Raw genomic sequence first — 115,343 nt, forward strand, 5'->3', positions numbered from 1 at the left:
TCGGGCAAAGGTAGAGGAGCGGTTCCTCCGATGCTGAATCCTGCCTTTAATGAATATTCCCAACCACGAAGATAAGACTGGCCGAGAATATGGGTTCTATCTTCCTGAGCTTTTATTGACGTAGCTCCAACTACTGTTAACAGTAATATGACAATAATAATATTGTATTTCTTCATGATTATCTTTTTTAGTTCTCTTCGCAAATAAGCTCTACTTCATCAATATATAGCGTGCTGCCTACGGCACCTCTGAAATAAGCGCCGTCTACACTTGAAGAGAATACAATGCCAAGTTTATATTTACCTTTCTGAAGTTCCGTTTCACTAATCTCTTTACCATTCTGAGCTTTAAAAGAGAGATTGAACGCTGTCCATTGATCAGTTTCCAATGCTTCTTCTGCACTAATTCTGGCTAAAGATACTACTTTATCTGAAGTAAGAGAATTGGTTCCATCTAACATAAATGAGTTATCTTCGGCCTCATACATGACAGCATAGATATCAAATCGATCTTTCTTTCCAGTTTGAGGCTCTCCGCTCTCAGTATAAACCGGTCCTGCTTTAAATTTATAATATCCTTTCAAAGCTTTCGGTCGTTTGTAGAACTGGAAACCAAAAGTTGTTGCTTTAGGAGCATCTTTAAGTGCATTGGCAAGATCAAAAGCTCCGATAAATAAGTTGCCGGCAGCAATATACATCTTTACCATTGCACCGAAACTTCCGGTATCTTTAGTTTCCAACTTGACACATTTACCTATATATCCTCCTGCGACTTGTACGGTAGGATAGTCTGTAGGAAGTTTAGACATACCGGTCAACTTGTAACCGGGATTACCACTGGACCACTGCAATACTTTTGAAATCCCTTGTGAAGTACTAGGTTCAAATTCGTAAAAGATGTGATAAGGAGTATTTTTGGCAACTAATAACTCCTCGAAATGATAGGAATTCGGTAATTCTGTTGGCTGGACATTTATTTCATAAACAGGTTTCCAAACATCATCTTCGGAGGTCACCGTAAATGAGCGCGAGTGATCTCCTTCGCTAAAGTTGTATATGTTTCCTATATCACCATCTCTGCGATCATTGGGCTTGATGGATGCACCTTCCGGCAAGGTGAAGTTTAGTTGTTGTTTTGCAAGGTTTGCACCCTTGTGCACATATACATCGACTTTTTTTTCATCCGCGTTTATGTTTGCCAATTGCACATCTGCACCTGTACAGCCATCTATGGCTGCTTCTGAATTTAGCGCTTCGTCTTGTATACAAGAAGATATGGCAAATGCTAAAAAGAAACACGAGGTTAGCGTTTTAATCTTCATTTAATTCAGTTTTTGGTTATTAATAATGTAAAACTCGAGCGCAAAGTTAAGTTTCTTTTTTGAAATAGAAGACTTTGCGCACGTATTAAAAACATTTTTTCTAAATTTGTGTCCATTAAAATCAGTGAAATAATGATAACGGAAACGGAGAGAAAACGGATAATCGACCTGATACATCAGGAAGTGGTGCCGGCTATTGGGTGTACAGAGCCCATTGCTGTGGCATTGTGCGTAGCTAAAGCAACAGAAACACTGGGGATAAAGCCGGAAAAAATAAATGTGTTGCTAAGTGCTAATATTCTGAAAAACGCTATGGGAGTGGGCATTCCGGGTACCGGAATGATTGGTCTGCCCATTGCTATTGCACTGGGCGCGCTGATAGGAAAATCAGAATATCAGTTGGAGGTGTTAAAAGACAGTACGCCTGATGTGGTGGAAGAGGGGAAACGTTTTATTGAGGAAAAGCGCATTCATATTTCGTTAAAAGAGAATATTGAAGAGAAATTATATATTGAAGTATGCTGTGAGGCCGGAGATGATAAAACAACAGCTGTGATTGCCGGAGGACATACCACCTTTATATATATAGAACGTAATGGAGAAGTTCAATTTCAGAAACAACATACGGCAAGCTGTGAAAAAGAAGAAGAATGCCTGGAACTGACTTTACGTAAAGTTTATGATTTTGCTCTGAATACTCCGCTGGATGAGATCAGCTTTATTCTGGAAACAGCCCGCTTGAATAAGGCGGCTGCCGAACGCTCTTTTGAAGGCAATTATGGCCATGGCTTGGGTAAGATGTTGCGTGGTACTTATGAACATAAGGTGATGGGAGACAGTGTCTTCTCACATATCTTGTCTTATACATCAGGTGCCTGTGATGCTCGTATGGCAGGAGCTATGATTCCGGTAATGAGCAATTCCGGTAGTGGAAATCAAGGTATATCTGCTACTTTGCCCGTACTGGTCTTCGCTGAAGAAAATGATAAATCCGAAGAAGAATTGATACGTGCCCTGATGTTGAGCCATCTGACGGTAATCTACATTAAACAAAGTTTGGGTCGCTTGTCCGCTTTATGCGGCTGTGTGGTTGCTGCTACGGGGTCCAGTTGCGGTATTACCTGGTTGATGGGAGGAACTTACGATCAGGTATCTTATGCCGTTCAGAATATGATAGCCAACCTGACAGGTATGATTTGTGATGGTGCGAAGCCCAGCTGTGCGTTGAAAGTAACCACAGGTGTATCTACCGCTGTTCTTTCTGCCATCATGGCTATGGAAAACCGTTGCGTGACTTCTGTAGAAGGTATTATTGATGAAGATGTGGACCAAAGCATACGTAATCTGACCAAGATAGGGTCGAAGGGAATGAATGAAACGGATAAATTGGTACTGGAGATAATGACGGGGAAATAGTGATTAGTGGTGAGTGATTAGTGATTAGAAACTGTGCAGTATAATAGTGCAGCTGCTAACCACTAATCACTTACCGTTAATCAGTATCTTAATGATTGCATCCGCATCCACATCCCTGGTGATCGTGATCGCTGCATCCACCGCCACAATCGTCACCACAGCTATCGCAACCGCAACTGCACCCGCCGCCACTCATCATACGGGCAATTTCAGCTAATTCTTCATTGGTTGCCGGGCGGCTTTCTATTACTTCACCTACAAAGTTCAGGTCGCAACCTGCCAAGGGGTGATTCATATCCATTACCACTACGTCTGCTTTTATTTCTTGTACGGTTCCGTTGATACGTTGACCTTCAGAGGTCATCAAAGGCACTACGTTACCAGCTACAATGCGTTCGCTATCGAACTTACCGTCTACTTCAAAGATTTGCTTCGGAAGGTCGATTACATGTTCTTCGTCAAAGTCACCGTAAGCGTCTGCACAAGCGATAGTGAAATCAAACTTATCGCCTGCTTTCAGATCTTTCACCTGATCTTCGAAAGACTCTAAAGTCAAACCCAGACCGGAAATGAATTGAAACGGATGTTCTGCGGTGGCTTCTTCGGTGAAATCTTTCTCACCATCTTCTATAGCGTATAATTTATAAGCTACGGTAATGTACTTGTTTTCTACTGTTTCCATTGATATATTCCTACTGTTTTTAGTTAGTAATTCCTGTTTTTTCTTTTTGAAAGGGACAAAGATACGAATAATTTAGTTGGCGAATGAGTAAGCTCTTGTAATTTTCAGATTATTAAATGCTTCGAACCCTCTTGAATAATTCCTGTTCATGGTAGCGAATTACTCAGATTTGCCTTGAATAAGTGATAAAATAAGATTTTAATGCGGGGTTTTCTTACGATTAATCATAATAATCTCATTTTTTTCTTCAAATTGTTTGGAGTTTATAAAAAAGCCCTTACCTTTGCAGCACGATTAACGAAAACAGTAAAGTAAATAAAGTTATGAACTTACATACATCTATTAACCTGGCAGTCCTGCATATTATTCGCGTCGTGGTCCTGGAATCAAGAGCGTGAGAAAGGTTGTGTATGTATTCGTACGTTAAGATATCAATTTAGGAGCCTTTCTCACCATATGTGAGGAAGGCTTTTTAATTAAAAGGAGATTTGAAGATGAAACACCAATTACGCAGTTCGTTCAGCACGCAAGGCCGCCGTATGGCAGGGGCTCGTGCGTTGTGGATGGCAAATGGCATGAAGAAAGAGCAATTAGGAAAACCTATTATCGCAATTGTCAACTCATTTACACAGTTTGTCCCGGGACATGTGCATCTGCACGAAATCGGACAACTGGTGAAAGCTGAGATTGAGAAGCTGGGATGCTTTGCTGCCGAATTCAACACGATTGCCATTGACGATGGTATTGCGATGGGACACGATGGAATGCTTTATTCGCTTCCTTCACGCGACATCATTGCCGACAGCGTAGAGTATATGGTGAATGCGCATAAAGCGGATGCGATGGTTTGCATCAGTAACTGCGACAAGATTACTCCGGGTATGTTGATGGCAGCAATGCGCCTTAATATCCCTACTGTATTCGTTTCTGGCGGACCGATGGAAGCCGGCGAATGGAACGGTCAGCATCTGGATTTGATCGATGCTATGATTAAGTCGGCTGATGAAAGTGTAAGTGATGCCGATGTGGCTCAGATAGAACAACATGCTTGTCCTTCTTGTGGTTGTTGTTCCGGTATGTTTACCGCTAACTCGATGAACTGTCTGAATGAAGCTATCGGACTGGCATTGCCGGGCAATGGTACGATTGTAGCTACTCATGCCAATCGTACGCAACTGTTCAAGGATGCTGCCAAACTGATTGTTGAAAATGCTTATAAATATTATGAAGATGGGGATGACAGTGTGCTCCCCCGTAGCATTGCTACCCGTCAGGCTTTTCTGAATGCTATGACATTGGATATTGCGATGGGTGGTTCAACCAACACGGTGCTTCACCTCCTGGCTGTAGCCCACGAGGCAGAGGCAGATTTCAGTATGGATGACATCGATATGCTGTCACGTAAGACTCCCTGTCTGTGCAAGGTTGCCCCGAATACTCAGAAGTATCACATTCAAGACGTAAATCGTGCCGGAGGCATTATCGCTATTATGAGCGAGCTTGCCAAAGGCGGCTTAGTCGATACGAACGTAAAGCGTGTAGACGGTATGACATTGGCAGATGTAATCGACAAATATGGCGTTACCAGCCCGAATGTTTGCGAAGAAGCTGTGAAGAAATATAAGAGTGCTGCTGCCGGAAAGTTCAATCTGGTGCTGGGTTCGCAGGATGTTTATTATAAAGAACTGGATACTGACCGTGCCGGAGGTTGCATTCGCGATCTGGAACATGCTTATAGCAAAGACGGTGGTCTGGCAGTATTGAAAGGCAATATCGCTCAGGATGGCTGTGTAGTGAAAACGGCAGGTGTGGATGAAAGCATCTGGAAGTTCACGGGGCCTGCTAAAGTGTTCGATTCACAAGACGCTGCCTGCGATGGCATTCTTGCCGGAAAAGTGGTCAGCGGTGATGTTGTGGTCATCACACATGAAGGTCCGAAAGGCGGTCCCGGTATGCAGGAAATGCTCTATCCGACTTCTTATATCAAATCGCGCCATCTGGGCAAGGAATGTGCACTGATTACGGACGGTCGTTTCAGTGGCGGTACGTCAGGATTGAGTATCGGACATATTTCTCCCGAAGCGGCTGCCGGAGGTAATATCGGTAAGATTCAGGATGGTGACATCATCGAGATTGATATTCCCGGGCGTGCTATCAACGTCAAACTGACGGATGAGGAACTGGCTGCCCGTCCGATGACTCCTGTCACCCGTCAACGTGAAGTCTCAAAGAGCCTGAAGGCATATGCCAGTATGGTAAGTTCTGCCGATAAGGGTGCAGTGAGATTGATTGATTAACCGAGAATTGACAAATGAAATAGAATTCCATTATCCATTAATAGAATGAAAGATATAATAACAGGCGCTGAAGCATTGATGCGTTCCTTGGAACATCAGGGAGTAAAGACCATTTTCGGATATCCGGGTGGCTCCATCATGCCGGTATTTGACGCTTTATACGACCATCGGAAGACATTGAACCACATCTTGGTTCGACACGAACAGGGCGCTACTCATGCCGCGCAAGGTTTTGCCCGCGTATCAGGCGAAGTAGGTGTTTGCCTGGTGACGAGTGGTCCTGGAGCGACGAATACGATAACGGGTATCGCAGATGCTATGATAGACAGTACCCCTTTGGTAGTAATTGCCGGTCAGGTAGGTACGGGATTCCTTGGGACGGATGCTTTTCAGGAAGTTGACTTGGTAGGTATTACGCAGCCTATCACGAAGTGGAGCTATCAGATACGTAGTGCCGAAGATGTGCCCTGGGCTGTAGCCCGCGCTTTCTATGTTGCAAAAAGCGGTCGTCCCGGTCCTGTTGTATTGGACTTTGCCAAGAATGCGCAAGTAGAGAAAAGTGAATATACTCCTGCCAAGTTGGATTACATCCGTAGTTACCAGCCTGTTCCCGAAATGGATGAAGAGGCTGTGAGTCAGGCTGCTGAACTGATCAATAGTGCTGAACGTCCGTTGGTATTGGTGGGACAGGGGGTTGAGTTAGGTGACGCACAACAGGAACTACGCGCTTTCATAGAAAAAGCTGGAATGCCTGCCGGTTGTACGCTGTTAGGACTTTCTGCTTTGCCTACCGCGCATCCTTTAAATAAAGGTATGCTGGGTATGCACGGTAACTTGGGACCGAACATCAATACGAATAAGTGTGATGTACTTATCGCCGTAGGTATGCGCTTTGACGACCGTGTAACCGGAAAGTTGGATACGTATGCCAAACAGGCGAAAATCATTCATTTCGATATAGATCCTGCTGAGATAGATAAGAATGTGAAGACAGATATTGCCGTGTTGGGGGACTGTAAGGAGACTCTTGCTGCCGTTACGGCACTTCTGAAACCTGCTACTCACCAGGAATGGTTGGATAGCTTCTTACCTTACGAAAAAGTAGAGGAGGAAAAGGTGATTCGTCCTGAATTGCATCCGGCAAGTAAATCCCTGAGTATGGGAGAAGTGATCCGTGCTGTAAGCGAGGCAACGAATCATGAAGCTGTATTGGTTACTGATGTTGGTCAGAATCAGATGATGTCTGCCCGTTACTTTAAGTATAGTAAGGAACGCAGTATTGTTACTTCCGGTGGATTGGGTACGATGGGCTTCGGGCTTCCCGCAGCAATCGGTGCGACTTTCGGATGTCCCGACCGCACTGTATGTGTATTTATGGGTGATGGTGGTCTGCAAATGAACATTCAGGAGATGGGAACCATTATGGAACAGAAGGCTCCCGTTAAAATGATTTTGCTGAATAACAACTTCCTGGGTAATGTACGCCAGTGGCAAGCGATGTTTTTCAACCGCCGCTATTCGTTCACTCCGATGTTGAATCCGGATTATATGAAGATAGCTTCTGCCTACGACATCCCTTCACGCCGTGTAATGACGCGTGAAGAACTGAAAGGTGCGATAGAGGAAATGCTTGCTGCGGATGGGCCGTTCCTGTTGGAAGCCTGCGTTATGGAAGAAGGCAATGTATTGCCGATGACGCCTCCGGGTGGTTCGGTAAACCAGATGTTGTTGGAATGTTGAGATAACTACGAATTACAAATTATAAATTACGAATGAGTGAACACTTAAAGGAATTTGAAAATTTGTAATCGTAAATGGCAGCCTTGTAATTAGTAATTAGTAATTGGAAGAAATGGATAAGACATTATATACGATAATCGTTCATTCGGAGAACTTCGCCGGTTTGCTGAATCAGGTAACCGCAGTGTTTACCCGTCGCCAGATCAATATCGAGAGCCTGAATGTATCGGCTTCGTCCATCAAGGGCGTACATAAGTACACCATTACCGCATGGACGGATAAAGACACCATTGAGAAAGTAACCAAGCAAATCACCAAGAAGATAGATGTGCTGCAAGCACACTACTTCACGGATGATGAGATCTATCAGCACGAAATTGCATTGTATAAGATAACAACCCCGATACTGGAAGAAAAACCGGAGGTATCGAAAGTGATCCGTAAGTATAATGCACGCATTGTAGAGGTGAATGCTGTGTTTGCTATCGTAGAGAAGAATGGTATGGGTGAAGAAATCACCAATCTTTATGATGAGTTGCGTGCCCTCGACTGTGTACTTCAGTTTGTTCGTTCGGGACGTGTGGCTATCACCACCAGCTGCTTTGAGCGTGTGAACGAATACCTTGCCGACCGTGAAACTAAATATCGCTTGAAAAAAGAAAAGGAGCAAAATAATGAGTGAGAATAGTAATAAGGTAGGAAAATATCAGTTTGTAGCGGAACCCTTCCACGTGGACTTTACCGGACGCCTTACTATGGGCGTATTGGGAAACCATTTGCTGAATTGCGCCGGTTTCCATGCCAGCGACCGTGGATTCGGTATAGCTACGCTGAATGAAGATAATTACACATGGGTGCTCTCACGCCTTGCCATCGAACTGGATGAGATGCCTTATCAATATGAGGATTTTACCATCTGGACTTGGGTGGAGAATGTGTACCGCCTCTTCACCGATCGTAACTTTGCCCTGTTGGACAAAGACGGAAAGAAGATTGGCTATGCGCGTTCCGTATGGGCTATGATTAACCTCAATACCCGCAAGCCTGCCGATTTGCTGGCATTGCACGGAGGTAGCATCGTGGATTATGTGTGCGATGAACCTTGCCCTATCGAGAAACCCTCGCGAATTAAAGTGACCTCTACCGAACCGGTAGCTGCATTGAAAGCTAAATACAGTGATATCGACATCAACGGGCATGTGAACAGTATCCGCTACATCGAACATATCATGGACTTGTTTCCGATAGAGATGTATAAGGAAAAGCGTATCCGTCGTTTTGAAATGGCTTATGTAGCCGAAAGTTATTACGGCGACGAACTTACACTCTATAAAGATGAGTTGGAAGACGGAGTTTTTGATATTGAAGTGAAAAAGAATGGTAACGAAGTCGTTTGCCGTTCGAAAGTAATATTTACAGAGAAATAATTTTATTAATCATTAGTTGGCGCAAGCCACAAATAAAAAACTAAAAAAGAAAATGGCACAGATGAATTTTGGCGGTGTTACTGAAAATGTAATGACCCGCGAAGAATTTCCTTTGGAAAAAGCACGTGAGATTTTGAAAGATGAGACAATTGCAGTGATCGGTTATGGTGTACAGGGACCGGGACAGGCATGTAACCTGCGCGATAATGGTTTCAACGTAATTGTTGGACAGCGTCCGGGAAAGACCTATGAGAAAGCAGTAGCTGACGGATGGGTACCGGGTGAAACACTGTTTGGCATTGAGGAAGCTTGTGAGAAAGGTACTATCGTTATGTGCTTGTTGTCCGATGCAGCTGTAATGTCTGTATGGCCTACTATCAAGCCTTACCTGACTCCTGGAAAAGCTCTTTACTTCTCTCATGGTTTTGCTATCACTTGGAGCGACCGTACAGGTGTAGTTCCTCAGAAAGATATCGACGTAATCATGGTAGCTCCTAAAGGTTCGGGTACTTCATTGCGTACTATGTTCCTCGAAGGCCGTGGCTTGAACTCTTCTTACGCTATCTATCAGGATGCTACAGGCAAAGCTATGGATCGTACCATCGCATTGGGTATCGGTGTAGGTTCAGGATATTTGTTCGAAACTACTTTCCAACGTGAAGCTACTTCTGACCTGACAGGTGAGCGTGGTTCATTGATGGGTGCTATCCAGGGATTGTTGTTGGCTCAGTACGAAGTATTGCGCGAAAACGGTCATACTCCGTCAGAAGCATTCAATGAAACTGTAGAAGAATTGACTCAGTCATTGATGCCGTTATTCGCTAAGAATGGTATGGACTGGATGTATGCTAACTGTTCGACTACTGCACAACGCGGTGCTCTGGACTGGATGACTCCGTTCCACGATGCTATCAAGCCGGTAGTACAGAAATTGTATGCAAGCGTTAAGTCCGGTAACGAGGCTCAGATCTCTATCGACAGCAATTCTCAACCTGATTATCGTGAGAAACTGAACGAAGAACTTCGTCAGTTGCGCGAAAGCGAAATGTGGCAGACTGCTGTTACAGTTCGTCAATTGCGTCCGGAAAATAACTAATCCTTCTCGGGGATAAGAATAAAAATGCCCGAATACTTGATTTCGGTGTTTCAATGTAGTATATTTGTAACCGTAATCCTGATTTAAGTTCGGGAAGAAGACAATGGGAGGAGTAACGTAAGTTGCTCCTCTCTTTTTATATAATAAGGTATGAAATTACTGAAAACGCATCCTCTTTTGCTGCAAAACATATGATGTAATCATTCAAAACACACTATCTGGTGAGGTAAAAGACACTATGTAATAGAGGTAAACATATCATCTGCTTTGCGAATGATGTAATAGATAGACTAAGCTTTTCTTATCCTGTTAATACTTTATAAATCTGCTATTGACAGAAATCGTGTAATTGTTTATAATTGGAAGATAGATTTTCTTATTTCGAATAATAGTTGATTTATAAATGCTAAAATTTGTGTATTTTAGAAATAGTATTCGCTTTTTATTCAATATGTGGCTGTTTTTTGCTACTTTTGCACCAAATTAACAACATAAAGACGAGCGTGCTATGACTAAAGAAATTAGTTTCAGGGCAATACGCAACGCATTCTACTTTCTACTATGCAACGTATTGGTCATTTTTGTAATGTTGGGGTGTACCCGTGATGTATATGATCCTAATGGTAATGGAGACGATGAGAACCCAAATCCTTTCCCATTTTCTACTACTGCTACTATTCAACTGAATGTGAAGTATGATGTCCCCAAAGGATATAAAGTACTTTTTAATGTTTATCTTGAAAATCCATTTATGACAAATGATGAGGGACAAGTGGTGCTGCGTACCGATCTGGCTCCTGTGGTGACTCGTATGACGGATGAAAACGGTGTATATAATGGCAAAGAAACCATCACGGCTGATCATGGTTCGGATGCTTATATTTATACCTCCTATGTCGGAGTTCCTGGATTATTCAAGACATCGCTTAGTGATAATGCGATTCATGCAGATATTAAATGGGAATTAACCGGAAATACCCCTCACACACGTGCAGGGAACTGGACTGTTCCGAGTGGATATGGAGTTTTGGGAACTTGGGCAGACAATGGCCGTCCCAATTATTTGGATACTGAAGGGGAGCTAAGTTTATCGGAATCTATTCTGAATACAATTAAGAATGTAATTCCTGAGAGAGGTACTTGCCCAAAGAAGTATCGTCAGTCTGCTGATTTTGAGGTGAAGGATCCGGAAGGTAGAAATGCTGAAATATTTGTTCGTTTCATAGGTGGAACCAGTGGTGCGGCAAGTGCTTTCGGTTATTATTGCTATAAGTCCGGTGCTTCTGATGAGGATATAAAAGCTGCAAAGAAGTATATTGTTTTCCCGAATACGCACACCATTAATTATTATGGACGACCTGTTGGGCTAAAAGGTGGAGAATGTGTTAAGTTGCATTATATTAATGAGGATGGTGTAGATAAGGGAACTGAATTCCCTAATGGAGTGAAGATCGGTTGGTTTCTGTTAAATGACTCTTATTTCAAAGGCGGGAATGGATTGGGGACTTTCTATTCAACTATAGCATTGAATGGTGATGGACGTACACATACGGCTGCTTTCCGCATCAATGACTTTGTGGTACTTTCATTTGAAGACTGGACCGATCAGGATTATAATGATGTTCAGTTCAATATATGGTCTAATCCGATAGAGGCGATAACTCCTGATGTGCCCGAGGTGAAACCTGATGAGGGTGATAAAGAAGATGAATCTGTAGCTTACCGTATGACATATAAAGGTATTCTTGCATTTGAAGATAACTGGCCGAATAAAGGCGATTATGATTTGAATGATGTCATTGTGAAGTATAATTCTATTTTGAGTTTTAATACGAAGAATGAAGTTCTCTCTACTGAAGATACTTTCACGGCGCTTTGGTCAGGTGCTTCTTTCCATAATGGTTTTGGATATGAGATGAATACCGACCGTTCTAATGTGATTACTACATTTGTGGAAAATCCGGTGGCTGATATCAATCAAGGAATAGACAAGGACCTTTCTAAAGCAACGATCAATGTCTTTTTCAATGCGCTTTCTGTTACGGGTGACAATACGAAAACAGAAACTTATAAGATTAGGAATAAGTTAAGTACTCCTGTAGATCATGAGACTTTTGGTATATCTCCTTATAATTCGTTCATTATGGTTCATGATAATGCTGGAGATAACAGATGTGAAGTGCATCTGATAAACAATAAACCGACGACAAAGGCAAATATGGATTTGTTTCACACAGGCAAAGATTTATCTTCACCCAGTACCGGAATCTATTATGTAGCTGCTGAGAATTATCCTTTCGCCATTAATCTGGTTGATGCGGAAGAATTCAGCACCACTGAAACTCAGAGTGTGGATAAAAGCTATCCTAATTTTGTGAGATGGGTTGAATCTAATGGTAGCGAATGTAAGGATTGGTATAAGTAGGAAAATCCTTTTTAAAGTTATTATAAGAAACTACGCAACTTCTGTGCATTGTGCACGAAGTTGCGTAGTTTTTTTGTGCTGTGGGATTGCATTGTTCAATCTTCCATTTCTGAACTCTTTCTTTAAATAAGTGGATTTAGTTTTAAAAATAATATTAGATTACATAATTCAACCAACTGATAGAGGAAATATTTTTTGATTTATAAATATTTGCATGTTTGTAAAAGATTGGTGACAGTGTGATGTGTTTGCAGTGGTTTATAAATGTTAAACAGATTTTGAATAATCAATAAATGATTTATATATACAAGTTATATGTTGATTAAAAATAGGTTATGAAAGTATTCTATTGATTATTTATGATTCTATAAGAGTTGTTGATTGAGTGATTTATCCTGAAAAATAAACTTGTGTATTTGATTATTATGACAAAATAAGTTATATGTTTGTAACGATATTAATTTTATAACTCACAATAATATGAAACGGATTAAAAGAAACAGTTTGGTTACGGGGCTCTATGCACTGATGCTGATGGGGATTGTAACAGGATGCGACAAGGACGTTTATAATCCAGGTAACGACGATGATGGCAAACTACCACCAAAAGAAGATTACTTTGATTTCGCTTTGACGGGGGATGTACAGTTAAATGTAAACTATGATGCACCAGGCTATCGGGCTGTTATTGAGGTGTATGATCAGAATCCTATGGAGGATCGCAGGACAAAGAAGGAGGGAATTTCACCTATTTTTGTGGCGTATACCGACATTAATGGAAAGTATGAAGGCAAAATGAATATTCCTACAGCTGTAAAAGAGGCATACCTCTATACAGGCTTGTTCGGTTTGCTGACTTGTGTAAAATTGGAGGTTTCGGCAAGCGGGTATACGTATGATGCTACGAAGAGTACGCTAGGAACACGTGCTGCAGCTGCTAAGAAATCCTGATCAGATAAATCTAAAGGTTCCTGCAGGTGGTTCGACCGTAAGTGTATCATTCATGGGGGAGGCTGCTGCATACTTGAATTCATTTGGTTATTATTATTATCCCACAGGTCAGACAGTAACTCCCGAGAGTTTTTACAAGATGAAAAAATACCTTATTTTCCCGAATTCAAGCGGTGGAGATGAGCAAAGCACAATGACTCTGAAAACAGGACAAACGGCAAAACTATTGTATTTTGATAAAGATGGTAATCAGTCAGAATCTTTCCCTGAAGGGTATACTATTGGCTGGTTTTTAATTAGTAATGGCTTTGGAAGTGATGCTAATATTGCTCTTGGCTATGTAAAACAATTGGATGAGCTTGGATATAGTAACCCTTCCCTTTATAGTGGATATCGCAATGCCTGTATGTCTGACGATGCTGGCACTGATCGTCGTTTTATATCTGTATATGATGAAAAGTCTAAAATGCGTATCATTGGTATTGAAGACTATGTAAAATCAAGTCAAGCTCCGGATGATTATAAGGATTTGCTGTTTGCTGTTACCACTTCTAAAGATTTAGGTGGTGGTGATTTGGAACCGGTACCTCCTACTGATCCGGATCCGGAACCTGTTGTACTTCCGCTAAAAGGTACTCTTGCTTTCGAAGATATCTGGCCCGGTGGTGGTGATTATGACTTGAATGACGTAATGATCGAATATAATCGTAATATTACTTTTGATGCAAATAACAAAGCTACTAAGACTGTAGAGACATTTAAGGCTGTTCAGAAAAAAGGTAGTGCTACCAATAATAATTTCTTTGCTTGCCAGTATAAACATCTGGGAAAAATGACATTACCTGTAGGGGTGAGAGCTGAGACTGCAACGAATTCATTTGTTATTGAAACCAGTGCAAAAGAGATTGCTGAAGGTACAGTTTATACGATTGAACGCGATTTGACAGGTTTAGGCTTGACGCAGACTGATGTAGCCAGTGACTTTAATCCGTATATTATCACTAGACAATATACCACTGAAAACAGAGTAGAGGTACACTTGCCACTGGCTGATATGACTTCTTCTGCTGACGTATCATTGATGACAAAAGATAATGCATATTATGTAGGTTCTAAAGATGGCAGTCAATTCCCATTTGCTATCAATATTCCTATTACAGGCTTTGTTCCGGCTGATGAAAGTTATAGAATTGATTTGGAAGGACAATATCCGGCATTTGCCAGTTGGGCTAAATCTAAGGGTACGACAAATCAAGATTGGTATAAAACAGGTAAAGGAGCGAAATAGACCAATGTTGATTAGTAAGTAGTTCTTCTCTCTTATTTTGCGCGGGCTATATGAAAGCAAAGCATCATAGGGCCGCGCTCTTTTTATGGTTTTATAGTACCTGTATATTCCAGAAATTTACGATAAAAAGCATGGTGTGCTAAAGTTGCAGCTTCTCCCAATATCACCAATTTCATGCGGGCACGGGTGATGGCAACATTCATTCTTCGTAAATCATTCAGGAAACCAATCTGGCCTTCTTCATTGGCGCGGACAAGACTAATGAAAATGACATCACGTTCCTGTCCCTGAAACCCATCTACTGTGTTGACTGTGAGTAGACTGCGGTAAGACTTAAATGAACCGCTTGCTTTAATCTTATTGCGAAGATATTGCACTTGGGCTTTGTAAGGGGAGATTATACCGAAATCGATTCGTTCTTCTAATACGCGTTTTCCACCTATCCGGTTAATATAAGCTTTTAATTCCTGAAGCAGTAAATCAGCTTCTGCTTTATTGATACGCCCGAATGTTTCCCCAATGAATTCTTCCTTAAAATCCATTTCAGAAGTATCTATCCAACTGATAGGCGTATCCCAATCGAGAATACCGCGGTATCGTATCTCCGGAGCCGCTTCCAGTTCTCCGTTGTAAAACCATTGTGAGGGAAATTTCATGATTTCTTCATGCATACGGTATTGTACTTTCAATAGAGAGACGGTACTGGGTTTATTGGCAACGACTCTTTCCATCAATGTACATTCCAATCCTTCACGGGCAGCTTCGTAACATTTTATAGTAGGTGGGAGCTGGCAATGATCACCTGCCAGAACTACACGGTCAACTTTGCGAATGGCTATCCAGCAAGCAGCCTCCAAGGCTTGGGCGGCTTCATCAATAAAGAGTGTACCGAAGCGGCGCCCGTTCAGTACGCGGTGATTGCTACTGACAAGAGTGGAGGCTATGACATGGGCATTGTCGAAAAGATCGGCATTGATTTGTATTTCCAATTGTGTGGCACGATCACGCAGACGGCTCATGCGATTGCGGGCGCTTTCACGTTCCTCGTAACTACCCCGATGTTTGCCGCCCATTTCACGCATGGCTTTGCGTATACTCCATAATTCAGAGTAGGCCGGGTGTCCTTCGAATCGGCGTTCATAAGTGAACGAAAGCATTTTGTCGTTTACCCGGGTGGGATTGCCAATGCGCAGGACATTCACACCACGGTCTACGAGCTTTTCACTGATCCAGTCGACAGCGGTATTACTTTGAGCACAGACCAATACTTGCGGTTCGCGGTGTAATGTTTCATAGATAGCTTCTACGAGAGTGGTTGTTTTCCCTGTTCCCGGAGGCCCGTGTACAATAGAAACATCTCGGGAGTACAACACTTTATTCACCGCATTTTCCTGTGTAGAGTTCAACCAGGGGAAACGGACTGGGTAGAGCTCACGGAATCCGGGTTTCAAAGTTCCCAGCATGATATCTCTCAATTCTGCCAATCGATTGCCCTTGGCGCGAATTACATCGGAGAGGGCCTCGAACATGGTGCGGTAGGAAGTTTCATCAAAATAAAGCTGTACTCCAAGGTTTTCGGCTGATTGCACTTCCAGTATAGCACCTGCACCGGGCATCACAACAACCATACGTGTTTCGTTGGCATAACTGATGGTACCAATGGAATTGAAATATGTGATCTTATCGTCGTATCCTTTACGGAAAAAACAGACAGGACGCCCGAATTCAAAATTATGTTCTATATCAGTATCTTCCGTATGTGTAATTTCTATTACTAATTGATTCAGTGAATTGTAGTAACTTCGTCCGGGAGTGGCAGGATACCAACAGAGTCCCCGTTTTACCTTGCGGGAGATACCCATGGTTTCGGTCTGCCGTTTGAATTCTTCTTTTTCGAATTCATATTCCATACGCAGGAGCAGTTCTTGTTGCTGAAGATGGTCGGTTGGGGAAAGGAGGTTATTGCTCATATTATTATTAAATCTCTTACAAAGGTAATCATTCTTCGCTTTTGCACGAAGAAAAGCTTTAATTTGTTAAACCTTTAACTATTTTAGTTTGTTTATTATATTAATTTGTAATCTTTACAATATTGGAAAACTAAAAATAAATGTGATTATGGTGTATGACGTAACTATGTTAAAGGCCTTTTATGCTTCTTATAAGGGGAAAATGGAACACGTGCGGGCAGTGCTGCAACGTCCGCTGACATTAGCAGAAAAGATTTTGTATACTCATCTGTTTGATGAGAAGGGGGTAAAAGACTACAAACGGGGAGAAGATTATGTGAACTTCCGCCCTGACCGTGTAGCGATGCAGGATGCAACGGCACAAATGGCATTGCTGCAATTTATGAATGCAGGTCGCGAGCGGGTTGCCGTACCTTCGACCGTACATTGCGACCATCTGATACAAGCCTATAGAGGGGCTCGGGAAGACATTGCCACTGCTACCAGGACAAATGAAGAAGTATATGATTTTTTGCGTGATGTCTCTTCCCGGTATGGTATCGGTTTCTGGCAGCCGGGTGCAGGTATCATTCATCAGGTAGTATTGGAAAATTATGCCTTCCCTGGTGGAATGATGGTAGGAACGGACTCTCATACACCCAATGCAGGTGGCCTCGGTATGGTTGCCATCGGTGTCGGTGGTGCCGATGCGGTGGATGTGATGACCGGTATGGAATGGGAATTAAAAATGCCCCGTTTGATTGGTGTACATCTGAAAGGTGAATTAAATGGTTGGGCGGCTCCAAAAGATGTGATTCTGAAGTTGGCAGGTATCCTGACGGTTAAAGGCGGTACAAATGCAATCATTGAATATTTCGGACCGGGCACGGCTTCTTTGTCCGCTACCGGTAAGGCAACTATTTGTAATATGGGGGCCGAAGTCGGTGCCACTACGTCACTTTTCCCTTACGATGATCGTATGGCTACTTATCTGAAAGCTACCGGTAGGGAAGAAGTGGCAGAGATGGCTGATTCTGTGGCGGGTGATCTTCGTGCAGATGCCGACATCATGATTGCCCCGGAGAAGTATTATGATCGGGTCATTGAGATTGACCTTTCCAGACTGGAACCTTATATTAATGGTCCTTTTACTCCCGATGCCGCTACGCCCATTTCCGAATTTGCAGAAAAAGTGTTGGTTAACGGTTATCCGCGCAAGATGGAAGTCGGATTGATAGGTTCATGTACCAATTCATCTTATCAGGATTTAAGTCGTGCCGTTTCCCTGGCCCGCCAGGTTGAAGAGAAGCACCTGAAGGTAGCCGCTCCCCTGATTGTGAACCCCGGATCTGAACGGATACGGGCTACTGCGGAGCGGGATGGTATGATAGGAACTTTTGAAAAAGTCGGTGCTACAATTATGGCAAATGCCTGCGGTCCCTGTATCGGTCAGTGGAAACGTGAGACGGATAACCCCACTCGCAAGAATTCTATCGTAACCTCTTTCAACCGTAATTTTGCTAAACGTGCAGACGGTAATCCGAATACGTATGCCTTTGTCGCTTCACCCGAATTGACGATGGCGCTGACAATTGCCGGAGATCTTTGTTTTAATCCGCTGACAGATGTATTGGTGAATCGCGAAGGTGAAAAAGTAAAACTCTCCGAGCCTGTGGGTGAAGAATTGCCACCGAAGGGATTCGCTGAAGGTAGCGAAGGATATATAGCCCCCGGCTGTGAGAAGACTGAAATCAATGTGAATCCCCATTCGCAACGGCTCCAATTGCTACAGCCATTCCCTGCCTGGGAAGGAACCGATTTGCTGAATATGCCGTTGCTGCTTAAGGCACAGGGCAAATGTACTACCGATCATATTTCAATGGCAGGTCCGTGGCTTCGTTTCCGTGGACATCTGGAAAATATTTCGGATAACATGCTGATGGGTGCTGTGAATGCTTTTAATGGTGAAACTAACAGTGTTTGGAATCGTTCGACTAATGTATACGGTCCCGTTTCCGGTACGGCAAAGATGTATAAGTCCGAAGGGATTTCTTCCATTGTGGTAGCCGAAGAAAACTATGGTGAAGGTTCCAGTCGTGAACATGCCGCTATGGAACCCCGTTTCCTGAATGTCCGTGTGATTCTGGCAAAGAGTTTTGCCCGTATTCACGAAACGAATCTAAAGAAACAAGGCATGCTGGCATTGACTTTTGTGGATAAAGCCGATTATGATAAGATTCAGGAACATGATTTAATTTCGGTAATCGGATTGACGGACTTTGCTCCCGGCCGTAATCTTAAGATTGTCCTTCATCATGAAGATGGTACGAAGGAAAGCTTCGAAGCTCAACATACGTATAATGAACAGCAGATAGGCTGGTTCCGTGCCGGTTCTGCTCTTAATGCAAGATAGAAAGATGGATAAAATTACAGTACCTTTTATTACAGGTGATGGGGTAGGAGTTGAAATTACTCCTTCTATGCAAGCTATTGTGAATGCTGCCGTGCAGAAAGCATATAGCGGCGGGCGGCAGATTGAATGGATGGAAGTGTGGGCAGGCGAACGGGCTTTTGAAAAGTGCGGGCTGTGGTTGCCTGACGAAACGATGGAAGCTTTCCGTGATTATAAAGTGGGTATCAAAGGTCCGCTGACGACTCCTGTCGGTGGTGGCATCCGTTCATTGAACGTGGCATTGCGCCAGACACTGGACTTGTATGTATGCCTGCGGCCGGTTCGTTGGTATCAGGGCATCCACTCTCCGGTTCGTCATCCGGAGAAGGTGAACATGACTGTATTTCGTGAGAATACGGAAGATATTTATGCAGGTATCGAGTGGGAAGCCGGTACACCGGAGGCTGAGAAGTTCTATAAGTTTCTGCACGATGAGATGGGGGTAAAGAAAGTACGGTTCCCCAAGACGTCTTCTTTCGGTGTGAAACCTGTTTCAAAAGAAGGAACGGAACGATTGGTACGTGCTGCCTGCCGGTATGCACTTGAGAATAATCTGCCTTCCGTGACGTTGGTGCACAAGGGAAATATTATGAAGTTTACCGAAGGAGGTTTCAAAAAGTGGGGCTACGAGCTGGCTGAACGTGAGTTTGGAGAAGCATTGGCTGACGGAAGACTGGTGATAAAAGATTGTATTGCGGATGCTTTCCTACAAAATACATTGTTGATTCCTGAAGAATATTCTGTGATTGCTACCCTTAATCTGAATGGAGATTATGTTTCCGATCAGTTGGCTGCCATGGTGGGCGGTATCGGTATTGCTCCCGGTGCAAATATCAACTACCAGACCGGACATGCCATCTTTGAAGCCACCCATGGTACGGCACCGAATATTGCAGGCAAAGATATTGTGAATCCCTGTTCCATCATTCTGTCTGCCGTAATGATGCTCGAATACTTTGGTTGGAAAGAATCTGCTTCTTTGATAGAACATGCCTTGGAACGAAGTTTCCTTGATGCCCGTGCTACCGCCGACCTGGCGCGCTTCATGCCCGGCGGCGTCTCTTTGTCCACTTCTGCCTTTACCCGGGAGATAGTGGAAAGAATTGAAAAATAATACTAACGATTAAAACGATACGAAAATGAAGAAGGAATATTTAGTGTATAAGCTTTCCGAGGATATGAAGGAAGCAGTTCGGATTGATACCGAATTATTCTCCAAATTTGATGTGAAGCGCGGCTTGCGTAATGAAGACGGCACGGGCGTGTTGGTTGGACTCACCAGAATTGGTAATGTAGTGGGTTACGAACGTATTCCTGGCGGTGGCTTGAAACCTATCCCGGGTAAGTTGTTCTACCGTGGTTATGATGTAGAGGATATTGTCCATGCTTTTGTTAAAGAGAAACGTTTCGGGTTTGAGGAAGTGGCTTATCTGTTACTGTCCGGTAATTTACCCGATAAGGAGGGGTTAGCTTCTTTCCGTGAACTGATTAATGATAATATGCCGTTGGAACAGAAAACCAAGATGAATATTATCGAACTGGAAGGAAATAATATTATGAATATCCTGGCACGCAGTGTACTTGAGATGTATCGTTTTGATCCTGCTGCCGATGATACTTCCCGTGACAACCTGATGCGCCAGAGCATTGAATTGATTTCTAAGTTCCCGACTATTATTGCGTATGCATATAATATGTTGCGTCATGCCACTTTCGGCCGTTCGCTGCATATTCGCCATCCGCAGGAAAATCTTTCTATAGCCGAAAATTTCCTCTATATGCTGAAACGTAATTATACACAGTTGGATGCCCGTACACTCGACCTTTTATTGGTGCTTCAAGCAGAGCATGGTGGTGGTAATAACTCCACTTTCACGGTTCGTGTTACTTCTTCTACCGGAACGGATACATACTCGTCCATTGCCGCAGGTATCGGTTCGTTGAAAGGTCCGCTTCATGGCGGTGCAAATATTCAGGTGGCTGATATGTTCCATCATTTACAGGAGAATATTCAGGACTGGACGAGTGTGGATGAAATCGACACTTACTTCACCCGTATGCTGAATAAGGAAGTTTATAACAAGACCGGATTGATTTACGGTATCGGACATGCTGTTTATACAATTTCCGATCCACGTGCTATCTTACTGAAAGAACTGGCTCGTGATCTTGCCCGGGAAAAAGGTAAAGAGCGCGAGTTTGCTTTCCTTGAACTCTTGGAAGAACGTGCTATCGAAACTTTCGGTCGCGTGAAGAATAATGGAAAGACGGTATCGAGCAACGTTGATTTCTATTCCGGCTTTGTTTATGAAATGATTGGATTACCGCAGGAAATCTTTACGCCATTGTTTGCTATGGCTCGTATCGTCGGCTGGTGTGCGCACCGCAATGAAGAATTGAACTTTGAAGGTAAGCGTATCATTCGTCCGGCATACAAAAATGTACTCGAAGATACGGTTTATGTACCTATTAAGAAGCGATAAATAGGAGTAAAACGGGAAAGAAAAGAAGTGATTAGTGTTTAGTGATAAGTGATAAGCGCCATTCGGGATATTATTTTTTAGACGCGGATGACGCGGATAACGCGGATTTAAAAGGCTGCGCTATAAAAAAATAAAAAAAAGATCCGCGTCATCCGTGTCATCCGCGTCTAAAAGATTATTTATCATTTAGTTCATAACCCTCCAGTAATGAGACCGTTTTTTCTAAACTGTTTGTACTGATTTATTAATACTAAAAGTGCTTTTGTAACTAGTTGACTATTAGAGGTGTATAATAACCCTATCTCAGTATACGACTGAGGTACCCTAAGTATGATACTGAGATACCCTAAGTATGGGACTGAGATACCCTAAGTATGCAACTATGTCTCATTCTGTTTTCTTTAGTAAGTAACTTTGTACTCATTTCTGACGTAAATCGCTAACTTATCACTTTGATTTAAAATTTATTGTTTTTTGACATAATTCGCTAACGTCTTTGTAAACTAATTAAGGGGAAGAAGTTTTCTTTTTCCTCCTTTTTATATATCTTTGCCTGTACTTAAATCGAAACAAGTATGGAACAAGGGACTTTTCAGTTATTTCTTGGTGTAATGAGCATCATTGCACTGTTTGTTTTTATCGTACTTTATTTTGTCAAAGCGGGATATGGAATGTTCCGCACTGCATCTTGGGGCATTTCTATTAATAATAAATTGGCGTGGATGCTGATGGAAGCACCTGTGTTTATTGTGATGTTGTTACTCTGGTGGAATTCACCACGATATAATTCAATTGTTCCCCTGATTTTCTTTCTCTTATTCCAATTGCATTATTTCCAGCGCGCTTTTGTGTTCCCTTTCCTGCTGAAGGGAAAGAGTCGTATGCCGCTTGCCATTATGATGATGGGAATGCTGTTCAACCTCCTAAATGGCTTTATGCAAGGAGAATGGCTTTTTTATCTGGCTCCTGAAACTCTTTATACACCGGAGTGGCTGCTGACTCCCCAGTTTATTATTGGAGTATTGCTATTCTTTACCGGAATGGGAATCAACTGGTATTCGGATTATGTAATCCGCCATCTTCGTAAACCGGGAGATACGCGGCATTACCTTCCATCGCAGGGGATGTATCGTTATGTCACCTCTGCCAATTACTTTGGTGAAATTATAGAATGGGCAGGATGGGCTATATTGACTTGGTCGCTCTCCGGACTGGTTTTCCTGTGGTGGACAGTGGCTAATCTGGTTCCTCGTGCCAATGCCATCTGGCATCGCTATAAAGAAGAGTTTGGAGATGAGGTGGGAAACCGGAAACGTGTTTTTCCGTTCCTCTATTAATCTCTCCACTTATAAATCACAAATCATAAATAATACTCATGAGCAAGTTATTTACTCCTGTAACTTTTGGTCCGCTGACTTTACGGAATCGTACTATCCGTTCGGCGGCATTTGAAAGTATGTGTCCGGGTAATGCCCCTTCGCAAATGTTGCTTGACTATCACCGTTCAGTTGCGGCTGGCGGTGTTGGAATGACTACTGTGGCCTATGCAGCTGTCACCCAAAGTGGTTTGTCGTTCGACCGCCAATTATGGATGCGCCCTGAAATCATACCCGGATTAAAAGAACTGACTGATGCTGTACATGCCGAAGGTGCTGCAGCAGCTATACAGTTGGGACATTGCGGCAATATGTCGCATAAAAGTATCTGTGGTGTTACTCCTGTCGGAGCTTCCACCGGTTTTAATCTTTACTCACCTACTTTTGTTCGTGGCTTGAAAAAAGAGGAATTGCCGGAGATGGCACGTGCATACGGTCGTGCTGTGAATCTGGCCCGTGAGGCAGGCTTTGATGCAGTTGAAATACATGCCGGACACGGATATTTAATTTCTCAGTTCCTTTCTCCTTATACTAATCGTCGTAAGGATTGTTTCGGCGGATCTTTGGAGAATAGGATGCGTTTTATGGACATGGTGATGGAGGAAGTGATGACAGCTGCCGGAACCGACATGGCTGTATTGGTGAAAATGAATATGCGCGATGGTTTCCGTGGCGGGATGGAAATGGATGAGACTATGCAGGTGGCAAAACGCCTGGAGCAATCGGGCGCTCATGCATTGGTGCTAAGTGGAGGTTTTGTTAGTAAGGCTCCTATGTATGTGATGCGTGGTCAGATGCCTATCCGTTCTATGACTCATTATATGAATTGCTGGTGGCTGAAGTATGGAGTGCGAATGGTAGGAAAGTGGATGATACCGACCGTTCCTTTTAAAGAGGCTTACTTTCTGGAAGATGCGCTGAAATTCCGGACGGAAATAAAGATGCCATTGGTATATGTAGGTGGCTTAGTTTCGCGTGAGAAAATAGATGAGGTACTGGATGATGGCTTTGAAGCAGTGCAGATGGCACGTGCCCTGCTTAACGAACCGGGTTTTGTCAACCGTATGCGTGAAGAGGAGAAAGCACATTGTAATTGTAAACATAGTAATTATTGTATTGCACGGATGTATTCCATTGAAATGGCATGCCATCAGCATTTGAATGAAGAACTTCCGGCCGGCTTGAAGCGGGAAATTACAAAAATAGAAGCAAAAGGATAATGAAACAGAAACTTGCAGTTATAACCGGAGCAGATGGCGGTATGGGAATGGAGATTACACGCGCTGTTGCTGCCGCCGGATATAAAGTCATTATGGCGTGTCGTGATCCTGAAATCGCAGAAGAGAAACGCCAGTTTATAATGCGGGAAACAGGAAATGTAGCATTGGAGATAGTACCGGTCAATCTTGCTTCTTTGTCTTCTACAGCTTTTTTTGCCAATGAACTTCTTCAGCGTGGAGAAGCTATTGCCTTGTTAATGAACAATGCCGGCACCATGGAAACGAAACGTCGTATTACCGAAGAGGGATTGGAGCGTACGGTGAGTGTTAATTATGTAGCTCCCTATTTGTTGACCCGTAAATTGTTACCATTGATGGGAGAGGGAAGCCGGATTGTAAATATGGTGTCTTGTACTTATGCTATTGGTAAACTGGATTTTCCAGACTTCTTTTGGCGTGGAAAGAAAGGAGCTTTCTGGCGTATTCCAATTTATAGTAATACGAAATTGGCATTAACTCTGTTTACAATAGCTCTATCGGAGAAGGTGAAATCCAAAGGTATTGTTGTCAATGCTGCCGATCCGGGCATTGTTTCCACAAAAATCATTACGATGCATATGTGGTTTGATCCGTTGACGGATATCTTTTTCCGGCCTTTCATACGTACACCTCGTCAGGGAGCAGCGACAGCCATCAGTTTGTTGCTGGATGAAGATGCAGGAAAACGTACTGGAACATTGAATGTAAGTTGTCACCCTAAAAAACTTTCAGGGAAATTCCTTCACCATGTACAGATGAAGGAACTATGGGATCAGACAGAAGAAATTGTGGCAAAATGGCTATAATGAAAAAGGCGCGGATGAATTTCATCTGCGCCTTTGCATATTTCACTATATTCTATTTAAATAGAGAGTTCTCTCAATACATTTACCAAGTCTTTTTTGATTGGCTTATCATTCTTGATAGCTTTTGTGAAAGGAACGTATACTACTTCATCATGTTCGATACCAACCATTACATTGCGTTGTCCATCCATGATGGCATCGATAGCTGCCGCACCGAGTCGGCTGGCAAGGATACGATCGTGAGCTGTAGGACTTCCACCGCGCTGCAAGTGTCCAAGGATAGTAACACGTACATCGTATTGAGGATATTCATTCTTCACACGTTCTGCAAAGTGCATGGCTCCACCTGTCAGTTCGCTTTCCGCAACAATTACAATACTACTGTTTTTGGATTTGCGGAAACCGTTTTTGATGAATTCTTCCAGTTGATCGACTTCCGTACTGAACTCTGGAATGATAGCGGCCTCTGCACCTGAGGCAATAGCACCGTTCAAAGCAAGGAAACCAGCATCACGTCCCATTACTTCCACAAAGAACAAACGTTCATGAGAAGTTGCCGTATCGCGGATTTTATCCACTGCATCCAGAATGGTATTCAAAGCTGTATCATAACCGATAGTCGTATCTGTTCCGTACAGATCATTGTCGATAGTACCGGGTAATCCGATACAAGGTACATCAAACTCTTGTGCGAAAATACGTGCACCCGTCAATGAACCGTCACCACCAATGATAACCAAGGCATCAATACCTTCCTTTTTCATATTATCATATGCAATCTGGCGTCCTTCAGGAGTAGTGAACTCCTGACAACGAGCTGTTTTCAGGATAGTACCACCTAATTGTATAATATTACTTACGTTCTGGCTTTTGAATTCTTTGATTTCACCGGTTACCAGACCTCTGTAACCTCTATATATACCTTTTACTTGTAATCCGTTGTAAATAGCAGCACGTGTTACCGCACGAATAGCAGCGTTCATTCCCGGTGCATCACCACCGGATGTCAAAATACCTATGCACTTAACTGTTCCCATAACAATCTTTTAGTTTGGTTTAAATAATCACCGCAAAAATAGTGCAAGTTAAGAGCAAAAGCAAAAAACATTTTGCTTTTGCCGAAACGCAGCCTATTTCCGCTCGGCAAAGATAGCAAAAAGCTGAGGGCGTGATTCATATTTAACGTTAATTTGTTGTTTCAAAACGGTGACTTATTGTCCTGTAAGTCGTGATTGAATGGCCTTTGAAATTTCTTCCATCAGCCATTTGGGAGTGGAGGTTGCTCCACATACTCCGATAGAGGAAGCTCCGGTAAGCAGAGAACTGTCTATCTCTTCAGCGCTGTCTATCAGATGCGAATTAGGGTTGACTTTTTTGCATTCGCTGAACAACATTTTCCCATTGGAACTTTTCTTGCCACTTACAAAGAATACCAGATCGTGTGAAGCGGCAAATTTCCGTATGTTCGGAATTCGATTGGCTACTTGTCGGCAGATGGTATCATAATATTCAAATGTGACATCAGGCGAGATATGTTCTTTGATGTATTCTACGATTTTCTGGAATTCGTCCAGTGACTTTGTTGTCTGCGAATATAAACGGATGCTCTTGGTAAGATCCAGATTTTTAGCTTCTTCCAGCTTTTCTATAACGATTGCTTCTCCGGTAGTTTGTCCCACTAAACCAAGGACTTCTGCATGACCGGTTTTTCCATAGATAACGATTTGTTTCTCCTCGGTATCTTTCTGAGCATATTCTTGCTTGATTTTCTTCTGCAAGCGGAGTACTACCGGACAAGTGGCATCGATAATTTCAATATTGTTACGGCGGGCGATTTCATAGGTTTCGGGAGGCTCTCCGTGGGCACGCAACAAAACTTTGGCATCATGTAGATGATTGAAATCATCGTGATTGATAGTGATGAGGCCCATCTCTTTCAAGCGTTCCACTTCACGACTATTGTGCACAATGTCTCCCAGGCAATACAAAGTACCGCCATTGGCTAGTTCTTCTTCAGCTTTATTTATTGCAGTGACTACACCGAAGCAGAAGCCGGATCCCTCATCTATTTCTACTTTTACCATAATATAATATGTTGATATAGATATTTTAAGCAGATATTCGGAAAGGCTACATCCTTTTCCTTTATCCCTTAACGGTCTTATCGAATTGTTCTTGTAACCATTTTTTTTGTTGGGAAATAGTCATTTGTGTATTGTCTAACAACAATGCGTCGTCAGCTTTGCGAAGTGGGCTTACTTCACGGTTCTGATCGATATAATCCCGTTGCTTTACGTTCTCAAGTATTTCATCAAAACTGGCTTCTTGTCCTTTGGCTTTCAATTCGTCATAACGACGCTGTGCGCGGATCTCGGGGGAGGCAGTTACAAATATTTTTAGTTCCGCATCAGGAAAAACCGTAGTTCCGATATCACGTCCATCCATGACAATACCTTTGGAATTACCCATTGCCTGTTGCTGTGCCACCATTGCTTCGCGTACAAATCCTAAAGTTGCAATAGGGCTGACGCGAGAAGAAACTTCCATGCTACGGATTTTATTTTCCACATTCACACCGTTCAGGTAGGTATCCGGGCGTCCGGTCGACGGATTTAGTTGAAATGAAATATGAATATTACCGATTTCTTTCTGAAGTCTTTCCGCATCAATCTCATTTCCTTTAAAGATGCCATTTTCTATACTGTATAAAGTGACTGCACGATACATGGCGCCACTGTCGATGTATATGTAACCTATTTCACGGGCAAGATCTTTTGCCATGGTACTTTTTCCACAGGAGGAAAAACCGTCGATTGCGATAGTTATCTTTTTCATTTTGAGTTATACTATTTATATATTATAAGGTATATGACAAATTAAATATAAGTGAGGATGAACTCACATGATATTTGGCATATGCCATCCCCAATTTCAATCGTTTTAACTGAATACCTGTGCCACAAGTAAAACCCGCCCAATGGCTGGAGCCGTTTATTTTCATTTCTTCTCCACGGCGGAAGCTATATCCGGCTGCCAGGTAAAAATTGCTGGTTGGGAGGAAATCAATGCCAAGGGCGATATGATTTAACAATTTCTTTCCAAAATTGTTTGCTGCTGTGGCTGATGTACTCCAGTGTGTCAGGTCATGTAGAGTAAATGAGAGCCTGAAAGGAGCATGTGCCAATCGTTTGCTGAAACCAAGCTGTACGTCGACGGGCAGTTTTTCATGCCGTTCTTCGAAAGCTTTCAGTTGTCCTCCCAAGTTGCGTGCAACAAGTGAAGCGGAAAAGTCAGACTCCTGATGATAGTAATTCAATCCCAAATCAATGCCAATTGCGAATGAAGAGTACTTATCATAATGAGAATAAATAAAGTTAGTGCGGACACCACCACTCCAATAATCACTTAAATCATAGGTATAAATGCCCGATATGGAAATATCTTTGGCAGAGAAAGTGCCGATTTCTATATTTTCTTCGGTGGTTTCTTTTAATTCTCCGTAATCTACATATTGAGCGGTTACCGCCCAGGTGGAACGCTCGCCTGCTGTACGTGCGAATGCGGCCCCTCCCACATTGACACCATCCATGTAAAGCATATAATTCAGGTTGAGAGTTTTATCCGCTACACACGAAAGAAGGGCGGGATTTTGGACAGCCATAGTTAAATCGTCTTCTATAATAGAAATGTTTTCTCCACCCAATGCCGATGCGTGGGCAGAAAAAGGAAGCTTTAAAAATTGGAAGGCGCTGGTTCCGTCTTGCGCACGTAAAACGGAGAAAATCAGTAGTAGTAGCGCCGTAATAAAAGACTTTTTCAACATTTCATTTAAAATTATTGCCAAAGATACGGTATTTTTAAAATATCTCGTTACATTTGTAGCACAAAAGCGCAGGTGTGCTTTTTGAAGGATAAAAAAAACAAAAATGGGTGCATATTGTCTTAAAAAAGATAGTACGGATGAACGTTTTGCAGAAAAAGTACTATATTTGCCCAAAATGAGAAACACGTTAAAATAATATTATAATTATGGAAATTAAGAAAACACCTAAAGCAGATTTGGAGAACAAAAAATCGACTTGGATGCTTATTGGTTATGTTATTGTGCTGGCTTTTATGTTTATAGCATTTGAATGGACAAAGCGCGATATCAAGATCGATACGAGCCAGGCGCTTACTGATCTCTATTTTGAAGAAGAAATGGTTCCTATTACTGAGCAGGAAGAAAAAGTAGCTCCTCCTCCTCCAGAAGTGGCTCCGATTAACGAAACGTTGGAAATCGTGGCTGATGATGCTGATGTGGAAGAAACAGTTATTGCTTCTTCTGAGGAAACAGGTCAGGCAGTAGAAGTAAAATACGTGCCTGTAACTGTTGTAGAAGAAGAACCGGAAGAACAAACTATTTTTGAGGTTGTAGAACAAATGCCTGAATTCCCGAATGGTGGTATGGCTGGTTTGATGCAATTCTTGAGCAAGAACATTAAATATCCTACTATTGCACAGGAAAACGGTACTCAAGGTCGTGTAACAGTACAGTTCGTTGTTAATAAGGATGGTAGTATTGTAGACGCTAAAGTCATAAGAGGTGTTGACCCGTATTTGGATAAAGAAGCACTCCGTGTGATTGGTACCATGCCGAAGTGGAAACCCGGTATGCAGCGCGGTAAACCTGTACGCGTAAAATATACGGTGCCTGTAATGTTCAGATTGCAGTAATAACGTTATCTATATAAAAAAAGAGGCTGCTTTTCGGCAGCCTCTTTTTATTCTTACTATTCTCCTTAATTTATAATCACTATGTTTACAGCTTCCGAGCTTCTCGAAAAATTTAATTCTCATATTGCTGATTTACAGTTTACGCGTACTCCAAAAGGATTGTATGCTCCGGTGGAATATGTATTGTCTATGGGGGGGAAGCGAATTCGCCCGGTATTAATGTTGATGGCTTATAATTTGTACCAGGAAGATGTAACTCGCATCTATGCTCCTGCTACAGGTATCGAAGTTTATCATAACTATACTCTCCTTCATGATGACCTGATGGATCGTGCCGATCGTCGTAGAGGTAAAGAAACTGTTCACAAGGTCTGGAACGATAATACCGCTATTCTCTCGGGAGATGCAATGTTGATTTTAGCTTATCAATTTATGGCAGAGTGTTCTCCTGCTTTTTTGAAGGAAGTTATGGATCTTTTTAGTCTGACAGCTCTTGAGATATGTGAAGGTCAGCAGATGGATATGGAGTTCGAACAGAGAAATGATGTAACAGCAGAAGAGTATCTGGAAATGATTCGTCTGAAAACAGCAGTTTTATTAGCTACAAGTTTACGGATTGGAGCTCGTTTGGGAGGAGCTTCAATAGAGGACGCCGATCGTTTGTATGATTTTGGAATGCAAATAGGAGTTGCTTTCCAATTGAAAGATGATCTTTTGGATGTTTATGGTAATGCCAAAGTCTTTGGGAAAAATATTGGTGGAGATATTCTTTGCAATAAAAAAACTTATATGCTGATTAAAGCATTTGAACATGCCGATTCAAGTCAACGTGAGCAGTTAAATCATTGGGTTCATGCAGAAGCCTTTCAACCTGTTGAGAAGATTGCTGCTGTTACGGAACTCTATAATCAGATTGGTGTAAAATCTATTTGCGAGAATCAAATGTTGGAATATAGTAATCGTGCGATGGAAAGTCTTGCGGCTGTTAGTGTTGCAGAGGATAAAAAAGAAGAACTTAAAAGGATAATAGAAAATTTGATGCATAGAGAAGTGTAATAGTGTCTTTTTAGAATTATGCCTTATAGAAGATTACCAAATACAGATCAGGCGAGAATACGGGCACTGAAAGCAGTGGTTGCGAAAGCTGATGTCCAGAACCTTTATGATTTGGCAGTTTCTCTGAAGACGTTGACAGAGGCCCGGAATTTTTTAACAAGATTTGAAGCTGCCCAAGCCTATTATTTGCAATGTTTTGAGCGTCAGTCGCAGGCTGGTCATAAGCATCAGACCAATGTAAAGATGGCACGTTTGTACGTATCTCATTTTATTCAGGTATTGAATTTAGCTGTAATACGTTCGGAAGTACGTGCTGCTCACAAAGCATATTATGGTTTACCGGGAGATAGTACAAATGTTCCGGATTTATCAACAGAAACAGCATTGGTGGAATGGGGACGAAAAATTATAGATGGAGAGGCTAAACGAACTTCACAGGGCGGAATTCCTATTTATAATCCTACAATAGCCAAGGTTAGAGTACATTATGATATCTTTACAGATAGTTATGACCGACAAAAAAATCTGCAGGCTTTGACTGCGCGTAGTTTAGAATCTCTTTCTGCTATGCGAACCACAGCAGATGAATTGATTTTGGATATTTGGAATCAAGTTGAAAAGAAGTTTGAAAATGTTTCTCCAAATGAAAAACGTTTGGATTTGTGCCGTGATTACGGTTTAGTTTATTATTACCGTACTGGTGAAAAACGAAAAGAAGAAGTAAATAAATGAGATTGATAGATACACATTCCCATCTCTTTCTAGAAGAATTTTCAGAAGATTTGCCACAGGTTATTGATCGTGCCCGTTCTGAAGGAGTTACTCATATTTTTATGCCTAATATTGATAGTACGACGATTGGCTCAATGTTGTCTGTCTGTAATACCTATAAAGGTTACTGTTTTCCTATGATAGGTTTACATCCTACTTCAGTCAATGCCGGTTATGAAAAAGAATTGGAAATCGTGACTCGTGAGCTCAAGTCTTCCAATGAATATATTGCAATAGGGGAGGTTGGTATAGATCTATATTGGGATAAAACTTTTCTGAAAGAACAGCAGATTGCATTAGATAAGCAAATCAATTGGGCTTTGGAATATGACCTTCCTGTCGTTATTCATTGTCGGGATGCCTTTGATTATATATATAAGGTGCTGGAACCTTACAAGAATACTTCTTTAAAAGGAATCTTCCACAGTTTTACGGGTACCGATGAGGAAGCTGCCCGGATTCTGGAGTTTTCAGGTTTTCTAATTGGAATTAATGGTGTGGTTACTTTTAAAAAGTCGCATCTTCCGGAAGTTTTGACTAAAATATCTTTGGAGAAGATTGTTCTTGAAACGGATTCCCCTTATCTTACTCCGGTTCCGAATCGTGGTAAGAGAAATGAAAGTGCCTATGTGAAGGATACTTTAATGAAGGTTTCTGAGATCTATCGGATGTCTCCGGAGGCTGTCGGAAGCGTAACTTCTGAAAACGCTTTAAAAGTGTTTGGAATGCTCAAATAACATCGCAAAGATTTTAAAGTTTATTAATTTTGAGATTTTATTAAAGATAAAACGGAGAGAATGAAGGGCAAGAACGAAAAAAAGAATACATTTGTAGCTGAAAACGCTTGTGGTTCGCATTTTTTTTGTAATTTGCAGCCGTTTTTGAAAGAGGCGTCTATTGGAGAGATGCTCGAGTGGTTGAAGAGGCACGCCTGGAAAGCGTGTATACCCCTAAAGGGTATCCGGGGTTCGAATCCCCGTCTCTCCGCAGTATGAAAGAAGAAAACAAAAGTAATAAATGAATATAATAAACAATTTAATTAATTAATCTTAAAAATTAGACACACAATGAAAAAGTTATTTGCAATTGTTGCTGTGATGGGAGTCTTAACATTTGGCTCAACTCAACTTGCTCAGGCTCAAGATGCTCCTGCAGCTGAACAAACAGAACAAGCTGCTCCTGCAGCTCAAGCAGCTCCTGCTGGTGATGCTACTGTAGAGGCAGAAGAAGGTGGTATTCACAAGGAAATCAAAACTAAATTTATTGAAGGTACTGCATCTTTCATGAGTTTGGTTGCTATCGCTTTGGTTATCGGTCTTGCATTCTGTATCGAACGTATCATTTATCTGAGCTTGGCTGAAATCAACACAAAGAAATTCTTGGCTGCTATTGAAGCTGCTTTGGAAAAAGGCGACGTAGAAGCTGCTAAAGACATCGCACGTAATACAAGAGGTCCTATCGCTTCTATCTATTACCAAGGCTTATTGAGAATTGATCAAGGTCTTGACGTAGTTGAGAAGTCAGTAGTATCTTACGGTGGTGTACAAGCTGGTTACTTGGAAAAAGGTTGTTCTTGGATCACACTGTTCATCGCAATGGCTCCGTCTTTGGGATTCTTGGGTACTGTAATCGGTATGGTGCAAGCATTTGATAAGATCCAACAAGTAGGTGATATCTCTCCGACGGTTGTAGCAGGTGGTATGAAAGTTGCCTTGATTACAACTATTTTCGGTTTGATTGTTGCTTTGATTCTGCAGGTATTCTACAACTATATCCTGTCTAAGATCGAGGCTTTGACTAGCGAAATGGAAGATTCTTCTATCACTTTGTTGGACATGGTTATCAAATATAACTTGAAATACAAAAAATAAGAGAAATGGCTAAATTATCATATAGAGTATCATATTACGTACTGTATGTTTTATTCGCCGCTATTTTAGTAGTATTGGGCTTATTCTACTTTGGTGGAGATGCTCAGGGCGATGCAGTACTGATGGGTGTTGACCCAGAGATGTGGCAGCCTGCACAGACAGATAGCATGCTGTATTTAATGTATGGTTTGTTTGCTTTGGCTGTTATTGCAATGGTTGGTGGATTTATTCTGCAGTTTGGTACAGCATTAAAAGATAATCCGGTAAAGGCTTTGAAGTCATTACTTGGTGTTATTTTGTTAGCTGTTGTAATGATCGTTGCTTGGTCTATGGGTAGTGGTGAACAAATGAATATCCCAGGCTATAGTGGAACTGATAATGTTCCGTTCTGGCTGAAGATAACAGACATGTTCTTGTATACTATTTATTTCTTACTGGGAGCAACTGTTCTTGCAATGCTTTTCAGTAGTATTAAAAAGAAATTATCATAATCGATTGAGGAAACTCAGTCTAATGGAGTAATTACAATGGCAAAAGGAAAAAGAAAAGTTCCTGATATAAACTCAAGTTCTACAGCGGATATCGCTTTCCTATTGTTGATCTTCTTCTTGATTACGACTTCTATGGATACGGACCGTGGTTTGGCAAGACGTTTGCCGCCACCGCCTGAACAAGACCAACCGAAGGATGAATCAGATAAGGTTAAGGAGCGTAACGTAATGACAGTCTTCTTGAACATGAATGACCAACTCATGGCCAATGGAGAGTACATCAATGTAGATCAATTGAGAGATAGGGCAAAAGAATTCATTGCTAACCCGTATAATGATGAAACCAAACCGGAAAAGCATGCAAAAGAGATACCTTTCTTTGGCACTATGCAGGTTACGGAAAAGCATGTAGTTTCTTTGCGTTGCGACCGTGGATCTTCCTATAAGGCATATTTGGCGGTTCAGAATGAACTGGTAGCTGCTTATAATGAGTTGAGAGAAGAATTGGCTCAGGAAAAGTTTGGTAAGAATTATGCTGCTTTGGACGAAGACCAACAAAAAGCAATTCGTGATGTATATCCTCAGAAGATTTCTGAGGCAGAACCTAAAAAGTACGGAGAAAAGAAGTAATGGGAAAATTTAATAAGACTGGTAAACGCGAAATGCCTGCGTTGAATACTTCTTCTCTACCTGACCTTATCTTTACTCTGTTGTTCTTCTTTATGATTGTAACAACAATGCGTGAGGTAACATTAAAGGTTGAGTTTAAGGTTCCGCAAGCTACAGAATTGGAAAAACTGGAAAAGAAATCTTTGGTTACGTTTATCTATGTAGGAAAGCCTACAGCTGAGTTTCGTAAGAAACTGGGTAATGAAAGCCGTATCCAATTGAATGATAGCTATGCTGAAGTTGCTGAAATTCAAGACTACATTATTGGTGAACGTGCCAGTATGAAGGAGGAAGATCAGCCTCAGATGACTGTTTCTTTGAAAGTTGACCAAGATACGAAAATGGGTATCGTAACAGATATCAAAGAAGCTCTTCGTAAAGCTTATGCATTGAAACTTAACTATTCTGCGCAACCGCGTCAGTAAAAAGTTAATCAAACTATAAAAAAATAAAGGGTGCTTATTCAAAGTAGGCACCCTTTATTTTTTATCCCTTTACATTATATACTTCTCTGTATATAGAGTCTTTTACTGTTTCAAAATCCCTTTCACACTCTAAATCTCCATGGGCCATAAGCAACATAGGAAGATATTCATCTGTAGGTCTGTATGGAGGTTGAAGATATGGTTTTTCCCAGAGCACGAATCCTTGGCGCTTATAGAAATTAATACGTCTTTGGGCCATTTCTTCTTCCGGCATTTCCACTTCCAGGACAATAGGGTGTTGAAGCAACTGGCATAAATGGTTTAAAACATTCTTTCCATGTCCGCCATTACGCTGGGCTGGATCTACGGCGAAATGTTCGACATAGTAGAATTTGCCGAAATCCCAGTAGGTAATAAAACCTACAGGAGTATCATGATGGAAAATAATATTGTTATAGAAGTGAGGTCTACTATCGGTGTACAGGCGCAGCTCCTCTAACGGTCGGTGCTCTTCCGGTGGGAAGGCAGCGGTTATCAACTGTTCCATGTACTCATACAAAAATCCATCAGCGGTGCTGATACGTTGAAGTCTGATCATATTGTTGGTCTTTAAAGTTTAGTTCTCTTATTATTTTGTATAAAAATCAATGAGTCTTTGCAGTGCTCGTTGGCATACCGGACAAAATGTAGGATGTTCATTGGTACGCATGCGGCAGTTATCAGCAGGACGGAATATCCCTTTGGCAGAATATCCACCTCCTTCATACACTCCTACCGGATACTTTGCCTGTTCGCTTACAGGAGTAGGGACAGGAGTACCTTTGACAAGCATATCTTCCCATTTAGAAGCGAAATCTATGCGGGTACTTATATTTTGTTCCCAGGGTTCTGTATCCAATGGGTAGGTATCTGTCATAACATCATCATCGTAGAAATATTCATCGGCCAACCCTCCGAAACTGTGTCCGAATTCGTGTACAACTACCGGGCGGAACATTGGATGATGGGCTGTAGTCAGGGTATAAGCATTATAGATACCACCACCTCCATATTCTTCAGTATTGGCAAGAATAATAATGTGTTCATACGGTATTCCGGCCAAAGCATCATGTATGGCCTTGACGTGGCGGGTAGTTAGGTAACGGTCAGAATAGAATGTGCTGAAATGCGAGTTAAAAGCCGTATGCTTCCATTCTCCTAAGCGGGGGACACTTACACCACTGTCGTCAGAAGGACTGGCGACGGCTACAATATTGAAGCGATTTTTCATACTCTTGAACGGTTCGTGTGAGAAGAGGCTTTCACAGGCAATTTCCGCATCCTGATAGAATACGTTCATCTCTGCAGGGGTATATCCTTCGGCAAGGATGGCCACATCGATGCACTTGTCAGTTTCACCGCTCTTTAGCAGATATTTATGTGGAGTGATATGTACAGTTCCTTTCTGATGAATAAGTATATCATCCGGGCGTACAGTGTGCGTCAGACGCGTGCGCACTTCTTTTCTCGGGCTTAACAGGGTAATTTCTATTTCTACAGGACGGAGCGGGTAGGGTAATAGAAAGGTATTTTCAAATCCTTTGGTGACAGCTTTGGCTTCGTCCGTTTCCAGCCACTCTTGAAAGAGAGAAGAAAAAGAAGTCGTATAGATTGTCTTTCCACTTTCCAAATCCTTCATGATAATTTGTCCGTTGCCTTGCAAAGGTAGTTCAGCCAAATGATGACGCCTTCCGGCCCATGATGGAAGTACGGACAGTTCATCCAAACATACATTCTGGCGGGAAGCGTCTCCTGTAAAGATATAATCAACACGCAATGTCTTATCGGCAAAATACTCAGTGTAGTTTTGCGCATAGCCTATTGTTACCATCAGTAGACACAATGCAAGTACAAGATATTTTTTCATAACAATCTTATTTTGTAGTTATAGGCAAAGATAATGCAAATTGAGCGCAGAACTTTCATGCTTGCATGAAAAAGTTATGCCGAGGTGCAGCTTATCTTCTTTCCACCCTATTTATCGCAACTGCGGGTTTATTCATTTTTTAGTAAGAAAAGTAATAAATCGTATTTTTATTGGGAAAAATTTCGCTAACTTTGCACATTATCGTATGAGAATACGGTGAGGCAATCGTTATTTATTAATCATAAAATTAGAAATGGGACATCATCAATTGGATACTTTAGACGAGCAAATACTGAAATTGATTGCAGATAATGCCCGTATTCCTTTCTTGGAAGTGGCAAGAGCTTGTAATGTTTCCGGCGCAGCCATACATCAACGCATACAGAAACTGACGAATTTAGGTATCTTGAAAGGATCGGAATATGTTATCGATCCGGAAAAGATCGGTTATGAGACTTGTGCTTATATTGGTATTTATCTGAAAGATCCGGAATCATTTGACGCAGTGACAAAGGCACTTGAAGCTATTCCGGAAATTGTGGAATGTCACTTTACGACAGGTAAATATGATATGTTTATCAAACTTTACGCACGCAATAACCACCATTTGCTGAGCATTATCCACGATAAATTACAGCCACTGGGGTTAGCGCGTACTGAAACACTGATATCCTTCCATGAAGCCATTAAGCGGCAGATGCCGATTATGGTTGAGGTAGATGAAGATTAGGAATTACTTACGGATATAATCCACAAATGCATAGGGGCAGGGATGTTTCTCGTCGGCAAGATGAGATTCCCTGCTTTTTTCGCGCCATATTGTGGAATCTACAGTTGGGAAGTAAGCGTCTACCTGAGGTGCTTCTGCATCAATTTCTGTCAGGCAAAGCATGTCTGCCAATGGAATTGCCTGTTTATATACACTTGCTCCACCGATAATATATACTTGTTCCTTCGGTTGACAGCTTTGCAAAGCTGCTTCGAGGGTAGGGAATACTTCTGCACCGGGATATTGGGTTGCCGGATTGGACGAAAGCACTACATTTCTCCGATTGGGCAGTGCACCTTTAGGCAGGGATTCAAATGTTTTTCTTCCCATGATGATGGTGTTCCCTGTGGTCAATGCCTTGAAACGTTTTAAATCATTGGGAAGCCAGAATAATAATTTATTTTGGAAACCGATTCCTAAGTTGCGGTCTACGGCGGCGATGATATTAATCATGATTGGATTTATGATTTGTTAAACAGAAACTTTACCGGCAATATGCGGATGCGGGTCGTAATTTATCAATTCGAAATCTTCATATTGGAAATCAAAGATACTCTTCACGTCCGGGTTTATCTTCATTTGCGGCAACGGACGTGGTTCGCGGGAAAGTTGTAGTTTTACCTGTTCCAGATGATTCAGATAAATATGCGCATCACCAAGTGTATGAATGAAGTCTCCTGCTTTCAATCCTGTTATTTGTGCCATCATCTGCAACAGTAGGGCATAAGATGCAATGTTGAAAGGTACACCGAGAAAAATGTCCGCACTGCGTTGATAGAGTTGGAGACTCAGCCGTCCGTTTGCCACATAGAATTGAAAGAAAGCATGACAGGGAGGAAGATTCATATTGTCAAGATCTCCCACATTCCAAGCACTGACAATGATGCGGCGGGAATCCGGATTATGAAGAATTGTTTCTACAGCCTCACTGATCTGATCGATGGAACCACCTTTGTAATCAGGCCAGGAACGCCATTGGTAACCGTAAATATGTCCCAAGTCACCATTCTCATCCGCCCACTCGTTCCAGATGCGAACACCATGATCTTGCAGATACTTGGCATTGGTGTCTCCATTCAGGAACCATAGCAATTCATATATAATCGATTTCAGATGCAGCTTTTTGGTGGTGAGGCAGGGAAAGCCATCATCCATATTGAAGCGCATTTGATGTCCGAATACGCTGATTGTACCGGTTCCGGTACGGTCTTCCTTGTGTACGCCCTCGGTTAATACCCGATTGAGCAAGTCTAAATATTGTTTCATGATTGCAGATTACGAATTATAAACAACAAAAGAGGCAATCTTTTTTGCCTCGCCAAAGGTAACTAAACTTCGGCAGATAGCATAGAATAATTTTCAATTAAAAATTAGAGGAACGGCGGTATAATTAAAGGAACGGTGTCATAAGGTTACCCACCCAACCTACAAACTTCTTCCACCCGGAACGTTTTTTCCAAACTTCGGGAGTCAATAGCGTACTATTCTTTTTATCCCGTTCAAACATATCATTCAACTGGTGAGTGATTGTAGGATCGAAAATAAACGCATTCGTTTCGAAGTCATATCGCAGGCTGCGGCTATTCAGATTGGCCGTACCCACAGTACAGAAATTCCGGTCTACCATCATAATCTTGGAATGGTGGAAACCTCCGTTAAAGAGATAAACTTTTGCCCCTTTCTTCATCAGCTTGTGTACGATATAGAAAGATGCTTCCGGGGTGAAAGGAATATCAGAAACAGCAGGTATCATAATTTCTACTTCAGTACCTTTCTTTAATGCATATTTAATGGCTTTCCGGATAGATTTGGTCGGTACAAAGTAAGGGTTCACAATTTGTATGCTGTGTTGCGCCGATCCAATGGATGCTGCATAAGCGTGACTGATAGAGCGGGGAGTTTCCCGTGGTGTACGGTCTACTATTGCTATTTCTTCGGCTATACTGTCGGGGAGTTGCGGTATATCCGGAAAGTAAACGGGACCGCCGACGTGCTGTTTAGTCTCCTGGTTCCACATGGTGAGGAAAATTCCTTGCAGATAGCGTACGGCATCTCCTTCGATGCGCATGTGCATGTCGTGCCATTGACCGATTTTGGGTAGTCCGGTGATGTAATAGTCGGCGATATTCATTCCACCGGTATATCCTATTTTTCCGTCAATCACTACAATTTTCCGGTGGTCGCGGTGCATAGCATGATTGATCCACGGGAAGGTAATCGGGTCGAATTTCACAATTTCAATACCTCGGTTACGGATTGCTTTCAGATGATGTTTCTTTAATGGTTTGTTATTAGACCAGTTACCGAAAGCGTCGAAGAGAGCGCGGACTTCCACACCTTCTTGTACTTTTTCAGCCAGTAAGTCAAACAGGGCATTGGCAATGGAGTCGTTGCGGAAGTTGAAGTACTCCAAATGAATGTGATGTTTGGCATGGCGTATTTCTTCGAAGAGATCAAGAAATTTCTCCCGCCCGCTCATCAGTAGTTTTACTTCATTGTTAGCGGTGACCGGAATGCCTTGTTGTTGCAGATAATGCACCACGAGCGAGTCACTGGTGGCGACTTGCGCGTGAATATTTCCTATAAAAAATAATGCAGATGATAATATGATGAATAATATTCTTCTCAAAACTTCTTACGCTTAGTTAGTTTTTCTAATTGAGTCGACAAAGATACAATTTATTGATGAGAAATGTTTGCTCAGTTAAAAAAAATTAGCCCTTGACCTGTAGAAAGCAGGTAAGGGCTAACTAAACTATTGTAAGGGCAAACGGATTTATTGCAAGGGATAAGTGAACTTTATGCTAAAGAACAAATCTTGCGATATCCTAAGTAGACAAGTACTACGGCCGCTATAATCAGTGATTTGGGGTCGAGTTCTGCTGCACCGCTTTGTACGGCACTGGTGAAAGTCTCGCGCAAAGCTCCCAGCACCAGTTGCAAACCATCAAGAACAAAGAATAACACTACGGCAAGCGTAAAACAGAACAAGCTCCACAGCTGCGAAATCCGGTAATACCGGTCGGGCAGGTGGTGCATCACGCGACGGCTGAAGCCGTTATCTTCTATCTCTTTCCGATTGTCAGAGAAGAATTGCTGCAAAAGTTTATCATCAGTTGTTTCCGTCATAACCATTTTGTTTTAAGTAGATAGCCATTTTTTCTTTCGCCCGCGAGAGGTGGCTTTTAACTGTTCCCGCCGGGCATCCCGTGATATCTGCAATTTTTTCGATGCTCTGATCTTCCATGTAGAACAAGGTAATGCAGGTTCGTTCCATTTCTTTTAGTGTTGCCAGTGCTTGGTAAACGTCCATTTGTTGTCCTACGTCATCCTGACTGGTGTTCCAGTGAGTATCCACTTCCCGGGTGTCGAGGTCGGCTGTCTCCTTCCGACTGCGAAGATAATCATAAAATACATTATATGCAATACGGTAGAGCCAGGTGGAGAAATTGGACAGGTTTTTGAATGAAGCCAGGTTAGTGTAGGCTTTGATAAACGTGTCCTGCGCCAAGTCGTCACTCAATTCGTTGTCGCCGCAAGTAAGGTTGAGAAAGAACCGTCGCACGGGCGACTGGTATTTCTTCACCAACTGGTCGAAGGCCTTGGTGTTGCGAAACACCACGACCTGTGCGACTAACGATATGTCATTGAGTTGGCTCATCTCTCCCGGTTGTTCTTTTTATTAGAGTCCTGTGTATAATAAATAACTAATTGCCCGAATCCGGTGAACATGATCAGTAGTCCGACGCAGCCGATTCCAAAGTTCTCGGTAATGGCCCAGAGGAAGATGAACAATCCGATGCCGATGAAGATGTTTTTGATACCTTTGGTACGGATATCTTCTGTTTTCTCTGCATTCTTGAAGAAGTCTTCGGGTAGTTGTTGTCCATTCGAAAGTGCTTGTTCTGCAAGGCGGTATTTGGCTTTTCGATTTTTGTAATTGAAGAAGAATACCGTAAAGATGATGAGTAGCGGCAGACCGAAGATGAAGACGAGGGCAGTAACTGAAATAATGGTTTTAGAAGTTTTGCTGCCTAAATCGAACTCCCAGTCCCAATCACTGCCGTTGTGGTGTTTCCATCCCTTATCGCTTTTGCTGTCTGAACTACTGCCTTCGTAGGTCATGATGCTGAGCGTATCGGTTACCGTCTTTCCGTCGATGGTAGTATCGCACAGTTCAATTACGCGTTTTTTGTTCCCCTGACTATCGTTTTCTGTAATCGTTCTGTTTTTTGCCTGCACCAGTGAACATAATGTCACGGTGGCGATGAGTGCTAAAATTATTCGTTTCATAATCATATTTTGTTTTATCTTTTATTTTTTCTTTGTGTGTTAGACGTATCATGCCAGTTAGAAAGTTGCAAAGAGACGACATTTTTTTTAGAAAATCGGTATTATCTGAAAGTATTTGCAGAAATTTTAGATGTAAGGTGAAGAAGGGGATGATAGGATTGATTCTTTCCGGGAAAATAATGAATCAAAGATTGCTGATGACTTTCTTGTTAGTTTGTTGATAATCAGTTAATAGTATTTACCGAAAGCTTATCGTAAGATGTAAAAGCGTTTCCCGCCGTATGTAACGGCCTTTACCTCGGCATGTAAATGGAGTTACCGTGTGGAGTGAACAAAGTTACCATTTGGGGTAAACAGAATTTCCATGAAAGGAAAACGACTATGTACTTATAAATGTGAAGTAAGATAATTCATAACCGAAAAGCAATGAATCAGTTTTATTTAATAATAATGTAATATCAGACATCTTGTACTCATAAGATGTAGGTATTTTGCTCTATATCCGGCTAAAACAACTAAATCCGGTTGTTTCTTATTGTAATTAGTGTTACTTTCGCAAATCTATATTAAAAACGCTTTTGGAGAAGTTACGGAATATACTGAAATGGTTCCTTCCTTTATTATTTATCGCATATTTAGGAGGAATTACACTGTTTACTCACTCGCATGTGGTAAATGGGGTAATTATTGTACATTCCCACCCGTTCAAAGGTGAACATAGTCATACGGAAGCGCAGGTTGAAACGATATTCTTTCTTTCTTCTTTTGTGGCTTCTTCTCTACCTTCTATTCTTTTTGTCGCATCAGCTCTTTTCATTTTATTGCGTGTACTGGGTGTTCCGGCTGTAGAACATATCAAGTGCGTGCGAGTTCGTTGCGGCATCAGTCTGCGTGCACCGCCTGTGGTTCATTGACAGTAGGAATGCTTTTATCGGGGGGATTGATACGCGTTGTCCGCGTGCCAATACTGATAATCCCCCTCTATCAAAATCCATTAAAAATTAGAACTACATGAAAAAATATATCTTTTTCGTGGTGGGAGTAATGTACACATTGCTCTCCCACACCGCTTATGCCATTGATTTAAATAAATCCGATGCTAATATTATCGGCCACGTATTAGAGAAAAAAACAGGAGAACACCTCTCTTATATGACAGTAGCCCTGAAAGGAACCACTATTGGTACTATGACCGATGGCACCGGACACTACTTTTTGAAGAATCTTCCGGAAGGTGAGTTCACACTTTCCGTCAGTGCCGTAGGTTATAAACCACAAGAACGAAAAGTAATCTTGAAACGAGGCAAAACACTGGAAGAGAACTTCGAACTGGAAGAAGATATGGTAGCCTTGGATGGTGTAGTCGTTACAGCCAACCGTAATGAAACCGCCCGCCGACTGGCACCTACCTTGGTTAAAGTCGTTACTCCGAAACTATTCGACATGACCAATTCGCACACCTTATCTCAAGGTCTTGTATTCCAACCGGGCGTACGTGTAGAAAACGATTGCCAGAATTGCGGTTACTCTCAGGTACGCATCAATGGTATGGACGGGAAATATACACAGATATTGATTGATTCCCGTCCCATCTTTTCTGCACTGGCAGGTGTCTACGGCTTGGAGCAGATTCCCGCTAATATGATAGAGCGTGTGGAAGTGGTGCGTGGTGGCGGCTCGGCCCTATTTGGTTCTTCCGCCATTGCCGGAACGGTGAATATCATCACGAAAGAACCTCTTCGCAACTCCGGTTCGTTTGCCCACTCTATCTCCAACTTCGATGGTTCCGGTTCATTCGACAATAATACCACACTCAACCTTTCCCTGGTATCTTCGGACAACAAAATGGGAGCCTACATCTACGGGCAAAACCGCCACCGTTCGGCATGGGACTCCAATGGCGACGGTTTCTCCGAATTACCCAAGTTAAAGAACCAGACAGTAGGTGTGAATGCTTATTATAGACTGAGTCCCTATTCCAAGTTGAATCTGGAATATCATCACATGGAAGAGTTCCGTCGTGGCGGTAACCGCTTTGACCTGCCGCCCCACATTGCCGAAGATGCCAATCTGAATGGTTCGGGCGAACCCGGACTGGTGGAGCAGATCGAACATTCTATCAATACGGGCGGATTGAAGTTCAGTGCCTTCTCCAAGGATCAGAAACATTCGTTCAATGCATACGCCTCTGCCCAGCATATCGTGCGCGACAGTTATTACAGCGCCTATGGTCATACCACAGACTTTACCGGCGTATTGGGCGCTCAGTATATCTATCATTTTGATAAGCTCTTTTTCATGCCTTCCGACTTGACGGGTGGGGTGGAATTTAATCATGATAATCTGGACGACAAAGCAACGGATATGCAAAAATACCGGGATGCCGCTCTGGCGGAAGAACCTACTGCAACAGGAGACCGTCTGCAACAGTTGATTGATAAATATACGCCCGCTCCTTTGAAACAGATTGTGAACATTGCGAGCGCCTATGTGCAGAATGAATGGAAAAGTGAGCAGTGGAGTTTTCTGATAGGCGGACGTCTGGACAAGAATAGCATTATGAACAAAGCCATCTTCAGTCCCCGTGCCAATATCCGCTACAACCCTACGCAGGATATCAATCTTCGTTTCAGCTATGCCGAAGGTTTCCGTGCTCCGCAGGCTTTCGACGAAGACTTGCATATTAGTAATGTGGGAGGCGAGTTGATTTCCATCGTTCGTGCTAAGGATCTGAAAGAAGAACGTTCGCGCAGCGTGAACGCTTCGATGGACTGGTATCATTACTTCGGTGATTTCCAGGCAAACTTACTGGTAGAAGGTTTCTTCACAAAACTCTCCGATCCGTTTGTGTTGACAGCACCGATAGAAGATCCGAACGGTAGCGGATATCTGATACAAACCCGTGTCAACGGTTCCGGTGCAAAGGTATATGGCGGTACATTGGAAGGAAAGATTGCCTGGCGTGATAAAATCCAGTTGCAGGCGGGACTGACCGTGCAACGCAGTCTGTACGATTCTCCCGAGGAGTGGAGTGCGGACAAGGAACATTTGTCGGATGAAGAACGCCATAGCGACCGGATATTGCGTACCCCCGATGTTTATGGTTACTTTACTGCCACTTTTAATCCTACAAAAGCATTGTCGGTAGCCCTGAACGGTAATTATACCGGGCGAATGTATGTGCCTCATCTGATGTCCGAAGTGGATGGTACGGCAGACTTGCTGGTGAAAAGCCCGGATTTCTTCGAACTGGGTGCCAAGGTAGCTTATGATATAGATTTTTCCGGCATGTGCCTGCAATTCAATGTGGGAGTACAGAATATCTTCAACTCCTATCAGAAAGATTTTGATAAAGGAGCCACCCGCGATTCCGGTTACATTTATGGTCCGGGAGCGCCTCGTTGCTACTTTGCGGGAGTCAAGCTTAGTTTTTAGTGCCCGGCGGGTTTGCCTTGTATTGCCTTTTTATGTTACCTTTGAAGAAGATAAGCTGCATCTCAGCATAACTTTTCATGCAAGCATGAAAGTTATGCATTCGATTTGCATTACCTTTGTACCCGTAAAACAATTTGGCACATGGACTTACCCGTATCTTTTGCAGACCGTACCCGTCCCCTCTTGGGCGATGAAGAATATAACAAACTGGCTGACGCCTTGAATGGCGAACAGCCCGTAAGCATCCGACTGAATGAAGAAAAACTACCCGATTCTTCATTCAGTCTTTTTCATGCCTCTTCCGACCGGGTGCCTTGGTCTTCCACGGGTTTTTATCTCGACCGTCGATTGACGTTTACCTTCGATCCGTTGTTTCATGCCGGATGCTACTATGTGCAGGAAGCATCTTCCATGTTTGTGGAACAGGTATTAAAGCAATATATCGGCGAAACGCCCTCCGTGATGCTTGACCTTTGCGCTGCTCCCGGCGGAAAGTCCACTCATGCACGCAGTGTATTGCCTGCAGGCAGCCTGCTGGTAGCAAACGAGGTGATCCGTAACCGTTCGCAAATCCTGGCAGAGAATCTGACGAAGTGGGGGCATCCCGGTGTAGTGGTAACCAATAATGATCCGGCCGACTTTTCCTGTTTGGAAGACTTCTTTGATGTCATACTGACTGACGTGCCCTGTTCCGGTGAAGGCATGTTCCGTAAAGATCCCGTTGCCGTCAGCGAGTGGAGTCCGGAGAATGTGGAAATCTGCTGGCAACGTCAGCGACGTATCATCTCTGATATATGGCCCAGTCTGAAACCCGGTGGATTGCTTATCTATAGCACTTGTACGTATAATACGCAGGAAGATGAAGAGAATATCCGCTGGATGCGCGATGAATTTGGGGCAGAGGTACTTCCGGTAGATGCTCCGACAGCGTGGAACATTACCGGAAATTTGCTTTCAGGTGAAGATTTTCCTGTATATCGTTTCCTGCCTCATCGTACAAAGGGTGAAGGCTTTTTCCTTGCCGTGCTTCGTAAGCCGGAAGGAGAGACGGTACAAATCCGTTACAAATCCACCGTTTCCCAAGGAAAGAAGAAGGCTGGTGCTTTAGCGTCTAAAGCTAATGCCGGAGCATCTAAGGAACAATTGTTGGCCGTCCGTGCCTGGCTCCTTTCGGCAGAGGACTATGAGTTTTTTGCAAATGGAATGAATATTGCGGCTTTCCCTAAAGGATATATATCCGGATTATCCGTCCTTCAACAATCTCTTCGTGTCATTCAGGCAGGCGTTACCCTTGCCGAAGTGAAAGGAAAGGACCTGATTCCCAATCATGCCCTTGCTATGAGCACTGTGCAGGCTTCCGATGTTTTTCCTCGTGAAGAAATCTCGTACGAACAGGCTATTGCTTATTTGCGTAAGGAAGCCATTGTACTTCCCGGTACAGCTCCACGCGGTTATGTACTGTTGACGTATAAGGATGTTCCTTTAGGTTTTGTGAAGAATATCGGTAACCGGGCTAATAATCTTTATCCACAGGAGTGGCGCATCCGAAGTGGATACTTGCCGGATGAGATACTGATATTGAAGTCATAGCATTGGGAACGGATTCCGTTCCCATTAAGAGAAACTGTCGTCCTTGTCAGGGGAGAACTGCAAAGACTTAAACTCTGATGAAATACAACACTATTCTTATCCGCAAAATAGCTATAAATCATTTGTTTGACAAACTGCTTGTAATGGAGGTATTAAGATATTGATCAGATATTTGCAAGTAACTGTTCAAAAGAATGATATTCGTTCTTTCCTTTTTTGTGCAGTATTAAGCGGTCGGCGGATAAAACTTGCAGACGCGGTATTTCGTTTGTTTCCGGCGAAGAAGCGGGGTGACAAGCATAGCCATGACGGTTGAGTGCATTCGTTGTCCAGTGCAGCAATACTTCATCACTGGCTTCTACAATGATACAGCGGTGACTATCTACTTTGGGATAATATACCCCGTGCGCATAATCAAACCGGATATCGTTGCGGGAAAACAAGCCGTCCATCCGGTGACTTAGAATCATATCTTCCGTTACTCCACATTGCAGTCCGTTTTCTTTTGAAAGTAACCAAAGTTTATCTGCCAGTACCAATGCCTGCTCTATGTCATGGGTGGAAAGCAGGATCGCCTTCTTTTGTTCCACTGCCAGGCGATGAAGCAAAGTCATAATTTCGATGCGACTCACTACATCCAGGAAAGCTGTCGGTTCATCCAGCAGAATGAGCGGACATTCCTGTACCAATGCTTTGGCAATCATGACCTTCTGTCGTTCCCCATCTGATAGCTCTGCAGTGTAACTGTGGGCTTTATGGCTGATGCTTACAGCTTCCAGAGCCTCTTCAATGATGGAGTGATCCGTTTTGTTCAACCTGCCGAAGAACCCCGTATGAGGTTGTCGTCCCAGAGCTACCAACTCATATACAGTCAGTCCGCCTGCTTGTGTCTTGTCTGTCAGTACTACTCCGATGGTACGTGAACGTTCTTTTTCGGAATAGGCAGACAATGGCTTTTCCTGTACAAATAATTCTCCTGACAAGGTCGGTTGTGAAGCAGCCAAAGTGCGGAGCAGAGTTGATTTACCGGTTCCGTTAGCTCCCAGCAGGCAGGTCAGTTCTCCGGGATAGAGCCGGAAGGAGAGATGTTCATGTATCCGTTTCTCTTGCTTTCCCTGGCGGTAGCCGATGCATAAATCGTTTGCGGTGATAACAGCTTTCTCCATCAGTTGAAGTATTGTATTTTACGTTGGTTGACAATGACATAAATGATAACAGGCGCCCCCAGCACAGGGGTTACCGCATTGAGAGGAATAATACCTGCTTCGCCTGGAAGGATGCAGATCAGATTGCAGAGCAAGGCAATCACACCACCCGTCAGCAAGGTGACGGGAAGCAGTGAATTGTGATTGGACGTGCCCAGCATCAGGCGGGAGATATGTGGAACGGCCAAACCGATGAAAGCAACAGGTCCGCAGAAGGCGGTAGTGACGGCTGTCAGTAGTCCGGTGGCAATCAGTAACAGATTTCTTGTGCGACGGATGTTTACTCCTAGGTTTTCAGCATAGCGCGTACCCAGCAGCAAGGCATTCAAGGGTTTGATAAGCAGGATGGAAAGTAACAAACCTGCCAGACAGAAAATGGAGAAATAGGGGAGTTGTTGCAATGAGACACCTCCGAAGTTCCCCATGCCCCATATCATATAAGAATGTACTCCTTCGGCAGTAGCAAAGAAATTGAGTAATGAAATAGCGGACGAAGTGATATAACCGATCATGATACCCGTAATCAGCAACATGATATTGCTTTTTATCAGTGTCGAAAAGAAAAGGATAAGTCCCATTACCACCATCGACCCGATGAAGGCACCGAGTATCACGGAGAAGAAACCGGATAATGTAAATACCCCTGTAGCAATGCTTCCTCCACCGGCCAGCATCACCAATGCGACACCAAGACTTGCTCCTGAGTTAATGCCCAGGATGGATGGACCTGCCAGTGGGTTGTTGAATGCCGTTTGTAGCATCAGTCCCGAAGCTGCGAGTGCGGCACCACATAGTAATGCCGTGACGGCTTGTGGCAGACGGGACTCCCAGATGATAAAAGCCCAGCTGGCTTTTTCTACTTCATTCCCTATGAGAGTATTCCACACAGCTCCGGCGGGGATATTGATTGAACCGAACCAGAGATTCGCAGCCATCAATACGAGAATGAGGACCGACAGTGCTATGCCATATATATATCCTTTTGCTTTCGTTCTTATCATCAGTTCTATTCTGATAGTTTTTTGTAATACCTCAGCTCATAGCCTTCCAACAGTGAAGGATGAAATATTTTAATTAAATCTTTCAATAACCAGTCCGGATGGAAAGGCGTTTCTTCGTAAAAAGGAACCCGGTTGGTATTACATCCGTAGATGTTCCGTTCCTTGAAAGCACGGAAACCTGCATAAGGGGCAAACTCTTTTTCCAGTTCCTTGTATGTTTTATCTATGGGTTGGTTATAGCGTATCAGCCAGAAATCCGTTTGTTGACCTTTCTCAAAGATAACTTCGAAAGGATAGGGGAGTGAGCCGCTATGTGTATCTTCTCTGAAAATATAGTTGGCACCTGCATCAGCGTATAGCCTGGCAATGGTGCTGTTGCCACCCGGAGTGTACCAGGTAGAGCTTGTTTTCAAATCACACATCACGGAGGGAGCAAAGGAGATGGACTTTACTAATTCCTGCAAATCCTTATAGCTTCTTTCTACCGAAGCAAACATAGCATCTGCTTCCGCTTTTTTACCAAATAACAGACCGTAGAAACGCATCCATTCGGCACGTCCCAATGAAGAGGTTTCCATATAATCGGCACATTCAATGATGGGTACATTCAACTTTTCCACACGCCCGTATCCGCCGCTGTTTTCAAAAGGAGAAAGTAGGATGGCATCGGGGTGCAGGTCTATGATTCTTTCGATATTGGGGTTCATTCCATCACCTACATCGGTGATGGTTCCGTTTTGGCATCCTTCCTCGATTTCCGGTAGTTTGATGTACTTCAGGTCGCATACGCCACCGATACTATTTAAGGCACCGAGGTCCTTCAGCAAGCTGCAATGAACGGATGAGTAGATGACTGCTTTACTAAGTGGAGTGCGGACAAGAGTTCCTTGAGGCAGTTCTTGGGGTAACGGCTGTTTTTTGTCTACTAATATATAGGTATGCAATATCTTTGCCGTATCCCAGGGATTGCGTAGCTGCGCAACGGTATAATCTTCGTAATCTACCAAAGAAAGATTCGAAGAATAGCGCAGTGGGATGGTGTCTCCTTGTGCAGAACCGGAAGTAGTGCTGCTCTTTCCGCCGCAGGCGGAAAGAAGTAACACTGTCACCCAAAGGAGTATAAAGAAAGAAATTTGTTTCATTATAAGAAAATCATTTTGTTAGGGTTGATACCTCCACAATCAAACTTTTCAGCAAAAGTTCCATCTTTCTTAAAACGGTAAATATCACCATTGGAAACATAGTCAGAAGTACTGATATAGAATTCTCCCGTTTCAGGGTCGATATTAAAACCATATATACTTGATGATAACAATTCCTGAGGGGCATTCTTTAAGAAATTTCCTTCAGTAAGTTTATGTGCTTTTGTATTGTAAGTGGAAAAACTATGTTCGTATCCGTCACTTTTCCAGTCAGAATAAATGAGATAAATCGTATCATCATGTTCTGCAAAAGCTGATGCTACTGCTATTGATTCTACAGTATCATCTGATTTTATGCGCTGGAAAGTGTAGCCTTCACCCAATACATTGGTCCAGATACCCCATGATAAAAGGTAGACTTCATCATTTGATTCAAGTATGCGATTGGGATTTTTTACAACGGGTATATCTTTCTCTTTTTTGAAAGTATTCAGGTCGATTACAGAAACATCTGTTCCTTCCCCATATCCGGAATTCGCTACATATAGTTTGCCTTCATTTTCAACAATCTGTTCCGGGTTGGCATTGACGTCGACATAAGCTTCTATTTTCATAGTGCGAGAATCAATACGTGCAACCTTTCCGCTCCAAAGTGTAACGTAGATTTTGCCGTCTTTAGCTGCCATGTATCGTGGTTGACCATCAGAACTACTGAATGAAAGGCGTGCTTCTTCCACTGCTGCGGCGTTCAGTTTCAGCAATAGGCTTGAGCCGGACACAATGACATAAATATTGTCCTCATATTCTAATATATCCTGGCCAGTGTCTCCCAACTGTTTTTCATTTTGCTTAAAATAGATGTTGGCAATAAAATTATTATTGCTGTCATTAGCATCTTTATTAGGGGCATAAAAGGCAATGCCTGCATTGTTGTTATCAGCTTTTCCTTCATTCAGGATGAACATTCGTCGTTGTGGTAATTCTACTTTAGTACCTTCATCGTTCCATGGGTCATCGTCATCATCGCTACAAGAGGTGAATGTTACAGAGATTGCGAGCATACAAAGAGTACTGAATAATAAGCTTCTTACTTTCATGTTTTGTTTTTTTAGATTGTAATTAATTAAAAAAGTATGCTACCCGTTATCCGAAATGAACGTCCCGGCATTGGGTAATATTTGATAATATCATATTGTTTATTTGTCAGGTTTATTAGTTCGGCCTGGAGGCGAAGTCTGCATTTTCTCAGTTGGAATGCGCGGGATGCTGACAGGGTATGCTCCGTATATCCATCAATGCGATTTTCCTGTATGTTCTGTGGCAGGCTGTATCGGTCGCTCACACAAGTTAAGGCATAACCTATATTTATCCAGGAGGTTTCTGCAAGTATGGAAGCATTGCCACTATGTAGAGGGGTATAAGGAATCTGGTCTTTATAATTCTTACTGCTTGATGAAGTTACGTCAATAGCTTTCTGATAGGTATAATTGCCTGTTATTGATAAATCAATGTTACGGTGAATAGGGATAGAGGTACGTAAAGTTATATCTGCCCCGGTGATATGTACTTTCCCAAAATTCATCATCTTCCAGACATAAGTGGTAGGTAGGGCGACAATTTTATCATTTACTTCATTATAATATCCATCAACGGTCAGCATTACGTAATTAGTGAAAGAGAATGGAGTGCCGCTCCAAGTAATACCTACATTGTATTCGCGTGCCTTTTCAGGGCGTAGGTCAGTATTGCCCATACGCTGATAATAAAGGTCATTGAAAGTTGGTACGCGGAAAGTGTCTTTGTACATTAATCGCAGAAATAGGGAGTGCTTCTTCCAGGGGCGATATATAAATGAAAGGGCAGGACTGAAACGAGAACGATTATCAGGACGTTTACCTGATTTCACATCCTCGGCAATCAGCGTATGTACTAATGTTCCTGTGGCTGTAAGTCCTTTCCATTGATAGCGTAAATTAAATGCAGATAGCCATGTATATCGTGTGGGATTAGGATTGTTGGGCAAATTATTATCCAGTGTATTAAGTACAAGGTCATTTGCCCATGAAGTAGAAAATGTACTGCAAGGCTGCCATTGTATAGTAGCTGATAGATAATATTCTTGCTGCTTGTTAATGTCTGTTTGTTTGCCTCCTTCATATTTCACGTCCGTGTCTTCATATTTATTCCACGAATAGTTATATTTAGCTTGACCTTGCAAGGTCCATTCCGAAGTGATCTCTTTTAGGTATCGGGCTTGTATGAAGATATTTCTGTCCCATAAACGTTCATTGGCTCGATCATTGTAGAGAATTACTGAACCCGGCAATCCACGTTCCGAATCGAAATAATATGCTTTTATGTTCAGTTGGCTGCTATCTCTCAATGTGTGAAACAGGTTAGCTTCTGTGTGCCATGATTTTATATCAGTATTTTTTCTTTTTTCATTCGTAGTATATTTGCCGTTTATTAATTTAAAAGGATAATTACCATCTGCTCGTAGGTAATTCCCATTAAAGGTATAACAGGTTCGTTGTGCTATACGTTGCCCCCATGTGAGAGAAGGATTTACTAAGCCAAAGGATCCACTTTTTATTTGTCCTTTGAAAGTGTATGCTTTGTCTGTTCCTTCTAAAGGATTTTTGCTATAGATGGACAGTATTCCTGCTGAAGCGAAAAGCCGTGCAGGTTGCAGCAAATCATGGTTTTGCCCAACAGACAGAGATAGCATGTCTATATCATCCAATGCGAAACGTCCTATATCTATTTGTCCCGCTTGGGTATTGCTCACAGCCACTCCGTCGTAGGCTACTGCTGTGTGTGTAGCACCAAGGCTTCGGACGGAAACAGTCTTTAATCCTCCTATGCCACCGTAATCTTTTACATTGGCTCCGGCAAAACGGCGAACAGCATCAGCTATATTCTGAAGTCCGAGGTTTTCCAATTCGTTCTTTTCAAGTACTTGTATGGGCATCGCTACAGATATGCGCTGTGGTACACGCCGACCTTTTATTCCCACTTCCGGAATGGTATGCACCTTTCCGGTAATGGAATCTCCTACCTGTTGCGCTTGCAGATTAATGCAGAGCAACGGTATAAGACAACATAAACAGAATCGTAGCCACATATACCGGCATAGATTATCTCTTATCATAAGTAGAATGCTATAAAACTATATACACCTCATGCCCTTTCCTCGAAGGCATAAGTAATGATGGTTTTGCAGGTCTTCTGACTTACTCCGGATTTGCCGCCTTCCCGCCATACGAATATTGGCAGTGGCACAAGTGATTGGTAAATCCTTTAATATGAGTTCACAGCAGCGGGACTGTTTGGGAGTCACACCCAATTCCCTTTTCATGGAGTATACCGAAAGGCATCCTCCAACAAAACCGGGAGCAAAGATAGGAAAGATTTATGTTTTATTTGTGATGTAGTGCAGTATTTTATAAATTTATGCATTTATTCTAACAGAGTAACTTAATGGAAAACTAATATTATAATGCTTATGCTAAAGAAAACTATTGCTGCACTAAGCCTACTCAGTATCCTTGCAGCCTGTCAGAATGATGAGAATCCTTCTCAACTGGAACCTAAACCACGTCAAGACATCAATCTTACCCGTGCGGAACAAGATTTTATGGACAAAGGTACAGACTTTGCTTTCCGTTTCTTCGATCAGGTGTGCAGTACCGAAAAAGAAAAACCGAATGTTTTTGTGTCTCCATTGAGTGCATCACTTTGCTTATCCATGATTACGAATGGGGCTACTGATAATACGCTTGCTGAGATGCAGGATGTATTAGGATTCCCTGCTACTACTTTCTCTCTTGATGATCTGAACAACTATAATCAAAAATTAACTTCGGCTTTGTTGAATCTGGACAATACGACTCAACTCGGAATAGCTAATTCTATCTGGATAAAGGAAGGTTTTAAGGTGTACGACTCTTTTGTTGATGTGAATAAGAAAATGTACGATGCCCAGGTGCAAGAACTTGATTTCACATCTCCGACAGCCAAAGATGTGATAAATCAATGGTGCGCCAATAAGACTAATAATTGTATAAAGGAGGTTATTCAGGAAATACCTGCGGATGCTCGTATGTATCTGATTAATGCACTCTATTTTAAAGGTATCTGGAAAAGCCAGTTTGATAAGTCGGCTACTGGACAGGATAACTTTACCAATGCTGACGGCAGTCAGAAGGAAGTAGCTATGATGAACCAGACCGCAACGTTCAATTACACCCAGACTGATGATTTCTCTATTGCGGAATTACCCTATGGCAATGAAGCTTTTAGTATGGTGATACTGTTGCCATCCGGAGATAAGACCTTGGATGAAAGCTTATCCGGCCTGAATTACGAAAACTGGAAACTGTGGAGTAAGAATATGACAGGAAGAGAGTTACAAATTAAACTTCCTCGTTTTAAAGTAGAATATGACAAAAAGCTGGAAGAGGACATGATAGCTATGGGGATGAAAGATGCTTTCGATGCTCGTAAAGCAAAGTTTGCCAATATGTCCGGTGCAGAGCTATATATCGGTCTTTTACAACAATTCACCTATATAAATGTGGATGAGGAAGGTACCGAAGCGGCTGCGGTTACTATAGGAGGAATGTTTGAAACTTCTGCCGGTCCGTCTTCTCCTGTTCCTTTCTTTGTGAATCGTCCTTTTGCTTTTATGATTAAGGAAAAGAGTACGGGAGCCATCTTATTTATGGGAAAGATTACGAAACTATAGTTGTATTTCCAACCTTATATTCTTAGAAATCAGATCAACCTTGTATTTCTTCTTGAACAATGCCTTTGCCCGCTGTATAGAGGTATCATTGCTTGGATGCCGGCTACTAACAATTATCGCTGTCCTTTGTAAACTTGCAGAAGATGACAATTGCTTAATAGTTGCTTCTAATTGTTCAATCGCATGAGGTCGGCGACAGAGTCTATCTGGTCAGCTATAATTAGACGATATTCCTCATCTAAGATGGATACCACTTTGCCATTTTCTATTTTGTATGCTCCTACGTTTTCAAAGTTTAGGATACATTCTTTCGGTACGAGTTTATATATTTCTTCTGCTTTAGACGGGTTGCTAATTAACGCATTGTGGGCTTCTATCAGATTATTGAATGCTGATAAAAGATATGGACTATGAGTGGTCAAAGTGACTTTTGAACATTTGCGGACTATTTGCTGAAGCAGTTTTACCTGAGTCTGAGGGAAGAGATTGAGTTCTGGTTCTTCTATTACAAACCGATTATACTCTTTTTCATCAACAGCATAGTCAAGTACCATTAATAGTGGTATGACAGACTGGATTCCTGAAGAAGCATCTTTAAAGGGGATTGTTTTGCGACTCTCTTTCAGATATAGAGTTTCGTTTGATTTATCGGTCTGAAATAACATATCAAAAATAGAGATGTTATAATTCGGATATTTATTCTTTGCTTTCTCATAGATAGAGGCAAAGTTCAATAAGGTTTGGGGTATTGGGGCTTTGTTGAGCACTAATGTAGCGATGGAACGAGAGAATGTACTTACAAAGAAACGCTCTGCCGGTATGTAGAGGTTCGCTATAGTAGATATTTCTTTGGATTCTGGAACTTCACAAGCGAATCTATTATCTTCATAATATATGGTACCGCTTTCCCAAGTGAAGTGTATATAAGTATCTTCGTTAAAATAGGATGCAATGTTGTGCTCTTCAAATAAAGACAATAGACTTTGTTGAAAATCACCGATACGATTGATCGTATAACCTTCAAAAATAGTAATTAGCTTGGCTATTGTACTTTTACCGGAGCCTTGTTCTCCAATAAATATATTATAATCTTTCAAGCATATACTTGCTGATTTGATAGCACCAAAATTGCGTATAATGAGTTTCCTATCCATCTCTTGTATTGTTTTGGAACAAAGATAGAGAGATTCAAATGGATAACAAAATATTTGAAAGATAAATAGAAGACTGGAAGTTTGTTATATTCCAGTCTTCTACTGAGCTTTATAATTTACTCTTGTATATCTGTGCCATCACCTTCTGATACTGATTTTCCAGTTGAAGCAGATTCTGCTTACTTTGATAAATCACAGAAACTTCTACAAAATATTCTATCACACTGATTTGTCCACCGGTAAGGGCTTGTTTCAGCAATGCAAGATCTTGTTGTGAACTGAATGCCTCCCTGTACTCCTGGATGGAAGTCTGCAATGATTGTGCTTCGCTGTATAGCTTTGCCAAGGTTGCTTCGGCTTGGAAAGCAGCGTTCTCTTTCTGATAATCGAGGTTCAGAGATTGCGCTTTGGCTATTTTAACCTTATTGCGATTTTCAAACAGCGGGAAGGAAAAGCCTACTACAACTCCATTGAATGGAGTACCGGACTCCGTATTACGGCGATATCCAAGTTCCAATTTAGGCAACCAGCCTTGTTTGCTTGCAGATATCTGTTTGCGGGCGGCAGCACTTTCACTGCTTAATGACAGCAAAGTCTGATCGGCTGCCAACACTTCCGAACGTAACTGTTCATAGTTGGTAGGAAGAAGCGGCAATGGATAGTCGCTAATGGAGCGAAAACTGCTCAGCTCATTATCTTGCAAAGACTGGTCTCCGTTGAGTGCAAGGAGAGATTTCCAGGCGTTATCAAGCGCAGTCTGATTGGCACGGAACTCTGTACGTACATTCAGTAATTCCAGATTGATCTTGTTTGTTTCCAATACATTGGCATCACCTGTTTCCAGACGTTTCTTATAGTATGCAGAGAGTTCCTCAGCCTGTTTCATACGTTCATTCAGAATCACTTGCTGATGTTGCAACATGATGATGTCGAAACAAAGCTCCTTAGCTTGCAACAACAGTTGTTGACGGAAAGCGGCAGACTGTGCATCAAGCGCACCTGTTTTGAGTCGGTTTACTTTTCCGCGTGTAGCGTATAAGGTCGGGAAATCAAAGCTCTGGGAAACAACAAGTTCACCTATTGTTTCGCTCTTATCTTCCGAACCCCACAGATGGGCATACGAGAGAGTGGGATCAGGCAAGTTGTTCTCCGACTTGTTCTCCAATTTCTGTGAAGTGATGAGTTGCGCATTGGCCTGCAACTCCTTATTGTTTGCCTCAATGCGGTGCAACACTTCGTCTATGCCGACCGATTGGGCACGCATTCCCGCATATAGGAAAAAAGTGATAAAACTAAATATGAGAATTCGTTTCATTATTTGATATTGTTAATGGTTGTTTTTTGAGGTGCATCATCAGATAAACAATCGGAATGATGAAACCGTTCAGGAATGTGGAAGTTAAGAGACCGCCAAGGATAACTTTCGCCATCGGACTTTGAATTTCATTACCCGGCAAGTCACCTCCCAGTGCCAATGGAATAAGAGCGAGAGCAGAAGACAATGCTGTCATCAGAATCGGATTCAAACGGTCCATTGAGCCACGGATTACACTGTCGTACACATTCAGTCCCTCTTCCTGTTGTAAATGGTTGTAGTGGCTGATCAGCAACATACCATTTCGAGTAGCGATACCGAACAGTGAAATAAAGCCGATAATAGCCGGAATACTCACTTCTCCCGTTGTCATCAACAAAGCAAACACACCACCGATCAATGCCAATGGCAGGTTGATAAGTATAATTGCACTTTCTTTGACACTGCGGAATTCATGGTAAAGCAGTAAGAAGATCACCGCAATACTCATCAATGATGTGAGTAACAAGGTGCGGCTTGCTGCCTGTTCACTCTCAAATTGGCCACCGTATTCCAGGTGATACCCTTCGGGCAATTTGATATCCTTGTCCACACGGGCCTGAATATCATTCACCACACTGCGCAGGTCACGGTCGGCAACATTGGCAGAGATCACGATTTTACGTTTCACGTTCTCGCGGCTGATCGTATTCGGTCCCATGGCAGAACGCACTTCTGCGATGTAGTTCAAAGGTATTTTCTTTCCGTCACTGGTATCTATCATCAAGTTGCGTATCTTTTCCATTTCGTCGCGAAGATCATCACGTACACGTACGGTAAGATCGAAGCTTTTACCCTTCTCGTATACCTGTGATACGGTTTCACCAGCAAGACAGACATTCACGAACTCAGAGAATTCCGGTAATGAGATACCAAATTTAGCCAGCATTTCCCGCTTGGGCGAAATGATAAGCTGAGGACGTTCTATTTGTTGTTCCACATTCAGGTCGGCAATACCCGGAATATCCTGGATGGCACCTTTGATTTCATTACCCAAGGTAAACATACGGTTCAGGTCGTCACCAAACAGTTTAATTGCGATGTTGGCTTTCGTACCACTGAGCATGGCATCGATACGGTGGCTGATAGGCTGGCCGATTTCCACATTTGCTCCTACGATAGTACCTAACTTCTCGCGTACTTCGGCAACCAACTCACTACGTGAACGGCCTTTCAATTCGAACGGAGCTTCTATTTCCGAAACATTCACGCCAAGTGCATGCTCGTCCAGTTCGGCACGTCCGGTTTTGCGGGCAACGGTTTGTATTTCGGGAATACTGAGTAATAACTCTTCAGCACGATGTCCCATCTTATTGCTTTCTTCCAGAGAGATACCCGGTAAGGAAGATATGTTGATAGTAAATGAACCTTCGTTGAAAGGAGGCAGGAACGAACGTCCCAATGTGAAGAAACATACCAGAGCAACTATGAACAAACCGATTGTACTGCCCAGTATGATCTTCTTATGTCCCAGTACGAATGCCAATGCAGCACCATACCACTGTTTCATCTTGCGTGCTACGAACGAGTCGCTGCTCTCTTTCTGTTCCTTCTTCTTGTCTTTTCCTAAAAGATAGGAGCAAAGTACTGGTGTAACTGTCAATGCCACTACCGTAGAAGCTGCCAGTGCTACAATGAACGCAATACCCAGTGGAACCAGCATGCGGCCTTCCATACCGGTGAGGAAGAACAGCGGTACGAAACTGACTACGATAATCAGCGTAGAATTCAGAATAGGCATACGTACTTCTTTCGATGCGTTGAATACTACTTCCAGTATGGAAAGGCGTTCTTCCACAGGCTTCAACTTATTCTCGTGGAGTCGTTTATATACGTTCTCCACGTCCACAATGGCATCATCCACCAGCGAACCGATAGCGATGGCAAGACCACCGAGGCTCATTGTATTAATTGTGAAGCCCAAATAATGCAGCGTAACCAGTGAAGTAATCAATGAAAGCGGCAGTGTAACCAATGAGATCACCGTTGTACGTACATTCGCAAGGAACAGGAATAGTACAATCACCACGAAGATACCTCCTTCAAACAAGGACTTCTGTACGTTTCCGATAGAGCTTTCTATAAAGCGGCTCTGGCGGAAGATATCTGTGCTGACTTTTACATCTGATGGCAGGTTCTTCTGCAAGTCTTTTAAAGATGTTTCTAATTTATCCGTCAATTCCAGCGTACTGGTGGCCGGCTGCTTGGTTACAGTCAACAATACGGCGGCTTTGCCCCGTTCCGATGCTGTACCCAGTTTGGGTAATTTTGCTCCAATGTGTACGTCTGCAATGTCTTCCAATAGAATAGGAGCACTGCCCGAAGTAGTTCCACCACGTACTACGGCACGTGCCAGTTGATCTACCCGGTCGGTAGAAAGTACTCCACGCACAATGTATTCGTTACCATATTCATATAGCACGCCACCGTTTGCGTTCAGATTCATTTCGCGGGTTACGGTCATGATTTCATTCAGTGTAACACCGTAATGGCGCATCCGTTCCGGGTCTAATTGTATCTGATATTCCTTTATATCACCGCCAAGTACTGCTACCTGTGCCACACCGCCCGTAGAGAGCAAACGCGGACGGATGGTCCAGTCGGCTATTGTACGTAGGTCGAGCATGGAGGTAGAGTCGGCCGTCAATCCGATAATCAGCATTTCACCCAGAATGGATGATTGTGGGCCCAGCGTCGGTTTACCTACACCGGTAGGCAGGCTTTCACTTACGACAGCTAACTTTTCGCTGACAATCTGTCGGGCCAGATAAATATCCGTATCCCAATCGAACTCTACCCATACTACTGAAAATCCATTGGTAGATGAAGAACGTACGCGGCGCACACCTGTTGCACCGTTCACTGCTGTTTCAACAGGAAATGTGACGAGTTGTTCCACTTCTTCTGCCGCCATACCGTTTGCCTCAGTCATAATGACAACCGTAGGCGCATTGAGGTCAGGGAATACGTCCACTTCCGTGTGCATGGCGGTGTAAGTTCCGCCTATCAGTAACAACACCGAGGCCACAAGCACCAGGATGCGGTTATGAAGTGAGAAATGTATAATCTTATTTAACATGTTAATAATGATTAGTTTATTAGTGTTTAGTGATTAGTAAATATGATAAGTGAGCTAATCACTTATCATTAACCACTCATCGCTAAATTAGTGTTCGTGACTGTGTGCCGGTATCGCATTCGTAGCGCTTGCCAGTTTCACTTGATAAGCTCCTTCGGTTACCACGCGGTCTCCTGCTTTTACACCTGAGAGAATTTGTACGCTTTCACCGTTATCTGCTCCAAGAGTCACGAGTTGTTTCTTATATCCTTCTTCATCCAGTTGCAGGTAGACAAAGAAACTGCCTTGCTCTTCAGTCAATGCTGAATGGGGCAGGGATATTACATTTTCTATAGGGGAAGACAATAAGAAGATTTCTACAAACGAACCGGGGATGATATCACCTTTGTTGTCAAATTCAAAGGTTACAGGTACATAATATCCACCGTCTCCGCCCGAAGCCTTGCCATAGGAGAGAAGACGTCCGTCTAAGTCTTTCAATGTGTATACCTTATTATTGTAAGGAGTGCAGAAGTTAGCAGAACCAATAGTACGAAGATACTGGTAATATTTTTCTGAAACGTCAGCACGCAAGAATAATTTGCGGTTTTGCGTAATGCTGACTAACGGTTGTCCCACCGCTACGTAATCGCCTTCTTTCACTAACAGGCTTTTTACATATCCGCTGATGGGGGAAACCACGGCTTGTCCGCTTGCCGAACTGTTTTTGGCTACGGCTTCGTAGCTGATACGTGCATTCTCATACGCTTGTTCAGCCTGAGCGAAATCCTTTTCAGAAACAATCTTATTTCCTACAAGGGATTTCATACGCTCGTATTCTTTTTTGGATACTTCATAAGCGATGCGTGCCCGTTCTACAGGGTCACCATCCGCCATATTTTTAGAAGACAATATAACCAGCGGTGTACCTTTGCTGACACTCATGCCCTCGATAACTTTTCCACGGAAAGTTACCACACCTGCCACTGTTGCTACAGCAACGCTTTCGTCTCCTTGTGCTGCCATTACCTGGCCACTGGTTTTTATAACCTGATGGAAAATTCCCGGTTCTACAACATTGGATTTTACTCCGGCAGCCTGTGCTTTGGCGGTAGGCAGAATGATTTCGTCACTATGTCCGGCTGCTGCTTTTCCATCGTGGCTATGTCCATCGTGGTTGTGTTCGCCACCTTCGTGATTGTGGTCTTCGCCCTCATGATCATGATCACAACCTTCGTGCTCATGTTTTTCTGTTTCATGACTATGACCTTCGTGTCCGTCGCCGGATTTACTATTGCAGGAACCCAATAGGAATAGCCCTATGACTCCCATAAAAAGAATTTTTTTCATGATGATATTTTTATGTTCTTACTTTTATCAGTGTGCAAAATTAGAGATAAAAGCCTGCAATAAAGTTGCAGACTTTATGATAAAGTAAGAACACACGGAGGTGCGCGAAGCCCTGTGGCACGTGTGAGATACGTGCCATGAAGTGACTCCTGGTATATGCAGTCCTGTCTTTGCCCACTTTCTTCGGGTAGGACCAATAATCTGAGGAGTGGTTCGGAAAACAATGTAATAACCAGCGGAAAGTCCGGATGTGCCCATCCATTGTCCGAGCTGGGAGTTTGCTGGAAGAAATGAGTCGTTACACATCCCGTATCGCAACAGCAATGTTCGTTATCCGAGCTGTGTTGTTGTCCGCAACAATCGGGAGCTATATCATTCTTCATGCATATCAACCCGTTGTTGTGATGGTGATGAGGAATAACCGGCACTACCAGCATAACCATACTGATAAACATTAGGAAAAATGTTATATACCGTTTCTTCTGCATCTTAATTTTCTAATTGCGGACAAAGATAGAAGTTAACGGCTTAATTACCAAATGTTAGTTATTAAAAAGCCTTGAATAATCCATTTAAACCTTCACTCATACTGGGATGGGTGAATATAAAGTTACGTAAAGCAGAAGATTTCTGTCCGGTCTTTATGGCAAACGCTACCAGATTGATAAGTTCCGGTGAATCTATACAAAAAAGGGAACAGCCCAGAATTTTCTCTGTATCCGTATTTACGATGGCTTTTAGCATACCATCCATATTCTGCAAAGTACGTGCCCGTGGAATAGCTGAGGCAGGCAAACGTGATATCTTGATCGGATAACCTCGTTTCACAGCATCTTCCTCTGTCAGACCGATATGTGCCATCGGAGGATCTGTGAAGATGGCGTAAGGCACAGGATTGCGGTCGTCGATAGATCGTTCCTTATTGCCGAATAAGTGGTTCAGGATAATGCGGGAGTCATCGATGGAAAGGTAATCATACATTTCTCCGCCTCTCACATCTCCCAAAGCCCAGATATGTGGTACAGTAGTGCGTAATTGCTCATTTACAACTATTGCTCCCTGTGCATTGACTTGTACTCTGGCTTTTTCCAGATGCAGATCATCTATCATCGGTTTACGGCCTGTTGCAATGAGCAGGGCATCTCCTTCCAGAAAATAAGGTGTACCGTCCGAAACATCCGTATAGGCGGCTGTAATACCGTCTGCTGTATCATGCAATGACTGCACACGGGCATTCAGGCGTATCTCTATATTTTTTCTTTTTAAACTTTCCTGCATGTATTCGGCAATCTCCCGGTCTGCTTTCGGCAGAAAACGTTTGCCGGCTTCCAGAATAGTAACCTTACTGCCGAATCCGGCATACATGGTTGCGAATTCCAGTCCGATGGCACCACTGCCTATGATTAGTAAATGTTGGGGAAGAACATCTGCCTGAAGCAATGTTTCACTGGTATATACATATTTACTATCTCTTAATCCATCTATATCCGGCAGGATAGGTGTAGAACCGGTATTGATAAATATTTCTTTTCCTTCCAGTTCGAAAGATTCTTCATCCTTTCCGGGTGCAAGAGTTACTTTCACCGTATCTTCGCATACAAAAGAAGCGGTTCCGTCATACAATGTAATATTAGGATTGCCTGTCAGATTTTCGACATTCTTCTCCCGTAGGAACATGACCAGCTTATCTTTGCGTTTCAGGGCAAGAGAATATAACTTGGATTGTTTTTTATAATCATCCTGGTAGATACGTTCAGCAAACTCTGCTTCGTGTATCATGGTTTTGGTAGGGATACATCCTACATTTATACAAGTTCCGCCATACATTTCAGGGGAACGTTCTATAACCGCCACTTTCCAGTTGCGGTTGGCTAATTCGGCTGCCAGTAATTTTCCACCTTTGCCAAATCCTATTATTATTGCGTCATATCGCTTCATTATTCTCGTAGTTAGAGGTTTATGAAAATAAAACAATATGACGCAAGAAAAGTTGCAGAAGCCCTGTTAAGGAACGTTTACCTTTCCAGTTCGCGGAGCGACTCCATTTTCTTCTTTTCCAAAAATTCGTAGATACCGCTCAGGTGTTCTTTCACTTGTTTATTGCCGAATTCATAGACTTTCGTAACCAGTCCGTCCAGGAAGTCACGGTCGTGGCTTACAACGATCAGTGTACCATCAAAATCCAGCAGAGCTTGCTTCAGGATATCTTTAGTTTTCATGTCCAGGTGGTTTGTCGGCTCATCCAGAATCAGCAGGTTCACTGGTTCCAGCAGTAACTTAATCATAGCAAGTCGCGTACGTTCTCCACCGGAAAGCACTTTCACCTTCTTCATGGATTGTTCAGGGCCACCAAACATAAAAGCACCCAACAAGTCGCGTATCTTGTTACGTATTTCTCCTTTTGCCACATCGTCAATCGTCTGGAATACCGTAAGGTTTTCATCCAGCATAGATGCTTGATTCTGTGCGAAATAACCAATTTGTACATTGTGTCCGAGTGTCAGTGTACCGTCGTGCTCAATCTCTTTCATGATACACTTCACCAGTGTAGACTTACCCTCACCGTTCTTACCGACAAAAGCTAATTTGTCTCCCCGTTCCACAGTCAATGTAGCATTCTTGAATACTACATGGTCACCATAGGTTTTACCTACGTTTTCCATGGTTACAGGATAGTTACCCGAGCGTGGTGATGGCGGGAATTTCAATCGCAATGCTGAAGTATCTTCCTCATCCACTTCCAGAATTTCCAGTTTCTCCAGCATCTTTACGCGGCTTTGCACTTGCAGAGTTTTGGAATAAGTGCCTTTGAAGCGTTCGATGAAGTCTTTGGTTTCGGCTATGAACTTCTGTTGTTCGTCATAGGCTTTTTGTTGTTGCTCGCGACGGTCTTTACGGAGTTCCAGATATTTGGAGTAATTTACTTTATAGTCATAAATCCGCCCCATTGTTACTTCAATAGTACGGGTAGTGATGTTATCCACAAATTTACGGTCGTGGCTGATGACGATGACAGCCTTACCATTATTGATGAGGAAATCTTCCAGCCACTGGATACTTTCAATATCGAGGTGATTGGTAGGCTCATCCAGCAACAACACGTCCGGCTTCTGCAGCAACAGCTTGGCAAGTTCGATACGCATACGCCATCCACCGCTGAAGTCACTGGTCTGGCGATTGAAGTCTTCGCGCGTGAAGCCGAGTCCTAACAAAGCTTTTTCCACATCTTCCTCATAGTTGGTGGAGTCTATGGAGTAGAATTTCTCACTCAGGGCAGAAACCGTTTCGATCAGTTCCATATAACTGTCGCTTTCGTAATCGGTACGAGTTTCCAACTCCTTGTTGAGGCGTTCTATCTCTGCTTCCATCTCATGCAGATGTGAGAAGGCTTGTGCTGTTTCCTGAAATACAGTTCGTCCGTCTTCCGTCATCAGGTGCTGCGGCAGATAAGCGATTACACTGTCTTTGGGTGCTGAAATTTTGCCCCGGGTAGGTTGGCGTACTCCTGCCAGAATTTTCAGTAAGGTACTTTTCCCCGCTCCGTTCTTTCCCATCAGGGCGATGCGGTCTTTTTCATTAATAACGAAGGAGATATCACTGAATAAGGTGGTGCCGCCAAATTCTACGGCCAGTCCGTCTATTGAAATCATACTCTATTTTTAAATTGAGGCGCAAAGATAGTACATTTATATTATTTTTTATATCTTTGCCTCATTAAACAAAAATACATTGGTCATGGAAACAGGGAATTTGTCAGAAGATTACCGTCCGCTGATACTGGTAGCGGAAGACGATGATAGCAACTTTAAATTGATAAAAGCTATTATTGGCAAGAAATGCGAGATATTGTGGGCAAAGAACGGTGAAGAGATGGTTAATCTGTTCAAAGAGAACCGTGGAAAGACAGCTGCTATCCTTATGGATATCAAAATGCCTATCATGAATGGTCTGGAAGCGACAAAGATCATCCGCGAAGAAGAAAAGGAACTTCCTATCATTATGCAGACTGCCTATGCTTTTACGGCCGACCGCGAAAATGCAATGGCTGCCGGTGCTTCGGAAGTATTGGTGAAACCCATTACGTTGAGTGCATTGCGTACTTGCCTGAGCAAGTTCCTGCCGCAATTACAGTGGTAAGTATAAGAAACCCTTTAAGGATTTTATTTATAATATAATAGAAAGCGGAACAACTTCGTAAGAGGTTGTTCCGCTTTATGTTATAATATTCGGAAATTCTTTATTCCACTTCCTTGTTTTCTCTTTCCTGCATCTTCCGTTTCACGAACTCTACCTTCAGGTTCGCCTCTTCCATTTCTTTCTTTATCTGAGTGATGGATGAAAGTATCTGTGCCAGTTCATAAACCCCTGCCAATGCTTGGCGGTCTGCCGGAGACATAGTAGTGGAGTAGGAGCGTTCGCCTTGATAGTTCACTTTGATATTCTTGTCCTTATTCAAGTAGAGAAATCCCATTACATTACCATCTTCTCCCATTTTGAAGTCCGCCTTTTCTATTTTTTCTCCCAAATCGGTGGTTTCATAACTATCCTTGGAAGCAGGTGTCTCAGCAAAACTGCCATCAGGGGCGACTACTTTTACACTTATATGGTGAATATTGCTGGGACCGCAATAAATGGAAGTCATGCTCATTTGTCCGGTTTCATTCACCTGGAAACGGAGATAGGAGCGGTGCAGATTCTTCTCTATAACTTGTGAAGGATGCAAATAGTTACCTATTTGTTGATATTCGGCATCTTTTTCGAGCGTGAATTTACCCTTCAGGGCATCCAGTTCTCCTTGTTTTTGTTGAAGCAGGCTATCCAGGTAAACAAGTGTTTTTTCCTGCTCCTTCAGTTCCACCTGCTGCATTAATCCAATGCCCTCCCGGCGCGCTTCAAAAGCCTTGGGATATAGTATTTTAATGCTATCTATTTGCATTTTCGCTTCGCTAAAGTCTCCCCGTTCGAAGGCTGCACGGGCTGTTTGCAGTTTCTCACCTGCTTTCTTCTCTACATTCTCACAAGATAAGAGCGTGCAGCAGAGGCACGCAAGAAGTGTCACTTTCTTCATAATTACTGTTGTTCTGTTAGTGAGGACAAAATTAGAAATAATATCCGTATCTTTGCACTCTGAAAATATATAAATAGTATTTTAGTTTTCCGGAAAAAACGGAAATTTAGAACAATCTAATATCCGGGCCGTACCAACTTCGTATCAAGCCCGTACCAAGTCCGTACCAAGTCCAAGTGTATAGACACGGAGTAACTACGGAGATGGTAGGGCTCAGATAAGAATTGGGAGAGGAGAGGCAGGGAATATAGACCAAAAACAGTGCTACTTTCTCCGATGAAAACTAAATAATTATTTTAAAAAGTATAGTATGATAGAATTGACGGCAGAAGAACTGAAACAGCATTTCAGCGACGATATATTCAAACGGATATCCGAGACAGCAGATGAATTAGGATTGGAATGTTATGTAGTCGGTGGATATGTGCGCGATATTTTCCTGCAACGCCCTTCTAAGGATATTGATGTTGTAGTAGTAGGTAGTGGTATAGAGATGGCCGAAGCGCTGGGTAAACGCCTGGGACGTGGAGCACACGTAGCCTTGTTTAAGAATTTTGGTACCGCACAGGTAAAATACCGTGGTATAGAAGTGGAATTTGTTGGTGCACGCAAGGAGTCTTATCAGCGTGACTCCCGTAAGCCCATCGTTGAAGACGGTACATTGGAAGACGATCAGAATCGGCGGGATTTTACTATCAATGCATTGGCTGTCTGCCTGAATCAGAGCCGGTTCGGAGAATTGGTAGACCCCTTTGGTGGTATAGAAGATCTGAAAGAAAAAACAATCCGTACTCCTCTTGACCCGGATATTACATTTAGTGACGACCCGTTGCGCATGATGCGGTGCATCCGTTTTGCCACTCAGCTGAATTTTTATATTGATGATGCTACATTTGAGTCTTTGTGCCGCAATTGTGGGCGTATATCCATTATCTCCAAGGAGCGTATTGCCGATGAACTTAATAAGATAATACTTTCTCCGGTTCCCTCTAAAGGATTTATAGATCTGGACCGTTCCGGTTTGTTGTCTTTGATTTTTCCAGAACTGGCTGCCCTTCAAGGTGTGGAAACACGTAATGGGCGGGCACATAAGGACAATTTCTATCACACATTGGAAGTACTCGATAACGTCAGTCGTAAAACGGATAATCTTTGGTTACGGTGGGCTGCACTGCTGCATGATATAGCCAAACCCGCCACTAAACGTTGGGAGCCTCGTGCGGGTTGGACTTTCCATAATCATAATTTCATTGGTGAGAAGATGGTTCCTGAGATTTTCCGGAAGATGAAGTTGCCGATGAATGAAAAGATGAAGTATGTACAGAAGTTGGTGAGCTTGCATATGCGTCCTATTGTCATAGCAGACGATGTGGTGACCGACTCTGCGGTGCGTCGTCTTCTTTTTGAAGCCGGAGATGATATTGATGACCTGATGACGTTGTGCGAAGCTGATATTACTTCCAAAAACATGGAGCGTAAGCAGCGATTCCTGAATAATTTCCAGTTGGTACGCCAGAAGTTGAAAGACCTTGAAGAGCGTGACCGCGTCCGCAATTTCCAACCGCCTGTCAGTGGAGAAGAGATTATGGAAACTTTCAATCTGGAACCCTGCCGGGAAGTAGGGGCTTTGAAAAGCGCCATTAAAGACGCTATTCTGGATGGAGTGATTCCCAATGAATACGAAGCAGCACGCGCTTTTATGATGGAACGGGCAGCAAAAATGGGATTAAAACGTCCTTGACTTCTGAGTTGATAAAAATAAAATGAGCCTTGCAACATTAACGTTGCAGGGCTCATTTCGTTATGTCTGAAACTGATATTCTATTATTCAGCCAGTTGGAACTTACGGCTTACCTTCATCAGGTTAATTGTGTAAGTAACGACATTCTGTGCTTCCTGTATCATAGTCAGGTATACCATGCTGACTTTGATACTGCCGGATTGGCTCTGAATGCGTTGCAATTCTTCCCGTTTCAGGTGCGACAACTGCCCGTTTAGGTCATTGGCTTTCCGGAGCTCACTCTCAAAATTATCATAATCATTGTTTTCCATCTTGTGACGGCAAACTTGTAACAAGTAGACGATATCTTCCGTTACATCAGAGAATTCACCTTTCTGAATGGCATCCAGTGGCTTGAAGTTATTGTCGATATGTTCGAGGCACGGTTCGCAGAGACGTCCGATGCTATATACCAGTTCGCTGGCAAAATCGTTGCCTTGATAATAGTAAAGCCCTTTCTCCAATACTGTATTGTTATCCAGGCGGCACATGGCAAGAGTGCCGGTACGTTTCATTTGCTTGATGAGTTGTTTCTCAAATTTCACAGACCCCATGGAGCGACGTAATCCGCGTAAGTTCTCGTGTAAGAATGCGGTTACGGTACGTTCTAAGTTTTCTTCGGTAAACGCCAGTATCTTTACTAACTCTTCACGGGTATGTTTACGCAGCAGTTCCAGAATTTCCTCGTTACTGCTACTCTGCATCAGTTGCTTGATGGTTTCGTTACCTTTCTCTTTAGCTTTGCGTTTCTTGTACATCACCTGGCTGCGGATCAGAGAGAATACAGCCAGGCCGATCAGGGCAACGATGGCAACCGTGCCGCCGAAATGGATAATCAGAGCAACAATGAAACAGATGGTAAATGCAGCACCGGCCGTAATGAACCAGCCACCGATAACGCTCAGCACACCTGTTATACGGAATACGGCGGTGTCACGTCCCCAGGCACGGTCGGCGAGAGAGGTACCCATGGCAACCATGAAGGTTACGTAAGTGGTGGAAAGAGGAAGTTTCAGTGAAGTACCCAGCGCAATGAGCAAGCCTGCCAATACAAGGTTTACCGAAGCGCGTACCAGGTCGAATGCGCCACCGTCTGCAATGATAGCTTCGTCTTTGCGGAAACGGGTGTCGAGCCACCGTTTGCTGCGTTCAGGCATTATTTTGGAGATACCATTGGATAATGTAAGGCTAAATCTTACCAGGGTACGGGCGATAGGGGTACTACCGAAGTTTTCTTCACCTTCATCCTGGCGGGAGAGATCAACGGAAGTCTTAATAACATTATGCGCTTTTTTAGAAGTGCAAAGGGCGTAAACCATGATGGCACCTGCACCGAAGAGGAAGTACCAGGGTGTTTTGGCCGGACCGAGAAGCGAAGTCATAAGGAAGCCGTCCGGACCTGCGCCTGCTCCATTGGCTGTATAATCTATAAATGAAGAATATCCGGCAAGAGGTACGCCGATAAAGTTGACCAGATCATTGCCGGCAAAGGCGAGGGCAAGGGCGAAGGTACCCAATAACACAACAACTTTGAAAACATTTACCTTCAACCAGTGAAGCACTTGCATCAGTATGGTGAAGAATATAAAGAAACAGCTGATAAGCATTCCAGTGTTGTCCTGTATCCAATGCTTGTTATCAGCTGTCATGAATGAACTGTCTTTTAATCCTTTGATGAGCATGAAGTAAATGATGGAAGTGGCGGCGATACCACCGAAGATTCCGATGCTGTACTTCATCTTTTTGGTATAGTTGAAAGTGAAGATGACACGTGCCAGCCATTGTACCAGCATACCGAAGAAGAAAGCGATGGCTACGGAAAGGAAAATACCCATGATAACGGATAGGGCTTTGTCCGTATTAATCAGATCGCCCAAGCCGATTGCGTCATTACTGTGTGCTTTAATAAGTGCCAGTGCAAAGGTACCACCCAGTAATTCGAATACCATGGATACTGTAGTGGAAGTAGGCATCCCCATAGTATTGAAGACATCCAGCAGCACGACATCGGTTAACATGACTGCCAACAGGATACACATGATCTCGGCAAAATAGAAATGTTGTGGTTGGTAGATGCCGTGCCGGGCAATGTCCATCATGCCATTGGACATTGCTGCCCCGATGAATACGCCCACTCCGGCAATAAAAAGCATGGTTTTGAAAGAAGCTGCCTTTGCTCCGACAGCCGAATTTAAGAAATTGACCGCATCATTACTGACGCCCACGATGAGGTCGAACACCGCAAGGACGAACAGGAAGATGACAATGCATAGATAAATCGTTTCCATAATAATGTATTTTATTTCTGGCTGCAAAGGAACGGAAATTGTGTTGCAGCGAGGTGTCATACATATTACAGAAATGTTACAATGTTATTCAAGTTTCTCTTTCAGATATTCGTAAAAGGTATACTGTGAGCGTACTTTTTCTTTCTGTGGGTGGGCTGATTTCCAACAATTGTGCAAGTTATCATCTACGAAACAGGCTTTACGTTTGTCCGAAAGCTGAATGGAAAGCATATCTATCAGTTCCTGCTTTGCATCGGGGTCCAGTATAGGGGTAACGGCTTCAATGCGACGGTACAGGTTACGCCGCATCCAGTCCGGTGAACCGAGGAAGATTTTCGGATTGTCTCCATTACCGAAGTACCATATACGGGCATGTTCCAGAAATGTATCCACAATACGTGTTACATGAATGTTACGGCTGTATTCTTGTTCCGGTATCAGGCAGCAAATGCCGCGTACGATCAGGTCTATTTCCACACCGGCCTGTGAGGCTTCATACAGGCGATCTATCATGGTGGGATCCTGCAGCGCATTCATTTTAAGAATGATCCGGCCTTTCTTACCTTTCCTTGCCAGTTCCATTTCATGATCGATGAGGCGATTCAGTTCCGGTATCAGGTTGAAGCGTGCCACCAGTAACCGGTGGAATACAGGATTCTCTTTCCCCCGTAAGGTGCGGAACAGGTTGTGAAGGTCATTGACGATTATGGGATTGCAGGTGAACAGTCCGCTGTCGGCATACAGTGTGGCGGTTTTTTCATTGAAATTTCCGGTGCTGATATACGCATAGCTGGTCAGTTTCTTATCCTCCTTATTGCGGCGCAAAACGAGGGCAACTTTGGCATGTACCTTCAATTTGGGTATACTATATATAATATTGATACCCGATGCTTTCATCATTTCGGCGGTGGCAAGGTTGTTCTCTTCGTCGAAGCGGGCTTTCAGTTCCACGAAGACCGTGACTTTCTTCCCATTCTGGGCGGCAGCTATCAGGGTATTGATAACAGCGGAGTTTTCCGCCACCCGGTATTGGGTTACCATGATTTCGCGTACGGTAGGTTCGTGCACCGCCTCGTACAGGAAGTGGATGAAGTGCTCGAAGGAGTGGTAAGGGTAATGCAATAACAGATCTTTCTTCTCTACATATTGGAAAATGGACTCCCGTTCGTTGAGGTATGTCAGCTTCATCGGTTGCGGTTTCCGAATGGGATGGATGTTCGGGTTCGGATTGGGCAGATGCCGCAAGTCTTCCAGGTTCAGATGTTTATCACCCGGAACCAGTTCGCGGCGGTCGATATGGAAAGCATCTATCAGGTAGTCGAGGAAGTCCTGTGGCATGGCACGGTCGTACACAAAGCGGCAGACATCTCCTATCTTGCGCTTTTTCACCTTAGTCTTCACCTGTTCTATGATTTCGGAAGTATTGGCGGCATCGTCTATCAGTATATCCGCATCGCGCGAAATCTTGATACAATAACTGCTGTCCACATCATAACCGGGAAAGATTACATCCAGATTGGCCTTGATGATATCTTCGATGAACATCAGGTAATAGTTGTTCCCCACTTTGGGCAGTTCGATGAAACGGGGTACTTTGCTGTAGGGCTGCTTCATCACGAAGTACTGCGTACGTCCGGGAGCACCGGGCGGCAATCCTTTCAGGTGAAGGCGTACGGCCAGATACAGGCGATTATCTCGCAGGAAAGAGATTACCTTATCTTTGGAAACAGGTACGGGCTGCAGGAAAGGGAAGATTTCTTCCCGGAAAAAACGCCGTACAAAGTCATGATGAAACGGTTCTACGTTGCGGCTCTGATAGAAGATGATATGGTTTTTCTTCAGGGCAGGAAGTATTTTCTGTTCATAGATGCGGATACGGTCCTCCATCTGGCGGTTTACTTCAAGATTGATTGCGTCTACCAGTTCGATGGTCGATTGTACTGTTTCCTCGTCACTTTGCGCGGCACCGGTAGCTATTGCCTTATGGTCGGCAACGCGTATTTTGTAGAATTCTTCCAGGTTGGAAGAATAAATGGATATAAAGTTAATGCGTTCGTATAGTGGAAGAGTATCATCTTCCGCTTCCAGCAGGACACGGTAGTTGAATGACAGCCAACTGATGTCCCGTTTAAAATATTGATATTGGTTTTCCATGGTTTCATCAAGATTTGCCCAAATATAGTTACCTTTGCACAGATAAACAAAAGAAAGATGACAAAAGTTGGTTTATTATCCGATACACACGGCTATTGGGATGAAAAATATCTGCAATATTTCGAGACGTGTGACGAAATCTGGCATGCCGGTGACATCGGCTCGCTGGAGGTGGCCCGGAAGCTGGAGGCATTCCGTCCTTTCCGTGCCGTGTATGGTAACATTGACGGGCAAGACATCCGTCAGGTCTATCCGCAAATCAACCGTTTCACGGTCGATGGTGCCGAGGTCTTGATAAAGCATATCGGCGGTTATCCCGGCAATTATGATCCCTCCATACGGGGCAGTATTCTGGTGCGTCCGCCTAAGCTTTTCATCAGCGGACATTCCCATATACTAAAGGTAAAGTATGACAAAACGCTCGATATGCTGCACATCAATCCTGGTGCTGCAGGTATCTCCGGATTTCATAAAGTACGTACCATGGTACGCTTTATTGTGGACAATGGGGTGTTCAAGGATCTTGAAGTGATAGAGCTCGCAGGGTGAGAAAGCTCCTAAAAATAATTTAAATTATTTTGTACTGCATTCCGTTTGCATTATCTTTGTAGCCTGAATAGATCACCGAGAGCCGTGGGGCGTTGTCCTCCTTCTTATTTTATTCTATATTTGTATCAACCGAAAAAAGAACTGAAATATGAAAGGAATTATTCTTGCCGGTGGTAGCGCCACCCGTCTTTACCCCTTATCTAAGGCTATTTCCAAGCAGATTATGCCGGTTTATGACAAGCCAATGATTTATTATCCGCTTTCCACGCTTATGTTGGCGGGGATACGCGAAGTGCTGATTATCTCCACTCCACGTGACTTGCCCATGTTTCGCGAATTGCTGGGTACGGGTGAAGAGCTTGGAATGTCCTTTTCTTATAAGATACAAGAGCAGCCTAACGGACTGGCTCAGGCTTTCGTGCTGGGGGCCGAATTTCTGAACGGTGAGCCGGGATGCCTCATTCTGGGTGATAACATGTTCTACGGACAGGGCTTTTCTGCCATGCTGAAACGTGCTGCCTCCATTGAAAAGGGTGCGTGTATCTTCGGATATTATGTGAAGGACCCTCGTGCTTATGGTGTGGTGGAATTTGATACCGACGGAAAAGCGATTTCCCTCGAAGAGAAACCTGCACAGCCCAAGAGCAACTATGCAGTGCCCGGTCTGTATTTCTACGACTCTACAGTCACTGCCAAGGCTGCTGCCCTGAAACCTTCCGCCCGTGGCGAATATGAAATTACGGACCTGAACCGCCTGTATCTGGACGAGGGCACGTTGAAAGTAGAGATCTTCGGCCGTGGTTTCGCATGGCTCGATACCGGAAACTGCGACAGCCTGCTGGAAGCAAGCAACTTTGTGGCTACCATACAGAACCGTCAGGGTTTCCGTGTCAGCTGCATCGAAGAGATAGCCTGGCGCAAAGGTTGGATAGATGCCGACCAGCTTTACCGTCTTGGTGAGCAACTTGGCAAAACAGAATATGGCACCTACTTGATGGAACTTGCCAATTCCCACCGCTGAGAATATCATAAATCATAAATTATAAATCATAAATAAATGAAGACTTATCTTGTAACCGGTGCTGCCGGATTTATCGGCGCGAACTATATCAAGTACATCCTGGCAAAGCATGATGACGTGCAGCTTGTGATACTTGATGCTTTAACCTATGCCGGAAACCTTGGAACCATCGCTAAAGACATTGATGACGAACGTTGTTTCTTTGTAAAAGGTGACATCTGCGACCGGATACTTGCCGACGAACTGTTTGCCAAATTTAAATTCGACTATGTGGTGAACTTTGCTGCAGAGAGTCACGTAGACCGTAGCATTGAGAATCCGCAGCTCTTCCTCGTTACTAATATTCTGGGTACGCAGAACCTGCTGGATGCAGCCCGTCGTGCCTGGGTGACGGGTAAGGACGAGAATGGCTATCCTACCTGGCGCAAGGGTGTGCGTTACCATCAGGTGTCTACGGACGAGGTGTATGGTTCGTTGGGTGCCGACGGCTACTTCACAGAGGAAACCCCGCTTTGTCCACATAGCCCGTACAGTGCTTCCAAGACTAGTGCCGACATGGTGGTTATGGCTTACCATGATACCTATAAAATGCCGGTGACCATTACCCGCTGTTCCAATAACTACGGCCCGTATCACTTCCCCGAAAAGCTGATTCCACTCATCATCAAGAATATTCTGGAAGGAAAGAAACTTCCTGTCTATGGCGACGGTAGCAATGTGCGCGACTGGCTTTATGTGGAAGATCATTGCAAAGCTATCGACCTGGTAGTTCGCGAAGGTGTGGAAGGTGAAGTGTACAACGTAGGTGGCCATAACGAAAAGACCAACCTCGAAATCGTGAAGCTGACCATTGCCACCATCCACCGCCTGATGACGGAGAAACCTGAATATCGCGAAGTCCTGAAGAAGAAGACGAAAGGCGAAGATGGTCAGATTGACATCAGCTGGATTAATGAAGATCTGATTACTTTCGTGAAGGACCGTCTCGGTCATGACCAGCGCTATGCCATCGATCCGGCGAAGATTACCGCTGCTTTGGGCTGGTATCCCGAAACGAAGTTCGAAGACGGCATCGTGAAGACCATTGAGTGGTATCTGAATAACCAGGCGTGGGTAGAAGAAGTAACCAGCGGTGACTACCAGCACTATTACGAGAAGATGTACGGCAAAAGGTGATAATTTCATCTCATGAGACGATCTTAAATAGTCTCATGAGATGATTTTTTTTATCCCGTGAGACGGAATTTTTCACCTCACGGGATGATTTTTTTTGTCTCATGGGATGAATCCGGATGCCTGCTGCGTTTATGCAGCCAGCGCTACGGCCAGCAGTATGCCCAGAAATAGCATGTTGCGTGAAGTCTCGCCCAGGATACGGTTCAGCCCTTTACCGCTGCGGATGTTCACCATCTTGCGCCACGTCAGGGCATGCATGCAGAGGTAGACGCAGGGAGCCCAGATAAACTCGATCAGCGTCAGTCGACCGGTATTTACAAACCAGAGGCAGAGCAACGTGGAGGCAATGCCCAGTCCCAAATACATATTTTCACCGAACTTCCGGCCATAGCGCACCACCAGCGTGCACTTGCCACTCACGGCATCTTGCTCGCGGTCGCGGTAGTTGTTCACCATTAGCAGGGTGTCTATGGCAAGACCGCTGACGAGCGACAGTACCAACACATCCATATTCAACGCGTAGGCCTGCACGTAGTAGGTGCCGCAGACGGGCACGAAGCCGAAGAAGACCAGTACCAGCACATCGCCCCAGCCCAGATAGGAGAGCAGTGTGGTATAGAGGAAGGCAAACAGGATACATATTACTCCCAGTGCCACCAGTTCCCAACCTCCGTGGGGCAGTTGCCCCCAGACGGTGAACAGCAGCGTCAATCCTGCCAGGCACGACAGCAGCAATGCGCAGCCGATGCCCACTTTCATGGCTCCTGGTGTAATCCAGCCTTCTGCGCAGGCACGCGGCGGACCCAGACGATCCTTACGGTCGGTGCCTTTCTGAAAGTCGAAAAGGTCATTGATGAAGTTAGCGGCAATTTGCATGCCGCAGGCGAAGAGGGCGCACAGCAGGGCGGGCAGGGTCTTGAACTCCCCGTCGCTGAAAGCCAGGGCACTACCCAGCAGTACGGGGATGATGGCTCCCGTCAAGGTCTTGGGACGGGCGGCGAGAAACCAGGCATAAGGTGAATTCAGTTTAATCTCTTTCATATTCCGTTTTTAGTTTAGGGTGAATGCTTGTTACCGATTCTTGCAACAAAGATACTGAAAATGCCTATCTTTGTGTCTGTGTAATGAAGAAAATACTGCTTGTATATGATGAAGAAATTCCTCTATGTGATTCTCGGTGTTCTGTTTCTCTCTTCCTGTAGGTCGAATCAGTACGTACTTCCTTCTTTGCTGCCGGAGACTTCGGCAGCGGACAGTATCCGACTCGTCGATACAGAAATAATCTCTTCAAAGGCAGCTTCCGGCTACCGGGGCATCAGCCGGGTGCGGACGTACAAGTTCAGTCACCCCGATGTGCCTGCCGCTTTCGACGGTTTTCGCATTGCCTTTATTTCTGATTTGCACTACAAAAGTCTTTTCAAGGAGAAAGGTCTTGAGAACCTGGTCTGCTTGCTCAATGACCAGCGGGCAGACGTGTTGCTGGTGGGGGGCGACCTGCATGAGGGATGTGAGTATGTGGCGCCCGTCATCTCCGCCCTGGCGGCGGTGAAGGTACCGATGGGCACCTACGTGGTGCTGGGCAACAACGACTATGAGGCTTGCTACGCCGATATTGTGCGCCAACTGGAGGCACACAACATTCATTTGCTGGAGCACCGCGTGGATACACTGAGGCGGGACGGGGCGGAGATTCTGATAGCCGGCGTGCGTAATCCTTTCGATCTGCAGAAGAATGGTGTATCTCCTACGCTCGCTCTTTCACCTGATGATTTCGTGATTCTGCTGACGCATACACCCGACTATGCTGAGGATGTCGCTATAACGAATACCGACCTCGTCCTTGCCGGACATACCCACGGCGGGCAGGTGACGCTGTTCGGGCTTTATGCTCCCATTCTTCCTTCGCACTACGGACAGCGGTTTCGTGGCGGACTGAAGCGCAATTCCCAGGGAATACCGATGATTATTACCAATGGTCTGGGGACTTCCAATAAGAATATCCGCATGTTCGCCCCCAGTGAGGTGGTGGTGATAGAACTGAATGTTCATCACTAATCATATCCTCTTTGAATGAGAACAGAAATTATTCTTCGGGCATCAGTACTACTCCCAGCTTCTTCTTGCCATCCATCTTTACTGTTACAGGTTGTTCGAAATGTACGTGCCGCAGGTATTTCGTCTCGTGTACGGCAGGTTGGGCATTCAGGAATTCCTGGTTGTATACACCGTCGTTCATAAATGCATTGATGGTGAAATACCCTACGCCGAAGGACGTCAGGTTCTGGAAGAAATGGGTTCCCTGACTGGGGTCTACACGGTAATTCGTCAGTCCGGCTTCCACAATGACGCGGGCGGCGCTGATGTGCGGCCACTTCACGGGAATGCCAAGCCAGGTGTCACTACTTCCCCAGCGTCCGGGACCAACGAGGACATAGTTTCGCCCTTCGTCCAGGAAACGTTGGTTCAGCTTCTCTATCTCCCAGGCAATCTCCTGATTGTGCGATGCACTGTAGTCATCCGTCTTCACGTAGACGACGTCATAGATATCGTTCATAATGCCATGACCCAGGGAGTTGTTGGAGCGGAGTAGGGTTTTCTCATCCGGTATGGCAGTGAGGTCTTCGTCCAGCATTTCTTTGGTGTCTACGATAGGACGTATTTGCAGCAGGTAGAAAGTGCCCGATTTATCCTGTTCGCGGCTCATGGTGGCGGCAAACTCTATCTCGACGGGGCGGCGCATTTCCTGCTCACCGTACTTCAATACCAGTTGCAAGATGCGTGCCAACGGGAAAACATCATGTTGCAGGATGTTGGCGAAAGTGATTACCTTGCGCCCACCGGGATAAAGCCCGTCGCGGATAATCTGGTCGTAAGGGTCGTAGGTGGAGGCTATGTAGTTCAGTGCTCCATCCTTTTCCGCCTCTTTCACGTGCAGTTTCAGCAGGTTGAAGCCATCGTCCATAGAGAAATCGTGTCCGGCATTGCGCAGGTCGAGGGCATAGAAACGGGTTTGCGTCTCTTTCAGGGCTATCTCCATTTCGCTGGTTTGCAGAATCTGATGCGGATGATAGGGAGAGAAGCGAAGCGTCATGCCACCGTCTACGATGTACTTGCCAAGACCGAGGGCGAGGTTTACCGTACCTTCTTCGGCCTTTTCATCACCGATGGGGTAATAGTTGAGCGAACGTGCCACGCCGGACATACTGGGATAATAACGGTCGCCATATTGGTTGCCGACTACCTCTTGCAGGATGACAGCCATCTTTTCCTGGTCGATGACATTGCTTGTGGCCTGCATATACGCCTTGCTATCGCGGAAATAGACCGAAGCATATACACCTTTGATGGCGTCGGACAGCATACGGAGCATTTCGTATTTATCATCCAGATACGGAATCATATAAGTATTATAGATTCCAGCGAAGGGCTGATAGTGCGAATCTTCCAGTAAGGAAGACGAGCGGATGGCAAGCGGTGACTTCACTACATCGAAGAAGGTGAAGAAGTCTTCCACCAACCGGTCGGGTAGTTTGGCTTTCAGGAAGTAGCGCAGGATTAAGTCGTCATCAGCATCGGAGAGGGCTACCTGATACAGGTTGTTTGTCTCCATGAACTCGTCGAAGACATCGGTACAGAGTACCACTGTTTTAGGGATGGCAACGCGGGCATTGTCGAACTCTTCAAATTCGGGATGATGCTTCACCATGTTGTCAATAAAAGCCAGTCCGCGACCTTTGCCTCCCAATGAACCATCGCCGATACGGGCAAAGTTGGAGTAACGGTCGAAGCGGTCACGCTTGAACACAGCTACCACACCCTGGTTTTTCATCTTGCGGTATTTTACGATGGCTTCGAAGATGATCTTTCGGTGGGCATCCACGTCTTGCAGGCTGTTCCAAGTGATAGGTTTCAGGAACTCTGCCACCGGGAACATGGCGCGTGAGTAGAGCCAGCGGCTGACGTGGTTACGGCTGATATGGTAGAGGAACGACTCTGCGGGTACGGCAAAGAGGATATTCTGCAATTCTTTCAGATTCTTTACACGGGCTATCTCTTCCAGCGTATCGGGATTGCGGAAAATGAAATCGCCGAAACCGAAGTTGTCCGATACGATGCGGCGCAGGTCCACATCCATCTTCTTGGAGTTCTTGTCGATAAAGGCGGCACCGTATTTGGATGCATACAGTGCATTTTCCGATTCGGACGACTGGATGATGAGCGGCACGAACGGATCTTCCTTACGGATGGCGGCGCACAGCTTGATGCCTGCCAGTCCATCCTTTTCGCCACGTTCCACACGCGGGAAGCGGACATCGGTAATCACTCCTAATATATTATTCTTGTATTTCTCGTAGATACCGGTAGCTTCTTCATAGGTACGTGCCAGTACGATCTTTGGACGTCCACGCATACGCAGTGTCCGCTGGTGGGCATTCAATGCTTCGGTACTGAATTCCTGGCTTTGCTTCAGCACGAATTTATAAAGGTTGGGCAAGATGGACGAGTAGAACCGGATACCGTCTTCCACTACCAGAATCACTTGTACGCCGACTTCGTTTACATCGTGTTCCAAGTTCATTTTATCCTCTATCAGTTTGATGATAGACACCAGCAAATCGGTATTTCCCAACCAACAGAAGATATATTCGAAGGGGCTCAGGTCTTCATTGGCAATACGCTTGGTGATGCCGTGGCTGAAAGGAGTCAGTATCACCATGGGGATATGTTCGTACAGGCCCTTGATGTGGCGTGCTACATCAAAACTGTCGTTATCTCCCGTACCCGGCATGCAGATGATGAGGTCGAACGGTACGGTGGAAAGTTGTGCCAACGCTTCTTCACAGGTGGATACTTGGGTAAAACGTGGTGGATAGCGCAGGGAGAGCGATGTGTATTCGTTAAATATTTTTTCATCTATACGTCCGTCGTCTTCCAGCATGAAAGCATCATAGGGGTTGGCTATCAGAAGGACATTGAAAATGCGGCGCGTCATCAGGTTGGCGAACTGCGTATCTTTAAAATAAAGCTGGTTTAATTTAAGCTTGCTAAGCATGGCCTATCACGAATTATTGGTTTGGATGGACAAAAGTAATAAAAAAAAGCCAACCACGATGAGGTGATTGGCTTTAATCCAGGTTGATAAGAGAATTTTATGTCATCAGTTGCTGCCACCCGTATGTTGGCGGTTGTAGGCTCTGGTTGTGACGGAAATATTTCCATATTTCTTGCCCGAAACTGAGCGTTTCAGTGCAGAAACCGTATAAGTGGTTGCAGACTGTGTACCACTGATGCTTAGTGCCGTTCCTACGGATAAGGTTACATTGATAGGATAGTTTTTCTCAATCGTTGTGACACTTGCGCCTGCCAGACGGGCCAGAATTTCGATCAGATATGCGGTAAGTTTGGTTGTTCCGGAGGAGGTAATTTCCGTACCCACCTTATATTGATAAGAAGAAGTGCCTACAGCCATATCGCCGCTACCATACAGATTGTCAAAAGTGTTTGGATTGAATGTTAAAACTTCGCTGGATGTCTTGGTTGTAATACTTGCGTTCAGGAACAGGGAGTAGGATGTGAAAGAGTCTGCTGTCACGGAAATTGTTCCTTCATTAACCTCAAACGGAGCATTTACCCATAAACCGTTGACCAGCTTCTTGGCAGAAACGCTGCCTGTTATTTCAGCATCCACATTATATGTCAGGGTCATCGGTGTAGAAAGGGTGGCTGATGCATTAGAGCACTTCAGGTTTGTTCCTACCAGAAGTACGGATTCTTCACTTGCCCGTGTAGATCTGGATTTAGCGGCATCGTTTATGCTATAAATCGGAGTTATTGTAATAGTCGCGGTTTTGTCTGATACGGCATTCTCCGGCACTGTTACGGTAATCTCAATTTTTGCCTTCTCATTACCTTTCACGGTTTCGGTCTCCACTTTGGCTTCGCCCACACCGTCTTCATTAGTGGTTATGGTTATACCTTCGTTGGCAAGAGTGGCATTCCAGAGGACAATGCTTCCCTTTTCACTGTTTTCCACACTTACGCTCTCTTCTTTGGCAATTTTGCCGTTGGCTTCCGCTTTCAGAGTGTGACTTCCTGCTTTTACGTTTTCAAAGGCATACGTTCCGTCGGCAGAGGTTTTTAAAGTTGTGGTTCCGTCCATTGTGACGGTAGCTCCATTGATACCTTCTCCACTGACACCTGTAATCACACCACTGATACTGTTGGTAACGGGCACTTCCGGCGGCGTTACGTTTTCGTAGTCCGGATCATCGTCTTTACAGTTTGCCATACCTACAGCGAGGAAGGCAACAAGGAGCATAAAGGCTCCCTTCTTTACAAATTTTTCCATAAAATAAAAGTTTAATGATATTGATGATGAAAAATAAATAACTATCACAATAGATTCATACAGAAGCAAATGCCTCCGGTGAAATATCTTCCGTCCTGTAAGGAAGATTGTAGCAGCAGATGCTTCCACAACTTCCAGTCGAAGCCTACATTTACCTCATTACCGGTATACTCTGCTATCAGTCGCAAGTTTTTTTGGAAAGAAGGTTGAAAAGTGATGCCACCAACAGGTCCGTTCCACTTGCTATTGTAGCTGCGCTTCCATTTGCGGTAAGCCAGATGGATGCCTACAACTTGGTTTTGTAGAGAGAAATGTTTGGTGGCGGCAATGTAGAAGTTGCAGAAGTATTGGCTCAACCCGTCACCGTTTACTGTCTTATCATTTTCTTTCCCGGTTCCTGTCCGGCTGCTTGTGCCATATGGGTCATTGGAGCCGATGGCAATGCTGGGCCACCATTTGTTTTCTTTTAGCGGCTGTATCTTGATGGAGAAGTATCGGTCTTTGAAGCGCAGTCGGGGTGCCCCCTCTAGCACTTGTCCGTCAATGTTTATCGCCTTACCCTTTTGTAGAGTGCAGGTATATCCTATTTCCATCCACGAGAAAGGAGTTATACTCAGATAGTGGCTTAAAGTGTTGTATTTTCCTCCATAGTTGAAGCCTCGGTCCGGAGTGAAGTTCTTGTTCAGAAAGTGCGCTCCAATGCGGATCTCTCCGGCTTTATCCATATCCGCACTCGGCACATGAATCAATCCGCTCATGCCCGTATATTGCTGAGCATGGATTTGCTTTATGCTTCCTGTCAGAAACAGGAAACTTAGTATCATCAGCATAGTAGTGCGTTTCATCGTCTGCCTCCTTTCTTGATTGTAAAGTCCGGTGCCATTCGGTTGGCTCCCCATTGCAGGAGGTTTCGGTCGAAGTTACCTTCGCGTTCATTCTCTTCCGGATCCGTGGTGTACATTTTCACTGCATAAGGCAATCCATGAATATCGTATGTCAGCCTGAAGTTCGATGCCGGGCGTACCATCACCTTACGTGCTTTCCGCTTATAGGGTGGAATCATCATCACTACCTTGAAACCACCGTCTTCCTTGCCCTTGTTGCTATACTGTGCGTATACTCCTACCGTGCAATGCTTGAAGTGGCGCATTGCTTCAGCCATTACGCCATAGTCCTCATACAGGTATCTTCCTCCGTGCAGTCGTAACTCTGTGTTCACTTTTTCTAAATATACATTCATACCGATCTGTCCAGTCACTCTCTTCATCTTGCTACATTCCCAGTCTACGGCCATCGAGCAGAAGCCCGTCAGCCCTACCTGTGCATCCAGTGCCAACCATCGGTTCACGGGATACATCCATTTCACATCCAGTCCATACCGTTCTCGACCGAACAGACCTCCGCTTACCTTCAAGAACTGGCTACCACTCCAGTTCCACTCTTTCGACAGCACTGCCAGGTTCAGGCGGACTTTCTTGTAGCGGTCACCATAATCGTTATAAACAGGAACTATTGCCTGCCCCGCCAACTGCCATCGGTCACCGATGTGCCATTTCACACCGGGTGTCAAGTTTACCAACACATCATACATCTTCGTGTAAAAGATGTCTCGATAGTGAAGTTCCGCACCTGCAAAGATTTCTACTTTTGGACCGGGCATCTCTTGCGAAAGAATCGTCATGGACGGCAGTAACAGCAAGGCTGCCATCCACAAGCGTCCCCTTTTCCCGATTAATAATTTGTTGTTAGAGTTCAACATCTTTATATAATGCTTCGTATTGTTGGGATATATGCTTCCATGTATACCGTCTTTCCGCAATTTCTTTCAGCGGTTCTCCGTTTTCCTCTGTTCCGCGCAGCAGCTCTACCAATTGTTTGCTGTTTCCAAAGTAGCAGGCCTTGTTTTCGGTAGTTTCTCGGTTGTAGATCACATCGTATGCCAAAATGGGCTTGCCGAAAAACATGGCTTCCACTAATGATGGATTTGTACCTCCGGCGCTATGACCATGAATATAGATTCTCGCATTGTTTCTTAATGTATATAGTACATCAAGAGTATATACAGCGTTTAACATACAAATATTCGGATATTTGGAGTATTTCCTCTGCAACTCCTTTCCGTATGTACTATATTTCCAGTTACCTATAAACACCAGTTTCTGTCCCACTTCCGCAAATGCCTCGAGCGTAATGTGACAATTGTTTTCAGGCTCAATGCGACAAATAGAAATGGCATATTCCTTTTTTGTAAGCCCGTATTTTTCTAATATTTCGTTTTGTCTCATCATTGGCACATCCCTTAATACATGATTTCCGCCGTAAGCTATCAGTTCCGAATGCTTGTGGTAGGTATCTGTCACATAGTCCTGAATTCCTTTGTTATCGGTAATCACTACATCCGCATAGCGTACTGCCATTGCTTCACTTGTTCGCAGAAACCATCTGGCAAACTTGCTCCATTTGGCCCTCCGGTGTTCCAATCCGTCAATGTTCACTATCAGTTGCTTACGATACAATAGCCTGAAGATGGGTAGGAAAATGCAGCCCGACACGCCTAATATGACTACGGCATCGTAACCTCGCAAACATTTAAGCATCGACAGAATATCATAAGGAGTGCTTTGTATCCCATTAGCATGGAATAGCGGGATGTACTTCAGTTGTGCTTCCTTGTAGGTTTTCATGCGTGTGGCATAATCCTTACCACTACAAAAAACGGTATAACGGACTTCGGAGCAACAGTTATCACCGATAATGTTCTCCACTAAAGTCTCAAAACCGCCATATTTCGCAGGCACTCCTTGGATGCCTACAATAGCTACTTGTTTCATAAAAATAGAAGGATTATTTATGATAAGGAATTATACCCTTGTAAAGTCTGCCTTGCTGTGTCTTCCCATTTATAATTTTCCTGAATTCTTTCAAGAAGTTTTTCATCGAAAGGCGCTTTATAAGCCTGTTCGACTGCGTCACGTATAGAGGTTAAATCATCCGGTTCGCAATAGAAGGCAGAATCTTTAAAGTAATCTTCCGTATCACCTTTTTTGGTCACCACTATATTAGTGTGCATTATTCCAGCTTCCAAAGAAGATAATCCGGGTGTTTCCATCCAAGAAGCCAATATATGTACCTTTGCTAACTTATAGAATTGAGGTAATTTCTCATGTTCTATCTGTCCTAAAAAGAATGTATTTGAATTTGCTTCTTCTTGACACTTCTCATAGTATCTCTTGAAATTGGCTCCGGCTTTCCCTATAAATACGAATTTATAAGGCAGGTCTTTGCAAGCTCGAATAATATTCAACTGATTTTTTCTACCTTCTATGCGTGATACGCAAAGCACGCAATCTCTATATTGCTTCAGTTCCGGTGATAATTGGATTTTGTTGTAATCGAACTTGTTTATATCTACAGCGTTGGCTACTGCCACATAATTATACTTCTTTAAATTGAAATCCTTAGCTACCCGCAGCATTTCCGAGTCGGAATTAGGCAGAAATACATCTACCATTTTTATAATCTTCTTCTGCAATCTCTTATGTCCATTCAATAGATAAATGGCTGTACCCTTATTGAATTCAAGGTTCAAGACCGCACGGGCAATTACTTTCAAATATTCAATTTGTGTAATTGAAAGAAGATTGTTCATCACCTGTAATATTCCACCACGGGCTTTTTTCTCGTATTCTTCGTATGGCCCATAAATAGTGGATAAGGCAACTTTTTTCCCATACTTCTTGGCGTTCTTCACTTGGAGATACAACTCTTGCGGACGCATTAAGTTAAAGACATGAACAATATCATACTCTGAAACATCGGGTGCCAGTTCCAGCGACACATCTACCTTTATGCCCAACTTTTCCAAGTATTCTTTCGTTTTCATTATTTGTGTGGTATCTCCGCCAGGCACACTATAGAGTGTTTTGCGTGATTGAAAAAGTACATTCATTTATTTTTCGGTTAAGAAGTTTAGGATACGTGAGCAGGCCAAACCGTCTCCATAAGGATTCACAGCCATATTCATTTGTTTGTAATAATTTTTATCATCGAGTAAAGTAGACACTTCATTTACTATTTTTAGATAGTTTGTGCCTACCAATTTTACCGTACCTGCATCAAGTGCTTCGGGACGTTCCGTAGTATTGCGCATTACTAATACGGGCTTGCCAAGTCCGGGAGCTTCTTCTTGAATGCCCCCGCTATCAGTGAGTACAATGTGCGACTTCTCCATCAGATAAACAAATGAAAGATATTCGAGCGGTTCGATGAAGAACATATTGTCGATGTTTGATAAGTTCTCTCCAAAAACTTCATGGATAGGTTTGCGAACATTCGGATTCAAGTGCATGGGATAAACAAAATCCACATCAGGATATTTTTCGGCAAGATGCTTGATTGCATTACATATATTAATAAACCCATCACCGAAGTTTTCACGGCGATGTCCGGTAATCAGCACCAGTTTCTTACCTCCATTCAGACGTTTCACATCATAACCGGAATTTATTAAGATGCCTTCCAATTCTTTATTCAACACCCTGTCGTTTTTGATTTTATCTACTACCCAGTAGAGTGCATCAATCACGGTATTGCCTGTGATGGCAATAGTATTTTCTTTCACTCCTTCATTAAGTAGGTTCTGACGGCTCAATGGGGTGGGTGAAAAATTATAAGTGGCAATGCGGCTGGTGATAAGACGATTCATTTCTTCAGGCCATGGACTATAAATATCATGTGTACGCAGGCCCGCTTCTACATGCCCGACAGGAATCTGTTGATAAAATGCAGCTAATGCAGCAGCGGTTGATGTTGTAGTATCACCATGTACTAATACCACATCGGGCTTTGCATCTTTCAATACATCTCTCATGCCCAGCAAAACACGGCTTGTTATATCATACAAGTCCTGACCCTGCTTCATAATATTAAGATCATAATTAGGATGAATCTCGAAGATCTGAAGTACTTGGTCTAACATTTCACGATGTTGTCCCGTTACACAAACTATTGTCTTTATCTCTTGCGAGTGTTTTTGGAACTCTTTCACAAGTGGAGCCATTTTTATTGCTTCGGGGCGAGTGCCGAAGACAAGCATTATTCTGTTTATCATATTGTTGTTATTTATCTATTTTCAAGGTAAAAGTTGTGCAATTAGATTTATCCACAACTCAAAATATTTTATCATAGAACTGCTATACACACCATTTTCTCTTTTAATATAGTGTGCTACAATACCGAGCAGGTAGCACAAATAGGCAAAGTCCATTTGATTACCGTCGCAAAGTTCTTTTATATCGTTTTTATGTTGTTGAAAAAGCTTCCAAATGCCATCAGCGTCCAGATGCCTTTCGAAAATGGCGGTTTGGGTAAAGAAATGGAAGTAATCCAAATAAGGCGGATAGGAGCGTTTGGCATATTCAAAGTCAAAAGCATACAGGCTTCCTTTTTCCACATAAATATTCCATGGAGTAAAGTCGGCGTGGTAAAAAGAGAAATTCACCTCTTTGTTGGTATAAGAATTCAAAACTTTGCTTACACCGTTCACAATAGATTTTGTATCAAATCCTTGCAGATTATTCATCTCTTCACAGAGCAAACATAAGTCCCGGTAATAATCTGTTTTTTCAAAAGGGATATGTAACTTTGTCTTTTCGTGCAGTTCTTTTATGAATGCCGTTTCTCTTGCACCCCATCGGTGGTCGGTTGATGAATGTCGCGTTTTGGTCGTGGTTTGCACAAATATAGTTATACCGTTTCTCCACTCTCCATTATACAAACAGTGAGGAACAGATTTTACTCCCTTTTGTCCTAAATAATCCAGTGTTTCTTTTTCTCGTTGGAAGATATGCTTTATTTCATTGTTGTCACTGAATTTGGCATACCCTAATATGTGTGTACCCTTGCTTATCTGCATTGTTATTTTTTGATGCACGCAAGGCGTACCGCAAAAAATGGAAAACTCTACATTATCAGAACTGAATAGTTGGCACAATAATCCGTTCAATTCGGGCATTAATTCATATCGTTCCCTCTCTGCTCCGACCGTTTTGTTAACTATATCTGCCCAATGAAGGTAAGGAAATAAAGCTTTCATCCCTTTTCCCTTTATTCCACTGGGCTGATAAAGGTTCATGGCCGTTTGCATGTGTTTCGCAGGCATCATCCACCGCTTACCGTCGGCATTCGAAAAGGTGTAAAAAGTATTACCTCCATCCTGTTTTAGGATGGAAGACAATAAATATTCTATGTTCATTTGGGTTTATCGTTTACTGTCCAATTCGGCAAAGAGTCTTTCCATAAACAGTCCTTTTGCTTCCCAATTGAATACCTCTTTTATGCGTTTTCTCCCGGCATCACCCATTCGTTTCCTTAGTTCTGGATTTTCAATCAATTTTATAATGGCTGCTGCCATATCCTTTGGCATTTGCTCCGGATTGGTAACAGGGAGGCGGATGGCACACGAATCATCTGTTGTTACAGCCATCCCAGCCCAATTTAAGCATATAACAGGTAAACCGATTGCCATCGCTTCCATTAAAGACCAACTTCCGCCTTCTCTTAGACTTGGGAATAGAAATATATCTGAATGTTCTACTAATTCCAATACTTTTTGGCGTGGCAATTCGTCGTATATTTTAACGTAATCTTTCCAGTCGTTCTTTTCAATCTCTTTTAAAATCTCTTTTTTCTGATAGCCGGATCCAATGATAGAAAGGTTTACTTTTTGCGTGTTGCTAATATGCTTTAATGCCCGAACTGCTGTGAGAATGTTTTTATTAGGCAATAGTCTCCCAGACGTTATTAATCTAATTTCATCATCTTCCCTATCTTTTTTCTTGAGCTCAAAAACTGCATCTTCCATTGCTGTTTCCAAAATGACTTTTGTTTTTTTTCTAAAGCATTTAGGGATAACAGTAGCTGAGTTTGGGGTTCTGGTTAAAATAGCTTTAGCTCGCATAGATGGGATAAGGATAAATGGATTGAGTATAGAAAGAGTACTCATTGTATAGCGTGCAGATTGTATGACGCGCTGTTTTAAAGGTAATACTTTAAGAAAAGATTTAGGTTCGCAATCCCCACCTCCGACAGGTCCCCAAATAAATGGGATTCTGAATAAAGGTAAAAATGTGGGCATCCACATACTACCGAACGTCAGGTGCATAGTGTAGTCAATTTTTTCACTTTTGACTATGTTCCTTACAACAGAAATAATACCCAACTGCCAACAGAAATAGTAGAAATAAAGACCTTTTGCCTTTTTCTTCATATTCTTTATTAAGTTGGGAGTGTCATAGTAATGAAATACGATATTTTTCTCTACATCTTTAGGTAGATGTGCTTCTATAAGTTCTTGATTATTAGCGCGGGTGATAACGTGCAAAAGGTTGTGTTTAGCCATTTGTAAGACCCAATTCCAGCCCACGCCCGCTTCTGAACCCTTTAATGGCTCACATCCATATGCAGATACTAATATCGTTTTCATTCCTTATTCAAGTGATTTGAGTTTATTATCGTTGATTGCTTTTTTAGTCCGATTGTAGCGAGCAAAAGAAGATAATTCAATGATTATAAACTATATTTTTGAGTATTAAAATATTTGAATATATTATTGCAATTTATTGGTTGTTAAATCAAATGCAAGTTTTATAGCATCTTTAGCTATTTCTTCAGGAGTTTTCATTGCATCCAATATGTGGAAATATTTACCTGATACAGCTAACCGATGTAAGGATTTCAATTGGTGATTGATTTCATCAATGGTTAATTCTTGCTTTCGTTTATGAATGGTTTCTGCATCTGCTTCTAAAATAAATACAATATCAGGTTTTTTTGTCAGTTTTGCGAACATCATTCTTAGTCGAAATGGTAAATTTATTCGTGTCCTTTCCGGATCCGATATAAAATCATAGATGTATCTGTCAAAGATGGTTATTTTGTCAAATTGAGCATTTTTGCGAAGGATAAGAGGTACGCCGACAACATAGTCTAACCAATAGTAAGTCATGCGCAATAATGAGCTAAGTTTTCCAGTGGGTTTGGCACGATGTGGATTCGTAAAATCTTTATCCTGTTTCATAACTCCGGCTTTCTCACCGGCAGCTCCCAAATTTGGCAATATATTCGGTCTAAAATGGTACGTATCCAGTAAATCATTAGCAGCACACACATAGTAAAACCCCAATTCATTACCGAAATGCTCAATAAACGTAGTCTTACCTGTACCATCGGGAGCATGAACAGAAATCATCGTGTTATATCTGTTCAAGTTCAGCAATAATCTGCACACTTTTTCCCATAAGAAATCAGCCACATTGTATATCGAAAACAGAGGGTGTTTAATCAACAAACGAAATTTTGATTGGTGAGAAAAATGCTTCCCTTTCTTTGCAATTTCTTTATATCTTCCAGCTGCAAGCAATGTAACCATTTCATTAGCAGCGGATACTCCTAAAATATCTTTTAGCAGTACTGCAAAATCATCTTTTTCAGCTTGGAATGTTTTTGCGATACTTTTGGCATACTTTTCCTTTATAGAGTGATAACAGATTGTACTGTGCAGTAGCAACACTACATTGCCCATTAAATCATCAAGCACCTGAATTCCATTGTCATTCTTTTGGGAATGCGCATATAACACGTCAAATGGAAACATTTCAAATCCCTTGTGTAAAAAGCCTTCCAATAAATCAATATGGATGGCAAAACGAGTATCTGGATTCATGCCATACCAACAACGCAAGCGTTCAAATTTGTGAACTTTGTAATGGCTGACTCCATGCTTTTTGTAACACGATTGTATGATTCGTGCAGAGTCACGGTACCTACTTGGCTCAATTACTATATCCACATCTTTTGAATGGTTTTCATATGGCAATCCATCATCGTTCTTTAAGATTACATAACGGATGCCATGAAAAGCCAGACCATCCAGAAAATCCTTCAAGAGCGAAGCATGGCGTTCGTCCCATTCTACACGTGCTTCCAGAAAGTTAAACTCATTATTCATCTTTATAGTTTTTGGGGAGTTCCTGCTATGCGCTTATAGTTCTTTATCATATTCTCAACAATACTACTCCAGTGCAATTCTTTCTCACACACCAACCGTGCGTTAGTTCCCAACATTTTCATTTCGTCAGGCTTGTTTAGAAAATATTCAATGGAACGAGAGATGTCTTGGGCATAAGGTTCACACATCAAATAGAAGGGTTCATTGCTCAGATACTTCATATTGCAACCTGCTGTGAGTATCATTGGCATTCCGCAAGCCATTGCATCAATAATTGACATTGAAAAGCCTTCACTATCCGATGCCATAATATATCCGTCAGAACTAAGCATGGCGTTGTACTTGTCATCTTTGTAAAGCGGACCGATCCAATAGAAATTATCACTTACACCAAGCTCTTTAGCCAATGCCTCAAAACGAGCGGCATTGCCTTTATTATCGGGGCCAATAAGCACAAACGCCAAATTCTTCTTTCGATTGTCTGGCAACATGCTGATGGAGCGGATGATTAAATCAATATTCTTATCGCTTCTCAGTACGGATATCATGGTGAGAATCTTTTTATTATGAAACGGATAGTCTTTGAAGAAATCAGGGTTTGCCCTTTCTGCGGACGGCATGTCACCCGGCTCATATCCATTGTAAGCCACAAAGCTTTTTCCGGTATATCCATATTTGCGTAGCCCGGTACCCTCTTCTCTTGTTAGAATATGACACTCGTCTGCCATGTTCAAATACTTTAGTTCAAATAGCCAACGGGCTATTTTTCTTTTGCCCGTAAAAGCATGGGGGTTGGAATACGTTCCGTGAGTGGTTATTACGGAACGTATTCCAAAACGATGCAACGCATCCATAATTATATTCTTGTCATAAAACCAAATGAGATGGAAATGCACAATATCAATGCTTTCTTTTTCTACTTCAAGACGTTTGATAATATCATGCCCTCCCCATGGTTTGACACGAGGAAAGCACTCTACTGTAACAAACTCATCTCGTTTATAGGATGAATGTTTATTCTGTCCATCTACAATTGCCCATATTTGGCTATCGATGCCAGCCAACTTTTCATATTTATTCAGATAATAAACCACACGGCTTATGCCATTTGCACTGGCAGGATTAGCCTTACCATGAACGATATGTATTACTTTCATAACTTTCGTTTTTTTTAGATTTCCCGATGAGAAACGGGAACTTATGATTCAAAAGATATATTATTGGCAAATGACAAATCAAGACCATAACGGTCATTGGAAATGCCAAAAGCATTGAATAATCATGTGTAGGTATGTGAAACACTACTTTCGTTATTTCTTTAATTAATTGCTGAATAGGAGAATGAAGCCCTAACACTACAGAAGTTCCCTCTCCAATTGTTAATATGTGTTTGTTTCTTGGTGTAAACATTGACATACCGATCACAAAGAAAAATCCAAAGATAGCTGCCAAGTACATCAGTATCATGTTATTACCATATCCGGCTCCACTAAACTCAACATGACCATTAAGATTAGTGATTAAAAGACACATAAGCGCACAACACAAAGAAACAGCAATGTTTACAAGCATTTTGCTCTCTTTTAGCCGTGCTATAACATTTGTCTTAGTCTTTAATAAATACCCAAAAACAAACAATGGAAACGCCATCAATGCTGTGTCAACTCTGGCATAAGGGGGATAATTATTCTCCTTGAAGAAAAAGTATCCAGTCAAGCAAACGATTGTTGTAATAGTCAACGATTTAACACTACATCTATATCTCTTAGGAATATAAAACAAGAGCTTAACTATGAATAATGCGACAAAGAACCATGACGGACCATTGGTATGAAAAGCAAAACTTGTAGTTTTAACAGTGAACAATCCTATTAAGGGTTTCATAATGAACTCAAACCAACCATCATAAGGGTGATTGTATGGGTGAGCCCAGATGACAAACATACCAAAAGGCAATGTCAAAAGATAGAACACTATATAAGGAACCAGCAACGCCTTTGCATTCTTTTTCAAGTAAGGAAGGAACTGCTCTTGCTTAGCAGACGAAAAGTATCCGGAAAGGATAAAAAACAAGGGCATGTGGAATGAGTATATAAAATCAAATACTCCATCATTCGCCAACGCATTATGCCCAAGCACCATAAGAAATATACCGATAACCTTAGCATTATCAGCCCAAATTTCTCGCATAGTCTTTTATTGTAACGTATTTATATGATAAAAATAAGGCCAGTGTAAACCATATAATCTGAACATTCAGGCCTCCATAGAAAAAGCATAGGAATAGCCAAAAAAAGCAACTCATCACCATATCGTTACGTAAGAAACATATAAATAAGGTAAAGCTCCAGAAAATGATTGCAGAAAAAATGCCAAAATTATACCATATACTAAAAGAACCTGCTCCGCAATCGACAGATGGTAATGGCGTTAATCCGGCATCAGCATCAACTCCCTTTCCAAACAAACCGTCTTTAGTAAAAATAGTTACTTTTTTAGCTCCATGAAGTGTAGGAACGATTCTAATTGCAGCACTTAAATCTTTCTTTATTAGTTGTTTCTCATCGAAATCGGCTATAGCCACAACAAAATCCGCTGTTCGCTTGGCTGTATCATTGGTAGATATTACATATATAATAGCCGGTGTTAACAATAATCCGACTATAAATAAAGATATTACCTGCTTCTTTGGAATGAATCTCAAAAGTAAAATAAACAATAGCAAGAAACCGGTACCACTCCCCATAGTAAAGATAGGGTATAAAAATGCAGCTATTACCTTTTTATTTACTTGTGATAAAAGTTCTTTTATATCCTTTATATTCGTAATATACATCTGAATGTTAATATAGAAAAACATTAGTAGTGTCTGTACACGAGCGGTGTGTGATGGTTCAGCCATCAATGAATTAAGTTTCCATGGTTCTCTAGGGTTATAATTGGCCAAATTAAATATCGGTAGTCCTGTAAGAACGCAAAACTGCTGTATCATCAGGGTGATACAATAGGCATATAGTAGCCATTTTATTAACTTTGCAAAATCATCCGCTCTATAGTCGCTAAAAGACAGTACCCGCGCAAATGACATAAAAAACATGCAGAAGAGACAACTGTACATAAGTGTAGACCACCGTAATGTCTCTGGATGAAACACCACAGTGAAGATGATCATCATTAAACAAATGCTAATGAGAGGAATGTCTATTTTGGGCAGGATGACCGGATATTTTATAAAAAAATATGGAGAGAAGCACATCGCCCCAATCAATAGTAAATTCTTATTGCCTTCACCTAATGCGAATGCAGGTGCCACTGCCAACAAGATAATGAAAATATTGACCAGCGTGTTGGGCGATTTTATAAATGGAAACATATCTTCTTATAAAAAAGTTTCTGCAATGATTTGGATAGTAAAAGTATTTTTAATGAGAATCCACTATAGCCACTGTATTTGGATAGATAATATTCTCTTGAAGAGAACAGTTTTAATAAATTATTAGCTGGATTTCCTTTTTCACTTTTTACATGACGATGTATTGCATAAGCATCTTTCAGATAGTACATCTTTCTTTTATTTAATTGCAACTGTTTTGCCAATATACTCTCTTCACTATAAAGAAATACACCCTCATCAAAGAAATCAATATGTTCTATAAAATTCATTCGTACCATCAAACAACATCCTGATATTTTCTCACAATATCCGGTTTTAGAATAATCTTCCAAGAACCAATCTCCCTTGCGATGATAACGCAAATACGTAATAGGCCATAATAACTCTTCTTGATATGTACTCTCACGCAGCGGATTCTGATGGCGTCCTTCCGGAGTCACAATATCACTTCCACACACCACAATCTCTTCATCCTCTTCCATTTTTTCCACCATCCTTATCACATAATCCTCTTGTGGGAACTCCATGTCCGGATTGGCTATCAAGGCATACTTATAACCTTTTTGGGCTGCATAACGCAGACCTATATTGTTGCCCGCATTGTAGCCACGATTCTCATGATTTTCTATCAGCGTACATTGCTGTTCACTGCACAGTTCACGCAAAGCTTTCACATCGTCTTCGCATGAGCAATTGTCTACAATGATAATCTCTATTTCTACATTCTGTTGACGATTTAGAAACGATACACACTTACAACAGTCTAAAGCGGAATTATAGTTAAGTAATATTATTGCGACTTTCATTTATGTATAAATCTGTAAATTATTGACTTTGTAAACATTACGTATGAACTGTTTTTAGCGATATAAAACAATGCAAAATGGCTGTATAGTAGCGTTAATGCAAAACCTTCAAAAAACTTTGTCCATATAAGATGGCTGGAAAGTGAAAGTAAATAATATCCAAAAAGTAAGGGGAGGAAAGCCCCTAAATGTTTTATTATATCTATAACAAAATTCATGTTTTTGTATTTCTGTCTGACAAAGAATAAGGCTGCTGCCATCACAGCAAGCTCACTAATGAACCACACAATAGATGAACCTACACTTTGTAATCTTGAAACAAGGCATAAGTTTAAAATAATACTGCATGAAGCACCAATAACGGAATTTATAAAAACCTGCTTGTCTGCACGTGCTGGCATCAGTATTTGGATAATCAAAATTTGTTCCAGGCCAATTACCAACATTAAAGGCATAACAAGTCTCATTGGGAATACAGCCCCTTCATATCCTGAACCTGCTATTAAATAAATAAACTCTTCTGCATAGAATTCTGAGAAAATGATACAAGGAAAAACAAAGGCGAAAAGGAGATTCAAAGATTGCTGTGTCATCCGTTTAACCCCATCAGCGTTATTCAAAACCATCAGTGCGCTAATTCTAGGCATCATAACCAATGTAAACGATGAATATAAAGCCAAGATAATATTCTGAATTTTTGTTGCTGTAGTATAATAGCCCACTTGAGTATCGCCACACATCATTCCTAAATACACAGTATTGAAAGTTGTGTAGAGAGAAGTTAAAATCAATTGAGAACCTAAAAATAGTAAAGGTTTTATATGTAACTTGATTTTGTTTAAGGGCTGGAACGAAAAGTGCACAAATCGAAGCCCATAATTCCAGTTAATGATGCCATTAGCAATAATCATTCCAGAATGGATAGTGAAATATGTTGCATAATCATCGGTGTCATGTACAAACAAGAAAATAGAGACTACGTAAGCCGTTCGTACAAATAATGTCCTAATAGTGATATATTTGAAATTTTCTAACCCACGAAATAGCCATTCCACAGCAAGGGTACCAAATACTAACTGAGACGCACCTATATATAGTAATTTTTTATAGGGGTGGAATTGGGGTATCAGCTCTATTGCTCCAACATATAAGACAAGTACAACAAAAGTAAAAATAGCATTCAGAGTAAACAGTTCAGAGAAAGTTTTGCTTATTTTTATCTTATCTCCGTTACACTTGGCAATTTCACGTACGCCCAATGTTGTAATTCCCAACATACTGAACAGTGAAAAGTATTGCACTAGGCTTTGTGCTAAATTACAAATTCCAATATTTGTTACCCCAAGAACACGTGCCACATAAGGATAAGTGATAAATTGGAAGATATACAAGGAGGTCGTTAGAAAACTACTATATAGTATATTTTTTTTTAACCCCATAGTCTCAATGATTTGTTTGACTTCCGCGTAAAGTGAAAGAATAGTATTGTAGCGATAGAAGCCCAGCAAAGTGAAATCAAAAAACAGAATCCACCCAATAACTGTTCACTACCGGTCATTGTAAGTATGCGAACAAACTTAATGGCAATCTCTTTCAAAGAATAGCTTGCATCGTAAATATATAAGTATGCAAATACATTATGTAATAATAGAAATATCACTGACCATTTGATAAAAGGATAATAAGAACCTTTTATTTTTCTCCATAATCCTGTTTTCAAATTAGTCAGATATTTATCGTTCAATAGATAACCACTTATAAAGAAAAAGCAAGGCATATGGAACATATATATAAAGCGACGCAAATAGTCGGGGCATCCACTATGCCCTATCACCATCAAAATGATGCAAATAGCCTTTGCAATATCTAATGCGCAGTTTCTTTTTTGTTCCATTTGTATTCTAATTATTCGTGGGAGCCTGTTACAAGTGTCTTCATCATTCATAAAGCCCCATTCCATACTCAAATGGACTTTCAAAATCCCTCAATAACGGATGCTTCGTATCTTTCTCACTCAGTATCGCTTTATCAGCCGGTATTTTCCAGTCTATTCCTATGCCTTCATCCAAGATACTGATTCCACCATCGGCTTGCGGAGCATAATAGTTGTCACATTTGTACTGAAATACAGCCACTTCACTCAATACGGCAAAACCATGGGCAAAACCTCTGGGAATAAAGAACTGAAGATGATTGTCTTCCGACAATTCTACAGCCACATGCTCACCGTATGTGGGTGATCCTTTGCGAATATCTATAGCTACATCAAGCACGCAGCCTTTAACGCAACGCACCAGTTTACTTTGTGTAAAAGGAGGTAATTGAAAATGGAGTCCGCGCATTACTCCATACGATGACATACTCTCATTGTCCTGCACGAAATTCACTTTGCGCACTTTTTCCTCAAATTCCCGTTGGGAAAAAGACTCGAAAAAGTAGCCGCGTGCGTCTTTGAAAAGGCGTGGCTTAATGATGACCAAACCCTCTACATTTGTTTTTTGTATAAGCATTGTTTTTTATGAAATATGAAATTCTTGTTAGTGTTCAATTCAGAGCATATCCACTCTGTAAGGTATCTCTCGGGATGCCTCACAGAAAATGATTACTAAATTCAATCGGTCGGATTATTTAGAAACTGGATGACAATCTTTTATTCTATTCTCCTTCTATCCTCCATTCCCCCAGCGTCCTCCGCTCCCTGTCGAAGTTAATCCCTACCTTAACTATCGGCAGTCCGCACAGAGCGAAGCGTTCGGGATAATTTTTCAGGTCGATTTGCTGCATGGCGGCATCGGCGGTTTTATCCAGTTTCAGTTCTATGACGTATAGGGTGCTATGGGTGCGCAGCACTACATCCACGCGTCCGCGGGGAGTGCGTACTTCCACGTCCACGTAGAAGCCGAGAAGGCTGAAGATGACATAGAGCAAGGATTGATAATGCCCCTCATAGTCCGTGTTGTCGCACTGCGGAATGGTAGAGAGGAAGGTCTGGAGCAGTTGCAAGGCCTCGTCCATGTTGCCGCGGTCAATGGAATCGAACAGATAGGCTGTCAGCGTGGCGGCACGATTAGCCTCGGTGGGTGGCACATAGTGGGGCAACAGACTTTCCATCAGCCCCAGACGCACCTCTTTGTTGGGGATGTCGAGCGTGTACAGGTCCAAACGGGCGTCATAGTCCTTGATGGTGATGTAACCGCTCTGGTAGAGTAGGGGAATAATGTTTGTCATCTGTTCCGTAGGGGCGTCGAAAGCTGTGGCAAATACCTTCTGTCCTCCTATCTGTTGGGGAGCAACGCCATACTTGTTCAGCATTTCTATCAGATAGGTGGGCGTGCCGCTGCCGAACCAATAAGAGTTCATCTTGCCATCGGCAAAAGCATTCAGCAGGCTGAACGGATTGTATAGGTCGGGTGACGGCCAGGTAAAATGATAACCGTCATAGTGCTCTTTCAGCTTTTCCAGCACCTCCTCACGGGTCAACTTCATGCGCGTGGCCAGCAAATCCAGATCGGTTGACATTTGGGTCAGCATTTCCTCTTCGCTAATGCCACAAATAGCGGCATACGGTTCATCCATGCTGATGTTGTCTATATTGTTCAATTCTCTGGATGGAAAGAACCTCGTGATGCCGGTGAGAAATACAAAATGCAAATAAGGGTCGCATGCCTTGAGCGGGCTGTAGAAATTCCGCATTACGTTCCGAAGCTCGGGCAGGTTCTTCTCTTCATGGATTACGTCGAGAAGCGGAGCGTCATATTCGTCGATGAGAACGACGACCTGCCGACCAGTCTGAGCATAAGCACGTCCTATAAGACCTTGCAGGCGCAGATTGGCACTTATTTCACCTTCTCCCTTGCCATAGATTTCTTCATACCTCAATAACTTGAGATTCAATTCCTGTTCCAGTTGCTCTCTGTCCACGTGCTTCGCTGTGCGCATGTCAAAATGCAGCACCGGGTACGAGATCCATTCCGCTTCCAGTTCCGCTATGGCAAGACCTTCGAACAGTTCTTTCCGGCCTTCGAAATAAGAATGAAGCGTGCTGGTGAGCAAGCTCTTTCCAAAGCGGCGTGGGCGGTTTAGGAACACAGACTTAGGGCCGGAATGCGTCATTCGATAAACATATTCCGTTTTGTCGATATACAAATAATTGCCTTCCCGTATTTTTGAGAAAGTCTGTATTCCTATCGGATAGCGTTTTCGTTGCTGCATCATTTTTCTGTTTTCTCCTTCACGTATGGTTTACTTGTAAAGTAACAAAATCCGTTCGTTTTCTCCAAACAAAGCTTTCACTTCTTCTTCTGATACACGTCATGATCCGTTGCTTTCTTTAAACCGATTTCTTTTATTTTCCTCCTCTTCCTCTCCTCATCAACATATTATTAATTTGTTGCCTCACATTGTCCACCTTTGCACCCGACGTCAGCCGGGAGGCAAAAGGAAGAAGAACCTCGATGAAGGCGCCTTTCACCACTGTGTCCTTGCCCACAAGGGATTCGCTGAGCATGATGTTCACCACACCGGCCAGATCATGGGCGGTGGTACATTCGCCCAGAAGCCGGGTGTACTCATGCACTTTTTTCACGTCGGGCACGTAGGTGAAGAGATGGCACTCGTCATCATTCAGGCTTTCAATGTCCTCGGTTCCTTCGGGACGGATGGCGACCTCGGCAAACTGATCGCCGTAAAAGTGCTGAACGGCGGCAGTAGCCGCGGGGGCTATCATGTTCGTGCCGCCGAATATCTTTATCTCTATTTCCGGTTTGTCGTTCATATTTGTATTATTTATCTCCATTTTCTTTAAACATTTTCAATGTATTATCAACGAGTATTCAATGAATGTAAACAGTTTATAAATGCCTTTTGATGTAGTGGAATGGATGGGTTATTCACCGTATCTTTGTTGACATAAATGTAATAAATATAATCGTGTTATGAAAGAATCTATTATGTCTTTTTTCAATGCTCCCATCACCAACAAAGTGCCTGCCGGAGTATGCAGCATAGCGGGGCTTCATGCCTACATCTCTTCCGATCCCCATCTGAAGGAACTGACACAAATAGTAAGGTCCACTACGGAAAATGATAAGGATTTCCGTAAAAAAAAGCAGACGTTACTGCCTTACGTCACGCCTGCAGGCGTCTTTTCGTACTGTCGGGAGCAGTGCATCGTAGTGCCATCCGGAGCCTTTGTGATAGACATTGACCATCTTGCTTCTGCCGAAGAGGCCATGATGTGGCGTGACCGCCTTTTTGCCGACGAAGTGCTGCAACCGGATCTTGCCTTTGTAAGCCCCAGCGCCAAAGGGGTGAAACTCTTTGTGCCCTACCGCCTCACCCTCACAGATACGCTCGAAAACTCGTTTGACAATGCCCTGCACACCGCCTGGGACTATCTGGAATGGCGACACGGACTAAAGGCCGATGCCGCCAACGCCGATATGTCGAGAGCCTGTTTCCTGGCATACGATGCGGAATGCAAATTAAAAAATAATAATTAAAATCATAAATCACAACTTTTATCGTGAACGAAATTGACATTATCGAGCAATTGACCATTGCCGTAGAACAGGGCGGAGCCAATATTGCCCCCACTTATCAGGAATACATGCCACTGGCTTTTGCTGTGGCCAACAGCTGCGGAGAGGAAGGACGTCGTTTCTTCCATCGCCTTTGTCGCCTCTCCGATAAGTACCGGCATGACGAGGCCGACAAACTCTACGACCACGCTCTGCAGAACGGGCGGGGAGGCAATTCCCTGGGAACAGTGTTTCATCTGGCCCAACTGGCAGGCATACGTTTCGATAAGAAACTTGCAAACTTGCAAAACTTGCAGGCACCCTTCACACCCACACACACGTACGCACGAGGGAAAGGCGGAAACACAGAACAGAAACAACCGCAAAGCACCGAAGATACCGTGATAACAGTTCCCGCAGAAACGTCTGTTTCACTGCCCTGTTTTGCGGAATACAGGTGGCCGCTCTTTCTGCAACAAGTGATAGACTGCGGAGACTCGCCCGCCCAAAGGAACATTCTGCTGCTGGGAGCGCTGACTGTATTCGGAGCCACCCTCAACAAGCTGCTGAGCTTTACCTACGGGCGAAAAAGCAAATATCCGTGTCTGCAAACTTTTGTCATTGCCCCGCCCGCTTCCGGAAAAGGCGCGCTGACGTGGGTGCGCCGGCTGGCGGAACCTCTGCACGACTCGCTTATGGCAGCCTACAGCGAAAAGATGAAAATCTACCGGCGCGAGAAAGCGCAATGGGACGTGCTGGGCAAGGAGAAGGTGAATATCCCCGAACCCGAACAGCCTTGTATGAAGATGTTCCTCATTGCGGGAGACAACTCAGGAGCTGGTATGCTGGAGAACCTGATGGACGCCGATGGAGCCGGACTGATATGCGAGACTGAAGCCGACACCGTGAGTACAGCCATCGGCACGGATTACGGGCACTGGAGCGACACGTTGCGCAAGAGTTTCGATCATGAGCGGCTGGCCTACAATCGCCGTACCAACCACGAATATCGGGAATGTAATAAATCATATCTCAGCGTACTGATCAGTGGAACGCCAGCCCAGGTGAAGCCGCTCATCCCTTCGGCAGAGAATGGCCTCTTTTCGCGCCAGGTGTTCTACTGTATGCCTCCCATTCGTGAGTGGGTGGATCAGTTCGACCAGTCCGGAGCCGACTATGACCGTATGTTCACCCTTTGGGGGGAGCGTTGGAAACGACTGCTCGATGCCCTGACGGCTGCGGTAAGCGGTATAAGCCTGAAGCTCACCGAAGAACAGAAAGACGAGTTCAACGCTCACCTCTCAAGCGTATTCGGCCGTGCAGGCGTGGTTCATGGCGACCACATGAAAAGCGCAGTGGCACGTATTGCCATCAACATCTGCCGTATCATCGGCATCGTGGCATTGATGCGCTCGCTCGACGCCTTGCTGATGGCAACGGACGGCATCGACCCGACTGCTGCTGAAAAGCCTGCGGATGACATGATAAAAGTCTTGCTGGCTTGTCCGGGGCTATCGCCTTCGCCTCATGTTCCGCAAGAGAACGTGCAGGATGGAGTGGTTTCGCAGTTCGAACTCACCGTGGGCGGCGATGACTTTCATGCCGTGCTGTCGCTCGCGGAGCCTCTCTATCTGCATTCGTGTCATATCCTTTCACTTCTTCCGTCGACGGACTCTGTACAGCCACAGAAAGTGTCACAGGAGACGTTTCTGGATGGACTGCCTCTCTGCTTCACTCGCAGCCAGGCCCTTCAGGCAAGTACTCGGTTCGGGATGTCTCCCGGTACGCTCGACTCGCTGCTGAAACGCATGACCGACAAGGGTCAGCTGCAGAAAGACGGTCGGGGAGAATACAGGTTCAAATGAAGAATCCTTCGGAATGTGAATCCATTTGCCTCACGCACGTATATGTGTGCGTGTGTGGGTGTGAGGCCCCCTGTAAGATTTGCAAGTTTGCAAGATTTTTTTTCCCAACTGGGAAAAAAATATTCCCCACTTGGGTACTAATTCTCTCTCCCCATTTTTCTCTCATCAACCCTTTAATTTTTTAATTCTTTCATTTTGAATAACTCCTTTCACCCCGTCTCCATGAAGAAGAGCGAACTGGCCCTTCTCTATTTTCCGGATTCAGCTGTCGCAGTGGCCACCAACCGTCTGATGCGCTGGGTTCACGATTGTCCGCCCCTGATGGAGGAGCTGGAAGCAGTCGGTTATCATCGTTCGCAGAAGTTGCTTACTTCCCGTCAAGTATCGCTAATCATCCGGCACCTGGGCGACCCGTAATGGTGAAACCCATCGGAATCCATCGAAACCCATAAGTTGGTTTCCGGTCAGCCATATCTTTGCCCGGAGTTTTTGAAGTAGTTGAGTAGTTAAGTAGTAATTGCTTACTACTTAACTACATTGAGAATCATTATTAATTAAATTTATTGAGATTATGGGAATCAAAGTAAAAGCCCGTCAGACCAAACTGACGGTGGGCCCCTCAAAAGGGCAGTATCGCTTCATCATGCAGGCAGAAATCTACAGCACGTTGAAACAGGAAAAAGTCATATCCGAAGCTGCTATCCGCTCGGGAATCCCGAAGGGAAGCATCAATGCCGCTTGGGAGGCTATCGGCGATGTGATCAGGGCATGGGCCACAGAGGGCCATTCCGTAGCCGTACCCGGACTGGGTACCATGCGCTTCGGCCTCCAAGCCGCCTCGGTGTCTAAAGTAGAAGACGTAGGTGCGGGACTCATCACCACCCGCAAAGTCATCTTCACCCCCAGTACCACCATCAAACAGGAGTTGAAGGATACTTCCATCAACATTACCTGTTACGATAAGGACGGAAACGTCATCAAGCAAGTCACCTCCTCCGATCCGGGCGACGTGGACGAAGGCGACGGAGGCGGAACCGGAGGCGATGGCGGAATTGAAGGTGATCCGCTGGGATAATTTCTAAGGCCTCAGGCCTTAGAAATTAAAGAATTAATAATTAAAGAATTAAATCAAAAATCTCATCATGTCTGAAACAAAGAATAAAATTACTTGGGTGTCTTTGCTAAAAGCTATCATCCAGGCAGCCATTGCGGCACTCACAGCACTGGGTGTCACCAGTTGTTCAACTGCCATCGAATGTCTGCTGCCATGATACAGGAAACATTTCCTATGACTGTAGGTGAGGAGGAGGTGCGCGATGAGCGCGAACTCCTCACTCGGGTGGAGGGCGGGCTGATGATGGACGCTGTTGATTCGGTGCGTTACATCATCCTGCATTGTTCAGCTACCCGCTGCAACTGTGACTATACTGTGGAACAACTCTTGCGTGACCATCGTACCCGTGGGTTCCGCACCATCGGTTATCATTTTTATGTCCGTCGCGATGGTACGGTCAGCCAGCATCGTCGGTTGCTCGAGGTGGGTGCACATTGCCGTCCCCTCAACCGGTGTTCTATCGGAGTATGCTACGAAGGCGGACTGGACGCGGAAGGGTATCCCGCTAATACGCTCACCCTGGAGCAGTTCGAACAGCTGGAACAACTTCTGTCCCGGTTACTGAAACTCTTTCCGAAGGCAGAGCTCAGAGGCCACCGTGACATGCCGGGAAGCGTGCCGAAAGCGTGTCCCTGTCTCGACTGCCAATCTGTGTTCCGAGCCATTCTCTGAAATGTTCTGGCGAATGCATATCGGTTCCTGTCAGGTCGTACATCCCTGCTTTGAGCAGGGATGCGGCCTTTTTTTGTACATGCGCGCCATACGCTCCTGTCAGCGACGGAAGGTTCAGCTGGAAAGCGATCTGCTCTTGCTTCAATGCGCGGTAATCGGACTTGTCCATATACATATAGCGTTCGGGGTGGGCCAGTAAAGGCCGGTAGCCTTTCTTTTGAATGTGCTTCAGGATAGATGACAAGTTCATGGGTGGATTGAAGCAGGAGGTCTCCACCAGCAGATACGGGTAATCACTTTCGCAGAGCAGGAGCAGGTCGCCGGCTTCCAGACGCTCTTTGAAGAGGTTGTCCATCATGTATTCGGCGGCCAGATTCAGTTCTATCGTACCCCGGTAGGCGGCTTGCAACTCCTCGAATTTCTCTTTCAGGAGAAGAGTGGTATTAGGCATGTCCTCCATCACATGGGGAGTGAGCCACACTTTGTGGATGCCCTGGCTCTCCATCAGGTACAGGATTGTGAGTGATTCATCCATTGTCTTTACCCCGTCGTCTACTCCTGGTAAAACATGGGAATGGTGGTCGGTCATTTCGCGAAGGATACCGCTTTCCGTGATGGGTTGGGATTTGTAAAATAAATGCATGGTAGTGGTGATTCTATATTTAGTGGAATGGCTGTTATTTATCTGACAACCAGCCATTTACTCCCACCCCCCCCCTCGAATCTGCGTTGCTTCCGTAATAGGACGCGTAGCCATAATGATAGCCGTAGCGGTAGCTGTAACGCCCTCCGGTGCTTTCGGTTCCGTTCAGTATCATGGAGAGGTTTTTGAAGCGTTTTTCGGTATACATATTTTCCAACTCGGAAAGCATGGTGCGGTCCAGTAGGCCGGAACGGATCACGAAGATGGTGCGATCCGCCCATTTCTCGATGATCTGCGCGTCGGCCACGATGTCTACGGGCGGACAGTCGAGGAAGATGTAGTCATACTCCGGTCTCAAAGCCGCGATTAGGGTTGCTAATCTGTTGTCTTCCAGCAGTTCCGTAGGATTGGGCGGTATTGTCCCGATAGGGAGGATATGCAGGTTCTCGTATGATTTGTCGGGGACGATGATTTCCCTCCAGTCCTTCACCCGGTTGCCTAGGTAGTCGCTCAGCCCCTTGTCCGGAGAGTCGATGTAGGAAGAAGTGGATCCGTGCCGCAAGTCGCCGTCGATAACCAGTACCTTTTTCTTTTTGATGGCGAAGCTTATGGCTATGTTCAAGGTGAGAAAGCTCTTTCCACTGCCGGGGTTGAACGAGGTCAGCACGAAAACATGCTGGTTGCTGTCCTTGCTTGTCATAAAATCCAAGTTGGAACGCAGCACGCGGAATGCTTCGTTGATGATGTTGCGGCTGCCCTCTTTCACCACGATAGTTTTCATCTCCTGACGTTTCCGAAAACCGTTTATCCATTTTCTCTTCGTTCCGGCGTATTGGGGAATCTCGCCTATGAACGGCACACTCAGATTTTCTAGGTCCTTGCGGCCGCGCACTTTGGTATTCATGTTCTCCTTCATGAAGATGACTACCGCCGGAACCAACAGTCCGATGGCCAATGCCACCAACAGGATATTCATCCTGCGGGGAGCGGTAGGAAACATGCTGCCGCGGGGAGCTGTGATCAGACGGGTGTTGTAGGCGGTGAAGGCTTGCGACAGTTCGTTTTCCTCACGTTTCTGGAGCAGGTATAGATAAAGTTCTTCCTTCACCTTCTGCTGGCGTTCCACCGAAAGCAGGTATTTCGCCTGATTCGGATTGGATGCCAGGCGGTTGGTGGTGGCATCTTCCTGCTGGCGGATGCTGCGGATTTGGGTATTCAGGGAGACGATCAGATTGTCGACCGACTGGATGATGGTGCGCTGCATGCTTTGCAGTGAATTCGCCATGTTACTTACTAACGGATTCTTTTCGCTACTGTTGGCTATCAACCGGTTGCGATCCAGCACCAGATTGTTGTATTCACTGATGAGGGTTTCTATATTGGCGTTGACGATGCCTGAGTTGGTGGGCAACGGCTGATCCGGTTGTTTGGCATTCAGCTCTCTGCGGATATATTGGGCGGTGGAGAGCTGGTTGTTCAGTGCCGACAGCTCTTTCTTGTTCTCGGCGGACTGCGCCATGTATAGACTGGATGCTGCCTGCACGTCGGGCAGCAGATGTTCGCTTTTGTAGCTGGAGATGTTTTCGTCTACATGCCCCAGTTCGCTCTCTATCACGCCCAGACGGTCGCTGATGAACTGCGAGGTGCTGACAGCAATCTGGTTTTTGTCCTGAATCCAGTTCTCGTTATAAACCTCGATCAAAGTATTCAGGATGTCTTCTGCTTTCTGGATGGAGGCATCGTTGATACTGAGATTGATGATGGTGGCATCTTCATTGCCCAATTCGGCCACCAGTGCATTTGCGTATGTGTCGGCGGCGGCACGCACGCTTCCCCTAGAGTATAGGATGGATGTACCTGTAAAAGCGTCGGTAAACTTTTCTGTGGGGGATATGATGATGATCCCGGCCGAGGTCCGTATGGAGTCGCCTATTTGGGCGGAGAATGTTTCTCCTATGCTCTCTCCCGATATTTCAAATTCAGAAATGGTAAACGCTTCTTTTGAAGAGAACTCGATGGTGAAACTTAATGGTACTTCTATTTTGTCGCAGAATGTAATGGTAACGGGGGAACCCTTGTACAGATCAACGCTTTTTAGCCCTCTGCGGATGGTGAACGTTTCGTTCAATCCCAACCGGTTGACCACCTCCGTCATCAGTGTGGGCGATTTCAGTGTCAGCAACTCGTTGTTGATGTTGGTATTGGACTTGAAGATGCCCAAATCGGAAAAGTCGCTCATTGCACTGGTCGAAGAACTGCTTTTTGAGTTGTCCTTGACGAGAATGGCAGCGGTACGGGTGTAAATGGGTGGAGTACTCAGCAGGTACAACACCGCTATAGTCAGAGTAATGAACAGGGAGATGGCGAACCAGTACCATTTGGGAACAAACATGCTCCACAGGTCCTGTATCCGTATAAAGTCGTCGGCGGGTTTGCCGGCAGGTGTTTTCTTTTCAACCATAGTAATAAGTAATTATTTAAACAGCAATACACCCAGGGAGGTGAGGAATGATCCGATGCTAATCCATAATCCTACGCTCTTCACGCTGTTTTCATTCAGTGTGGATTGTCCGGCACGTACTTTGTTGGGCTGCACATACACCACATCGTTCTGCTTCAGGTAATAAACGGGAGATTTGAATAAATCGCAGGAGCGGAGATCCACCCAGTGCGTCACCCGTTCGCCTTTTTCTTCTCGGATCACGAAGATAGCGTCCCGCTTGCCGTAGATGGTTAGGTCACCGGCCATGCTGATAGCTTCCAGCAAGGTTATATAATCTTTCGAGATACTGTATTTCCCGGGAGTCTTCACTTCACCCAGGACGGAGAAGCTGAGGTTCATAAACTCCACGGTGACCACCGGGTCGTTCACCAGGTTCTCCTCTTTCAGCCTTTGTTTTACCAATGCGGCAATCTGACTCCGGGTCATGCCCGCCACGGTGAGGCTTCCCAATACGGGAAAGTCGATGGCACCTTTGTCATCAAGCGTATATCCGGAAATTTCTCCGTTGTTGTTATTGTTGTTCAGTCCTGTGGAGCCTACTCTCTGCTGTACGCGCGTCAGGTTGAACAAAGCCGCCAGTTCGGGGTCTTTGCTTGACACTACGATGGATATCTGATCCTTGGGTTGAACGGTGATATCCTGAGGTGGGGCCACTGCTTCGGGGCTGTTTACCTCCACGTCCTGAAAGTAGATTATCTCTTTCGATGTGTTGCACGATGAGAGCAATGCTAACGAAAATAGCAAGTATAAAAGATGATTTTTCATGTTTTAATTTTAGTATAAAATAGAAATATGAAATATAAGGTATGAAGTATTAATTTCTTGGGCGTTTTTTTTGTAATTTTTGCTGTGATGTAGAAGTGCATCGCTGTCCATACCGCTACGTCCAGCAGAAACAGTACTGTAACGGACAGGTAAGAGGCTAAGAGTGTATTGGCAATAATAAAAAGACAGGCGATGCTCAGGATGAAGCGGAGTGCCTGATGTTGCGACATACCCAAGGCAATGAATTTATGGTGGATATGATTTTTGTCGGGGAGGAACGGAGGCTGATGATTGCGCAGGCGGTGAAGCACTACCCGAACTACGTCCAGCATCGGCACCAGCAGGAAAGAGAAAGCTGTCACGATAGCACCGGGAAAGAGTGCTTCCTTGACGGGATCGGACATACTGAGATGAATGGCCATTACAGCCAGCAACAGCCCGATGGTCAATGAGCCAGTATCTCCCATGAACACTTTCCGTCCGCGACGGGTCTGCCCGAACATATTATAATAGAAGAACGGTATCAGCGCACCTAAAGCCGCAAAGGAGATAAAGGCATACAACCACCAGTGCAGGCAGACGAACATGCAACCAAAAGCGAGGAATGCTATCATACTCAGTCCGGAAGCCAAGCCATCAATGCCGTCTATAAGATTGATGGCATTCATGATATAGACAATGATAAAGACTGTGAACGGTATGCCTACATAGTGGGGTAGTTCATGGATGCCAAACAACCCGTAGAGATTGTCGAAACAAAATCCGGAGGTTACTAATAGAAGGCTGCAAAGTGTCTGGATGACAAATTTGGCACGGTAGCGCATGCCTATCAAATCGTCTCTCATTCCCATCAGATAGAGTATGAAGAGGCAGCTGAATAGTGTGAGCAGGCAGGTGGATTGTTCCCAATTGAGCAAATTGCTGTCTGTACAGAGATTATGGCAGGCGATGGCGAGTGAAATGGGGACAATGATGGATGGAAAAAAAGCTACTCCCCCCAGACGGGGGATGTGCGCTGTATGCAACTTTCGGTCGTCCAACGGATCGAAAAGCCGCCGTCTGAAAGCTATCAGTGATATCTTGGGAATAATCATTGCACTGAGCAGGCAACTGACGGCGAATGCCGCTAAGGTTTCAAAATAGCAGATTGTCATTTATGAAGGATTTGATTAAGTGAAAGCTTGTTTAGATGTATTGATTTATATCTTTCTGAGAAAGCATTGGGGAATATAAGTAGTTGCCACCGCACACACACCTTGTATTGCCACTATCAGGCGGCGGTTTCCTTTGATGCGGTGTATGCAGCCTTCTGCTCCCTTGAATGGACCGTCCGTTACAAGAACCCGTTCGCCGGTGCTGTACTCCATGGGGACGTCGCCGAAATAGTCCAGTCCTTTCTCTCCGGAGGAAGTGACAAGCATGAAAATTTTCATTTCCCGTTCGGGAATAGCTATCGGCAGCTTTTGCCAATTGACAAGACGGGTATATAGGATGACTCGGTCGGTCAGCTTCTGCTGTAACGCCAGTGCTTGTTTCTCTGTGGAATAGAAGAACAGAAGGGAAGAAATGATCGGTTTACGCACGTACTTTTTCACTTCGCCACGTTCCACAAGGATTGTTTCACAAGGAATATAGGTCTCGATTTTGTCTTTATTCAGCGAGTCTTCTATCTCAAATACCTTATTGTAAAAGACTTTGAATGCATACCAATGCATAATTGAAGATACCTCTTCCATATTTGTCGTATCTCACCTAAAAGATATTCCTTCCATTCCTGCGTATCTGAGTGTTTTTGATCTTTAAAACAACTCTGATGCGCAGCAAGCAAGGTTAATCCAATTCTTCGTTTTGTCTGTCGATTTTTGGAACTCGGAAATTCTCCTGACCCAGGAGAAGGTATCCGTAACCCTGTAATTGTACCGTTTCTAAGTAAGAAACGGCACGGCGTTTTAAGGCGTTGAATTCCTGTAGGATAAAAAATATCTTTTTATCCTATTTTTTAGGTTTTGTAGATTCGGTACGATGTCTGGATAATTTTTTTAGAATATATCTATCGAGTTCTATATTAGCATCTGTTTTAAATATCTATTCATTTCTTCTTTTTATAAGTAGTTGCTTATTGTGTTAAAAATCAGTATTTTATACTTGTTTTGAGAGTAAAATATAAACAAATATTTATAGCATTATGTTGTTTTATTCTTTTATTTGTTATATCTTTGCGCTGTAATTTTAAGGTTTCTTACTTAGAAACGTTACGACATAATGCCTCTAAAATTTCTTCATTAGCCTTGTCTATCAGTGAATTTTCTACAGAATCCAAGTATATGAGCGTGGTCTTCTCGGAGGTGTGTCCCATACCTGCACTAATGATGGACAACGGGACGTTGTGTTTACGTGCAACCGTCGCCCAGCTATGCCTTGCGGTATAGGAGGAGAGATGTAGATTTTCTCCTGTCAACCTCCCCAGTTTCTTCAATTTCCGGTTATGATAGCCCAGTGCCGTCTGATATTGTCGGAAAGCCTCTTCCGGATCATTGGACGTAATGATTGGAAAAAGGTAGGGACTGTTGCGGACAAATGGTTCGTAGCGCTCGATAATATCCTTAATAAGAGGTTCTATGCGAATAGTGAGGCGTTGTCCCGTCTTATGGCGGACATAACTAAGTATTCCTCCACTTACATCCTCCTTTTTCAGATAGGCAATATCTACAAAAGCCATTCCGCGGGTGCAATAACTGAAAATAAACATGTCGCGAGAAAAGGCAAGTGGAGCAGAATGTGTCAGGTCCAGTTTTTGTAAACGAACCATAATAGCTTCGGGTACGGCACGTTTGCGGGTACGCTCTACACCGGTATAAACATTCCGAAAAGGAAATGTTTGTTCCATTTGATTCCGGCTTATCACCTTATTATAAGCAGAGCGCAAAGTCCGCATATAAAAAGAACTGCTGTTTTTGCTCACTTTTCGTGTCCGGAGCCATTGCTCATACTCCATGACGAGTCTTTCGTCGACCTGCTTGAGTGGTCTGTCTAAGCCTCCCAGGAAGTCGGAAAAGCTGTTCAATGTCCGTTGGAGATTGCGGGCATTTCCCCACCGACCATCGTTTTTAAGCTCATCGATCAGGGTTGCCAAACAAGACAGCACTGTGTCTCCATTTTCATTCAAAGTACGAAAGCGGTCAATGACATCCGCTAAAGTGTAGTCTCTTCCTTCTCCGTCCCATTCGCATAGAATCCGGCGGATACACAGCAAGTCTTTTTCTATTTGCTGTTGGTAGCGGGCCGACAACCCATTGTTGTCCGCTTCAGCTATGAATGTTTCTTTTTCTGCATCCCACCAATGGGGAAGTACACGCATCCGGGTGTTTATCTGCCTGTTGCTTTGCCTGTGGCATAGCTGATAATAGATGGTGCCGGCTTTGCCTTCCACCGATGATTTTCTGAATTTTACTTTTACAGTCGCCATAGTTTTCTTATCAATTTATAGAAATATATGCTATGTATGACAAAAAAGAAGGATATCTGTTCAAACTATTTTCTTCCGACCTTTGATAGAAATCAAAGAGCTTTATGTAATTCGGATAGAAAACAAACCTATTTGGATAGTTTATCAACCAATCTTAATATATTTGTCTGTATTATTGCAGCTGCTAAAAGTGAGTATTATGAAAGACTTCTTTATTATGATAAAGCGCACATTTATTTTATTACTATTTATTTCGTTATATACCAGCTTGTTTGCGGGTTCTTTCCGCCACCTGAATGTCAGGGAAGGTTTGAGCAGCAGACAAGTTTATCAGATATGCAAGGATTCAACGGGATTTATCTGGGCTTATACCCATATGGGAGTGGACCGTTATGACGGGAACGAGATAAGGCACTATAAGCTAAATGAGACGATAGACTCCAAGGATCATATATTGTCGTTCACGGTGATGGAGATAGATAAGGAGGGAAATCTCTGGATTGCCCTGCGGAATGGCAGAATATACAGGTATGACAAATTGAAGGATTGCTTTGAACTACAAGTGGATTTGTCGCAGTCCATATCCTTTCCGGTCTTGAATGGTATAGAGTTTGAAGAGAATGGGGGATTGTGGCTATCTACATCCACAGGAGTGTATTATTGGAACAGAATCGATAAAGTTTTGTCTCCGGCAGGCCTGATCGGCGAATGGACCAATTGCATTATTAAATCAGCGGAGAACACCTTTTTCGTAGGAACCAATACGGAAGTCTATAAAATGGAGAGAGCGGGAACGACCTGCCAATTATCAAAAGAGAAGGTAGATATTCCTGTGGAGGCTCGTATAGAGGCTTTATTCCTCTACGGTACTAAATTATATGTGGGAACCTTTTCTAACAGTGCATTTGTTATTGATTTGGCCACGAAGCAGGTAAAATCTCTCGATTCCTTTATTCCGGGTATACCTGTCCGGGTTTTTGCCCATGATGGAGACCACTCTATTCTGATAGGAGCAGACGGTGCAGGTGTCTTCAGGATCGATGCTGCTAATGAAACATTGACGGAGCATTATATAACGGATGAAGACGATGAAAGAAGTCTGAATGGTAATACCGTTTCGGACATCTGCGTAGATGAATATGGAGGTATCTGGGTAAGTACCTGTACGAATGGTATCAGCTATCTGGACCCTAATGTACCCGATGTCCGTTGGATCAGGCACGAACGGAATAATCCTTCTTCATTGGTATCCGATCATGTAAATGTAATGCTACAAGACTCAGAAGGTGATTATTGGTATGGCACCAATGACGGAATCAGTGTGTACCGGGTGAAATCAAAGCAATGGATGCACTTTCTGAATGGGAAAGGTTTTGCTTATTCGTCTGTAGTGTTGGCTCTTTGTGAAGATAATGAGGGAAATGTATGGGTAGGTGGTTATGGAATCGGATTATATCGTATTCAAAAGAAATCCGGTGAAGTCCGGAAAATGCCGAGACGGAATAGACAAGCTGATAGTGGCATCTCTACCGACTATATTTATGCTATTTACTCAGAGGGTGATTATATCTGGTTTGGAGGTATTGAAGGTCATTTCACGCGGTATAACAGGCGTACCGATGTTTATACCTATTATCCGATTGATTGTGTAGGGGATATAAAGTATGGTGACAAGAATACATTGCTGATAGCCGGCTGTGACGGTCTGGGTTTCTTCGACAAATCTACGGGGGAAATCAAGTGGCAGCAGAAGTTTGGTGATATTACTTTGCATTATCCTGTCCGTTGCCTGCTGCGTTCATCCTTCGGTGACATCTGGTTGCTTACGGACGGAGAAGGGTTGATTCGTTTTAATCCGGAGAATAACCGTTCCCGTATTTATACAACTGCGGATGGGCTTGTCTCCAACTCTATTAATAGTGTGGTCGAAGATAGTAACGGACATATTTGGTTCAGTACGGAGAAGGAGTTATATTGTCTGGATCTGGTTGAAGATATGGTTATCAATGGCAATGATCTTTTAAATATCGGCTGGGGGTATTATAATTCGAATGCTTCCTTGAAGACAAAAGACGGACATCTGGCATTTGGTACAGCGGAAGGAGCTCTTTTCTTTACACCCTCTTTTGACTTTTCCAAAAGTGCACCGATCGAATTGATATTCACAGATTTTAAATTACCTTATGAGTCGGTAAAAGCAGAAGCCGCCGGTTCGCCATTAACGGCAGGTATCAATGATACCAAGTCTCTGAAACTGAAATACAATCAGAATTCTTTCTCTATCTCTTTTTCGGCTATCAATTTTGTCTCTCCACATAAAATCAGGTATGAATACAGGCTGAAAGACCATGAACGGCAGTGGCATCATAGGGATGTGGCTCAAAGTGTGGGCTATATGGATCTTCCTCCCGGAAAATATACTTTTGAATTGCGCGCATTCGATAAATATACCCAGCAACAGGTTGGCGAACGTTCGGTAGAAATATCTATCGATCATCCGCTTTGGGCATCCTGGTGGGCCATAGCGATCTATCTGATTTTGCTTGTGATATTAGGTTATTTCTTTTTCCAGTTCAGACGGCAAAGGGTGCGGGAGAATAAAATCAGGGAACGGATTCATTCGTTTATAGGGGTTGCCCATGATATACGCACTCCGGTAACATTGATAAAAGCTCCGCTGAGTGAACTTGAAGAACGGGGTGACTTGTCTGAAGAGAGTAAGAAGAAATTGGCAATTGCAGTGAAGAATGCCGAGAAGCTTTTTTCGATGATTACTCAGTTGCTGGAATTGCAAAAGGTGGAAGCACACCCGGAACATCTTGAAGTGGCATTATATAATGTAAAGGCGTACATGGAAGATAAGTTATCTGCTTTCCGTGTGGCTGCAGCCCAAAAGGAGATAGAGCTTTATCTGGAGGTAGAACCGGGAATGCCTGAGGTATGGCTGGACAAGAACAAGATGGATCATATAATGGATAATCTGCTTTCTAATGCTTTGAAGTATACAGAGAAAGGTTCCATAGGTATTGTAGTGAGACAGACTAAAAACAAATGGATTGTTGAAGTAAGGGATACAGGAGTCGGTATTCCTGCAGAAGAACAGAAGAATATCTTTAATGAGTATTATCGTGCTAAGAATGTGGTAGACTCTCAGGAACAGGGCATCGGCATTGGTCTGATGATTACTTCCCGCATTATCAAGCAACATCATGGTAAGATAGAATTCAGCAGTA

98 protein-coding genes, 1 tRNA gene and 1 riboswitch (2 of these 100 cut by a window edge) are annotated in these 115,343 nt (G+C 43.5%); of the genes, 42 read left to right on the forward strand and 57 right to left on the reverse strand.

Going from position 1 to position 115,343, the window contains the following annotated elements; all coding sequences use genetic code 11:
- Window positions 1–176: the 5' end (the start) of a porin family protein gene (locus DW036_RS10300; protein WP_118463913.1), read on the reverse strand. The gene continues 613 nt to the left of window position 1, outside the view; only the first 176 of its 789 coding nucleotides appear in the window; the start codon lies at window positions 174–176; its stop codon lies off the left edge, out of view.
- Between the two features lie 11 nt (window positions 177–187).
- Window positions 188–1,321: a PCMD domain-containing protein gene (locus DW036_RS10305; RefSeq protein WP_118463916.1), complete on the reverse strand. Its 1,134-nt coding sequence runs from the start codon at window positions 1,319–1,321 to the stop codon at window positions 188–190.
- Window positions 1,322–1,453: 132 nt separating this feature from the next.
- Here DW036_RS10305 and DW036_RS10310 point away from each other — a divergent pair, with 132 nt between their 5' ends.
- Entirely contained in the window at window positions 1,454–2,737 is a 1,284-nt protein-coding gene (locus tag DW036_RS10310) for a serine dehydratase subunit alpha family protein (protein WP_118464298.1), read from the forward strand.
- 88 nt (window positions 2,738–2,825) lie between these two features.
- Here the strand turns inward: DW036_RS10310 and DW036_RS10315 are convergent, their stop codons facing one another.
- The gene (locus DW036_RS10315) at window positions 2,826–3,419 is read right to left on the reverse strand and encodes a peptidylprolyl isomerase (protein ID WP_118463918.1); all 594 of its coding nucleotides are present in this window, start codon (window positions 3,417–3,419) and stop codon (window positions 2,826–2,828) included.
- Between the two features lie 494 nt (window positions 3,420–3,913).
- Between DW036_RS10315 and ilvD the strand changes: the two genes are divergently transcribed.
- The 8 genes from ilvD to DW036_RS10355 all read left to right on the forward strand — a co-directional run bounded on the left by ilvD (window position 3,914) and on the right by DW036_RS10355 (window position 14,643).
- Window positions 3,914–5,716 (forward strand): dihydroxy-acid dehydratase, encoded by a 1,803-nt coding sequence (gene ilvD / locus DW036_RS10320; protein WP_118463921.1) that lies wholly within the window; start codon window positions 3,914–3,916, stop codon window positions 5,714–5,716.
- A 45-nt stretch (window positions 5,717–5,761) separates the two neighbouring features.
- Window positions 5,762–7,456, forward strand: a complete 1,695-nt coding sequence (gene ilvB, locus DW036_RS10325; protein WP_118463924.1) for a biosynthetic-type acetolactate synthase large subunit — start codon at window positions 5,762–5,764, stop codon at window positions 7,454–7,456.
- Window positions 7,457–7,568: 112 nt separating this feature from the next.
- On the forward strand, window positions 7,569–8,138 hold the full coding sequence (gene ilvN, locus DW036_RS10330) for an acetolactate synthase small subunit (protein WP_007210376.1): 570 nt from the start codon (window positions 7,569–7,571) through the stop codon (window positions 8,136–8,138).
- A complete protein-coding gene (locus DW036_RS10335; RefSeq protein WP_118463927.1) occupies window positions 8,131–8,883 on the forward strand; it encodes an acyl-[acyl-carrier-protein] thioesterase in 753 nt (250 codons plus the stop codon). Before ilvN ends, DW036_RS10335 begins: the two co-directional genes overlap by 8 nt.
- Before the next feature lie 52 nt (window positions 8,884–8,935).
- Entirely contained in the window at window positions 8,936–9,979 is a 1,044-nt protein-coding gene (ilvC, locus tag DW036_RS10340) for a ketol-acid reductoisomerase (protein WP_118463930.1), read from the forward strand.
- Between the two features lie 508 nt (window positions 9,980–10,487).
- A complete protein-coding gene (locus DW036_RS10345) occupies window positions 10,488–12,404 on the forward strand; it encodes an LruC domain-containing protein (RefSeq protein WP_118463933.1) in 1,917 nt (638 codons plus the stop codon).
- 480 nt (window positions 12,405–12,884) lie between these two features.
- Window positions 12,885–13,355 carry a hypothetical protein gene (locus tag DW036_RS10350; protein ID WP_118463936.1) on the forward strand — a complete coding sequence of 157 codons (471 nt, stop codon included), beginning with the start codon at window positions 12,885–12,887 and terminating at the stop codon, window positions 13,353–13,355.
- The gene (locus DW036_RS10355) at window positions 13,330–14,643 is read left to right on the forward strand and encodes an LruC domain-containing protein (protein WP_147401467.1); all 1,314 of its coding nucleotides are present in this window, start codon (window positions 13,330–13,332) and stop codon (window positions 14,641–14,643) included. The genes DW036_RS10350 and DW036_RS10355 overlap by 26 nt, the downstream gene beginning before the upstream one ends.
- Window positions 14,644–14,726: 83 nt before the next feature.
- On the opposite strand, the gene DW036_RS10360 is transcribed toward DW036_RS10355, so the two are convergent.
- Complete coding sequence (locus tag DW036_RS10360; protein WP_118463942.1) at window positions 14,727–16,613, reverse strand: AAA domain-containing protein; 1,887 nt, start codon at window positions 16,611–16,613, stop codon at window positions 14,727–14,729.
- 148 nt (window positions 16,614–16,761) lie between these two features.
- Between DW036_RS10360 and DW036_RS10365 the strand changes: the two genes are divergently transcribed.
- The 6 genes from DW036_RS10365 (at window position 16,762) to DW036_RS10390 (ending at window position 24,968) form a co-directional block, all read left to right on the forward strand.
- Window positions 16,762–19,005, forward strand: coding sequence for an aconitate hydratase (locus DW036_RS10365; RefSeq protein ID WP_118463945.1), 2,244 nt, complete (start codon window positions 16,762–16,764; stop codon window positions 19,003–19,005).
- 4 nt (window positions 19,006–19,009) lie between these two features.
- Window positions 19,010–20,158, forward strand: a complete 1,149-nt coding sequence (gene icd, locus DW036_RS10370; protein WP_118463948.1) for an NADP-dependent isocitrate dehydrogenase — start codon at window positions 19,010–19,012, stop codon at window positions 20,156–20,158.
- A gap of 25 nt (window positions 20,159–20,183) precedes the next feature.
- Window positions 20,184–21,527, forward strand: a complete 1,344-nt coding sequence (locus DW036_RS10375; protein ID WP_118463950.1) for a citrate/2-methylcitrate synthase — start codon at window positions 20,184–20,186, stop codon at window positions 21,525–21,527.
- Between the two features lie 575 nt (window positions 21,528–22,102).
- A complete protein-coding gene (locus DW036_RS10380; protein ID WP_118463953.1) occupies window positions 22,103–22,864 on the forward strand; it encodes a DUF1295 domain-containing protein in 762 nt (253 codons plus the stop codon).
- 38 nt (window positions 22,865–22,902) lie between these two features.
- Window positions 22,903–24,123, forward strand: a complete 1,221-nt coding sequence (locus DW036_RS10385; RefSeq protein WP_118463956.1) for an NADH:flavin oxidoreductase — start codon at window positions 22,903–22,905, stop codon at window positions 24,121–24,123.
- On the forward strand, window positions 24,123–24,968 hold the full coding sequence (locus DW036_RS10390; protein ID WP_118463959.1) for an SDR family oxidoreductase: 846 nt from the start codon (window positions 24,123–24,125) through the stop codon (window positions 24,966–24,968). Before DW036_RS10385 ends, DW036_RS10390 begins: the two co-directional genes overlap by 1 nt.
- Before the next feature lie 56 nt (window positions 24,969–25,024).
- Here DW036_RS10390 and pfkA read toward each other — a convergent pair whose 3' ends face one another.
- From pfkA to porQ, 4 genes are all read right to left on the reverse strand, one after another.
- Window positions 25,025–26,005 carry a 6-phosphofructokinase gene (gene pfkA / locus DW036_RS10395; RefSeq protein ID WP_007210387.1) on the reverse strand — a complete coding sequence of 327 codons (981 nt, stop codon included), beginning with the start codon at window positions 26,003–26,005 and terminating at the stop codon, window positions 25,025–25,027.
- Between the two features lie 174 nt (window positions 26,006–26,179).
- On the reverse strand, window positions 26,180–27,052 hold the full coding sequence (locus tag DW036_RS10400) for a 4-hydroxy-3-methylbut-2-enyl diphosphate reductase (protein WP_118463962.1): 873 nt from the start codon (window positions 27,050–27,052) through the stop codon (window positions 26,180–26,182).
- Window positions 27,053–27,113: 61 nt separating this feature from the next.
- Complete coding sequence (cmk, locus tag DW036_RS10405) at window positions 27,114–27,803, reverse strand: (d)CMP kinase (RefSeq protein ID WP_118463965.1); 690 nt, start codon at window positions 27,801–27,803, stop codon at window positions 27,114–27,116.
- Between the two features lie 22 nt (window positions 27,804–27,825).
- Complete coding sequence (gene porQ, locus DW036_RS10410; RefSeq protein WP_118463968.1) at window positions 27,826–28,791, reverse strand: type IX secretion system protein PorQ; 966 nt, start codon at window positions 28,789–28,791, stop codon at window positions 27,826–27,828.
- Window positions 28,792–28,997: 206 nt separating this feature from the next.
- Between porQ and DW036_RS10415 the strand changes: the two genes are divergently transcribed.
- The 9 genes from DW036_RS10415 to DW036_RS10460 all read left to right on the forward strand — a co-directional run bounded on the left by DW036_RS10415 (window position 28,998) and on the right by DW036_RS10460 (window position 34,967).
- Window positions 28,998–29,684 carry an energy transducer TonB gene (locus tag DW036_RS10415; protein WP_007659882.1) on the forward strand — a complete coding sequence of 229 codons (687 nt, stop codon included), beginning with the start codon at window positions 28,998–29,000 and terminating at the stop codon, window positions 29,682–29,684.
- Between the two features lie 81 nt (window positions 29,685–29,765).
- Complete coding sequence (locus DW036_RS10420; RefSeq protein ID WP_118463971.1) at window positions 29,766–30,740, forward strand: polyprenyl synthetase family protein; 975 nt, start codon at window positions 29,766–29,768, stop codon at window positions 30,738–30,740.
- Between the two features lie 18 nt (window positions 30,741–30,758).
- Window positions 30,759–31,472 (forward strand): hypothetical protein, encoded by a 714-nt coding sequence (locus tag DW036_RS10425; RefSeq protein WP_118463974.1) that lies wholly within the window; start codon window positions 30,759–30,761, stop codon window positions 31,470–31,472.
- Window positions 31,469–32,248: a TatD family hydrolase gene (locus tag DW036_RS10430; protein ID WP_118463977.1), complete on the forward strand. Its 780-nt coding sequence runs from the start codon at window positions 31,469–31,471 to the stop codon at window positions 32,246–32,248. Before DW036_RS10425 ends, DW036_RS10430 begins: the two co-directional genes overlap by 4 nt.
- 162 nt (window positions 32,249–32,410) lie before the next feature.
- Window positions 32,411–32,498, forward strand: a tRNA-Ser gene (locus DW036_RS10440).
- Between the two features lie 80 nt (window positions 32,499–32,578).
- The gene (locus DW036_RS10445; RefSeq protein WP_007659875.1) at window positions 32,579–33,382 is read left to right on the forward strand and encodes a MotA/TolQ/ExbB proton channel family protein; all 804 of its coding nucleotides are present in this window, start codon (window positions 32,579–32,581) and stop codon (window positions 33,380–33,382) included.
- A gap of 5 nt (window positions 33,383–33,387) precedes the next feature.
- Complete coding sequence (locus DW036_RS10450) at window positions 33,388–33,873, forward strand: hypothetical protein (RefSeq protein ID WP_118463983.1); 486 nt, start codon at window positions 33,388–33,390, stop codon at window positions 33,871–33,873.
- A 36-nt stretch (window positions 33,874–33,909) separates the two neighbouring features.
- Entirely contained in the window at window positions 33,910–34,503 is a 594-nt protein-coding gene (locus DW036_RS10455) for a biopolymer transporter ExbD (RefSeq protein ID WP_118463986.1), read from the forward strand.
- Window positions 34,503–34,967 carry a biopolymer transporter ExbD gene (locus DW036_RS10460; RefSeq protein ID WP_007210400.1) on the forward strand — a complete coding sequence of 155 codons (465 nt, stop codon included), beginning with the start codon at window positions 34,503–34,505 and terminating at the stop codon, window positions 34,965–34,967. Before DW036_RS10455 ends, DW036_RS10460 begins: the two co-directional genes overlap by 1 nt.
- A 61-nt stretch (window positions 34,968–35,028) precedes the next feature.
- Here DW036_RS10460 and DW036_RS10465 read toward each other — a convergent pair whose 3' ends face one another.
- Window positions 35,029–35,565, reverse strand: a complete 537-nt coding sequence (locus DW036_RS10465; protein ID WP_118463989.1) for a GNAT family N-acetyltransferase — start codon at window positions 35,563–35,565, stop codon at window positions 35,029–35,031.
- 30 nt (window positions 35,566–35,595) lie between these two features.
- Window positions 35,596–36,873 (reverse strand): IgA Peptidase M64, encoded by a 1,278-nt coding sequence (locus DW036_RS10470; protein ID WP_118463992.1) that lies wholly within the window; start codon window positions 36,871–36,873, stop codon window positions 35,596–35,598.
- 253 nt (window positions 36,874–37,126) lie between these two features.
- On the opposite strand from DW036_RS10470, the gene DW036_RS10475 reads away from it, so the two are divergent.
- Window positions 37,127–37,603, forward strand: coding sequence for an Lrp/AsnC family transcriptional regulator (locus tag DW036_RS10475; protein WP_007667933.1), 477 nt, complete (start codon window positions 37,127–37,129; stop codon window positions 37,601–37,603).
- Between the two features lie 3 nt (window positions 37,604–37,606).
- On the opposite strand, the gene DW036_RS10480 is transcribed toward DW036_RS10475, so the two are convergent.
- The 6 genes from DW036_RS10480 to DW036_RS10505 all read right to left on the reverse strand — a co-directional run bounded on the left by DW036_RS10480 (window position 37,607) and on the right by DW036_RS10505 (window position 41,935).
- Entirely contained in the window at window positions 37,607–38,095 is a 489-nt protein-coding gene (locus DW036_RS10480; protein ID WP_118463995.1) for a dihydrofolate reductase, read from the reverse strand.
- An 18-nt stretch (window positions 38,096–38,113) separates the two neighbouring features.
- The gene (locus DW036_RS10485; RefSeq protein WP_118463998.1) at window positions 38,114–38,908 is read right to left on the reverse strand and encodes a thymidylate synthase; all 795 of its coding nucleotides are present in this window, start codon (window positions 38,906–38,908) and stop codon (window positions 38,114–38,116) included.
- A 124-nt stretch (window positions 38,909–39,032) separates the two neighbouring features.
- Complete coding sequence (gene cls / locus DW036_RS10490; RefSeq protein ID WP_118464300.1) at window positions 39,033–40,217, reverse strand: cardiolipin synthase; 1,185 nt, start codon at window positions 40,215–40,217, stop codon at window positions 39,033–39,035.
- A 224-nt stretch (window positions 40,218–40,441) separates the two neighbouring features.
- Entirely contained in the window at window positions 40,442–40,771 is a 330-nt protein-coding gene (locus DW036_RS10495) for a DUF5056 domain-containing protein (protein WP_118308190.1), read from the reverse strand.
- On the reverse strand, window positions 40,755–41,303 hold the full coding sequence (locus DW036_RS10500; RefSeq protein WP_118464001.1) for an RNA polymerase sigma factor: 549 nt from the start codon (window positions 41,301–41,303) through the stop codon (window positions 40,755–40,757). The genes DW036_RS10495 and DW036_RS10500 overlap by 17 nt, the downstream gene beginning before the upstream one ends.
- On the reverse strand, window positions 41,300–41,935 hold the full coding sequence (locus DW036_RS10505) for a DUF6249 domain-containing protein (protein WP_118464302.1): 636 nt from the start codon (window positions 41,933–41,935) through the stop codon (window positions 41,300–41,302). Before DW036_RS10505 ends, DW036_RS10500 begins: the two co-directional genes overlap by 4 nt.
- A 578-nt stretch (window positions 41,936–42,513) precedes the next feature.
- Here DW036_RS10505 and DW036_RS10510 point away from each other — a divergent pair.
- From DW036_RS10510 to DW036_RS10520, 3 genes are all read left to right on the forward strand, one after another.
- Entirely contained in the window at window positions 42,514–42,849 is a 336-nt protein-coding gene (locus DW036_RS10510) for a hypothetical protein (RefSeq protein ID WP_118464004.1), read from the forward strand.
- Window positions 42,850–42,946: 97 nt separating this feature from the next.
- Entirely contained in the window at window positions 42,947–45,370 is a 2,424-nt protein-coding gene (locus tag DW036_RS10515) for a TonB-dependent receptor (RefSeq protein ID WP_118464007.1), read from the forward strand.
- A gap of 141 nt (window positions 45,371–45,511) precedes the next feature.
- Window positions 45,512–46,960: an rRNA cytosine-C5-methyltransferase gene (locus DW036_RS10520; RefSeq protein ID WP_118464010.1), complete on the forward strand. Its 1,449-nt coding sequence runs from the start codon at window positions 45,512–45,514 to the stop codon at window positions 46,958–46,960.
- 164 nt (window positions 46,961–47,124) lie between these two features.
- Here DW036_RS10520 and DW036_RS10525 read toward each other — a convergent pair whose 3' ends face one another.
- Genes DW036_RS10525 through DW036_RS10545 form a run of 5 tightly spaced genes read right to left on the reverse strand, consistent with a single transcriptional unit; the run spans window position 47,125 to window position 53,459 of the window.
- Entirely contained in the window at window positions 47,125–48,126 is a 1,002-nt protein-coding gene (locus DW036_RS10525; RefSeq protein ID WP_118464013.1) for an ABC transporter ATP-binding protein, read from the reverse strand.
- Window positions 48,126–49,166, reverse strand: a complete 1,041-nt coding sequence (locus DW036_RS10530; protein ID WP_118464016.1) for an iron ABC transporter permease — start codon at window positions 49,164–49,166, stop codon at window positions 48,126–48,128. The genes DW036_RS10525 and DW036_RS10530 overlap by 1 nt, the downstream gene beginning before the upstream one ends.
- A 5-nt stretch (window positions 49,167–49,171) precedes the next feature.
- Entirely contained in the window at window positions 49,172–50,308 is a 1,137-nt protein-coding gene (locus DW036_RS10535) for an ABC transporter substrate-binding protein (protein ID WP_118464019.1), read from the reverse strand.
- Window positions 50,308–51,405 carry a YncE family protein gene (locus DW036_RS10540; RefSeq protein ID WP_118464022.1) on the reverse strand — a complete coding sequence of 366 codons (1,098 nt, stop codon included), beginning with the start codon at window positions 51,403–51,405 and terminating at the stop codon, window positions 50,308–50,310. Before DW036_RS10540 ends, DW036_RS10535 begins: the two co-directional genes overlap by 1 nt.
- A 26-nt stretch (window positions 51,406–51,431) precedes the next feature.
- Window positions 51,432–53,459 (reverse strand): TonB-dependent siderophore receptor, encoded by a 2,028-nt coding sequence (locus tag DW036_RS10545; protein ID WP_187374595.1) that lies wholly within the window; start codon window positions 53,457–53,459, stop codon window positions 51,432–51,434.
- A 49-nt stretch (window positions 53,460–53,508) separates the two neighbouring features.
- A riboswitch (cobalamin riboswitch) is annotated at window positions 53,509–53,712 on the reverse strand.
- Window positions 53,713–53,813: 101 nt separating this feature from the next.
- On the opposite strand from DW036_RS10545, the gene DW036_RS10550 reads away from it, so the two are divergent.
- Window positions 53,814–55,055 (forward strand): serpin family protein, encoded by a 1,242-nt coding sequence (locus tag DW036_RS10550; RefSeq protein ID WP_118464304.1) that lies wholly within the window; start codon window positions 53,814–53,816, stop codon window positions 55,053–55,055.
- A 167-nt stretch (window positions 55,056–55,222) separates the two neighbouring features.
- Here DW036_RS10550 and DW036_RS10555 read toward each other — a convergent pair whose 3' ends face one another.
- The 7 genes from DW036_RS10555 to DW036_RS10585 all read right to left on the reverse strand — a co-directional run bounded on the left by DW036_RS10555 (window position 55,223) and on the right by DW036_RS10585 (window position 65,621).
- Complete coding sequence (locus DW036_RS10555) at window positions 55,223–56,209, reverse strand: AAA family ATPase (protein WP_118464028.1); 987 nt, start codon at window positions 56,207–56,209, stop codon at window positions 55,223–55,225.
- A gap of 109 nt (window positions 56,210–56,318) precedes the next feature.
- Window positions 56,319–57,524: a TolC family protein gene (locus DW036_RS10560; protein WP_118464031.1), complete on the reverse strand. Its 1,206-nt coding sequence runs from the start codon at window positions 57,522–57,524 to the stop codon at window positions 56,319–56,321.
- Entirely contained in the window at window positions 57,502–60,642 is a 3,141-nt protein-coding gene (locus DW036_RS10565; RefSeq protein ID WP_118464034.1) for an efflux RND transporter permease subunit, read from the reverse strand. Before DW036_RS10565 ends, DW036_RS10560 begins: the two co-directional genes overlap by 23 nt.
- 87 nt (window positions 60,643–60,729) lie before the next feature.
- A complete protein-coding gene (locus DW036_RS10570; protein WP_118464037.1) occupies window positions 60,730–61,971 on the reverse strand; it encodes an efflux RND transporter periplasmic adaptor subunit in 1,242 nt (413 codons plus the stop codon).
- A gap of 74 nt (window positions 61,972–62,045) precedes the next feature.
- Complete coding sequence (locus DW036_RS10575; RefSeq protein ID WP_118464040.1) at window positions 62,046–62,459, reverse strand: DUF6769 family protein; 414 nt, start codon at window positions 62,457–62,459, stop codon at window positions 62,046–62,048.
- Window positions 62,460–62,520: 61 nt separating this feature from the next.
- A complete protein-coding gene (locus DW036_RS10580; protein WP_118464043.1) occupies window positions 62,521–63,909 on the reverse strand; it encodes an FAD-dependent oxidoreductase in 1,389 nt (462 codons plus the stop codon).
- 77 nt (window positions 63,910–63,986) lie between these two features.
- Window positions 63,987–65,621 (reverse strand): ABC-F family ATP-binding cassette domain-containing protein, encoded by a 1,635-nt coding sequence (locus DW036_RS10585; RefSeq protein WP_118464046.1) that lies wholly within the window; start codon window positions 65,619–65,621, stop codon window positions 63,987–63,989.
- 85 nt (window positions 65,622–65,706) lie between these two features.
- Here DW036_RS10585 and DW036_RS10590 point away from each other — a divergent pair, with 85 nt between their 5' ends.
- The gene (locus DW036_RS10590) at window positions 65,707–66,108 is read left to right on the forward strand and encodes a response regulator (RefSeq protein WP_022392932.1); all 402 of its coding nucleotides are present in this window, start codon (window positions 65,707–65,709) and stop codon (window positions 66,106–66,108) included.
- Window positions 66,109–66,208: 100 nt separating this feature from the next.
- On the opposite strand, the gene DW036_RS10595 is transcribed toward DW036_RS10590, so the two are convergent.
- Complete coding sequence (locus tag DW036_RS10595) at window positions 66,209–67,039, reverse strand: hypothetical protein (RefSeq protein WP_118464049.1); 831 nt, start codon at window positions 67,037–67,039, stop codon at window positions 66,209–66,211.
- Window positions 67,040–67,349: 310 nt separating this feature from the next.
- On the opposite strand from DW036_RS10595, the gene DW036_RS10600 reads away from it, so the two are divergent.
- A complete protein-coding gene (locus tag DW036_RS10600; RefSeq protein ID WP_118464052.1) occupies window positions 67,350–68,780 on the forward strand; it encodes a CCA tRNA nucleotidyltransferase in 1,431 nt (476 codons plus the stop codon).
- Between the two features lie 83 nt (window positions 68,781–68,863).
- Here the strand turns inward: DW036_RS10600 and DW036_RS10605 are convergent, their stop codons facing one another.
- Both DW036_RS10605 and DW036_RS10610 read right to left on the reverse strand, forming a co-directional pair.
- Window positions 68,864–71,107, reverse strand: a complete 2,244-nt coding sequence (locus DW036_RS10605; protein WP_118464055.1) for an inorganic phosphate transporter — start codon at window positions 71,105–71,107, stop codon at window positions 68,864–68,866.
- Between the two features lie 84 nt (window positions 71,108–71,191).
- Window positions 71,192–73,261 carry an RNA degradosome polyphosphate kinase gene (locus DW036_RS10610; RefSeq protein WP_118464058.1) on the reverse strand — a complete coding sequence of 690 codons (2,070 nt, stop codon included), beginning with the start codon at window positions 73,259–73,261 and terminating at the stop codon, window positions 71,192–71,194.
- A 57-nt stretch (window positions 73,262–73,318) separates the two neighbouring features.
- On the opposite strand from DW036_RS10610, the gene DW036_RS10615 reads away from it, so the two are divergent.
- The 3 genes from DW036_RS10615 to rfbB all read left to right on the forward strand — a co-directional run bounded on the left by DW036_RS10615 (window position 73,319) and on the right by rfbB (window position 76,007).
- Window positions 73,319–73,810, forward strand: coding sequence for a metallophosphoesterase (locus tag DW036_RS10615; protein ID WP_007667884.1), 492 nt, complete (start codon window positions 73,319–73,321; stop codon window positions 73,808–73,810).
- A gap of 148 nt (window positions 73,811–73,958) precedes the next feature.
- Window positions 73,959–74,831, forward strand: coding sequence for a glucose-1-phosphate thymidylyltransferase RfbA (rfbA, locus tag DW036_RS10620; RefSeq protein ID WP_118464061.1), 873 nt, complete (start codon window positions 73,959–73,961; stop codon window positions 74,829–74,831).
- A gap of 36 nt (window positions 74,832–74,867) precedes the next feature.
- A complete protein-coding gene (gene rfbB, locus DW036_RS10625; protein WP_118464064.1) occupies window positions 74,868–76,007 on the forward strand; it encodes a dTDP-glucose 4,6-dehydratase in 1,140 nt (379 codons plus the stop codon).
- 129 nt (window positions 76,008–76,136) lie between these two features.
- Here rfbB and menA read toward each other — a convergent pair whose 3' ends face one another.
- A complete protein-coding gene (gene menA, locus DW036_RS10630) occupies window positions 76,137–77,048 on the reverse strand; it encodes a 1,4-dihydroxy-2-naphthoate octaprenyltransferase (protein ID WP_118464067.1) in 912 nt (303 codons plus the stop codon).
- A 105-nt stretch (window positions 77,049–77,153) separates the two neighbouring features.
- On the opposite strand from menA, the gene DW036_RS10635 reads away from it, so the two are divergent.
- Window positions 77,154–78,062, forward strand: a complete 909-nt coding sequence (locus tag DW036_RS10635) for a metallophosphoesterase (protein WP_187374596.1) — start codon at window positions 77,154–77,156, stop codon at window positions 78,060–78,062.
- Between the two features lie 28 nt (window positions 78,063–78,090).
- On the opposite strand, the gene DW036_RS10640 is transcribed toward DW036_RS10635, so the two are convergent.
- From DW036_RS10640 to DW036_RS10730, 19 genes are all read right to left on the reverse strand, one after another.
- Window positions 78,091–81,060 (reverse strand): PEP/pyruvate-binding domain-containing protein, encoded by a 2,970-nt coding sequence (locus DW036_RS10640; RefSeq protein WP_118464070.1) that lies wholly within the window; start codon window positions 81,058–81,060, stop codon window positions 78,091–78,093.
- Window positions 81,061–81,165: 105 nt separating this feature from the next.
- A complete protein-coding gene (locus DW036_RS10645) occupies window positions 81,166–82,356 on the reverse strand; it encodes a carboxypeptidase-like regulatory domain-containing protein (RefSeq protein ID WP_118464073.1) in 1,191 nt (396 codons plus the stop codon).
- Between the two features lie 44 nt (window positions 82,357–82,400).
- Window positions 82,401–83,186, reverse strand: coding sequence for a YjbH domain-containing protein (locus DW036_RS10650; RefSeq protein ID WP_369906352.1), 786 nt, complete (start codon window positions 83,184–83,186; stop codon window positions 82,401–82,403).
- A gap of 11 nt (window positions 83,187–83,197) precedes the next feature.
- The gene (locus DW036_RS10655; protein ID WP_369906354.1) at window positions 83,198–84,037 is read right to left on the reverse strand and encodes a YjbH domain-containing protein; all 840 of its coding nucleotides are present in this window, start codon (window positions 84,035–84,037) and stop codon (window positions 83,198–83,200) included.
- Window positions 84,038–84,101: 64 nt separating this feature from the next.
- On the reverse strand, window positions 84,102–85,187 hold the full coding sequence (locus tag DW036_RS10660; protein WP_118464082.1) for a DUF1972 domain-containing protein: 1,086 nt from the start codon (window positions 85,185–85,187) through the stop codon (window positions 84,102–84,104).
- A 17-nt stretch (window positions 85,188–85,204) separates the two neighbouring features.
- Window positions 85,205–86,305 (reverse strand): glycosyltransferase family 4 protein, encoded by a 1,101-nt coding sequence (locus DW036_RS10665; protein ID WP_118464085.1) that lies wholly within the window; start codon window positions 86,303–86,305, stop codon window positions 85,205–85,207.
- Window positions 86,306–87,463 carry a non-hydrolyzing UDP-N-acetylglucosamine 2-epimerase gene (gene wecB / locus DW036_RS10670; RefSeq protein WP_118464308.1) on the reverse strand — a complete coding sequence of 386 codons (1,158 nt, stop codon included), beginning with the start codon at window positions 87,461–87,463 and terminating at the stop codon, window positions 86,306–86,308.
- Window positions 87,464–87,487: 24 nt separating this feature from the next.
- Window positions 87,488–88,609: a hypothetical protein gene (locus DW036_RS10675; RefSeq protein ID WP_118464088.1), complete on the reverse strand. Its 1,122-nt coding sequence runs from the start codon at window positions 88,607–88,609 to the stop codon at window positions 87,488–87,490.
- A gap of 6 nt (window positions 88,610–88,615) precedes the next feature.
- The gene (locus DW036_RS10680; RefSeq protein WP_118464091.1) at window positions 88,616–89,839 is read right to left on the reverse strand and encodes a glycosyltransferase family 4 protein; all 1,224 of its coding nucleotides are present in this window, start codon (window positions 89,837–89,839) and stop codon (window positions 88,616–88,618) included.
- A 123-nt stretch (window positions 89,840–89,962) separates the two neighbouring features.
- Window positions 89,963–91,363: a hypothetical protein gene (locus DW036_RS10685; RefSeq protein WP_118464094.1), complete on the reverse strand. Its 1,401-nt coding sequence runs from the start codon at window positions 91,361–91,363 to the stop codon at window positions 89,963–89,965.
- A gap of 2 nt (window positions 91,364–91,365) precedes the next feature.
- A complete protein-coding gene (locus DW036_RS10690) occupies window positions 91,366–92,520 on the reverse strand; it encodes a glycosyltransferase family 4 protein (RefSeq protein WP_118464097.1) in 1,155 nt (384 codons plus the stop codon).
- Window positions 92,492–93,553 carry an acyltransferase family protein gene (locus DW036_RS10695; protein WP_118464099.1) on the reverse strand — a complete coding sequence of 354 codons (1,062 nt, stop codon included), beginning with the start codon at window positions 93,551–93,553 and terminating at the stop codon, window positions 92,492–92,494. The genes DW036_RS10690 and DW036_RS10695 overlap by 29 nt, the downstream gene beginning before the upstream one ends.
- Window positions 93,534–94,736 (reverse strand): hypothetical protein, encoded by a 1,203-nt coding sequence (locus tag DW036_RS10700; protein WP_118464102.1) that lies wholly within the window; start codon window positions 94,734–94,736, stop codon window positions 93,534–93,536. Before DW036_RS10700 ends, DW036_RS10695 begins: the two co-directional genes overlap by 20 nt.
- Window positions 94,721–95,563 (reverse strand): glycosyltransferase, encoded by an 843-nt coding sequence (locus tag DW036_RS10705; protein ID WP_118464105.1) that lies wholly within the window; start codon window positions 95,561–95,563, stop codon window positions 94,721–94,723. The genes DW036_RS10700 and DW036_RS10705 overlap by 16 nt, the downstream gene beginning before the upstream one ends.
- Window positions 95,560–97,002, reverse strand: a complete 1,443-nt coding sequence (locus DW036_RS10710) for a flippase (RefSeq protein ID WP_118464108.1) — start codon at window positions 97,000–97,002, stop codon at window positions 95,560–95,562. The genes DW036_RS10705 and DW036_RS10710 overlap by 4 nt, the downstream gene beginning before the upstream one ends.
- On the reverse strand, window positions 96,993–97,457 hold the full coding sequence (locus tag DW036_RS10715) for an acyltransferase family protein (RefSeq protein WP_158585959.1): 465 nt from the start codon (window positions 97,455–97,457) through the stop codon (window positions 96,993–96,995). The genes DW036_RS10710 and DW036_RS10715 overlap by 10 nt, the downstream gene beginning before the upstream one ends.
- A 43-nt stretch (window positions 97,458–97,500) precedes the next feature.
- A complete protein-coding gene (gene rfbC, locus DW036_RS10720) occupies window positions 97,501–98,073 on the reverse strand; it encodes a dTDP-4-dehydrorhamnose 3,5-epimerase (protein ID WP_118464114.1) in 573 nt (190 codons plus the stop codon).
- A 145-nt stretch (window positions 98,074–98,218) separates the two neighbouring features.
- On the reverse strand, window positions 98,219–99,778 hold the full coding sequence (locus DW036_RS10725; protein ID WP_118464117.1) for an ATP-binding protein: 1,560 nt from the start codon (window positions 99,776–99,778) through the stop codon (window positions 98,219–98,221).
- A 130-nt stretch (window positions 99,779–99,908) separates the two neighbouring features.
- On the reverse strand, window positions 99,909–100,337 hold the full coding sequence (locus DW036_RS10730; protein WP_229114861.1) for a hypothetical protein: 429 nt from the start codon (window positions 100,335–100,337) through the stop codon (window positions 99,909–99,911).
- Window positions 100,338–100,497: 160 nt separating this feature from the next.
- On the opposite strand from DW036_RS10730, the gene DW036_RS10735 reads away from it, so the two are divergent.
- The 6 genes from DW036_RS10735 (at window position 100,498) to DW036_RS10755 (ending at window position 104,733) form a co-directional block, all read left to right on the forward strand.
- A complete protein-coding gene (locus DW036_RS10735; RefSeq protein WP_118464123.1) occupies window positions 100,498–101,064 on the forward strand; it encodes a BT4734/BF3469 family protein in 567 nt (188 codons plus the stop codon).
- A 23-nt stretch (window positions 101,065–101,087) separates the two neighbouring features.
- Window positions 101,088–102,947: a DUF3987 domain-containing protein gene (locus DW036_RS10740; protein WP_187374597.1), complete on the forward strand. Its 1,860-nt coding sequence runs from the start codon at window positions 101,088–101,090 to the stop codon at window positions 102,945–102,947.
- Window positions 102,948–103,169: 222 nt separating this feature from the next.
- Entirely contained in the window at window positions 103,170–103,364 is a 195-nt protein-coding gene (locus DW036_RS10745) for a DUF4248 domain-containing protein (RefSeq protein WP_118464128.1), read from the forward strand.
- Between the two features lie 154 nt (window positions 103,365–103,518).
- The gene (locus tag DW036_RS10750; protein ID WP_118464131.1) at window positions 103,519–104,022 is read left to right on the forward strand and encodes a DNA-binding protein; all 504 of its coding nucleotides are present in this window, start codon (window positions 103,519–103,521) and stop codon (window positions 104,020–104,022) included.
- A gap of 67 nt (window positions 104,023–104,089) precedes the next feature.
- A complete protein-coding gene (locus tag DW036_RS25520) occupies window positions 104,090–104,218 on the forward strand; it encodes a smalltalk protein (protein WP_022392964.1) in 129 nt (42 codons plus the stop codon).
- A complete protein-coding gene (locus DW036_RS10755) occupies window positions 104,215–104,733 on the forward strand; it encodes an N-acetylmuramoyl-L-alanine amidase (protein ID WP_118464134.1) in 519 nt (172 codons plus the stop codon). The genes DW036_RS25520 and DW036_RS10755 overlap by 4 nt, the downstream gene beginning before the upstream one ends.
- Here DW036_RS10755 and DW036_RS10760 read toward each other — a convergent pair.
- The 6 genes from DW036_RS10760 to DW036_RS10785 form a co-directional block, all read right to left on the reverse strand.
- Window positions 104,648–105,376: a tyrosine-protein phosphatase gene (locus DW036_RS10760; RefSeq protein WP_118464310.1), complete on the reverse strand. Its 729-nt coding sequence runs from the start codon at window positions 105,374–105,376 to the stop codon at window positions 104,648–104,650. The genes DW036_RS10755 and DW036_RS10760 overlap by 86 nt on opposite strands.
- A 34-nt stretch (window positions 105,377–105,410) precedes the next feature.
- The gene (locus DW036_RS10765) at window positions 105,411–107,837 is read right to left on the reverse strand and encodes a polysaccharide biosynthesis tyrosine autokinase (protein ID WP_118464136.1); all 2,427 of its coding nucleotides are present in this window, start codon (window positions 107,835–107,837) and stop codon (window positions 105,411–105,413) included.
- A gap of 12 nt (window positions 107,838–107,849) precedes the next feature.
- On the reverse strand, window positions 107,850–108,644 hold the full coding sequence (locus tag DW036_RS10770) for a polysaccharide biosynthesis/export family protein (RefSeq protein WP_118464139.1): 795 nt from the start codon (window positions 108,642–108,644) through the stop codon (window positions 107,850–107,852).
- Window positions 108,641–109,798, reverse strand: coding sequence for an MraY family glycosyltransferase (locus DW036_RS10775; RefSeq protein ID WP_118464142.1), 1,158 nt, complete (start codon window positions 109,796–109,798; stop codon window positions 108,641–108,643). Before DW036_RS10775 ends, DW036_RS10770 begins: the two co-directional genes overlap by 4 nt.
- Before the next feature lie 45 nt (window positions 109,799–109,843).
- Complete coding sequence (locus DW036_RS10780; protein ID WP_118464144.1) at window positions 109,844–110,380, reverse strand: UpxY family transcription antiterminator; 537 nt, start codon at window positions 110,378–110,380, stop codon at window positions 109,844–109,846.
- Window positions 110,381–110,883: 503 nt separating this feature from the next.
- Window positions 110,884–112,110 (reverse strand): site-specific integrase, encoded by a 1,227-nt coding sequence (locus DW036_RS10785; protein ID WP_118464146.1) that lies wholly within the window; start codon window positions 112,108–112,110, stop codon window positions 110,884–110,886.
- Window positions 112,111–112,309: 199 nt separating this feature from the next.
- Here DW036_RS10785 and DW036_RS10790 point away from each other — a divergent pair, with 199 nt between their 5' ends.
- Window positions 112,310–115,343, forward strand: the 5' portion of a protein-coding gene (locus DW036_RS10790; RefSeq protein WP_118464148.1) for a two-component regulator propeller domain-containing protein. Its footprint extends 878 nt past the window's final position; only the first 3,034 of its 3,912 coding nucleotides appear in the window; it begins with the start codon at window positions 112,310–112,312; the stop codon falls past the right edge of the window.

The sequence above is a fragment of the Bacteroides sp. AF39-11AC genome, assembly GCF_003474285.1.
GTDB lineage: Bacteria > Bacteroidota > Bacteroidia > Bacteroidales > Bacteroidaceae > Bacteroides.

Coding starts and splice junctions, on each gene's coding strand:
- DW036_RS10675 (WP_118464088.1), bottom strand. CDS start 88,609: ATGAACATAGAATATTTATTGTCTTCCATCCTAAAACAGGATGGAGGT.
- DW036_RS10450 (WP_118463983.1), top strand. CDS start 33,388: ATGGCTAAATTATCATATAGAGTATCATATTACGTACTGTATGTTTTA.
- DW036_RS10480 (WP_118463995.1), bottom strand. CDS start 38,095: ATGATTAATATCATCGCCGCCGTAGACCGCAACTTAGGAATCGGTTTC.
- cmk (WP_118463965.1), bottom strand. CDS start 27,803: ATGAAAAAGATAACTATCGCAATCGACGGTTTTTCCTCCTGTGGAAAA.
- DW036_RS10695 (WP_118464099.1), bottom strand. CDS start 93,553: ATGCGAGAAATTTGGGCTGATAATGCTAAGGTTATCGGTATATTTCTT.
- DW036_RS10685 (WP_118464094.1), bottom strand. CDS start 91,363: ATGAATAATGAGTTTAACTTTCTGGAAGCACGTGTAGAATGGGACGAA.
- pfkA (WP_007210387.1), bottom strand. CDS start 26,005: ATGGGAACAGTTAAGTGCATAGGTATTTTGACATCCGGTGGTGATGCA.
- DW036_RS10750 (WP_118464131.1), top strand. CDS start 103,519: ATGGGAATCAAAGTAAAAGCCCGTCAGACCAAACTGACGGTGGGCCCC.
- DW036_RS10595 (WP_118464049.1), bottom strand. CDS start 67,039: ATGAAGAAAGTGACACTTCTTGCGTGCCTCTGCTGCACGCTCTTATCT.
- DW036_RS10380 (WP_118463953.1), top strand. CDS start 22,103: ATGGAACAAGGGACTTTTCAGTTATTTCTTGGTGTAATGAGCATCATT.
- DW036_RS10655 (WP_369906354.1), bottom strand. CDS start 84,037: ATGACGATTCTTTCGCAAGAGATGCCCGGTCCAAAAGTAGAAATCTTT.
- rfbB (WP_118464064.1), top strand. CDS start 74,868: ATGAAGACTTATCTTGTAACCGGTGCTGCCGGATTTATCGGCGCGAAC.
- DW036_RS10535 (WP_118464019.1), bottom strand. CDS start 50,308: ATGAAACAAATTTCTTTCTTTATACTCCTTTGGGTGACAGTGTTACTT.
- rfbA (WP_118464061.1), top strand. CDS start 73,959: ATGAAAGGAATTATTCTTGCCGGTGGTAGCGCCACCCGTCTTTACCCC.
- DW036_RS10565 (WP_118464034.1), bottom strand. CDS start 60,642: ATGTTAAATAAGATTATACATTTCTCACTTCATAACCGCATCCTGGTG.
- DW036_RS10665 (WP_118464085.1), bottom strand. CDS start 86,305: ATGAATGTACTTTTTCAATCACGCAAAACACTCTATAGTGTGCCTGGC.
- DW036_RS10550 (WP_118464304.1), top strand. CDS start 53,814: ATGCTAAAGAAAACTATTGCTGCACTAAGCCTACTCAGTATCCTTGCA.
- DW036_RS10425 (WP_118463974.1), top strand. CDS start 30,759: ATGCCTTATAGAAGATTACCAAATACAGATCAGGCGAGAATACGGGCA.
- DW036_RS10680 (WP_118464091.1), bottom strand. CDS start 89,839: ATGAAAACGATATTAGTATCTGCATATGGATGTGAGCCATTAAAGGGT.
- ilvN (WP_007210376.1), top strand. CDS start 7,569: ATGGATAAGACATTATATACGATAATCGTTCATTCGGAGAACTTCGCC.
- DW036_RS10600 (WP_118464052.1), top strand. CDS start 67,350: ATGATAGAATTGACGGCAGAAGAACTGAAACAGCATTTCAGCGACGAT.
- DW036_RS10765 (WP_118464136.1), bottom strand. CDS start 107,837: ATGGTTGAAAAGAAAACACCTGCCGGCAAACCCGCCGACGACTTTATA.
- DW036_RS10570 (WP_118464037.1), bottom strand. CDS start 61,971: ATGAAAAAAATTCTTTTTATGGGAGTCATAGGGCTATTCCTATTGGGT.
- DW036_RS10345 (WP_118463933.1), top strand. CDS start 10,488: ATGACTAAAGAAATTAGTTTCAGGGCAATACGCAACGCATTCTACTTT.
- DW036_RS10310 (WP_118464298.1), top strand. CDS start 1,454: ATGATAACGGAAACGGAGAGAAAACGGATAATCGACCTGATACATCAG.
- DW036_RS10385 (WP_118463956.1), top strand. CDS start 22,903: ATGAGCAAGTTATTTACTCCTGTAACTTTTGGTCCGCTGACTTTACGG.
- rfbC (WP_118464114.1), bottom strand. CDS start 98,073: ATGCTTATACAAAAAACAAATGTAGAGGGTTTGGTCATCATTAAGCCA.
- DW036_RS10605 (WP_118464055.1), bottom strand. CDS start 71,107: ATGGAAACGATTTATCTATGCATTGTCATCTTCCTGTTCGTCCTTGCG.
- DW036_RS10785 (WP_118464146.1), bottom strand. CDS start 112,110: ATGGCGACTGTAAAAGTAAAATTCAGAAAATCATCGGTGGAAGGCAAA.
- DW036_RS10635 (WP_187374596.1), top strand. CDS start 77,154: ATGATGAAGAAATTCCTCTATGTGATTCTCGGTGTTCTGTTTCTCTCT.
- DW036_RS10360 (WP_118463942.1), bottom strand. CDS start 16,613: ATGAGCAATAACCTCCTTTCCCCAACCGACCATCTTCAGCAACAAGAA.
- DW036_RS10525 (WP_118464013.1), bottom strand. CDS start 48,126: ATGGAGAAAGCTGTTATCACCGCAAACGATTTATGCATCGGCTACCGC.
- DW036_RS10780 (WP_118464144.1), bottom strand. CDS start 110,380: ATGGAAGAGGTATCTTCAATTATGCATTGGTATGCATTCAAAGTCTTT.
- DW036_RS10350 (WP_118463936.1), top strand. CDS start 12,885: ATGAAACGGATTAAAAGAAACAGTTTGGTTACGGGGCTCTATGCACTG.
- DW036_RS10540 (WP_118464022.1), bottom strand. CDS start 51,405: ATGAAAGTAAGAAGCTTATTATTCAGTACTCTTTGTATGCTCGCAATC.
- DW036_RS10500 (WP_118464001.1), bottom strand. CDS start 41,303: ATGAGCCAACTCAATGACATATCGTTAGTCGCACAGGTCGTGGTGTTT.
- DW036_RS10390 (WP_118463959.1), top strand. CDS start 24,123: ATGAAACAGAAACTTGCAGTTATAACCGGAGCAGATGGCGGTATGGGA.
- DW036_RS10485 (WP_118463998.1), bottom strand. CDS start 38,908: ATGAAACAATATTTAGACTTGCTCAATCGGGTATTAACCGAGGGCGTA.
- DW036_RS10660 (WP_118464082.1), bottom strand. CDS start 85,187: ATGAAACAAGTAGCTATTGTAGGCATCCAAGGAGTGCCTGCGAAATAT.
- DW036_RS10585 (WP_118464046.1), bottom strand. CDS start 65,621: ATGATTTCAATAGACGGACTGGCCGTAGAATTTGGCGGCACCACCTTA.
- DW036_RS10365 (WP_118463945.1), top strand. CDS start 16,762: ATGGTGTATGACGTAACTATGTTAAAGGCCTTTTATGCTTCTTATAAG.
- ilvC (WP_118463930.1), top strand. CDS start 8,936: ATGGCACAGATGAATTTTGGCGGTGTTACTGAAAATGTAATGACCCGC.
- DW036_RS10735 (WP_118464123.1), top strand. CDS start 100,498: ATGAAAGAATCTATTATGTCTTTTTTCAATGCTCCCATCACCAACAAA.
- DW036_RS10495 (WP_118308190.1), bottom strand. CDS start 40,771: ATGACGGAAACAACTGATGATAAACTTTTGCAGCAATTCTTCTCTGAC.
- DW036_RS10775 (WP_118464142.1), bottom strand. CDS start 109,798: ATGACAATCTGCTATTTTGAAACCTTAGCGGCATTCGCCGTCAGTTGC.
- DW036_RS25520 (WP_022392964.1), top strand. CDS start 104,090: ATGTCTGAAACAAAGAATAAAATTACTTGGGTGTCTTTGCTAAAAGCT.
- DW036_RS10690 (WP_118464097.1), bottom strand. CDS start 92,520: ATGAAAGTAATACATATCGTTCATGGTAAGGCTAATCCTGCCAGTGCA.
- DW036_RS10755 (WP_118464134.1), top strand. CDS start 104,215: ATGATACAGGAAACATTTCCTATGACTGTAGGTGAGGAGGAGGTGCGC.
- DW036_RS10640 (WP_118464070.1), bottom strand. CDS start 81,060: ATGCTTAGCAAGCTTAAATTAAACCAGCTTTATTTTAAAGATACGCAG.
- DW036_RS10615 (WP_007667884.1), top strand. CDS start 73,319: ATGACAAAAGTTGGTTTATTATCCGATACACACGGCTATTGGGATGAA.
- DW036_RS10455 (WP_118463986.1), top strand. CDS start 33,910: ATGGCAAAAGGAAAAAGAAAAGTTCCTGATATAAACTCAAGTTCTACA.
- DW036_RS10710 (WP_118464108.1), bottom strand. CDS start 97,002: ATGGGGTTAAAAAAAAATATACTATATAGTAGTTTTCTAACGACCTCC.
- DW036_RS10650 (WP_369906352.1), bottom strand. CDS start 83,186: ATGCTGATGATACTAAGTTTCCTGTTTCTGACAGGAAGCATAAAGCAA.
- menA (WP_118464067.1), bottom strand. CDS start 77,048: ATGAAAGAGATTAAACTGAATTCACCTTATGCCTGGTTTCTCGCCGCC.
- DW036_RS10555 (WP_118464028.1), bottom strand. CDS start 56,209: ATGGATAGGAAACTCATTATACGCAATTTTGGTGCTATCAAATCAGCA.
- DW036_RS10415 (WP_007659882.1), top strand. CDS start 28,998: ATGGAAATTAAGAAAACACCTAAAGCAGATTTGGAGAACAAAAAATCG.
- DW036_RS10465 (WP_118463989.1), bottom strand. CDS start 35,565: ATGATCAGACTTCAACGTATCAGCACCGCTGATGGATTTTTGTATGAG.
- icd (WP_118463948.1), top strand. CDS start 19,010: ATGGATAAAATTACAGTACCTTTTATTACAGGTGATGGGGTAGGAGTT.
- DW036_RS10515 (WP_118464007.1), top strand. CDS start 42,947: ATGAAAAAATATATCTTTTTCGTGGTGGGAGTAATGTACACATTGCTC.
- DW036_RS10770 (WP_118464139.1), bottom strand. CDS start 108,644: ATGAAAAATCATCTTTTATACTTGCTATTTTCGTTAGCATTGCTCTCA.
- DW036_RS10580 (WP_118464043.1), bottom strand. CDS start 63,909: ATGAAGCGATATGACGCAATAATAATAGGATTTGGCAAAGGTGGAAAA.
- DW036_RS10530 (WP_118464016.1), bottom strand. CDS start 49,166: ATGATAAGAACGAAAGCAAAAGGATATATATATGGCATAGCACTGTCG.
- DW036_RS10745 (WP_118464128.1), top strand. CDS start 103,170: ATGAAGAAGAGCGAACTGGCCCTTCTCTATTTTCCGGATTCAGCTGTC.
- DW036_RS10645 (WP_118464073.1), bottom strand. CDS start 82,356: ATGGAAAAATTTGTAAAGAAGGGAGCCTTTATGCTCCTTGTTGCCTTC.
- DW036_RS10705 (WP_118464105.1), bottom strand. CDS start 95,563: ATGAAAGTCGCAATAATATTACTTAACTATAATTCCGCTTTAGACTGT.
- DW036_RS10610 (WP_118464058.1), bottom strand. CDS start 73,261: ATGGAAAACCAATATCAATATTTTAAACGGGACATCAGTTGGCTGTCA.
- DW036_RS10575 (WP_118464040.1), bottom strand. CDS start 62,459: ATGCAGAAGAAACGGTATATAACATTTTTCCTAATGTTTATCAGTATG.
- DW036_RS10560 (WP_118464031.1), bottom strand. CDS start 57,524: ATGAAACGAATTCTCATATTTAGTTTTATCACTTTTTTCCTATATGCG.
- DW036_RS10700 (WP_118464102.1), bottom strand. CDS start 94,736: ATGTTTCCATTTATAAAATCGCCCAACACGCTGGTCAATATTTTCATT.
- DW036_RS10400 (WP_118463962.1), bottom strand. CDS start 27,052: ATGGTAAAAGTAGAAATAGATGAGGGATCCGGCTTCTGCTTCGGTGTA.
- DW036_RS10315 (WP_118463918.1), bottom strand. CDS start 3,419: ATGGAAACAGTAGAAAACAAGTACATTACCGTAGCTTATAAATTATAC.
- DW036_RS10545 (WP_187374595.1), bottom strand. CDS start 53,459: ATGATAAGAGATAATCTATGCCGGTATATGTGGCTACGATTCTGTTTA.
- DW036_RS10470 (WP_118463992.1), bottom strand. CDS start 36,873: ATGAAAAAATATCTTGTACTTGCATTGTGTCTACTGATGGTAACAATA.
- DW036_RS10430 (WP_118463977.1), top strand. CDS start 31,469: ATGAGATTGATAGATACACATTCCCATCTCTTTCTAGAAGAATTTTCA.
- DW036_RS10445 (WP_007659875.1), top strand. CDS start 32,579: ATGAAAAAGTTATTTGCAATTGTTGCTGTGATGGGAGTCTTAACATTT.
- DW036_RS10505 (WP_118464302.1), bottom strand. CDS start 41,935: ATGAAACGAATAATTTTAGCACTCATCGCCACCGTGACATTATGTTCA.
- DW036_RS10335 (WP_118463927.1), top strand. CDS start 8,131: ATGAGTGAGAATAGTAATAAGGTAGGAAAATATCAGTTTGTAGCGGAA.
- DW036_RS10725 (WP_118464117.1), bottom strand. CDS start 99,778: ATGATGCAGCAACGAAAACGCTATCCGATAGGAATACAGACTTTCTCA.
- DW036_RS10475 (WP_007667933.1), top strand. CDS start 37,127: ATGGGACATCATCAATTGGATACTTTAGACGAGCAAATACTGAAATTG.
- DW036_RS10730 (WP_229114861.1), bottom strand. CDS start 100,337: ATGAACGACAAACCGGAAATAGAGATAAAGATATTCGGCGGCACGAAC.
- DW036_RS10590 (WP_022392932.1), top strand. CDS start 65,707: ATGGAAACAGGGAATTTGTCAGAAGATTACCGTCCGCTGATACTGGTA.
- DW036_RS10715 (WP_158585959.1), bottom strand. CDS start 97,457: ATGGAACAAAAAAGAAACTGCGCATTAGATATTGCAAAGGCTATTTGC.
- ilvB (WP_118463924.1), top strand. CDS start 5,762: ATGAAAGATATAATAACAGGCGCTGAAGCATTGATGCGTTCCTTGGAA.
- DW036_RS10375 (WP_118463950.1), top strand. CDS start 20,184: ATGAAGAAGGAATATTTAGTGTATAAGCTTTCCGAGGATATGAAGGAA.
- ilvD (WP_118463921.1), top strand. CDS start 3,914: ATGAAACACCAATTACGCAGTTCGTTCAGCACGCAAGGCCGCCGTATG.
- DW036_RS10520 (WP_118464010.1), top strand. CDS start 45,512: ATGGACTTACCCGTATCTTTTGCAGACCGTACCCGTCCCCTCTTGGGC.
- porQ (WP_118463968.1), bottom strand. CDS start 28,791: ATGTTGAAAAAGTCTTTTATTACGGCGCTACTACTACTGATTTTCTCC.
- DW036_RS10460 (WP_007210400.1), top strand. CDS start 34,503: ATGGGAAAATTTAATAAGACTGGTAAACGCGAAATGCCTGCGTTGAAT.
- DW036_RS10420 (WP_118463971.1), top strand. CDS start 29,766: ATGTTTACAGCTTCCGAGCTTCTCGAAAAATTTAATTCTCATATTGCT.
- DW036_RS10305 (WP_118463916.1), bottom strand. CDS start 1,321: ATGAAGATTAAAACGCTAACCTCGTGTTTCTTTTTAGCATTTGCCATA.
- DW036_RS10760 (WP_118464310.1), bottom strand. CDS start 105,376: ATGCATTTATTTTACAAATCCCAACCCATCACGGAAAGCGGTATCCTT.